We start from the raw sequence: 100,748 nt of genomic DNA, 5'->3' as shown, positions 1-100,748 counted from the left end.
GACACCGCCGCTACTCCCGCTACCAACTGCGCATCGCGGCCCGCGCGCGCGAACTCGTCGACCACGGCACCCCCATCGAGGCCGCCTGCCGCATCGTCATCCTCGAAGACCAACTCGAAGAAGCCCAACGCATCAACGCCGAATACCGCCGCGCCACCGCCACGGCGGGCAACCCGACGACCACCGCCTGAAGCGACCGAGACCCACGCCGTCGTCTCCGGTTTCGGGCCCGCACGTCCACCGCATGACTCGCGGATACCAAGCGTGCACCCCGGTTACGGCCGTTGGGTCAAGACGGGTCAAGACGGGTCACGGTCATGGGCCGAAGCGGCCAGGCCGGCCCGGTGCGGCAAGCGCGCGTAACCCGACCAGTTCAAGATCGTTGGCCGGGCATGAACAACACCAAGCGTGTACTTGCTGCCGTCGCCCTCGCCGGGGCAGCCCTGTCGTTCACGGGAACCGCAATGGCTGATCAGGTCGACAGTCTCGGCGATATCGGGAGCGTCGCACGGGACGAGTCCTTCAACTTCGACTCGCAGACCTTCGGTGACTCGGTGAACAACGGGATCGGCAATGTGATCAGCCCAGGGGCTGCCTTCGAAGGGGTGGACGGCCAGTCCTTCTAGAGATCGTTCTTCTCGGGCCCAGCCCATGCGCGCCCCGGTGCAGACTGCTGCCCCTGCGCCAGGGCCAGACTGCGCCCGCCCCAGGCCACCCAAGTCGGTCCCCCGGGTGGGTGACTTCGGGCCCGCTCGCTGCCCGGGCCCGCACGCCAACACCTGGCTGCCAAAAGGTGATCGCGGTCACGGCGGTCAGCAACAGCCGCATCGGGATCGTGCGGGATTTCCATCCGGTGATCACCGGGCCCGTCGACGCCCGGCTCGGAAAGCCGCCCACCCGTCGGCCGGGCGGGGATCAACAAATCGGCTGGTAGCTGGGGGAGTCAGGGCAATGTTCCACCACCTGGACCTCGTCCCACGCGCCGATGCGGGCGATCAGAGAGGCGGGCGGCGTGTCATCCCCCGGGGATAGGTGCCCACCTCTTCGGGATGCAGGACACACCGCTCGGGAGTTCGTGTCCCGGGCGGGGCTGCCGGCCCGGGGTTGACGGCGTCGATCGAGCCGCGTTCGGCAGATCTGGCTGCACAACCTTCACGGGGGCAACGACCGTCCCAAGGGGAACAGCAGTTACTACACGATTACATGACAATTAATCAGTAGGAGTTGAATCACCGCAAATCCCCTATGCCTTCGACATGCTGCGCCGTCATATTCGTTCCAGATTGCCCCGCTCATCTCGTTGCACCCATCAGGGGGAAGGCAGGAACATGGGCAAATTCAGTTTTGGCACCACGGCGTCGGCCATCATGCTGGTCGCCTTGGGATCGCTCGCGGCCGCAGGAGGTACGGCTCACGCGGAAGCGGGTCAGGACACCATCACCATGCTGAAGCAGGAGAAGACCCAGTGGTGCTGGGTCGCCTCCGGGCTGACCATCGCCAAGTTCCAGGGCTTCGGCTCCACACAGACGGACTTCTGCAACCGGGCCCAGCCTTATTACGGCTGCAACAACCAGCCCGCCACGCTCGACGACATGGCCAAGGGCTGGAGCAGTCTCGGCATGGCCCACACCGGCTCGGGCCTGAGCAGCGCGGCCACGTTCAACCAGGTGTTCACCGACGTCAAGGCGGCCCGACCGATCGGTGCCCGCATCGGCTGGACGTCCGGTGGCGGCCACATGAATGTGGTCTACGGCTTCGACACGTCGAACAACACGATCGCCGTGGCCGACCCGTGGCCGGACACCACCACCTACACGTGGTGGAACTACGACGACTACGTGAGCAACAGTTCGTCCAAGTGGACCCACTCCCGCATCGGCATCTCCCGCTAAAGGCAGGCGACATGCGCGACACCAAAACGTCCAGCAAGCGGGCGGACTCTCGCTTCTCCCGCCTGTCCATCGTCATCGCTCTGAGCGCGTCCGCACTGCTGTCCGTCGTCGGTCCGGCCCATGCGGCCCCGGCCAAGGACCCTCTCCCGGCCGACATTCCCGACTATCAGGCCGCCTTGGACGCGGTGAAGTCCACCGACGTGCGCAACGCCGTTTGCCGATTCCTGAACACTCCGGTGCCTACCGGCGGCGCCGGCGGGCCGGTGCAGACGATCCCCGAAACGGCCGAACCCTGCCAAGGCCTCCCGGCCTTCTCGATCAAGGACCCGGTGGCACGGAACGAAATCACCCCCGGGTTCGTCGCGGGCACCGCCAAGCCACTGCCCACCGAGGCGATCAAGCTGACGCAGCTGGTCTCGTCGCTCAGCATCACCGTCAACGGCCGCAACGCCACGGTCATGCTCGCCCCCACCCGGGGCGGTGGCTGGCATCTGGCGGCCATCCGCGACGGCGAGGGCGACGCCACATACGCCGGCAAGGCCACCCTGGGAACGCTGGTCTTCACCGAGCCGCAGATCCGAGGCTGGTACCAGCTCAAGCTCACCACTGTCGAGCCGCTCAACGACGAGGCCCGGCAAGGCATGGGCGGCCGCGCGTCGATGTCGCTCAGCGACTACCAGAAACTGGTCAAGGCCCGCTACGCGGACAAGCTGCCCGGCTCGGAGTACGACACCAACGGCTACTCCAGCGGCTACAGCCCCCGGCGCACGGCGGACGATGCCTCGACCTCCACCCTGCTACTCGCCGGCGGGTCCAGCGCGGCAATCGCTCTCGTGGGCGGGGTCGCCGTCCTCCGCCGACGCCGGCGCGCAAGCACCTGCTGAACCTGACCCCTACGCCCCCTCCCTCCGTCCCGGCCTGGGCAGTCGGCCGGGACGGAGGGAATCCCGGTGATCACCGGCGATGTGCTTCGCGGCTTCGGAGACGGGCAGTTTCATGGCGAAGGCCGGGTACATGGCGTCGGTGGTGACGGAGTCGCCGGCGACCCGGACGCGCCCGGTGATGTGGGTGTCCATCAGCTGAGTTCCCCTCGCGGGTCGGTGACATGGCCGGTGAGGGCGGAGGCGGCGACGGTGGTGGCGGGGGAGGCCATGTAGATCTCCGCGTCGGGACTGCCCATGTGGCCGCCGAAGTTGCGGGTGGAGGAGGTCAGGCAGACCTCGCCGGGGGTGAGCCGGCCCATGTGGCGTCGCGGGCGAAGGCGCGGGCTTGGGTGCCGCCGCTGCCGACGATCTCGCGCGGATCGAGGAGATCCTCACCGAACACGACGGCACGGCCGCCGTCCACTGCCGCGCCAACACCGCGCATCACCCTCGCCTCGCACGGTCGGCTGTGTACTTCCGGCGCGGTGAAGGAACGTCGGTGCGGCGGACGCGTTGCCGGATGGTCCCGACACGGGCCGGGGCGATGAGCGCCAGGCGATCCCCCTGATCGGACCGCTGCTGGGGGCGCTGTTCGCCGAGTGGGCCGCCGACGTCGACGGAGCGGGTTGGCCGCCGGGCGCCTGCTGCACTCCTGCACGCGGTCGGCCGGGCCCGGCCGCGCGACCGGTACGTGCTCCCCGACGACCAATCGGTACGTGCTCGCCGACGACCAGGGACGGCCGCGGTTGGTGGTGCCGGGCCGTGGCCGGGAGGACTACCTGCAACTGGCAGTCACCGAGATCCGTGAGTACGGCGCCGCCGCGCTCCAGGTGTGCCGGCGACTGCGCGCGCTGCCGGAAGACCTGCTCGAAAAATCCAGCCGGCCGAGCGGCTGCCGACGGTACGCGCGGAGCTCGCCCTTCTCGATGAGTCCGTCCGGCGGACGTTCACCGACCCCGCGCGCCGCGCCGGGGCCCGGACGGCCGACCGGCAGCGCTTCGGCGGTGGGCGGCCACCGGGGACCTCACCCTGACGCACGCGTCACGCCCGCAGCGGGAACCGGGTGATGCCGGCGGCGACTTCGCGAGCCCGGCGGTCGCCACCGTCGGCCGCGCGGCCCCGGGTGGTAGCGTGCCGGGCGTTGGGCCTCAGGGGCTGAGGTGTCCCGCTTCTCGGCAGCGCACTGTCATCCAGGGTGAGGCGCGATGATCGTGTCGGTGGTGTCGGTGCCGGAAGGCGTCGTCACGCGCACAGAGTTGTCGGAAGCCCGGGAGCGTCTCGCAGCCCGCGATCTCGTGATCGTGGACATCGAGCAAGGTGAGGACCCGCCGCCTGACGATCAGCCGCTTGCCCGCCGGCTCGGACTGACCGACAAGGGCTGGGAGTGGCTCGGCCGGCGGCACGAGCCCGTACGGGCCGATTACCACGAGGGCGCCGTCGGCTGCGTCGTGCCGGTGGTCGACGGCGCCGACATCACCCACATCCACGTCCTCGCCGGTGACCACCACCTCGTCACGGTCCACCACCGGCCCGTCGCACTGATCGAGGCGTTCTTCGAGCGCCTGCCCCAGGATCGGCCCTCCGACGGGGCGATGATGGCGTTCCTCTTCATGCACGGGGTGATGGAGGGCTTTCGCCGGGCCGCCGCCCAGACGCTGCTGGAGGTGGAGGACCTGGAAGAGGAGATGTTCGAGCAGCGGCAGCCGCAACACGTACACCGACTGGCCCATTTGCGACGGCGCGCTGCCCAGCTACACCGTGCGTTCCTTCCCTACGCCGCGGTGGCACAGGAATTCCTGACGCGCCGAAGGATGGCGAACCGTGAAATCTCGGAGGACTGGCGAGCGCTGAACCTCAAGCACGAGCGCACCGTCCAGTTGGTGCTGATGGAAATCGAGTCGCTGCGCGACGAAACCCGGCGGGCCGCCGACACCTACGCCTCGCTCGTCGCCGACCAGCAGAATCTGGTGATCAACAAACTCGCCATCGCCTCGGTGGTCTTCCTGCCGCTGTCGTTCCTGACCGGGTTCTTCGGCATAAACTTCACCTACCTGACCAACGCCCTGACGAGCGAGCGGTCCTTCTTGACGCTGGGCCTCTGCATGCAGGTGTGCGCCCTGGGCGTGGCGATCTACTTCGTCATGTACCGCACGCACTGGCGCCAGCTCCGCGGCGGACCCGCCCGCGGCACCGACGCCGATCTCGAGGACGGGCCTGAGCACTCGACGCGATGGTCGGGCCGTATTCCGAGAAGCCGGGGCCGCCGGCCCTCTCGCTGAGCCGCCGGTACAGCCCGCCGACCTGGTGTGACGGCCGGGGAGGGCGGGCGGCAGGGGCCGTCCGCACTCGGGGGCCGGCGGTAGGCAGGTGCGGGCACCTGCATGCGAGGCTGACTCGAATCTCGACGGTGGCCCAAGTGACCTCCACGGATGCGGTCGCTCAGTCTGGCTTCTGTCCAACTGCCTGCATGGCCTGCTTCGGTGCGGCATTCTGCCGGATCTCCTCTGTGGCGGCTCGGAACGCGGGCGCCGCACGGGCGAAGTTCCGAGGAGCACGCCGCGGTCCGAGCCCTCCTGGCCCGGCTCGTCGGCGCATGGGAGCGTCACGACGCGGAGGCGTACGGCGCGCTCTTCACCGAAGACGCCTCGTACACGACGTACATCGGCACGGTGTACCAGGGGCGACGCGACATCGTGGAGAGCCACCGCGCGCTCTTCACCGGTTTCCTCAAAGGCACCCGGCCGGCCGATGAGGTGGTCGGCGTCCGTTTCCACGGACCCGACCTGGCCGTCGTCACCGGTCGAGGCGACACGTACAAGAAAAGGGAGCCGAAGAACCTCGGCAAGGTCCAGACGTACACCCTCGTCCGCGTGTGCGACGGGCAGTGGCGCATCGCCGCCTTCCACAACACCAAGCGCAGGCCGTTGATGGAAGCCGTGTCGTACAAGTTCGCCCCGGACCCCGAGCGGTCGGGCGTGGGGGCCATGGGCTATACCACCGCAGGTGCGGTGAGGCGGTGGCTAGGGGCCGGCGGCAAGGCAACGGCACCGAGGACTACCCCGGCCTGAGTCTGCATGGCCGCTTGGGACACCGTGGCCGTTCTGCTTTGGCTACAGCTCGTCTTTGGCTACAGCTCGTCGTAGCCGCCCCAGTAGTCGCTCTCAGCCGGCACGTCCTGCTCGCGGCGGCGCAAGGCTGCCCCGTCCTTGCCGGGGGAGGGCCGGCCGGGTTCCGCGGGGTGGACCGGATCCTGCCCGGTCGGGACCTCTGACTCCGGTCGTACTTCGTCGGGGTCCTTGCCGGACCAGGGCCGCTTGTCCCGCGTACCGCCCATGAGGTGGCTCCTCACTCGGAGGGCTTTGCCTTCCAGGCTGACACGCGGCGGGGCATTCGGCAGCATGTGCGTGCTTCGGCCTGGCGCCGGGCCGGTGCTGGCGAGTAAACGAGAGCTCTCCCGCGCCCTCCGGCGTCATATGGGGCCCACGACATCGCCTGCTGTGGCACCAGGAACAGGTCCCAGGCCGCGGTCGAAGATGATCTCGGCGGCCGGTCGGCCGGCGCCCCGGCACGGGGCCTGGTCCCTCTTCGTGGTGGCGGACGAAGCGAGCCGCAGGGGCAGGCCCGTTTCGGCGGCACCGCGTTCATCCGAGGCCGTACTTCTTGGTGGTTCTGCCCATCAACAAGCTCCACGAGCGGCTCGCCTCCCACCAGGATGTCCAGGCACCCAAGCGCGACTGCCCCGTATGCCTCAGCCCTGTCCCCGCCCTGGCCCGGCGCTGTGCGTCATGTACCGTCCGGCTGCCCGAAGAGACGCAGCGTCTCGGTTGACACGGAAGGTGCTGGACGGGGTCCTCGCCCGCCGCCACAAACGATGCTGCCCGGAGCGAAGGCTCCGGGCAGCATCAGGTCATGTGCGGTCGGCCGGTCAGAAGGTGAGCTTGAAGTCCGTGATGGTGCCCACGTCCGCGGCGCCCTTGTCCTGGACCTTCAGCTTCCAGGTGCCGTTGGCGGCCACGGCCGAGGCGTTGACGGTGTACGTCTTGTCGAGGTTCGCCGTGGAGTCCGAGGAAGAGTTCTGCAGACGGTACGAGGTCCCGTTCGGGGCCACGAGGTCGATCTGGAGGTCACCGATGTAGGTGTGGGTGATCTTCACGCCGACCTGGAGGGTGCTCGGCGCGTTACCGGTGATGCCGGTCACGCTCACCGAAGAGGTGACCGCGGGGCCGGGGGAGTCCGGGATGGCCACCTTGGCGGTGCTCTCGAAGACCTTGCCCGGGGTGGGGGTGCCGCCGTTCGCGCGGGCGCCCACGTTGACGGCGGCCCAGGCGTTGGTGACGTTGGTGACCTCGGGGCTGCCGGCCCCGTACAGCTCGGTGGCCGCGGCGATCGTGCCGTCGCGGGCGCCCTTGTAGTCGGTGCTGGAGTTGAACTTGCTGGTGAGCGCCTTGTACCAGATGAGCTGGGCCTTGTCCCGGCCGATGCCGGTGACGGGCAGGCCGTCGGAGGTCGGTGAGTTGTAGCTGACGCCGTTGACCGTCTTGGCGCCGGAGCCCTCGGAGGCGAGGTAGAACCAGTGGTTCGCCGGTCCCGATGAGTAGTGGACGTCGAGGCTGCCGACGCCGGAGTACCAGCTGTCCGCGGAGCCGCCGTCCTTGCTCGGCTTGTCCATGTAGCGCAGCGGGGTGCCGTCGCCGTTGATGTTGATCTGCTCGCCGATGAGGTAGTTGCCCGGCGCGCTGGGGTTGTTGGCGTAGAACTCGACCGAGGTGCCCATGATGTCGGAGGTCGCCTCGTTCAGGCCGCCCGACTCGTCGCTGTAGTTGAGGCCGGCGGTGGCGGCGGTGACGCCGTGCGTCATCTCGTGACCGGCGACGTCCAGCGAGGTCAGCGGGTCGTTGTTGGCCGTTCCGTCGCCGTACGTCATGCAGAAGCAGCTGTCGTCCCAGAACGCGTTGACGTACGCGTTGCCGTAGTGGACCCGGGAGTAGGCGGCGACGCCGTCGCCACGGATGCCGGAGCGGCCGAGGACGTTCTTGTAGAAGTCCCAGGTGACCCCGGCGCCGTAGGCGGCGTCGGCGCCCGCGGTGGCGGCGCTGGAGTTGGCGCCGGTGCCCCAGGTGTCGGTGGCCTGGGTGAAGAGCGAGCCGGTGCCCGACGTGCCGTGGTTCAGGTTGTAGGTCTTGTGGCCGCCGCGGCCCGTGTCGTTCAGCGTGAAGCTCGAACCCGACTGCGAGGTGCCGAGGGTGACCTGGCCGCTGTAGTGGGTGTTGCCGACACCGGTCTCGATGCCCTGCCACTGGTGGAGCTTCGCACCCGTCTTGGCATCGGTGATGACGTGGAGCTGGTTGGGAGTGCCGTCGTCCTGGAGCCCGCCGACGACGGTCTCGTAGGCGAGGGTCGGCACGCCCTTCGCCATCCACACGACCTTGCGGGGCGCGACGTCGGCCTTCGCGGCCTTGGAACCCACGGCCTTCGCGGCGTCGAGGGCCTGCGTGGAGGCGGCCGCCGGAGCGTCGGCCGGGGCGGTGGTCGAGATGCCCTGCAGCGGGGCGGTGGACGCCTTGCTCACGCCCTGCGTCCGGTTGTCCGTCGAACGGCTGACGACCAAGTCGCCGCCGAGGACCGGGAGTCCTTCGTAGGTGCGCTCGTACCGGGTGTGGGTGGTACCGTCCTGGTCCTTGACCACATCGTGGACGAGCAGCTTCTCCTGGGGGCTGAGGCCGAGCTCCTTGGCCGTGGCGGCCGTGGTGCTCTGGGCCTTGGCTATGAGCTCGGCGCGCTGGGACGGGGTGAGTTGTGCGGGCAGCGCGCCCGGGTTGCGTACCGGCCGGCCCTTGGGGGCGGCGGCGTTCGCGGATCCTTCGGGCTGCGCGCTGGCACTGCCTGCCTGGACACCTACCGTGAGCAGGGCGGCTGCGGCGAGCAGGGCGCTGGTGGCGGTGGCGTGACGACGAGTCGTGGATTTCACGCGGACTCCTTCTGCGTGTGGGGGGTTACCGGGCGGCTGGATGAGGCCGGCCGGGCAGAGCGTGCGGAGCTGTTCCGTGCTGGGGATGGGGAGAGAGTGCCAGCGATCGCGATCTTTGTCAGGAGCGCGTCATTAATCGGCCGAATCCAGTCCGGATTTCGATGCTCGGCGTTCGCTCAGCGGATACATCGCGGTGGTACTGGTCAGCCCGTGCCTGCCCAACAGGGCTTATGGCGGGCGGTACTCGCTTTTCGGACACCGGGCCGTCCCGGACGGATCGGCCGGTGCGCCGCCGGTGGTGGCGCACTTCGCATTCAGGCAAAGGGTTCGGCATCAAGCGTCAAACCCCGTTGACCTACACGTGATCGGGCGGGTGAGATGAGGCCGTCGACTACCCGAACCCGGAGCCGAAACCGAAGGGCTACCGCGCCATCGGACACGTGCGCGGCCAACCCTCGGGCGGTGCGGCACGCGTGGGCGGACCTGATCGCCGCGCGGCCGTCCCGCCGTATCAGGGTTGGCCGGCGGTCCGACGTACCCCGTCCCGACGAAGTCGCCCCAGGACGACCCCCACGACGAGCAGCAGTAGACAGGTGCCCGCCGCGGCGTGTACGAGGAGCGCGTCGAGGCGGTCCGCCGCCAGGTAGGCACCGACGGCCAGCGCCACCACCGCGCACACCCCGCGGTCGATGATGGACTCCACCGACAGCAGGGTCGCCCGGTAGGGGGTCGCCGGGATCGCCGCGTTGATCAGGTTGCGTTGCACCGGGTACGCGAGGCCCGCCGCGGCGGCGAACGCGCACAGGAACAAGATCGTGCCCAGGCCCCCTGACAGCGTGGTGGCCGCGAGCGTGAGTGCCATCACCACGCTGATGACGGTCACCACGGTGGAGTCGGACAGCCTGCCGCGCAACCAGCCGGTCCTGGCCGACCCAATGGCCTCGGCGACCGTCATAGCCGACAGCACCGCACCGTGATCGGCGACGGGAAGACCCTTTTCGAGGAGCAGCGGTTGGAAGAGGTTGACCTGGCAGATGCGGGCGAGCGTGAACACGGCAACGCCCTGCACCATCAAGGGCCCGAGGGACCGTGACGTGCCGAGAACCCTCGCGGCCCGGCGGGCCGAATCGAGGAGCCCGACCCGCTCCGCGGGCGGGTGACCGCCCCCGCGGGGCGCCGCGATCGCCGGGAGGGCCGATGAGCAGGCCAGCGAACCGAGCGCGGAGAGAGCGGTCAGCACGTAAGGGGCCTCGTGCCGGACGTGCATCAGGACGCCGACCAGCGGCCAACAGACGATCTTCGCCCAGAGGCCGAGCGCCCGGGCGGTGCCCTCGGCCTGTATGTAGTGCCCCTCCGCGCCGTGCTCGTGCAGGTACTCGTACAGATAGGCGCTGGAGGCCCCCGACACCAGCGAGCGGGCGGCGGCGATGGCCAGGAAGTGCGCCATGAAGCCCGCGAAGGACGGCGAGGCGACCGGGAGGAGGTTCGCCGCGGTCATCGCGGCCGCCCCCAGTTGCATGCAGCGGCGCTGTCCCATGCGGTCGGCGATGAAGCCGGTGGGTATCTCCAGCAGGCAGAACGCCACGTAGTAGACGCTCTGGATGCCGAAGATCTGGCTGTCGGACAGGCCTGCCTGCCGCTGGTACTGGTAGAAGACCGGCATCCACCACAGCAGGTTGAACAACAGCTGGAACCCGTTGTTCAGTCGGATCACGCGCAGCACCGGGGCGGGCGGGCGGACGCGTCGTGTCACGCGCGTACGCGGGGAGATGGGCATGGGTCGACCTTCGGTGGGGCGGTACGCGAGGAAGTGCGGACGGGTCAGACGCTGTACGGGCGCAGCTGGAGTATGTGGAGCGCGCCTCCCGGTCCGAGCAGCCATTCGATGTCGAGCGGCCCGGCGAAGGTGTAGTCCGTGGCGAAATGGGACTGGAGCAAGCGGCCCGCAAGCGCCAGCCGGCCCAGGTGGGCCCGCGTGTCCTGCGCCAGGTCCTCGGTGGCCGCGCCCAGCGAGACGGTTCGGCCGCCGCCCTCGACCGTGTTGTACAGGTACTGCAGGGGCATCGTCCGGCCGTCGACGACATCGGCCGTGGACCCGTGCGCGCAGTTGAGGTACACGTTGCGGAAGTCGGCCCGGTTGGTCGGATTGCAGGTGACCATGACGCCTCCGAGGGGGGACGGCTCGTAGCGCTGGACGATCACCCCCATGTAGGTGTCGTCCAGGGAGATGCCGGCCTGATGACGCAGCCGTACGCTGCGCGGGGAGAGCAACGACGCCCACACCTGGCGGATGGCGTCGAGCAGCCCCGGCAGATCGGTGACCCTGGTGTGGGACTCGTAGATCCCGGCTGCGGAGAAGCCCGGCAGGTCCTCGGCGTTCGAGGAGGAACGCACGGCGAAGCGGCCCGTGCCCGCCAGGTGTTCGACCAGCTGCGTGTCCAGGGCGTGCACCAGGTCCTCGGGCACCGGGAGGGTGCGCACCAGATGCTGCAACTGGAGGCAGACCGTGTCCACGGCGTCCATGGAGTTCAGCTCCAGTGCCATCTTCAGTTTGCCGATGCTCTGTTGCACTGCCGGTGAGGAGTCCAGGAAACGCTGTTGGACGGAGAAGGGGACGGCGATGCCCGCCGGCGCACGGACGTGCCGGGTCAGGAACTCGCTCGCGTACTGTGCGAGATCGCCGTCCTCCGGCATCCCCAGCCGGGCGGCCAGGTGACCGAGCAGGTCGGCTCGGGGCGGGCGGGGCACGGAGTAGTAGCCGGTCAGGCGGCCCGATCCGTGACGCAGTACCTGGTGCAGTTCCCCGAGGTTGGCCGCTTTGGTGCCGTATCGGTTCCGGTCGCCGGAGCGTAACGCGGACAGCGGCACGAGCGGTACGTCCGTCACGTGTGGCGCGTCGAGGCGGACGCGCTGCGTGTGCCACGTCGGTTCGGCGAGGTCCGACGGCTCCTCGGCGCGCTCGATGACGAACCCGTCGGCGGTGACCTCGTAACGGATCCAGGCACCGTCCAGCTTCTCGTCGGCGATCGTGTCGAGGATTTGGCGGACGATGGCGTTCGGGATGCCCCACCCGGCCGCCAGCATGTTGGTGTGCGACAGGGGAGTGGTGGGCTGGGCGTTGATCAAACCGGCGAGCCGCGGAATGTCGTCGGGGACCACCGGCATGGCGACGATGTCGTACCAGGTCAGGTCCGCGCGGGCGAGCAGGTATTCCTCGCCCGAAGCGAAGGCGCGGAGCCGGCCGGTGGCCGAGGCGAGCGTCAACGGCACGAAGGGCGCGGTGGCCAGGAGCGCGTGACCCCGCGCACGGGGCACCACGGTCTCCGGCACCGCCGCGAGGGCGTTCTCCTGCCCGTGGTTGGCCGGTTTCACCAGCAGTTCCAGCGCGGGATCGAGGTGGGCCCGTACGAAGGCGTGGAACTCGATCAGCAGGTCCGCGCCCATGGTGTCGGCCTCGGTGGTCTCCAGGACCATGAACGGCTCATCGGGCTCGGGGCCGCCCCGGGGGTGCAGCGACAGGACGCCGAGCAGGAAGCGCCGGGCGGGGTCCTGGTAGACGTCATGGTTGAAACGGTCGAGTTCCGCGTCGAGCTGTTCGAGGGTCAGCCCCTGGATCTCGGTGGCTATGTAGTTGACGTGGAAGGAGTGCACGGCGCTGTCGAGGACGTGCCAGCGGTCCTGCTCGCGGTCCACGACGACCTTCACGTACGGGTGCCCGCCCAGCACCCCGGCCAGTTGCTCGAACAGGGGGAGCGTGAGCAGGGTGTCCACGGCGGCGCCCCGGGGGGACGGCGCGGCTGCGATGGTTCCGGCGTTCGTCATGCGGTGCTCCCGGGCGTCGGGCGGTCGGCGGACAGGGGGGACAGGGGAGACAGCGCGGAGGGCTCGGTGGGGGCGGCGGGGGCCCTCGTGAGGGCGACGGACGGGGTGGTGAGGGCCTTTGGCAAGGCCGCGAGGATGCTGGCGCAATCGGCCAGCAGCTCCGGCCCGGACTCGGCGGTGAGGAAGCACAGCGCGGCCATGGAATTGGCCCCTCCCGCCTCCTCGTACGGCGGAACCGGGGTGCCCGGCGCGAGACTGTGTTCGCGCACCGGCTCCACGCGGGATCCCGGCGCGACCAGGGCGGGCCAGTCGACCGCCTCGAAGTCCCAGGCCGGGAGTTCGCTCCAGGGCCGGCCCTCGGGGTCGACGGCGAGGATGACGAGGGATCCAGCGGCGCCCGTGCCCTCGGTCGGCATCCGCTGCGGGTAGGCGACCTCCCGGCCGAGCAACTCGCGCACCAGCATGCCGATCATGTCGAGCCCGAAGACGGTCTCCACCTGCCGGGTGGTCATCACCCCACCGAACCGGGCGGCGGTCTCGATCAGCCACATGGCACCGTCCGCACCGAGTTTGATCTCGGTGTGGGTGGCGCAGGTGTCGAGTCCGAGCGCGTCGACGGCGGCGCGCGACACCTCCTCGATCCGGTGCTGCAAGGCGTTCGGGAGGGCGGCCGGGGCCAGGCTCGCCCGCTCTGTGAAGGGCGCGATGGTCGGCATCCGCCCGGTGATGCACAGCGGGTGGTAGCGGCCGTCGGCGACGATCCCCTCCACGCTGACGTAGTCGCCCCACCCGTCCCCGTCGAACCAATCTGAGGCGTCTCCGGTCACGATCTCCTCCAGCAGGAAATCGCTGACGCCCTCGTCCGCCGCGTGCAGTTCCGCGTAACCCTGCGCGGAAGCGGCTTCCATGACGGAACGTCCGGTCTTCCAGGCCACCTCGGCCTGCTGCTGGTTCCACACGGTGAGATGGGCCGTGGAACCCGCACTCCAGGCGGCCTTCAGGAGCAGCGGCGGCCTGAGGACGTCGAAGGCGGCCTTGATGTCCTCCGTGGTGTGGACCTCCGCGAACCTCGGTACGGGCACCCCGGCGTCACGCCAGATCCGGCGCATCAGACGCTTGTCCCGCGCCCCCACGACCCGCTCACCGGCGCCGCGCAGACCGAGCCGCAGGCTCGCGTGGGCGACGGCCACCACCGCGTACTCCGACAGGGTCAGCACCGCCTCGGCGCCGACGCGGCGGGCGTGGGAACAGATCAGATCGACCGGTTCCACCCCCTCGCCCGGTGGGGCCGTGGTGATCGACGCGCATCCAGGCAGCCACACCGACTCGGTGATTCGGGGTAAGGGCGCGAGCGCCAGGACGTGTACCTCGGCGTGGGCGGCGATGTGCGGGACCGCGTACTCCAAAGGAGGGCCGCCCTTGGCGTAGACGAAGAGGATCGGGGTCATGGTGCTCCTGGGGTCGAGGGAGACGCCGGGTGGCGCAACGGCGTCGTCGGCGGACGATCCGTACGCGGCGTCGGTCGCCAGGTACGGACCAGGGGTGACGAGACCACGCGGGAAGACGGCGGACGCACAGGTGTACGCCTACTCGGTGAGGCGCTCGCCAAACAACCGCGCTCGCCAAGTCGGGCCGACGTGAGGGTGTTTCAGCCATCCGTGCGGGCCCGTGGGGATCACGCGTCCGCGGGGCGATCGGCAAGATCGACCGCCGTGCCGTAGCCGCCGTGCTCGCGGAGGAGCGCGCGGACACCGCGCCGGAAGCCGCCGAGCCCCGGGCGGACGGACTCCGGCCGGGACCGACACCGACGCGGCGTACGGGTCCGCGGAACTCATGCTGCTCCTCGAACAGTTCCGTCGGCTGGTGGAGAACGGCGTCTACGAAGGTCTCCAGCGCCGCATCCGTGACCGCGAACTGCGCCTGCAGGATTCGATCAACCCGAACCTCGCCGAATTCGGCGAATCGTTCGAGGTGCGTCAGTATTGCGGGATGTGGACGGACGCGTACGGGCACTGCCCCTTCGCCCCCCGGGGCGGACCATCCGGGCGGCCCGTGCCGGTTACACGAAGGCCCGACGCGTGAACAGCGCGCACGGCTCCGTCCTCAGCGTCAACATCGGACGGGCTCGCGCGGTGCCCTACACGGACGCCCCGGGCGGCGCGACGGGAATCGACAAGCGCCCGGTGGACGGGCCGGTCCGGGTGGCCCCGGCAGGGCCACCCGGCCTGGCGGGCAGCGGCGTGAGTGGTGACGCGGTGTGTGACCGGCGCTTCCACGGCGGTGACGACCGCGCCGTGTACGCCTTCGCCCGGGAGGACCTGGACGGCTGGCAGCGGGAGCTGAACCGCGTACTGGCCAACGGTTCGTTCGGCGAGAACCTGACCGTCGTCGGCATGGACCTGCGACGCGCGCTCATCGGCGAACAGTGGCGGATCGGCCCCGAGGCCGTCGTCGAGGTGACCGGCGGCCGGATCCCCTGCCGCACCTTCGCCGGCCGGCTCGGCGAGAAGGGATGGGTGCGCCGCTTCACCCGGGCCGCGTCCCCCGGCGCGATGCTCCGCGTCATCACGGCGGGTGACATCAGTGCGGGCGACGGGATCACCGTCGTGCGCCGCCCGGACCACGATGTGACCGTGTCCCGCCTGTTCCGCGCGGTGACCACCGAACGGGCGATGTTGCCCGACGTGCTCGTGGCCGCCCCGTGGATGGAGCGCGAACAACTGGAGATCGCCCAGCGGTACACCGTCAAGTACGCCGCGCGCACCGAGCGGTAGTGCGCTGCCCGGTCGCGGGGGCTGTTCCTGTCGCGACACGAGGGCAGTTGGCGCCGGCGTGGCGGTGGATGCCTGAGTTCTTGTGTCCGAGGGTCAGCACCACTTGTCGGCAAGGTGGGGGACGACTTTCCGGCAGTAGCGGCAGGTGGATCCGGTATCCAGGTCCTCGGTCGCGCCGGCGCAGGTGGGGCACTCTCCGCGTTCGAGGACCGGGCCCCGTTCGGCCGCGCAGGCGGGGCAGAGGTGCGCGAGGACGTCGGGCGCGCCCGGGTAGCCCGGCAGGACCACGACTGCCGGCCGCAGGACCCACCCGGCTTCCACGATCAGGTCCTCGAACCGGGTGTTCTCCGGCTCCTCCGGCTCCAGAGACAGGGCGAGGCAGCTCTCACGGTCGCAGGTCACGGCGTTGCGCATCATCTGGTCTCCCGTTGCTCGGCGTGGCTGATCTGGTCCAGGCGGGTGCCCGGGGTGCCGCTGTTCCATGCGTTCGGGACTCGGGAGGTTGGGCGCGCCGGTGGGTTCTTCACCGGGGGTCGGTGATGCCGGCCTCTACCGCGCCCGTCCGTTCCGTCGGCGAACGCGGTGAACGCGCGGCACTCGGAAGGCCACGTCGTGCGAGCCGGCTACTCGCGCTCAGCTTCGTCCGTTGGTGTTCCCAGAGCGGTCGTTGTCCTCGAACAGTTCCCGGGTGCGGCGCAGCAGAGCTTCCCGTACGGGGTCGGGTGACAGGACCCGCAGGGGTGTGGCGAGGCTGAGGAGGTACGTGGCTAGCCCGTCCGCGTCGGGGCCGCCGATCTCGACGATCGTGGCGTCGGGGCCTTCCGGGCGATGAGTACCGACCGTCGGCGGGATCAGCCGAAGCGCCTTCTCCAAGGGCAGAGGGAGGCGGATCGTCACGTAGAGCGGGTAGGCGCCGGTCGCGATGGAGCGGGAGACGAGCAGAGCCGGGTCGGGTGGGTCGCCAAGGTCCACCGGACGCCCGGTCGGCTGTATCCGGCCAACCCTGTCGGCCCGGAACGTACGCCATTCGTCCCGCGTCACGTCCCGGGCGACGAAGTACCAGCGGCGCCCCGTGTGTACCAGACGGTACGGGTCGACATCCCGGACCGTGGCCCTTCCTTCCCGATCGCGGTACGACAGGCGGCTGCGCTCGCCCCGGCGGCATGCTGAGGCCAATTCCAGCAGCATGCGGGGCGTGATCTGCGGTTCGTCGGGCCTCGTGGTGTGTACAAGGGCGGCGTCCATCTCGCCCAGCCGGTCCGCGATCCGGCTTGGTAGGACCTGACGTAGTTTCAACAGAGCGGACAGAGCGGCCTGATCGCCTCCGAGAACGCCGCTGAGTGCGGCCTCGCGCAGCCCGACCGCCACGGCGAGTGCCTCTTCGTCATCGAGGATCAACGGCGGTACCCGGGCGCCGGGCCGCAGGCGATAGCCGCCCCACGGCCCGGGGTCGGACTCGACTCCATAGCCGAGTTCTCGAAGCCTTGCGACGTCACGCCGCACCGTGCGCTCGGTGACCGCCATCTTGTCGGCCAGCTCGCCGCAGGTCCACGACGGTCGTGCGGACAGCAGTGAGACCAGTCGCAGCAGGCGGGCGGATGTGCTGATCACCTTCGGAGTGTCCCGCATGACCAGGACCGAATCTGTCCTGGTCCCGTCGTAGCGTCTCTCCCATGAGCACTGGAAACACGTCCGCACCCGCGATCCGCTATTCGGCCGTCACTTTCGACTGCCCGGACCCTGCCGAACTGGCCCGTTTCTACGGCGACGCCCTCGGCCTGCCCGTGGCCTACTCCACTGACGACTTCGTTCTGCTCGGCCAGGAAGGCTCGGCGGGGCTGGGGTTCAACCGGCTGGTCGACTACCGACGTCCCACCTGGCCAGACCCTTCCCAAGAGAAGCAGGCGCACATCGAACTGGGCGTCGATGACTTGGATGTCGCCCAGGCCCGGCTGCTCGCCCTCGGGGCGGTCGAGCCCGCCGTCCAGCCGGAACCCGACCGGTGGCGGGTCCTGCTGGACCCCGCAGGCCACCCGTTCTGCATCACCACCCTGGTCTGAGCGTGATGCGGACATCCGCGGGGGTGGGAGCGCCGGCGGTCGCCGGAGCGGCGAGGGCTGCCTGGGCACTGGCGTCGTCCCGCCAGATCTCGCACTACTGTCTTCCGCACCACATCGGACGGACCTCACCGTCCTGGGCGGAGTGGGTCTCCGCCCTGCGGAGGACCGGCTCTGACGCGCGCCCCGGGCCGCGGGAACAGCAACCCTGACGGCCGGCAGCCGTGGCCGCGAGACCGAGCGCTCGAAGGGAGCCGAACGGCTTCCGCGGCAGCACTCTCACCGTCGACCAGCAGCGCGAGCTCCTGCGGACCACCCTTTGACACCCCGGCCGAGTGTGGCCTCCGCACGGCCCCTCAGGTGGCGGTCCGGCGAAGGCGTCGGCGTTCGCGCTGCTGCCCACGGTGACGGGGTGCGCCCCGTACCGGTCCTGAGCAGTTGGGTGGTGAACGGCCGGCGGCGGTCGGCCGGTTGTCAGTGCTCCCTTCTATCTTGAAGCCATGGAGATCACCAAGCGGACACTTGCGGAGGCCTGGCAGCGGACGGTCTCACGACACGCCCCCCTGCTCGACATGGTCGGGCTACCACCTGTGGTGGTCTCGGACGGCGAATTGGCGGAGTGGGGCAAGGGCGCTGGGGCAGCGGAGGACGGGGGCCTGTGCCTCCTGTTGGGCGAGGACGGCACAGTGCGCGGCTGTCACGGTCCCTACCGGGAGGTCTTCGCCACGCGCGACCTCGAGCAGGCGCTTTACCTGATCGCGGAGGCCTCGCTGCGCCGGCCCGGCGGTAGCCCCGAGGAGGTGGCCGACGCGCTGGACCATATCGATCCGGCGTGGGGCAGACGCTTTCGCGGTGGCGGCCTGGACGACACGGGGACGGTCGAGGGGTGCGGACGCGACCCGCTGGAAGGGCTCGCCTGGATAGCCGGGGCCTGGCGTGAGCAGGACCCGTACACGACGCTTGCCTTCTTTCGCGCGGCGCCCGGACGAACCGTCGACGCCGAGCGGCTGGCCCTGCTGTACGGAGCCGATCCCGCGCAGGTCGCAGCCGGTACCCGCCTGAAGGACCTGGAGGCTGTGGACAGCGGCCGGGCTCACCGGGACCGCCAGTGGGAGAGTTGCTGTTTCGGGCAGGCGGGCGGGTGGACGTTTCTGCTGTACCACGACACGCCGCCGGGATCCTTCGCCGACAAGGAGGCGTACGAGGCGCTCGGGATCAAGGAGAGCGTGTGGCTGACCGCCACCTCCGCGAAAGCCATCTACACCTTCGACTACATGCGGGACGGCCGCCGCGTCGACGACGACTGGGGCGCGCTGGAGCTGATCTGGTACGAGCGCGGCCGCGCCCCCTATCTACGGGGCGGCGAGCTGGACTTCCTCAACCGGGCGGTGCGCCGTGCGGAGCTGGACCACCCCGAACTGACCAGCACGTTCGAGCTGTACTTCCACGCCCTGGAGGTGTCCCTCGGCGTGCGGTTGCCGCGCCGGGACTTCGCCGAGGGGGAGGTGCGGGCCGCGTACTGGGCGGGGGAGTAGCGGTGAGTAAGGCGAGAGCGCGCACGAGCGCGGCACGCCGGTGATCGCGAGGCCGCGAGTGCGGGCGGCGTCGAGGACGGGGCCGGCGGCCGCGCGGGGCATGGATACTCCCGCCGCCAAAGCGGGGGCTTCGGGCGGCGGACAGCCGGGGAAGGCTGAACCGGGGGGTGGTTCGTGTGGGCTTGACGGGTGGCGTGCCGGCGGGTCTGGCGTGGCTTCTGGTGCTGTTGGCGGGGGTGGTGCGGTTCGGTGGCGGCTGGGTCGGATCGTCGCGCAGGGCGTTGTCGCCGGTGGAGATGGGGCTGTTGCGTGGGGGAGTGCGGGGGGCGGCGCAGACCGGGCTGGTCGAGCTGTACCTGGCCGGAGCTGTGGAGGCCGGGTTCCGGCAAACGGTGCGGGCGGTTGAGCACCGGCGGCCGCCGCGCGGCTGCTCCGCGGTGGCCTGCGCCCAGTACGACGTGCTCTACCGGAAAACACATCCGCGCCGGTTGCAAAACGAAGACCGGGTACGGGCTGCCATCCGGGAGACGGCCCGGGGCTTGGAGCGTGCGGGGCTGCTGGTGTCCGCCAAGCGACGCTGGGCCGCACGGGCCCTGCTGCTCCCGGTGTTCGCCGCGGCACCGGCCTGGGGCGCCACGGGTGGCGGGGAGACGGTGTGGCTGTGGCTCATGCTCCTCGCCGACATCGCCGCCCTCGTGTTGTGGACGCGCCCCCGGCGCACCCCGCGCGGCGCCGAGCTGCTCCGGCTGCGCCAAGACCGTGCCGGGGCCCGCCTCGCCACGGATCGGGACGACCCCGGGGGGCTGCTGCTGAGCGTCGCCGTCTTCGGCGCCCCGGCGCTGCGCGCCCGGCTTCCCCGGTTCACGAAGGAGAGCGGGCTGTTGACCCGCCCCCCGTGGGAGCCCATGGAGCGCAGCGGACGCGGCGGTTGGCACGATTCACCGGGCGGGGGAGGGGGATGTGGAGGCTGCGGGGGTTGATCCGGGGACAAACGGGCCGGACGGCATCCCGCAGGCGCGGTCGTCCAGGGGCGCCTTCGGGCGTGAGGGGGTGTTCGAACTCGGCCCGGCCTCCCGTGGATCCGGAAGTCGTGCGGCCGGCGGCGGTCATCACCTGCTCGTGGCCCTCCGGTCCTTTCGTATCCTCGTGCCGCCGGAGAGGAAGCCGGGAGACCGGGAGGGTGGGGTTGATGGGATTCGTGAGGAACAGGCGGGACGAGTCTTTTGAGGCGGTGCACTGGGATGAGATCACCCAGTTCACGGTGGGCAGGATGATGCGGCGCACGTTCCGGAAATCGAAGCGGGGCGACGGCGCGCATGCGGTCCGGTTCATGAGGATGCGCGGGGGCGTCGAGTACATGGTCCCCGCCCTTTACGTCATGCCCGTGGAGCCGGCCGGACTGGTCTCGAAGGGCGGCTTCCGGCTCTTCGAGGACGAGGACAGCCGACAGTTGTTGTGCACGGTGCTCCCGGACGGCTCCGATCGATACCGGGTGAGGAACGCCGTCGGCCAAGAGCTCGGCTCGGTCCGCCGCACCCCGGTCACGAAGCGGCTCACCCAACACGGCCTGGGGATGGAACAGTCTGGGCCCCCGGCCATCGTGGCCCCGCGCAACTGGGCGAGGGGCGGCCCTGGGGCGCGGGGTGGGCCGTGTCCTCGACGGGGTCGTGGACTCCCTGCTGTCCTTCGGGTCCGACGAAGGCACAGACTCCGGCTCACCCCTCAAACCCGTGGTCTGGGCGGTGGGCGCGAGGACGGGCAGGAGGAAGGCGCGGACGGTCGGTACGGGGAAGCGGTACTGACCTTCCCCCGCACCACAGACGACAAGCGCTGGTACTTCGTCAAGCGCGATGGCCGGCTGGACAAGCGCCTCGCCTTCGCCCTGGCAGTGCTGCGCGAGAGCGAAGCCTTCGGCGCCGACCACCGCTGAGCGGCGCCCGCCCCGGGCCCGGGCTATCCTCGGCCGGTGCGAGAACGTCGCCTACCGGAGCGTGTGGTGCGGGGATGGGTCGATGTACGTCGGGCGGTGTCCTTCGGCGCAGCGCCGTGATCTACGGTCTCCTATTGCACCGACACCGATCAGTTCGACAACGGGGATGTACGCGCATGCGCAGGACAGCCACTCTCACCATCAGCCTGCTCGCGGCGGCCGCGCTGCTGACCGGGTGCGGTAGCGAGAAGAAGGACGCCGGCCCGGCCAAGGCGGGCGCCGCCTCGCCCAGTGCCCCGGCGAGCGGCGCGAAGGGCTCGTCCTCGGGTAAGAAGGGCGTTCCGCATCAGGTGGTCTTCGAGGTCGACGGCACGGGGGCGTCCAACGTCATGTGGATCGGGAACACCAACCACTTCGAGCAGGTGACGCTGCCCTGGACGAAGACGGAGTCCATACAGTTGGAGGGCGCCGAGCTGAAGGTCGGCGTCACGGTGTCGCTGGTGCCGGGTTCGGTCAAGGGCTCGGACGGGATGCTGAAGGCTGCCCCGTGCACGATCAAGGTCGACGGCAAGCAAGTCGCGGACAATCAGGGCGGCGAGTCGGCCAAGCCCTGCACGTACAAGCTCAAGGACTGACAGTCGGATCTTGTCTGACAAGTGATCTTGGGTGTGCTGCTCGTGGCCGCGTTTCGCGTCGCCGAAGCCGACGCGGTAGGCGGAGCTGCGGATAGCAACCGAAACCTCGCCACGAAGCGACGGGGCCGGCCACCACCTGGTGACCGGCCCCACCCGCTGCTCAGTCAGCGGCTTCGGTCAGCCCCTGATCGCGGCGATGCATCGCTTGGGAGGTGAAAACCGGGCCGCCCGGGTGGCCCGGCGGTTCGTGCGGAACCGATACTTCTCCCGTTCGTTGAACGGGTTGGGGCGCACGCCCCACCCCGGGTACCCCGAGCTCCCGGGGCGGGGTAGCCGGGCACCGCTACGCCGCGCGTCAGCGTCGGCGGGGCCGGTCCAGTGGGCGGACGCGCATGGCTGACCAGGTGGCATCGAGGGCGATCAGCGTGACGCCGACCAGGCCGTGGCCGGAGAGGCGGTTCTGCAGGATGTCGCGGTTGAGGTCGGTGCCGGCCTTCACACCGCCCTTGCGGTAGGCGACCCAGACCAGACCGTCGAACGGGACCGCGTCGAGCGCCCTCTTGACGGTGGCGTCGAGGGTCGCGGCGTCGGGGGCGAAAAGCAGCACCAGGTCCGGGTTCTTGGCCTCCGCGACCACCGTGGCGGCGGAGGGAAGAGGTCCGCACGACCAGTCGGCCGGCGCTCCGAACGTCAGGAGGGTCGCGCCCTCCTTGATGCCCAGCTTCTCCGCAGTCGTCTTCGCCATGCCGGAATCCTATCCAGCGCGCGGGGCCGGATAGCGGGCGACTGTCTCCTCCTGAAGGCCGGTGCCGCAGGGCCGTGGTCTGACGCCCCTGCCGGGGGGCCGCACCGAGGGGTCTACTGCTGGTTCAGCCGGCCGGTATGAGGCCATCGTTGGCGCCTTTTCGGGTGGCGAGGGTGGCGAGGGCGGCGGGTCGCTCCAGGACGGCCGAGGCGGCGTGAACCGATCATCCCCGGGACGGCCCTCCGACATGCGGGATCAGAAGGGCCGCCGCCGAGGTGGCGTGCTTCAGGGAGCCGGCGCGGTCGGCGCCGCGCTGTCCGAGCACCACCCGGGTGCTCAGTCCGTCCGGCAGCGCCTACGCGATTGCTACCTGCTGCCCCTGTCACGTCGGCTCCGGCGCCCTGGCAGCCAGTGCCGGACCGCAGGATTCCCATCGGCGGCCTGCTCGGCATCGGTTTCGCGGTCCATCCGGACACCGAACACGACCTCGTCAAGGTCGTGTCCCACGACGGACACGCACTCTTCGACGCAGTCACCGGCGAGAAGATCGCAGGAGGCCGGGATTCCGGCCCCGCCACCAGCAGCCCCGACGCGCAGCCGGACCTCCTGCCCTGAACTCCGAAGCCGGCGCCCCGCTCTTGGCGTACCGGCGGGGCAGCGCGGACGCAGTCCACCAGGCGGCTGGCCGTCCGCGCCCGGGGCCCTCACCGCCCCCGCGAACCCCGCCTGGGTCATCGTCACAGCGATGACGGGGCCACGGCTGCGGTGTCAGTCTGCTGAAGTATCCTTCCAGCCACCGCACACCGACTGGGAGGACCAGGAGAATTGACTGCCCTGTCTGCTTTCCCGCTGCCTTTTCATGCTTCTCGTTCCATAGCGTTCGCGACACCCCGAACGCTGCGGGAGCTTCAGATGATGCAGTGCAGCGCGCTCATTCGGGCGAAGTCGGGGTGGTTCGACAAGATGCACGACGCCGACATCGTCGCCAGGTGGGCACAAGAAGCGGTTGCCCAAGGCCTCACCGAAGCGCAGGTGCGTTACGTGCTTGCCGAACTCCGGCATTACGCCGCCCTGCGGGACGGACGAACCGGCGTCGAGGTGTCAGCCGTCGACGGGGTGTGGCAGTCGGACACACTGGTGGACGACAAGCTCAGATCCCGGCTGCGCGAGGCGGTTCAGGCTCTGGAAGAGGTCCCCGAAGCAGAACAGGACTGGCATCCCGGATCCGACGGCCAAGTACTGGATCTGGTTCATCCCTCACTGTTCTGCCTCGTGAGAGAGGTGAGCGGGGCACCCGATTGGGCTTGGGAGAACCCGACGGACCGGTACTCGAGGTACGAATTCTCGGAGAAATTCCAGTGGCTGCCCACGGACGTCGAGGTCAGTGACGACGGCGATGTCGCCTTCCGTTCGTACGTCAACAACGTCCACCCCGACACTCACCGCGAACTGGCCGCCGTCCTGCCCGATGTGTTCGCGCGCATGCGCCCGCTGCTGGAGAACGTGCTCACCGATCTGCGCCATCCGCGGCCCCCACGAATCAAGGCGAATCCTTTCGGGTGGTACGACTCGGAGCCGGAGTATCCGGACAAGTCCGCCTACAGTGATGATCGGGCCTACGCGGAAGCCTGCGATGCGTGGGAAGAGGCCCAGGCCGACTGGTGGGAAAACCGCCGGCCGGTCGTCCCGGACGCACCTGCCTTCACCCCGCCCGAGTTGCCCGATGAATCCGCCCGAGTCGACCTGCGCGGCCGCTCTCTCCAGGTCATCGTCAAGCTCGCCACCATTCATCTCACCCCAGACAAGCCCGAGTACCCCGGCGGTTCCTGGCATGTCGAGGGGATGATGAACGAGCGGATCGTCTCGACCGCCATCTACTACTGGGACAGCGAGAACATCACCGAAAGCCGACTGAGTTTCCGGGCGGCACTCGACGACCCGCACTACGAGCAGAACGACGACAACGGCCTCCGTGAGGTCTACGGCCTGGAGGACGAAGACGCACTGAACCAGATGCTGGGATCGACGTCGACCCCAGCGGGCCGCTGCCTGGCGTTCCCGAACATCCTGCAACACCGCGTCGGCTCATTCCGCCTCACGGACCCCACCCGCCCGGGGCATCGCAAAATTCTCGCGTTCTTCCTGGTCGACCCATCGGAAAAGATAGTCTCGACATCCGATGTGCCACCGCAACAACCATGGTCCGACACCTCGACCATGACGCTTGAACAGGCCAAGAACTACCGCGAACAACTCATGCAGGAACGCAAGTTCTTCGTCGACGAACACAACGAACAGCTCTACGAGCGAGAATTTTCGCTCTGCGAGCACTGAACCCGGTCGAACACGGAAGCGCGATGCGCCGGGCCTGAGTGGCAGGGGCTGCCGCGTGACGTCGGCGGACCGATGCCACGGGGCTTCCTCGGACCAGCCGTCCGGATGGCTGCCGGCTACCGGCTGAGCGACTTGAGCGCCGCCGCGTCGTACGGCTTCAGCTCGTCGAAGCGGTTGCCGAGGACCTTCGCCGCCCACTGCGGGTCCTGGAGCAGCGCCCGGCCGACGGCGACCATGTCGAACTCGTCGCGTTCCATGCGGTCCAGGAGGTTGTCGATGTCGCCGAGCGCCGCGCCCTCGCCGACGAAGGAGCGGATGAAGTCGCCGTCGAGGCCGACCGAACCGACGGTGATGGTAGGCCGGCCGGTGAGCTTCTTGGTCCAGCCCGCCAGGTTCAGGTCCGAGCCCTCGAACTCCGGGAGCCAGTAGCGCCGGGTGGAGGCGTGGAACGCGTCGACGCCCGCCGCCGTCAGCGGGGCCAGGATGGCCTCCAGCTCCTCCGGGGTCTGCGCGAGTCGGGCGTCGTAGCCTTCCTGCTTCCACTGCGAGTAGCGGAAGATCACCGGGAAGTCGGCCGCGACGCGCTCGCGGACCGCTGCCACGATCTCGGCGGCGAACTTCGTACGGGCCACCGCGTCGCCGCCGTACGCGTCGGTGCGGCGGTTGGTCCGCTCCCAAAGGAACTGGTCGAGCAAATAGCCGTGGGCACCGTGCAGTTCGACGCCGTCGAAGCCGATCCGCTCGGCCTCGACGGCGGCGTCGGCGAACGCGCCGATGACATCGTCGAGGTCGGCGCGGGTCATCGCCTTGCCGGTCCCCTCCGTGCCATCGACGCGGATACCGGAGGGGCCGACGGCGGGCGCTTCGGCGTACGGTGCCTCGCCCTGCTTGCGCACCATGCCTATGTGCCACAGCTGGGGCACGATCGTGCCACCCGCCTCGTGCACGGCCGCGGCGACCTTCGCCCACCCCGCCAACTGCTCCTCCCCGTGGAAGCGCGGCACCCGGTCGCTCTGCCCGGCGGACTGGTGACCGACGTAGGTGCCCTCGGTGACGATCAAGCCCACACCTGCGGCGGCCCGGCTGGCGTAGTACGCCTGCACGTCCTCGCCGGGCACGCCGCCGGGAGAGAACATCCGCGTCATCGGAGCCATCGCGATGCGGTTGGGGACGGTCAGGCCGTTCAGCGTGATCGGCCGGGACAGGATCTCGGCCGCGCGGGAGGCGGTGGACGTGGTGACGGTCATGCGGGTCCTCCGGTGTGAGGCTGTGGCTCGTCGGGTGACAACCAGGAGTGCATAGTACACATACTGTGTATCATGCATATTGCCGTGGCCGGTCTGCGGGCGAAGCCGTCCGCAGACCGGCCCTTGAGAGGTCCGCCGGTCCACGTGTCCGCGATAATGGAGCGCCGGAAGGAGTGGAGGCGCAGTGCTGGAGAAACTGGAGCGGGAGCTGATGCTGCTCTCGCGGCACCAGGTGCTGGCCCGGCGCGAGCGAGACCCCGAACGCCTGGAGCGGTCGGCGTACCTGCTGCTCAGCCGGCTCGACACCCAAGGCCCCATGTCCATCGGGCAGTTGGCGGATGCCTTCGGGCTCGACACCTCGACCGTGAACCGCCAGACGGCGGCACTGCTGCGCTGCGGACTGGCCGAGCGCGTCGCGGACCCGGACGGCGGCATGGCCCGCAAGCTGCGCATCACCGCCGAAGGCGGGCGCCGGCTCGCCGGAGACCGTGAGGTCAACCGGTCCTGCCTGGCCCGGGTGGTCGCCGACTGGTCCCCTGAGGAGGTACGGGAGCTGGAGGACGTCCTGGTCCGACTCAACCGCAGCGCCGAGGCCCTCGAAGGACGGCACTGGCCGCGCACGGAGGAGGACGACGCCGGCGCCGAATGCCACCCGCCGGTCCCGCAGGAATCCTCGGCGCCCGGGCAGTGAGAATCGGCGACTCCTGCCCCGCAGGCACCCGCGACCGTTGCCCCGCAGGAATCCGCGCCGCGAGCCAGGTAGGAGCCCGGCGACTCCCGCTCCGTGGGAACGCCCGCGCTTCGGGCGGCGCCCGGACCCGGCGAGCGGCCGGGCCGTTCCTGTCGCCCATTCCGAGCGCCTGTTCTTGGCTGAAGGACCCTCGGGCCACCCGGTACACGTCCTGACCCTGCCCGACGGGGACAGCTCGGGCACCGACCCGAGTGTCACCCGTACACAAATGTGTCCCGTGGCAGTCCCCGAGTAGGAAGACCGCGTCATGACCCAGCAGATCCTCGAGCGTGTCGCCGGACACGAGCACCGGTTCAACGCGCTCTTCGAGGAGTACTTCGACAGGGTGAGCGCTCAACTCGATGCGCCGTCCTTCAGCCGCTTCACCCCGGACTGTGTGCGGTTGCTGCGGGAGTTGTCCCTGCGCGGCGGAAAACGGATGCGGGTCGTGTTGCTGCATGAGGCGGCACGTCTGGTGACCGAGGAGCCGGTTGAAGGACTGGGCGCCGCCGCGCTGAGCATCGAGCTGCTGCAGACCCACGGCCTGGTGCACGACGACCTCATCGACGACAGCCCCACCCGTCGCGGCGCCCCCTCCACCTACTACGCCTACCGCGAGCGGTTTCCCGACCACCCGCAGGCGGCCCTTGGTCTGACCGTGCTCGCGGGCGACCTCGCCCTTGCCCTGTCGCTGCGGGTGCTGCTGGAGGAGTCGAAGGTACCCGTGGCGGTGCGGCAGGCCATGATCGAGGTGCAGACCCGGGCGGCGACCGACACGTTCGTGGGTCAGATCGTCGACCTGGAACGCGACTTCGCCGCCGCGCCGGACGAGGACGTCCTGCACTGCGTGGCCGACTACAAGTCCGCCCGTTACTCGATTCTCGCGCCCATGCGGCTCGGACTCCTGGCCGCGGGCCAGGAGCCGGCCCTCTTCGACGAGGAACTGCGGGAGTATGCGCGGCTGGTGGGGGTCTGCGGGCAGATGCGCGACGACTACCTGGACCTGTTCGGGGACGCGGCAGCCATGGGCAAGCCGATCGGAACCGACCTCCGCGACGGCAGGCGCAGCTACACCGTCAACGCGCTGCTGTCGGCCGTCGACGGCCCTGAGCGTCACCTGCTGGAAGCCGCGCTCGGCAACCCGGCATGTGAGCCGGAAACCATCGCCGCTGTCCGGGAAATCGGCGAACGCCGCGGTGTGCCGGGCAAAATGCAGGCAGACATGCGCCGCTATGCCCGGCAAGCGTCCGCTGTGACCGCCGGATGGCGCCCGCGGTGGCGGGCGGAGGCGGTCACCTTCTTCGAACTGCTGCCGCGGTGGAGCGTCGAGCGAACCAGGTGACCGACAACCGAAACCCGGACCTCACCCCGCAGCCACGGCGCGGCCCCTCGACCTTGGGGAACGCTTCCGCGCGTCGGATGTCGGCGGGAGGGCGCCTCGCCGGTGGGGCCGGCGTTGACGTGTGAGCCGGGCCCCGAGCGGGGACCATCGCGCCGTGTCGTACGAGGGGTCGCGGATCGATGGCGCTCGGCACGGCTGTTCGTATGTCGATACCGCATTCCGTGGTCGACTGTGCTCTGGCAGAGTGCGGTGATCATCACGATCGAGGGGGAACCTCATGGCATACGAGATCGTCGCGCACGCTGTGGATATCGAGGTAGGTGGTTCGGCGTCGATGAGCGCCTATCTGGCTCGTCCGGCCGGGGGCGGCAGCCATCCGGCCGTGCTGATCTGCGCCGAGTTGTGGGGGGTGACCGAGGAGGTTCGGGCCGTGGTGCGGCACGTCGCGGAACTCGGCTATGTCGCGATCGCCCCGAACCTGTATCACCGCTCCGGCCCGGAGACCGCCAGCGGCCTGGAGGAGAGCGACGCCAACAGGACGCGTGCCTTCGAGCTTCTCGGCCTGCTGACCCGGGACGAGGTCGAAACGGATCTGCGTGCCTGTACCGACTACGTCCGTGACCACGCGGGCGCCACCGGCAAGTGCGGCGTCCTCGGGTTCAGCCTCGGCGGCCACATCGCCTACTTCGCCGCGAGCCGCCTCGACCTCGCGGCAGCGGCGATCTTCTACCCGGGGTGGCTGCCGGTCGCGGGGACCGCGCTGAGCCGCCCGGAGCCGCTGCTGGAGGCGACCGGCGCCATCGCCGACCGCGATGTGCAGATGCTGCTGTTCTTCGCGGAACTCGACCACGTCATCGACGCGGACCAGCGCGGCCGGATCGGTGATGCCCTGGCAGCGGCGGGGGTACGCCACGAGACGGTCGTCTACCCCGAAGCACAGCACGCGTTCTTCTTCCCCGGACGCGGTATGTACGACAAGGCCGCCGCCGAAGACTCCTGGGCCCGGGTACGCGCACTGTTCGCCACCCAACTCGCCCCGTAGAAGACGAGGCGAACCTGTGTCCGCGGTCGGGCGCCGCAGCGCAGGGGCCGCCTGATAACCGGCCACCCGGTCGGACGCGGCGGGGTAGGCAGGCATTGCTCCGCAGCACCGGTTCTGGCAGCCGTCACCGGTGCGCGATGTCTATGCAGGCTGGGCGCAGGTTCGTATCAGGGCGAAGCCGTTACCGGCCGTCTGGCTCTATCGCGAAGTGTCACCGCCGCCGGCGGCGGCGGTGACCTCCGTAGCTGTGGGGGCGGGCGTTCGCAGGTCACCGGGCAGTCGCCTCGCGCCTCCATGGGTGTGCAAGGGCGATTCGGGTCCGAAGCCGCGGTCCTCTCGGCCTGCAAGTGCGCGAGCAGCAGGAAGGATTGAGCATGTACTCCACGACCGCACCCCGGCGACGGCCTGAGCGGCAACACTGCAACCACGGCCGGCGTGCGTCCCCTGACGGTTGTGCTTGGTCCGTCGCCCCGCCGCGCCTCGACGGGAGGGGTCGACCGCGACGTGGTACAGGTAGAGCGAGACTCCCAGACGTTCGCCCGGGGGGCGCTGCAAATCGGCCGAAGTGAAACCGCTGTGACCGCCTGCAGTAGCGCCGCAGCCGGCCGTCGACCCGCCGTAGCGCGTCGGGCACTGCGTCCGGGCGGCGGTGCCGCGTCAGCCGAGTGCGCGGTACGGAGGCGGGCCGGGCGGTTGGTCAAGTCGCACCCGGTGGACGGCGGACCGGTGCGGTCCGCTGGTGTGCCCGCCGGTAGGGTCGGCGGGCACTTTCGGGAGGGACACGTGTGCTCTGGAGTCGACCAAGCGCTGCCGCACGCGCGTCCATGTTTCGTAGCACCTAGTCTGACCAGCGAGGATCTGCCAGACAATCGAGAGGAAATCAATGAACCACACGCTCAACGGAGACAACGTCGAGATCACCGACGCACTCCGAGGTTTCGTCGGCGAGAAGCTGGCCAAGCTCGATGTGCAGGGCACCGACACCAGCAGCGCCCGTGTGACCCTGAAGATCGACGGCTCGAAGCAGAGCGCCTCGGGCACCCTCCAGGTGGACGGCCAGGACCTCACCGACATCACCGCGACAGCCTCCGACATGAACACGGCCATCGACCAACTGGTCAACAAGCTCTCCGCCCAGCTCAAGAGGCACAAGCAGAGGCAGTACGGACGCCCCCAGTAGTCACGGCCACGAGCACGCACAGGCGATCCGATCGGAAACGTCGAGGGCCGCCATGACCGGATCGACGCAAGCCGGCTCCCCGCCCTCGCCTAGGTAGGGGACCCGCCCCGCCTGCTGTCGTGGAAGGCGCCGGCTCTGGCCGGCCCGCTTTCCCGGCCGCCTCGGATGCCGGCACCACCGTCCCTGCAACGGGATGCGGTATCTGCGGTCCGGGACCGTGCCGGTCCCCGACGCAGACCAGGCGGGGGCATGCCGCACGACGGTGTCGGGCGGCCGGAGTGCAGTGGCGGGCGGCCGCCATTGTCGTCGTCGCCCCGGCGGCATTGGTAGAACACCGTAGCTGGGGGCTCAGCTGGGCACCGAGCTGGGCTTGGCGCACTCCTCAGCCGCAAATTCGCAGGTTGTAGAGCGCCCCGACGCCCGACCTGCCGGACGAGTCCCTGGCGCCTGGCCTGGGCACAGGCCGTGCCTGGATCCACCCACGTGTGAGAGGCGGGGGTGAACCGGCGTTTCGCCTGTCCGGTTCTGGTTCTGGTCCCGTCCGGCGCCCAGACCGCACTGTCCCTGGCGTCCGATGCCTCCTGGCTGACCGGACGCACCATCGACGTCGCCGGCGGCCGACCCAGTAACAACGTTCCTGCTGACCCCATGCTCACAAGGGTGCGGTGTCCTTGGGGACCGGCAGCCGGGCCGCCGCCGCGTGGAGCGAGCGTAGGGCCAGCAGCAGGACGCCGATGTCGTCCAGATAAACCGGATCCGGGATCAGGTCCACCGGCGAGACCGTGTAGAGCACGGCGACCCAGAACAGGGCTTTGTCGCGCAGTGGGATCCCGGCGTCGAGCAGCAGGCGCCGTGCCTTGAAGACCCGTACGAGCAATACGGCCGCATAGAGCGCGAGTCCGCCCGCTACGATCGCGGCCAGCGTGAGCCAGACCTTTCCATCCATTTCCCCCGTATACCCGGATCGAGCGCCCGCAGCCACTTCGGCGCCGCCCTCGGCTTGTCCGCCGTCACAGCCGTCAACGTCGCGGCCACCGCTGACGACGGATCCCCCAAAACCCTGCTCGACGGCTACCACGCCGCCTTGCTCGTCCCGCTCATCGCAGCCGCCCCCGCCGCACTCATCAGCGCGTTCAGCCTCCGCGGTCGCCTCCGTATGCGACGGATGGCGACGCGCCGCGGGCGGCGCCGGGCGCCGCCGAAAACTTCGAGACGGCAGAGGCGGCGCGATGAGCCCGGGGGGCGGAGATGCCGCCATGTGTGCTGAAAGGGCGCTCCTCGGACGCGGAGAGCGAGATCTTCCGGTGCATCAGCGACATCGCATACGTGACGATGATGCCCGTCGACAAGAAGGGCCGCCCCCGGGCGCGCGTACTCCGCCCCATCTGGGAGTCATCGACGGCCGCCCCGTCGGCCGGCTCGCCGCCTACACGACACCGGTGAAGTCGGCGCATCTGGCGGACAATCCGGCGACGTTGCCGGCATTGCGTGCGGTTAAGGGTGCAGGACCCTCTCCTTGGCCTGGCGGAACTCCTCCTCGGAGATGTCGCCGCGGGCCCGGATCTCCGAGAGCTTGGCGAGTTGGTCCACCTCGCTGTCCGGACCGGTGGTGCCGACGGTCTCGCGGATGTAGCGGTCCGTTGCTTCCAACTGGGCCCTGGCGTGTTCCTGCTCACGCCTGCCCATGTCCTTGCCCCGGGCGATGACGTAGACGAAGACGCCCAGGAAGGGCAGGACGATCGTGAAGACCAGCCACCCCGTCTTGGCCCATCCGTTCATGGAGTCGTCGCGGAAGATGTCGACGATGATGCGGAAGAGCAGGAAGATCCACATGACCCAAAGGAAGATCCACATGACCGTCCAGAAGGCTCCGAGGACCGGGTAGTCGTAGGCCAGGTACACGTAGCTGTCCATCGCTTCTCCTGTTTGTTTGCGTCCGTGTTGACGTTCCGGCACATGCGGGGGAACGGCCGGCGGATCCCTGCTGCGCCCGGGCGGGGCCTGCCGCCCCGTCCGGGCCGGTCGTCACCGCTCCTCATCGCCGGGGAGTTCCAGCTCGAAGGCTTCGCCGATGGCGCGGGCGGCGGAAACCACCCGGGCGCTGCCCACCACGGGGGCGATCGCCACAAGCGTTCCCTGGATCTTCTCCAGCGGTACGCCGGCTTCTGCGGCGGTGCCGAGGTTGAGCAGGTACGAGGGAGCCGAGGCGTCCATGGCCACCAGAGCCGCGATGCGTGCCAGCAGATACGTCTGCTGATCCAGGCCGGACCGCTCGAACGTGTCGAGAGTCATCTGCACGAGCGTCTCGAACACGGGCGCGTTCGCTTCGGCGAGGGCGGCGACGCTGGCCGCCCCGGTCTCTTGTGCAGCCATCTCAGGCTCCTCATCTGGTGGTTGGGTGGCGTACGTCCTGAGCGATCTCCGGGCGCGCTCCGCACCGTGGGCGGATGAGCGGCCGGCCGCCTTGGGCGGGTGTCCGGCTGCGCCGGTGCGACGACGTGCGGAACAACAGCGACGCGGGGTGAAGCCCATCGCGGTCGGCCGGCTAGCGCAGGAGAGGCGCATCGCCTTTCGGGGCATGGACGTGAACTCGCGGCATGCGCGCTGCCGGTAGGCGGTCCAAGGGCGTCACTCGGCAGCAGCACCCGATGGAGAGACGGTGTCGCGAAGGGGGATCTTGCGCAGTCAACACGCCAACGCCGACGAGACAAAGGGCCGTTGCAAAGGGAACAGGGGTGGCGCTCGACGCAGCCCGCGCCGCCGGAGCGGTCAGGAGTCGAGGATCTTGCGCTTCTGGTCCTCGAACTCCCGTTCTGTGAGGACGCCCTGGGTCTTGAGCTCGCCCAATTGCTTCAGCTGGTCGATCTTGCTGGTCATGTCGGGTGCCTGTGGAGCCGCGGGCGACTCAGCAGGGTATGCCGCTTGGGGCGCGGGCTCCTGGTATCCCTGTTGGGCGGCCCATCGCCCCTGCTGGCGTCGGGATACGCGGTTCGATACGGCGGTCGCCGTACCGGCGACGACGGCCGTGCGGGCGACTCCTCGGAGCAGACCCGGCATAGTGCTCTCCCTTCTTGCTCCCCTTGTCTTTCAGGAACTCGCTTCGGTCGTCTCGAGCGCGGCCATGACGACCGATGCGGGGATTCTCCCGGAGGCGACCAGTTCGGCACCGCCACGACGCAGGGCTGCGGCGAACGGCGCAGCCCACACGTTCTCGTAGATCAGGACGCCCGCGGAGTTCCCGGGCTCCAAGGCGGAGGCGGCCTCCTCGATGTCGTCCTGGCCCATCAGCCCGGAGGACGCCCCCTCGAAAACGGCCAGGTCGAGCGCACCGTCGCCGGTGAGATCGCTGATTTCCATAACGGCCACGGATCCGTCGGCGTCCTTCCGGATGAAGGCCAGGTCAAGGATGCGGATGAGGCCACGGTCCACCAGGTCGACCAGGAGGGGGAGACCCTCGCCGGTCATTCGGTTGCCGGGAAACTCGACGACCAGATAGTCGATGGGGCCCATCTCGCCGGATGTGTCGACCTCATTGAATGCGTCGCTCACGGCGTCACCTCTGGGATTTTGGCTCTCTGCCCCCATGCAATTGCATCACCGGACCGCGGCGACCGCACCTCGTGGCGGCTCCCCCGTCGGGCCCACCGGGGGCCGCGCGTGCTTCACCGTACGGATCTTCTTGTGTCCATGAGGCGAGGAAGGCGACGAGCAGCTCTCGGCCCCGGAGCGCAGCGACCCGATGGACGGCGGCACCGGTGGGCGCCTTGGAGGGATCGTGTGGGAGACGGACCGCTACGTCGCCACCGTGGGGCCGCCGGCCTCCCATCCGGTTGTGCATTCAAGCGGTCAGCAACCGGGTCACCAACACGGTGCCGGCACAGATCGACGTGGACGCGCTGGTCAAGCAGGACGGCAGGTCGTGTCTGTGGTGATCGCTCCAGTTGACGAGGAGGCATGATGGGTTGACTCGGAAGGAGCAGCCTCGTCAAGTATCGTGGCGGCCGCTTAAACCGATATTTCGAGAGGTCGACGCCATGCTCGCCGCCAGGTTCTTCTTCGACGCAGGATCAGGCGGAGTCCTTTGGACGGTCACGCCCGAGGGCAAGGAGGTGTGGGGGTACCCGGTCGAGCTGGACCGACTACCGATCAGTCACGACCTCCGCGACGGCTTGCGCAGGCTGATAGATCGCTACGATACGTCGTTGAACTGGGACTACCCTCCGGACCCGGGGCCGTGGCGTGAAGCGGAGTGTCAGAACTTCAACGAGGCGGTACGCCAAGCGCTCGGCCGCCTTCGCACAGAGCTCGGCCCGGCGTGGCAGATTTACGACGAGTTCGACGCACTCCACGAAGACCCGGACCTCGACCGCTACCTGTCCGACCCAGCGGGATTCGTTCGCACATAACCTCACACAACGTACGTGCGACGTCCCGCGAGTTCCGCGGGACGTACCCCGGTTCGGGGCGGATCCAGAAACAACCGCAGGTTGAACTACAGCAGACCGGCTTGGCCACGCGCAGTGTGAGGCTCCTGTCGTCAGGACGGCACGGGGTCGTAGGCGCCCGCTGGAGCTCCCAGACGTGATCCGAGACGGAATCGCATCTCGATCGCATCTCGCCCGAGGCTCGACGACCCACCTCCGAGAGGGTCCCGCCTGCAAGGGCACCCAGGGGCTCATGACCGCTCTGCCCTGGCACGGCATCGAGGAGCGCGCCGAGGAAGTGTTCGTCCATGCCGGACCAACGTTCGACGTACTTCACCGTCACAGACGGTGCGTGGCCGGGTGAGTGCCTCGGGCCGCGTGGCCTGGAGAGCCTGGGGGACTCTCAGGCCGCATGGTGGTCAGCGTGCCAGAGGTCCGTGGTCGGTGGTGGAGTGTCGCACGGGCCGTCCGCTATCGGCCGGCGTAGGGGAGAAGGGCCATCTCGCGGGCGTTCTTGATGGCCAGGGCGAGTCGGCGCTGCTGCTGGGCGGTGACGCGGGTGACGCGGCGGCTGCGGATCTTGCCGCGGTCGGAGATGAACTTACGGAGCAAGTCGGTGTCCTTGTAGTCGATGTACGTGATTCCGACCGTGTCCAGCGGGTTGGGGCGGGACTTCATCGGCTTGCCGGGGGCGGGGCGACGGGGCATGGGGGTTCCTCACATGTTCGGGTGTCGGGTCAGTGGATCGGTCGGGCTCAGGAGACGGAGTCGAGCAACGGACCGAAGGCGGCGGGAAGCTGTTTCCACGCCTCGCGCCCGGCCGTGTACTCGGCTTCGGTCAGGAGGCAGGAGTCCAGGAGCTGTTCGATCCCGTCGCGGTCGAGGCCCGGCGAGGTGAAGACCAGGTGTTGGCAGCAGTCGCCGTGCTCCGGGTCCCAGTCGAGGGCGGCCGCGGCCTGACGCATGGCCGGGACCAGGTCCCAGGCGGCGTCGGGGAGCGAGGCCAGCCAGGGGCCGGCGTTCTCGACGCACAGCGCGCCACCGGCCGCGTCCCAGGCGAGGAGGGTGTCGGGGCGGTCGGCGAGCCAGAACCGGCCGCGGCTGCGGGCGGCAGCGCAGGTCAGGTCTTCCAGGGCTTGGTAGAGCCGCTCGGGGTGGAACGGCCGGCGCCGCTGCCAGACGAACGTGGCGACTCCGGCCTCGTCGGCTTCCTGGGGGAGGAGCGCGCAGGCAGGGTGCTGGGCGGCAGCGGCCGACTCCACGTCGAAGCCGGCGAAGGCGAGGCGGGTGAGTTCGCTGGAGCCGGTGGGTACCTGGCGGGCGGTCGGGTGGAGTTGGGTGAGCAGGGCGCGGTCCTCGTCGTCGGTCTCCTCGCTGTCTGCGATCGCGAGGACCGGCGAGTATTCGAACTGTCGGGCCCAGGTGTCGCCGACGGTGCGCTGGTCGCCGGCCGCCGCCGCGAGTCCGGCCTCGGCGAGGTCGTCCCCGTTGGCAAGACAGGGCAGGACGAGCGCGGGATCTACAGCGGTGATCACGTTGGTGAGTTCGAGTACGTCCCCGCCGTGCGCGACGATCACCTCTGCCATCGCCCTCGGCTCGACGGACTCCCAAAGTTCCACCACGGCCAGGCGGGTCAGCCCGCCGGCGGCCAGTCGCTTCAGCTCGGGGACGAGGTCCGCGCGCAGCGCGCAGCAGGCGCAGTCGTTGACCAGAGCAGTCTCGTCGGCGGAGATCGCGCCCCCGGAATCACGGAGCGTTCGAAGTACGGTGCCGCCGGAGGCCGAGGACAGATCGTGGTGCAGGGCGATGCTTCCCGGGACGCTGCGCAGCAAGTGCTCGACGGTCTCCTTGCGCGCGTCGGTGTGCATGCCGGCGACGATCACGACGGGGAGGGTCACTTGCGCCCTCCGTAGCGGCGCTCGAAGCGTTCGACGCGGCCTGCGGTGTCCAGGACACGGGCGGTGCCGGTGTAGAAGGGGTGACTCTGGGAGGAGATCTCGACGTCGATGACGGGGTAGGTGTTGCCGTCCTCCCACTCGACCGTCTTGTCGCTGGTGGCGGTCGAGCGGGTGAGGAAGGCGAAGTCGGCGGCCTTGTCGCGGAAGACGACAGGCGAGTAGGAGGGGTGGATTCCGGGCTTCATGGGGGTTGCTCTTTCCGAAGTCGAGGGGTCAGCGTTCTTCGCGGAAGTCGATGTGCCGGCGGGCGACCGGGTCGTACTTGCGCAGGACCAGGCGGTCGGGGTCGTTACGCCGGTTCTTGCGGGTGACGTAGGTGTAGCCGGTGCCGGCGGTGGAGCGGAGCTTGATGATCGGGCGTACTTCGTTGCGTGCCATGACAGCAGTATACGACAATGGTAATCATTTTCAATAGGGCTCGAGCCGGACGGTGCCGTGGCTGGGGCCACCGTCCGGCCCGGAGTGTCAGGCCGCCTGAGGGGCGGGGGATTCGTGCTCGCAGGCGTCGTCGATTCCGTACGTTTCCCAGTCCGGAAAGTCGTCCACGGGCGGCACGGCTTCGCCCCGGCTGAGCAGGCACGCTTCGAGGGCTGCCCGAAGTGCGTCGGTGCGAAGGCATGTGCCGATGAAGACGAGTTCCTGACCTTGCGTGGTCTCCGGTCCGCGGGCGCCCGAGGGCTCGAAGCGGGCCACCGCGCCGGCCTGGGACCAGAGGCCGGTCACGCCGGGGCGGCTGGCGAGCCAGAAGAAGCCCTTGGAGCGGAGGATCTGCCCGAAGGTGCCGCTGCCAAGGCCCTTGGTGACGAAGGTCCAAAGACGGCCGGGGTGAAACGGCAGGTCCGATCGGAACACGAGAGAGGAGATCCCGTACTCCTCGGTCTCCGGGACGTGGTCGCCGTTCAGCTCCTTGACCCAGCCCGGAGCCTCTGGGCCCGCTCGACATCGAACGGACCCGTGCCCAGCACCTGCTCAAGAGTCACCTGTCCGCGGACGGCGGGAACGATCCGCGCCTCCGGGTTCAGCCGCGAGAGGGTCGCGCGCAGCCGGGCAACCTCCGTCGGCCCGACCAGATCGAGCTTGTTGAGGACGATGACGTCCGCGAACTCGATCTGATCAATGAGGAGATCGCTGACGGTGCGCTCGTCGTCCTCGTACTGGTCGAGCCCGCGAGCGGTGAGATCGTCGCCGCCGGCGAGCTCCGGCAGGAAGTTCGCGGCGTCCACGACGGTGACCATCGTGTCCAGGCGAGCGAGGTCGGCGAGCGTGGCGCCGTCGTCCCGGGGGAACGAGAAGGTCGCCGCCACCGGCATCGGCTCGGAAATCCCGCTGGACTCGATCAGGAGATAGTCGAAACGCCCCTCGCGGGCCAGCCGGTCGACCTCCTCCAGCAGATCGTCGCGCAAGGTGCAACAGATGCACCCATTGGTCATCTCGACCAGCCACTCCTCGGTGCGCGACAGCGCGGCCTCACCGCCGCGCACGAGCGCGGCGTCGATGTTGACCTCGCTCATGTCGTTGACGATGACCGCGACCCGCATTCCTTCGCGGTTGGCGAGCACATGGTTGAGCAAGGTGGTCTTGCCGGCTCCGAGGAATCCGGACAGGACGGTTACCGGGAGCGGGGTGTTCGCGGGGCGGCTCATCGACTCAGCCCTCGGGGCGCAGCAGGCCGCGTTCGTATGCCTTCACCAGTCGCTGCGGTACCTGGTGCACGGAGCCGTCGACCGTGATCGGCACGAGCTGCGCCGTCGTGGCCTTCCATCCGGCCCGGCGGTGGCGGGTATTGCTGCGGGACATCTTCCGCTTGGGGACGGCCATCGGGATCTCCTGAGGTGTCGTGGGCGTTCGACGCGAAGCTACATGAAAATGACCACCATTTTCAATCGCGACGGTCATCACGCGCGACACCCCTCGAACCCCCCGCTGGCACCGCAGTGGCGTCGCGCCCGGTCGCGCTCACAGCCGGATCGGTGGCCCCTGGCCCAAGCTGCTGGAGCACGCCACCGGATTCCGATGGGGTGCTCCAGCAGCGGAGTGTCATACGGGAGGGACTACCAGGAAGACTTCGTCACGCCGGGGAGGAAGCCGGCGTGCGCCTGCTGCCGGGCGCGTACGCGGGAGAGTCCGAACTTGCGCAAGTAGCCGCGGGGGCGGCCGTCGACGCTGTCGCGATTGCGTACGCGGGTGGCGCTGGCGTTACGCGGCTGTCGGCGCAGTTCCGCCAGCGCGCTCTGGCGCTCGTCCTCGGTGGACGAAGTGCGCCGGATGATCTCCTTCAATTCGGCCCGCCGTGCGGCGTACCGCTCAACGACCGCCTTGCGCTTCTCGTTCTGTGCGATCTTGCTCTTCTTCGCCATCAGACCTTCACTCCTCGGGCCCGGATCCGGGCCACGGCGGCCTCGATGCCGATGGCGTCCACCGTCTTGATCGCCTTGGCGCTCAGGGTCAGCCGGACGTTGCGGCCCTCGCTCGGCAGCCAGTAGCGCTTGCTCTGGATGTTCGGGTCGAAGCGGCGTGACGTGCGCCGGTGGGAGTGGGAGATGTTGTTGCCGAAACCGGGCTTGGCGCCGGTCAGTTGGCAGTGGGCGGACATGGGCGACTCCTGCTTCTCTCAGGCCTTATTGGTAATGGAAACCATATCCATATACTACCCGTGGTTCCTGGAGAACTTCCGCCCGACCGCCGCGCCCGGTCCACCTCGCGTGCCCATCTCACAGGTGTGGCCGAAGATGCCTCGAACCGCCGACGGGGTCGTAGCGGCGAAGAGCTCGAAGAGCCCTCGGCGAACCGCCCATGCTCTGCCCACGTTCGCTGGGGCCGCCAATCCGCCATGGGTCTGGGGCTGAAGGAGTACGGAGCGGACGATCGCCGAGGAGCCGCCGTTGCCTAAGGCGTGAACGGCGCCGCCCTCGGCCGCGTCCGAAACCCGATCGAACGCCATGGGCAGAGCGCGCCGAGCCGGTCGTCGCCCAACTCGCCGACAGCGGCGCGACTTGCCCACCACCTGCGGTGACTTGCGGCCTGAACCGGCCCTCCAGGATGGGGGGCGCCTGACGGGCGACGACCAAGGCCAGACGCTCAGCTCAACCGTCGGCTACTGAGTAGCTGACTCCTCGACCACCCACTTCAGGTACCCGTCGGAGCCGCCGGTCACCGGCAGAGTGATCCACGCCGGCACCTCGCACCTGTGCGTTCCCGCTACCCGCGCGGCAAGGGCCGGGCAGTGGGCCGGCAGCGCTGCGGTGGTGGTCGAGGCGAGGTGGTCGTGGCGAGGTGGTCGTGGCGAGGTGAGCGTGGCGGTCGATGAGGACGGTGTCGGTGGGAGCCGGCCGGGCCCGACGGCCGGAAGCACCTCCCCGCCTCCCTCGGCCGGTAGGGCGCGAGCTCCGCCGGCATCGCCCTCGCTCCGGGGCCGGACGATCAGGCGGCGACGGCCGGGCCGGCCGCGTATCGGTCGGGACGGACGCATGCGGCTCATGGCTCGTGGCTCGTGGCCGGACGACGGCACGCAGACGAGCGGGCAGTCGGTCCTCCTGGCCTGACGCCAGCTATATTTCGATCCGAACGTCCGACATGTGGAGAAGGCGTGCACGAGATGGCTGAAGTTGCCGGGGCCGCTGCCCCATCCCACGGCGCCTCCATCCGCGAACCGGTCCCCGGCTGGGTGTATCTGTGGGCCATGGCGATGGCCGCGTGCGGTGTCGTGATTCTGGTCGGCGCCGGATGGCTGGACGCGGCGGCGGTGCAGGCCTGGCGGACCGTCTGTCTCGCCGTCACCGTACAGGCGCTGCCGTTCCTGCTGCTCGGCACGGCGCTGTCCGGTGCCATCAACGCCTTCGTACCCGAGCGCGTGTTCACCCGGATGCTGCCCAAGCGGCCGGTGCTCGCCGTGCCGGTCGCCGGCCTGGCCGGAGTGGTCCTGCCCGGCTGCGAATGTGCGTCGGTCCCGGTCGCCAACAGCCTGATCGGCCGAGGAGTCACCCCGGCCGCGGCCTTCGCCTTCCTGCTGTCCGCCCCCGCCATCAACCCCGTCGTACTGACCGCCACGGCCATCGCCTTCCCCGGCAGTCCCGCCATGGTCCTGGCCCGGCTCCTCGCCTCGCTCGCCACCGCCGCGGTGATGGGCTGGCTCTGGCTCTGGCTGGGCCGCGAGGAGTGGCTGCGTCCCGTAGCGCGGTACACCGGTCATCAGACGGGGCACAGCCGCTTGAGCGAGTTCCGGCGCGGTTTCCAGCACGACTTCCTGCACGCCGGGGGATTCCTGGTCCTCGGAGCGATGGCGGCGGCCACCTTCAACGTGGCGGTCCCGCGCTCGGTCCTCGACGTGGTCTCCGGCTCGCCCTGGCTGTCCGTGCTCTTCCTGGCGGCCCTCGCCATCGTCCTCGCGGTGTGCTCCGAAGCCGACGCCTTCGTGGCGGCCTCACTCACCGGCTTCTCGCCCCTGGCACGGCTGGCGTTCATGGTGGTCGGCCCGATGGTCGACCTGAAACTCATCGCCCTGCAGGCGGGCACGTTCGGCCGGGCCTTCGCGGTCCGCTTCTCCACCGCCACGACAGTCGTGGCGGTTCTGTCCAGCGTCCTGATCGGAGGAGTGCTGCTGTGAAGCGGTCGGCACAGGTGTTCCTGCTCTTCCTCATCGGCTCCGGCCTGCTGCACGTCTCGCTGTTCACCGACCTGTGCCTGAGGTACGTCAAGCCGGGCATGCGGCCCGTGCTGATCGTCTCCGGCGTCGTGCTGCTGGTGCTGGCGGCGGCGGACGTCTGGTCCCACCGCAGACCGAACGCGCGGCGCAGAGTCACAAGGACGCACGAGCACGCGACCCGCAGCGGCGACGAGCCCGACGACACGGTCCAGCCGGCGCACGCACACGGTCACGACCATTCCAGCGCCCCCCGGGTGGCCTGGCTGCTGTTCCTGCCCGCCCTGAGCCTGCTCGTGTACGCCCCGCCTGCCCTCGGCTCGTATACCGCCTCCCGAGACTCCGCCAAGGTCGTCACGGCGCAGCAGAGCTTCGAGGCGCTGCCCGCCACCTCACCGCTGCCGATGACCCTCACCCAGTTCACGCGACGCGTGCAGCAGGACAGCTCCCAGGCCATCAAGGGACGGACGGTCCAGATGAGCGGCCTGGTCACGCTCGATCAGCGACATGACGGCTGGTACCTCACCCGGATCATCATCTCGTGCTGCGCCGCCGACGCACAGTCCGTAAAGGTCCGCGTCCATGGCGCACCCTCCCTACCCGCCGACACCTGGGTCTCGGTTACCGGCACCTGGCACCCCGGCGGCACGCTCGGCACACAGTCCGCCCCGGTCGAACTGGACGCCCGTACGGTCGAGGAGGTCGACCGGCCGGTGAACGGGTACAGCGACAGTCTGCCGCTCGTCCCTTCGCGCCCCTAGGCGTAGGTCACCGCTTCGGCTCAGCGATCCCGGTGTCGGCGAGGCCCTCCAGACCTGTGACCCGACCGCCCAGGAAGACCGCGATGCCGCCGTTTGCGCGCTGCTGGACGCGAGCTACGCCCTGCTGCCGGAGGTGGACCCGGCCCTGTACGCGTCGCGCTTCAAGGCAAACCTGACGCTGCCGCTCATCACCGCCGAACGCGGCGAGGTGATGTGGAACGCGGATGCCCTGCTCGTCCAACCGGTGGGGAACCGCGACGCGCGGCGCTGCTCGTCGAAACCCGCAAAGTCGTGACCGCCGAACGCCTCGACCCTGATCGTGACGCCACGATCCTTCTGACCCTCGCCGGCCACCCCGACGACCGGATCGTCCGGACCGTCACCACCGAAGCCACCCGAGCCTTCGACCTCCTGGAGCGCGCCCCCGTGCACGAAAGGTCCGGAAACGCCGTTGAAGCGCCACCCGGGAGCACCGGACAATTACCACCGCCGCCCGCCACGCGAGCGGTCGGTCGTGAGTGACGTCGGATCAGCCCGCGTCGCCGTACGAGCCCGGGATCAGTGGGGCCATTGGTGTTGCGTATTCATTTCAGCGCGGACGATCTCGCCCGGACACGAGTGGCCACCACGATCGGAGCGGCGGCGGAGACCTATTACAGCCTGGAGATGCTGAGCCGACGCTCCCTCGCGGTGCCCTTCCGGCACTGGCGCGCGAAGGTGACCGGCCGATTACCGCAGGACGCCAAGCCGCTCACCGTACTCATGCCGGATCACGGTCCCGGGCTCGACCTGCTGACCTTGGCCGGAGACTCGCCCGACATCGACCAGGCCGTCGACACCCTGCTGCGGGCTCCGCGCGCACGCGTACGCCGAGAGTTGGCGGCGGTCGCCTTCGACTCCGTCCACTCCTCCTGGGCACGGACCGTCGCCGAGGGGGACGGCGAAGCCCGCCGGCAACTGGCGACAGCCCTCGCGGCTTGCCACCGCGTGACCGTCGGGCCGTACTGGTCGGCCGCCCGGTCGCACCTCGAAGCGGTACGCGCACAGTACGCCCGTACTTTCCTGGAGACCGGCGTGGAGGGTCTGCTTGCCACGTTGTGCCCGCCGCTGGTGCGTTGGAGCCCGCCCGTGCTGGAGGTGCGCTACCCCCGGCCGGTCGATGTCCACCTGGGCGGCAGGGGGATCGTCCTCGCGCCGACGGTCTTCTCCTGGCGCGAGCTCAGCCTCCTGTACGACCCGTACGACGAGGAGTCGGTGCCCCGGCTGACCGTGCCGGCGGTGACCGATACGGCAAACGGCTCCGCCCTGTGGCACGACGGCAACGGCACCGACACCGACGAGGAGTTGGGCGCCCTGCTCGGCCGTACCCGGGCAGCAGCGCTGCGACTTCTCGTGGACGGCTGCGGTACCACCGAACTCGCCGGACGACTCGGCATCACCCCGGCGGCGGCGAGTCAGCACACCAAGGCCCTGCGCGGCGCGGGCCTCATCACCACGAGTCGCAGGGGCGGTTCCGTGCTCCACGTAACGACGGCCCTCGGACGTGAGTTGCTCGGTGGGAGGCCGGAGCACGCGAGAGACGGCGCCCGCTCTTAAGCGGTGGCTTAAGAGCGTGGCCGGCGGAACCCGATCGTCGGCAGGATTCGTGACGGCGCCGGCCTGCAGAGTCCCCACGGCACCACATCCGCACATCACCACATCCGCAACAGAGGTGGGAGCACGCGCATGACAGCTGCAACGAGTTCACGGAGTACGAAGTCCCGCCCGCGCCGTGCAGCGGAGCGAGCCGCAGTCCTCATGGGCGCCGCGGCGATCGCGTTCGCGACGGCTCAGGCACCCGCGTCGGCGAGTACCGCCCAGTGTGCCGACAACCGCCTGTGTGCCTGGTCCGATGCGGACTACGGCGGTATCTTCACCGCCTACACGGCCTCCGCGCCCGCTCTCGGCGGTGACAACGACCGGTTCGACTCCCTGTGGAACCGCAACAGCGTGTCTTGGTACGTCTACGTCGACGCGTACAACCGGGGCGCCAAGTACTGTGTCCGGCCCGGCTACTCGGTGTCGAAGCTGGGTGACTGGTTCGGCCTGCACGACCGGATCTCGGCCGTGCAGAAGCTGGGCGGAGCGTCCTGCGGGACCGCGACTCCGATCGGTTCCTACAAGGGTTCATAGGCGAAGCCGCCCCGCGCTTGGTGTGGCACGCCGTCGCCACCGACGAGGGCGCCCACTCCCTCTGCCTGGCGTTCGGACTGACCACGCGGAGCGGTGCCGACTTCATGGGGCCGGGGTGGTCGACCAGTTCGAGGCGACGTCCGCTACCGCACGGACGTCCCACGCTTCGACACCCGGCCACCTCGGGTGCGTGCGGACTTGCCCAGCTCACCGGCCTGCCCGTCGCTCACGTCAAGGCGGTGCTCCACCGCCCCTCCGGCGCAAGCGAACACCTCGGCACCCCGGCGGGCGCCTTGGTGCCAGGCCCGCGGCAGATGAGGGCAGCGGCTGCGCACCAAGACCGACATCGGGGGTGGTGCGCGCCGTTGATCGTGTAGTCGGTTTCGGCTGCCCGCTGTCGTGGAAGAGGGCGAGTGTCACGGGCTGTGGTCGCGTCCGTCGCGTGGGGCGAATGCGTCGAGGGCGTCGGCGTCGGCGTCGGCGTCGGCGTCGGTCGCGCGAGCGTGCCGAAAGTAGTCGGCCCATTCGGTGATGTCGGGGTAGGACGAGTCCTGGCTGAGCCGGGTGGCTGCGGCCTGGAGGTGCATCGCCACCGAAGCCGAGCTCCGAGTGGTATCACTTCGACGTGGAGGGAATCCCCTTGGGGATCGTTACGTCCGTCCGCGTACCCTCGGGCGCGTGCCCCGCTCTTCGAAGAAGTCCCGCCGGCTCGTCGCGGACGGGCGTACCTACCTGTGGACGGTGCGCCACGGTCACTGCGTGCTGGAGGACGGCGGCTGCCGCACGACTCTCACCCTGATCTCTCACCCGTCGGGCAGCGGCGGTCTGCTGCGCTTGGTCTTCGATGAGGGCCCCGGTCGCTACGTCGCGGGTTTTTCCACGGGGTCGGGAGAGGTGGGGGCCGTCGGCGTCGGCGCCCTGAACCTGCACGAGCCGGGCACCGTACGGTTCCTGCTCGATACGGCGCTGGCACGCGGATGGGAATCGGGGGAGAGGCAGCAAGCGAAGATCGATGGCTGGACCTTCCTGGAGGCGGCGGTCGCCGCTCGGGGCTGACGCCCCGGTCGCGCCGCCAATTTCACCGTTCGGCGAAGGCGGCAGTGCCGGCTGGGGTGGGGAGTAGCCGCTCTTACGGCTTCTCGGTTGCCGAGAGGTGGTTGCGCCATGGGTGTCCGCATGTGTCCTTGCGGTACGTCTCCCTGCCGCCGGCGATGGCGCCGACCAGGCTCGCGTCCGCTTTCCCGCCGGACCGCTTGCGGAACCAAGGCGGGATCCGATGTCGATGTGATCAAAGCGCGGGCCGAGGCTGTGCACGGTTCTCCGGTGGCGCGGTGTTCTGCCTTCCTCCCCACGGCAGGGCGCGGATGTTTGCTCCGTTCGTACCAGGTCCGATGGCAGGTCACCGGCCGGTGAAGGACGGTGGTCACGGCGCCGGCCGTTCGCCGGGGCTTTTTCCGCCTGAAAGGGAGCCGTCATGTCCGATCGTCACACGTTGCTGCGCAGCCTTCATGATGTGGGGCTGGCCGCCTGGTTCGGCGGCTCGCTGATGGGCGCGGTCGGCCTGAACGGCGCCGCCCTCGACGAGGGCGGGACCTGGGCCACCTCGGCGAGGATCGCAAGCGCCGGCTGGGCGAAGTGGACGCCCGTCAACGCCGCGGCGATCGCCGCGCACCTGTTCGGTTCCGGAGGGCTGCTCGCAGCGAACGCGCCGCGCGTCGCCGTCCAGCAGGGCGTCGCCGCCTCCACTCTCGCCAAGACCGCCCTGACCGGCGCCGCCCTCGCGGCCACCGCCTACAGCCGCGTCCTGGGCAAGAAGATCGAACTCGCCGCCTCATCCGATCCGCAGGACGCCGAGAAAGCGGCGAAGCACCCCATCGACACCGACAAGGCACAACGCCACCTTGCATGCCTGCAATGGGCCGTCCCCGCGCTGACCGGCAGCCTCGTCATCCTCAACGCCCTCCACGGCGAACAACAACGCCCCACCGAACAACTCCACGGCATCTGGCAGCGCGCCCGTTCCTTCTCCCCGCACATGCCCACCGTTCCGGACTGGCACCTCACTCACTGAATGCACCCGCGACAGGCTGGTGTGCTCTGACGCGATGAACCGGCCGCTGATGGTCGCCCCGACGCAGCAGGCCTGTCGGCCGGCGGTCGGATCACGGATGCCGGCCTTGGCGCGATGATTTTGGCCGTCGCCGTCCGGTTCTGGACATCTCCGTCGCGGCCGGCGACACGCCTGCGGTCGTGCACCGGGTCGGCGCCCGGGCCCCCAGCGATCCGAGGCGTCCAGCGATCCGAGGCGTCCAGCCGCATCCAGTCGGCGTCCGCGATACGGCGCGGGGCCTGCTGCCGGCCCGTGGTGTCGCCCGCACCGCCGAGCAGCTCCCCGTTCGTGGGGGTCGAGCCGAAATCGTTTGGCGGACCACCGAGCCCACTGCTAAGTTGCCGGAGGCCGTGCAGAGAACGAGGAGGTGGTACCCGTGAACGCAGTATCGACATGGGTGCTCCCCTCCGGGGTCACGGTCGGGCGATAGGTCGTCCGGGAGCGCCGTTTCTGAGCACTCCCGAAAGGCACGACCGTGCACTTCACTTCTGAACGACGTCTCGACGACGGTGTCCTCGAGCGCGAATTCATCCTCGGCGACGTCCCCGGCATCCTTTGGACGCCCGCGTCCGCCTCCGTATCCGCACCGGCGCCGTTGATCCTTCTCGGCCATCCCCCGCTCGGACTGCGCAAGATGTATCCCCGGCTGGCGGGACGGGCCAGGCATTCCGCGGCGGATGGCTTCGCCGCGGCCACCATCGAGCTCCCCGGGAGCGGTGACCGGCCCCGTTGGGCCGCCGCCGAGCAGGCCCGCGCCGACCTGCGCCGGGCCATGGAGGCCGGCGAGCCGGTCGATGACGAGATCATCGATGCCCTCGTCCTCCCGCTCGTCGAAAAGTCGGTTCCGGAATGGCAGGCCGCCTTGGACGCCCTCCTGTCGCTGCCCGAGATCGACGGCCCGGTCGGGTACTCGGGGGGAGTGATCTCCATCGGCATCCGGCTCGCGGTGGTCGAGCCGCGCATCTCGGCCGCCGTTCTGTTCGCCGGGAGTCTCGTGCCCGCCGCCATGTTCGAGGAGGCCCGCCAGGTCACCATTCCGCTGCACGTCTTGCTGCAGTGGGACGATGAGGGAAACGACCGGCAGGCGGCCCTGGACCTGTTCGACGCCCTCGGCTCCAAGGAGAAGACGCTGCACGCCAACATGGGCGGGCACACCGGCGTCCCGCAGTTCGCGGGGGACGCCGCGGCCCGGTTCTTCGCCCGGCACCTGAAGTAAGGCCGGGGCGTCAGGCCACCAGCAGACGTTAAGCCGACTTGGCCAGGATGCTGCTCGTCAAGGGAGGTCCGACGCTCCTCTGCTGTGCATGCCGCGGGCCCCTGCCAACCGGGCAGGGGCCCGCGCTGCCCGAAGCCATGCACCGTTCGATTTCTGCCGCGCTTCGGGTGCTGCCCGATCTCGAAGTGGCTGGTCAGGGGTGGTGTGACCTCGTTTCGGGGTGCTCGTGCTGGTGATGGGCGGCAGTCTGTGTTGCAGATCGTCCGGCCGGGTGGTTTTGCCGATGAGTTCACCGGCGCGGAGGAGATCTTCCGGGTACCGGCGGAAGGCTCGGCCTTCTACCTCGACCTGCGCATCGGCGACACCGACCTCGGGCTGGTGGCCGAGGCCGACCCGGGGACTGGGGAGGTGTCGCGCATCCTGCTCAGCATCGGTGTCGACGACGTCGACGAGACGCTCGGCCGGGTGACGGCGCTGGGCGGCTCGTCCGTAGCGGCCCCAACGACATGCCGTGGGGACAGCGCGTCGCCCACATCCAGGACCCCGACGGAAACCCGGTGAACCTCACCCAGCCGAGCCCGGCCGGGTGACGCTGTTCCGGGACGTGTGCTGATCGTGGGCCAGCTGCGGGCCTGGAGGAGAACCCGACCCGCTCCGCGGCCTGAAGCCCCCGAGTACCGAACATCACCCACACCTCGCCGGGTGTCTGCCCGGTCATGTTCGACGCGGCCGGCCCAGCCGCCAGACCCGGCGCCGCGAAGCAGGTGGTTCGTGCGGGCTTGACACGCGGGGATGCCGCCGGGGTGTGAAGCGGCGTCTGGTGAGCCGGCGGGCGGCCCCGGACAGGCACTGCCCGCCATGTGCGCTCAGCCGTTGATGCGCGTGTAGGTGAGGAAGATCGCGCCGCTTTTGAGGACGGTGTGGTCGGCGAGTGTCCAGGTGCGCGGGTCGAAGAGGGCCTTACGGGAGAACAGTGGGATCCCGTCGCCGATGGTCAACGGGGCGATCTTGAGGATCAGCGTGTCGATCTCCGCGTAGAGGGAGCCCGCCAGTTCGGCGCCGCCGAGCAGCCAGATGTCCTTGCCGTCCTGCTGCTTGAGCTTCCGCACGGTCGCCACCGGGTCCTCGGCGACCAGCTCGACGGCCGGGTCCGGGCTCTCGGTCAGCGTCCGGGAAAACACCAGGTGGCGCATATGGGGGTAGGCGTCGGGGATTCCGGCCGCGAGACCGATCTCGTAGGTGCGCCTCCCCTCGAGCACCGTGTCGAAGTGCGGGCCCACCGCTGTGACCGACAGTGCCTGGCGGGCCTGGACGGGCAGTGTCTCCGGGTATGTGGTCACGAGGTGTTGGATGTAGTCCTGCGGTATGGGCCAAAAGCCGTTGGGACCTGTGGGGCCCGCGCCGTCCGGGCCCGCGATGAAGCCCTTCCACGCAACGCTACGACGGGAGGGCCAACGGCACTCCTTGGGAGCGGAAGGTGCGGCGGTAAGTGTCCGGAGGGACCCCGACGCTGCGGTGGAAGTGGCGGCGCAGGGTGGTGGCAGTGCCCATACCGGTGGCCACGGCGATGGCGTCCACGGTGGCGTTGGTGGTCTCCAGCAGTTCCTGGGCATGGCGGATGCGCTGGGTGTGGAGCCACTGCAGCGGCGTGGTGCCGGTGAGGTGTTTGAAGTGCCGGCCGAGGTGACGTGAGCTCATGCGGGCCTGGCGGGCCAGGTCCTCCACGGTGAGCGGTTGGTCCAGCCGCTCCAACGCCCAGGGGAAGAGTTCACTCAGGGGGTGGTTGCCCGGGGTGGGGAGGGGGGTGGCTATGAACTGGGCTTGGCCGCCGTCGCGGTGGGGTGGGATGACCAGACGTCGGGCGATCTTGTTGGCGTTGGCCGAGCCGTGGTCGAGGCGGACCAGGTGCAGGCACAGGTCCATGGCGGCGGCCTTGCCCGCGGAGGTGAGGACGTCACCGTTGTCGACGTAGAGGACGTCCGGATCGACGGTGGCCGCCGGGTTGCGACGCGCCAATTCCCGCGTGTGAGACCAGTGTGTGGTGGCGCGCCTGCCGTCGAGCAGTCCTGCCGCGCCCAAGACGAAGGCGCCCGTGCACAGCGAGGCCACGCGGGCACCGGCCGCGTGGGCGGCGCGCACCGCCTCGACCAGTTCGGAGGGTGGTTCGCGATCCGTGTCGGCCCAGCCGGGGACGATCACCGTGTCCGCGTGGGCGAGGTGGTCGAGTCCGTGGTCGGGTTCGAGGCGGAAGCGGTCGACGCGCACCGGGCCGTTTCCGCAGAGGGAGAAGTCGTACCAGGGGTCCACGATGTGGGTCAGGTCGGACCCGAAGATCTCAAGCGCCACGGACAGTTCGTAGTGGAGCATGCCGTCGGTGACGGCCAGCGCGACAGTGGGCATGTCCGAAACTGTACGGGGCAGGTCGTTTCCGACGCTCGTGCGGGTGCTGCCTCGAAGACAGGATGTGGTGTCAGGCCGCAGCGGATCGACATCGCAGCGGGCGTCCGAGTACACGGGGGAGGTCTCATGGGGTCAGGTCAGTTGGCGGCGGTGTTCGGCGCGTACGGTCACACGGGACGGTTCGTGGTCGCAGAGCCGGCCAGGCGTGGGCGTCCCGGTGCCGTCCGGGCGCAACGCGCAGGGTTTGGAGGAACTGGCCGACGAGCACGGGCTGGAGACCCGGGTAGCGTCGGTCGAGGACCCGGTTGCGAGAGCGGTGATCGTCCCGGACATGGCCTTCTTCGGCGGTCTCGGCGACCTGCCGGCCACCGCGGCGATGGGCGACCGGACCGAAGCCGACGAAGCCCACATCGCCTACGCCCTCAGCAGCCGGCACCCCACCGCCGGTACCCGGCTCTCGGGCGCGGTCTCCCGCGAGCGGCGCGGCGACCACCGCCTGCGCTACAGCGGCGGACAGTGGGAGCATCGCAGCGACCAGCCGCCCATTCTGGTGTGGACCTCCCGGATCCGATGGGACCCCGGCAAGTGATCGGTGGAGTGCACGATGGCGGACGTCATCACCGTTCCCCGGCACCTGTCCATCCCCGATGTGACCACCTACATGACCGCCGAGGCGGTCAGTGACGTCGCCGCCCCCACACGCCCGGCCCCGACCGCCGCCGACAGGAGCGGGCGCTCGGACCAGACTTTCCTCGTCGACGCCATCGTGCGCTCCGGCGGAGCCGAACGCCGGGCCGCGGCCGACGGCCAGGACATCTACGCTGTCACCGCGCCCCTTGTCGCCGAGGCCCTCGAACGCGTCCTGACCGGCCGCATCAAGACCGTCGGCGTTGCCTCCGCCGGCGAGATGTTCGACGCCAAGGACTTCCTGCACGCCGTCGCCCCGCACATCGAAGTCGACCTGGACCCGCAGGAGCAGATCGCCTGACCGCATCCATCCGCTCGGCTGTGGCGCGCGCCCTCAGTGAGCCATGACGACATAGGCGTCGGTGTCCGCGGTCGACGCCGTGCCCGCATCCCGGACACGACCGCCAATCCTCTCACCGAGGGAGTATCACCGCGATGACCGCCCAGCCCACGCGTGCCACCATGACCTTCGACGGTCGCGCCCTGTCCTACCTGGACTACGGCGGCAACGGCCGCGCCCTCGTAGCACTGCACGGTCACCTCTCCGAAGGCGCGTCCTTCGCTGCCCTGGCCTCCGCCCTCGGCCCGGAGTGGCGGGTGATCGCCCCCGACCAGCGCGGCCACGGCGACTCCGAACGGGCCCCCGATTACACGCGCACCGGCTACCTCGCCGACCTCCTTGCTCTCCTGGACCACCTCGGCATCGACCGGGCGGTCTTCCTCGGTCACTCCCTCGGAGCGATCAACGCCTACCACCTGGCCGCCGAACGTCCGGAACTGGTCGAGGCCCTGATCAATGTCGACACCGCCGTCGACCTGCCCGACCGCGGAACCAGCCCCCTCGCCTTCGTGCTCGACTTCCCCTACACCGCTGCCACCCGCGAGGAACTGGCCGCCGCCTGCGGACCCCTCGCCGCCGTTCTCGGCCCCTTGCTGCGCCCGCTGCCCGGCGGCGCCGGTTGGCGGCTGCCTTTCCACCCGCAGGACACCGTCGACTCGGAGAACCTTGTCCACGGTGACCACTGGAAGCAGTGGCTTGCCACTGACTGTCCCGCGCTCCTGATCCATGGCCTACGCAGCCAGGTCCTGGCCGCCGACCAGGCCCATGACATGTGCTCCAGGCGCCCCGGTACGGTCTACCGCCCTCTGGACACCGACCACTTCGTCCAACAGGCGGACCCCGAGGGCTTCGCCACAGCGGTCCAGGAGTTCCTCGCGGGTATCTGACCCACCCTTGTGACCGGTCCGCCGGCGCCGGCCGCCGACGGTGCCGGACGAACCGGATGAACCCACCCGGTGCCTGCGTGATCGCCCCCTGCACATCCCGGCCAACCCGCCCCCGCCGGCGCTGATGCTTGCCCTCGGGGCGAGAACCCCTTCGCCCGGGCGAAGAGCGCCGACGAGATCCTCGAACGCCTGGCCTCGTATCCCGATCGAATCACCGGCGCAGGACGCCCGGGAGCCGCCCCGGCCATGACCTCGGAAGTAATGGCCCGGGGGCTGGCACCGGGCGAGGATGGTGCCACCCCCAAGCCGCCTCACGAAAGGACCCCCGTCCGTCATGCCGTACTTCGAGTCCACGACCGATCACACCCGCCTCCACTTCGTCGACTACGGTCCGGTGAGCGGTCCCGTCCTCGTCTTCGTCAACAGCTCCTACTTCAGCACCGAGATGTGGGAGTACCAGATGGTGCCGCTGGCGGCCGAGGGGTTCCGGTGCGTGGGGTTCGACCGGAGGGGACACGGCAGGTCCGAGGACGTCTGGGGCGGCTTCGACCTCGATACTTTGGCCGGGGATCTGGGTGCGTTGCTCGACCACCTGGACCTGCTCGACGTCACGCTGGTCGGGCACTCCCTCGGCACCGCCGAGGTCGTCCGCCACCTGACCGTCGGCGGTGGTGAGCGGGTGGCCCGGGTCGTCCTCGTCAGCGGAGTGGCGCCGGGGCCGGCCCGGTCTTCGGATCACGCCGAGGGACTGGATCCAGAGCTCGTCCGCGCGTTCAACGAGACCTTTCGGCGGGACCGGGCGAAATTCTTCGCCGACGGGGCGGACGTCTTCTTCGCCCGCCACCTTCCGGGCCCCACGGTGTCGGACGCGTACGTGGCGCACATGGTGAACCTCTGCCACGGAGCGACGGCACGGGCCGCGACGGCCCTCAACGACCTTCTGCCCTCACTGAACCTCGTTCCGGAGCTGGCCAAGATCGACTGCCCGGTCCTCGTCGTGCACGGGTCCGCCGACGCTTCCGCCCGGCTCCACCTCACGGGTCGCCGCGCAGCCGCCCTGATCCCGGGCGCGACACTGCACGTATACGAGAACGCGGGCCACGGGCTGTTCGCGACCCACGCGGACCGCCTCAACGAAGACCTGCGCACCTTCGCCCGTACCTGAGTACCCCGTAGTGCTTTGTGCGCGGGGCTGCTGCTGGATGGGCGGCGTACGTCGATACACCCGGTGGCCGAACGGCCGGCCCGAGGCCTGACTGGTGGGCGACCGGCGCGAAGCGATGTCCAGCAGCCCACGTATCGGCTCCGGGAGGCCGGACTCCCGCCGGAGCGGCGTCCCGTACGCCGGCCCTCGACCGCACTCAGCCGGTCAGGGGATTCGGCTCGTGGCCTTCACCGCTGTTCTCGGACTCGGTGCTTCGTGTGCGCTTCTCTTCACCGGCGGGGCGGCCGCTCTCGGATTTCGTGCGGCGCTCCTCCTCCGGGTGCACGTCCTTCTCGCCCGTGACGCGTTCGAGAGGCGATTGCCCTTCTGGGTGCTGTTCCATCGGGTTGTTCATGGGACCGCTCCTCCCTGCCATGACACCCGCTCGTTCTCCGGCGACCGGCGTCTTCCCGCCATGGGTGAGGGAAAACCTCTGGCGGGCCCTGCCGAGCGTGCCGGGTCCGGCGCCCATGGAGGGGGTGCGTGCTCATGTGGGTGGTGGGCCGGTGCGCAGCAGGAGCATGGCGATGTCGTCGGTGTAGTGGGCGGTGGGCCGGGCATGGCGGAGGAGGACATCGATGAGGTCGTCGAGACTGTGCCCGCTGTGCTGCGCGAGGCAGCGGGCAAGGCGGTCGGCGGTCTCGTCGGCATCGGTGCCGGGGACTTCTGTGAGACCGTCGGTATAGAGGGCGAGAGTGGTTCCGGGAGGTAGTGGCTGGACGGTGAGGGGATAGGAGAGGCCGGGATCGATGCCGAGCAGGGGGCCCGGGTCGAGTCGCATGACGCCCGGCGGCATGGCGGGATGGTGCAGGAGCGGTGGCGGGTGGCCTGCACTGGCCAGGACCGCTTCTTGGCGGGCGAGATCGATGTGCGCGTACAGGCAGGACACAAGCAGGTCGGTTTCCAGGTCGGCAAGGACCCTGTTGGTGCGGGCCAGGACCTGGTCGGGCGGCGCGCCGGCAGCGGCGTGGATCGCCGTACGCACCTGGCCCATGAGGGCGGCGGCCGACACGTTGTGGCCCTGGACGTCGCCGATGACGGCCGCGGCGGTCGTGGCGTCGATGCGGATGACGTCGTAGAAGTCGCCTCCGATGTCCATGCCGCGGCTGGCGGGCAGGTACCGCGCGGCGCTTTGCAGGCCCGGCAAGGACGGCAGGCTGCGAGGCAGGAGAGCCTGCTGAAGGCCGCGGGCGAGGTCGCGGGTGGCGTCGTAGAGCCTGGCCCGGTCCAGGGCTTGGGCGATCAATCCGGCCAGTGACGTCAGAACGGCGCGCTCGTCCGCGCCGAAATCGTGAGGCCGGTCGTAGGACAGGATGCAGCAGCCTACGGGCCGGCCGGAGACGACCAGCGGCAAGAACGCCCATGCCTGCTTGCCGCTGATCTGCGAGGCCCTGGGGTAACGGCGAGCCAGCTCATGGGGACTGGCGAAGAACGACGGGACGCCCTCGGCGATTACTCGTCCCGCGGGGGTGAGGTCGGTGTCCAACGGCAGGCCGTCGAGTCGGTCGATGGTCTCCTGGTCGTAACCGTGGTGCCCGGTGATCTTCAGGCGCCCGGCGTCGGCTGCCGACACTACGAGGCCGTCCGCGCCGAAGGCGGGCAGTACCTGGTCGGCGATGAGCTCGACGACATCGCGAACGGCGACCGTTTCGGTCAATGCGGCTGCCAGGTGCACCAACTGATACAGGCGCCCGACCTGGGGCGGACTCGTAGCGGCGGCTCCGGTTGACTGCTGCGAGGCCCGGTCGGGCACGGGCCGGTCGTACTCAGGTGGCGTCGCGCGGGTGATGCGGACGCTGATACCGCCGGCGTCCGGGTACAGCCGGAACTGCAGCCAGGTGTCGGGGGGACGCAGAGCGGTGAAGGCGACCGGGTCACGACTGATGAGGGCGGTGCGGTAGTGGTCCTCGACGAGGGTGTCGTCCAACCAGGGCAGCGACTGCCACGGACGGGTGCCCAGCAGTCGTGCGGCATCGACTCCCAGCAGCGATTCCACCGAAGCGGCCAGGAAGGTGATCCGGCCCTCCAGGTCCAGGCCCAGTGCTCCTTCGGGCAGGCGCTCGACGTAGTCCAAAGCGGCTTGCGGCGACTGCCGCCCGTGCGGGCGGGCGACCGCGCTGACGGGGATGAGTCGAGGATGCTCCGACACGGCAGGCGGTACGGTGGCCTCGTCCAGGACGCGAGCGATGCGCCGGGCCGCGGCGCCGATGTGGCTCCGCTCGCGCGCGGTGGCGTCGGCAGGGTGGCTGGCGGGCCACAGCAGCATCAGCGCGCCCCAGCACCGGCCCCTGCCCTGCAGCGGGGCCGCGGCGGTCGCCAACCGGTAGGGGAGGCTCGCGGCGGCGCGGGGATAGGTGCGGGCCATGTCGTCCTGGGATCCCACCCAGATCAGACGGTCCGCGCGGACCGCGTCGGCGACCGGCACGGGCGCGCCCAGCGCCACTCGCCGCCAGGGCCAGGCCACCTCTACCGGTACGCCGCACACCACCACCAGACCCAGCACCTGCCTGGCCTCGTGCAGCAGGTAGACGCCGCCGGCGGATGCTCCGGTGCGGCGCACGATATCCGCCAGCGCGTCGTCGAGGATCCCGGCCTGGGGCCTGTCACTGCTGCCGGACACCACACATCCCCATCCGAAGGGACGGGCGGCACGGGAGGGGAGTGACCTGGCATGCACGGCACCCGTCCGTCATGTCTCGACAATACGCCGGTACGATGCGTGACCAGAGAGGCGCGGCCGAGCATGAACACGACCGACCCGTCCCCGGGGAACGGGCCTGGAAGCGGCGCCTCACCCACGGTACGAAGCCGGGCGGGGAACGCACCTGGTCCACGGCGGGCCGTGGGTTCGCCGCCCTGGATGAGGACGACGACCCCGTCGAGTTCGCGGGCTTCCAGTCCTGGGACGACCGCGCCTACTGGTGAGCCCGCCGGCCAGCCCAACACGCAAACGATCTCTTGAAGACGGATCCTGGACGCCCCGCCTGCCCCTCGGAGGGATGACGGCGTCGGGCGGGTACAAGCCGGCCACGCTGATCGGGCGGTTCAGAACATCGATGATCTCGGTCGGCTTCATGGTTCGGTTCCGCGTTCTCAGCTCAGTTGCTCGGCCAGTCCGATGATGACGCCCTCCGGGCCGCGGATGTAGCAGAGCAGATAGCTGTCCTCGAATCGGGCGATCTCGCCGACGAGTTCGGCGCCGTGAGGGCGCAGGCGGGCAACGGTGTCCTCGATGTCGTCGACGGCGAACATGACGCGGTGCGTGCCCGGAATGTTGTGCGGCCGGTTGCGCTGTCCGGCGCTGACCACCGCGGGGCTGCGGTACTTCGCCAGCTCGAGCCGGCTGTGACCGTCTGGGGTACGGAGCATCGCGATGTCACAGCGGACGCCGTCGAGTCCGGTGCACTGGTCGGCGAAGAGGCCCTCGACCTCCGCCCTGCCCTCCAGCTCCATACCGAGTTCCACGAAGAACGCGATGGCGGCATCCATGTCCTCGACGACGATGCCGACGTTGTCCATCCGCTGAATCGCCATACTGGTTTCTCCTTCTTCCTCCTGCGGCCGACGGTGGCCGCACTGCCACCCGAAGGCGGCAAGGGTGGCCGGCAGCATGGCTGCTCGCGTGGCGATGACAGCTGTGGGGCGGGGCCGAGTGCGCAGAACTACCTCCCAAGACGAGCCGGTGAGGACGCAGGCGCCGACCTTGCTCAAGGATGGTGCCGCTGTGCGGGTGGAAAGTGGACGGAACGATGAAGTTCACCCGGTTCGCGTATGAGGGGACTGCGGTGCGGCCGGCGCCGTGTGGAGTGACGCGAAGCCGCTCAATGATCTGTACCTGCTTCTCGACCTTGTCTGCCCGGCGGTGAAAGCCCGGGTGGTCCATGATGTGGCCGACCACCCGGAAGGGGCTGCCTCGGTCACCACGAGGGGGACAGCCGGAGTCCCTATGCACGGCCACAGTCTGGAGACCGCAGCCAGGCCAACGCGCGCGGCTGTCCATCCCCGTTGGTCGTGCGGGTCGGATAGCTGAGCCCAGTGAGGACTTTCAACGAGATGATCCCGTGAGGTGACTCGGCCCAGGCGATCCAGCGACTCGCGATGAGTCCCGAGGCGTCCTGCGGTCGTACTGTCGAACCCGTCATCAAGGAGGACTTTTGATGCGCAGCGTGACCTATTCGATGAGTGTCTCACTTGACGGCTACATCGTCGGGCCGGACGGCGGCTTCGAATGGACGCCGCCCGACGAGGAGGTCTTTCGCTTCGCCACGGACGAGGTGCGGGAGGTCGGCGTCCATCTGTTGGGACGACGGCTGTACGAGACGATGCTGTACTGGGAGACCGCCGATCAGAATCCATCGCTCGACTTCTCAACGCTCGAATTCGCCGCGATCTGGAAGCGGCTCCCCAAGGTGGTGTTCTCCACCACGCTGTCGGCGGTCCAGGGCAATGCCCGCCTGGCCTCCGGCGGCCTGGCGGAGGAGATCGAGCGGTGGCGAGCCGAGCCGGGAGAGGGTGACATCGCGATCGGCGGCGCGACTCTCGCCGCCGAGGCGGCCGCGTTGGGCTTGATCGACGAGTACCGGGCCAGGGTCCACCCGGTGCTGGTTGGCGGTGGCATTCCGTTCTTCCCCCAGCACGAGCGCCGGGTGGATCTCGCACTCGTCGAGACCCGCACCTTCGGCTCGAGAGTCGTCTACCTCCGCTACCGCGTGGCGCGCCGGCAGGCTCATCCGCCGAGCGCCTCGCAGTGTCGGTGATCTGTCGACGATGTGTCGGTGGCTGTTGGAACCATGGGTGTCGGGTTGTCCAACAGGGCGGCCGTACCAGCCTCGCCAGCAGGGGAGCCCCCTCGCCATGTGGTCCACGCCTTCCACTCCGCCCTGGGATGTCCAACGGCTGCCGCGTGCCGATGGCAGCGTCTTCCTGGTCACCGGCGGCAACGTCGGCATCGGGTACTTCGTCGCCGAGCAGTTGTCGGCAACCGGGGCTGTCGTGGTACTGGGCAGCCGGAATCCCACGAGGGCCGAGGCTGCGATGGCTTCGATCCGTGCGCGCGTCCCCGGTGCCCGAGTGCGGGCCGTGCAACTGGACCTCGCCGACCTGTCGTCGCTCGAAACGGCGGTGGAAGCACTTGAAGTGGGCCGCCTCGACGCGGTGGTCCACAACGCCGGCGTCGCGCTCGACGACCTGCCGCGAAGGGCGACCGCGGACGGTCACGAGCTCATGTTCGGTACGAACCATCTGGGGCACTTCGCGTTGACCCAGCGGCTCATGCCGCTGCTGTCGGCTGCGCCGACAGCCCGCATTGTGACCATGGGCAGCTTCGCGGCCAAGTCCGAGCGGCTCGATCTGGACGACCTGCAGTCCCGGAAGGGCTACCGGCCGAAGCGCACCTATGGACGCTCCAAGCTGGCACAGATGTACTTCGGCGTGGAACTCGACCGTCGGCTGCGCGTCGCGGGCAGCACGGTGGCCAGCGTAGTGGTCCATCCGGGCGGCGCGCTGGACTCTCTCACCCCGTCACGTCCGCCACTCCATGCGCGAACTCTCGGCGCACGGCTGAGCGCGGCACCCGCGGCCCTCGTCGTCCAAGGCAAGGACGCCGGCGCATGGCCCGCAGTGCGGGCCGTGGTCGACCCGGCCGTGCGGGGAGGCCAACTGTGGGGACCGCGCCTCTTCGGTCTGCGCGGCGAGCCCCGACGCGAAGCGGTGTGGAACCACCTCGCCGACACCTCGATCGCGGCGCGGTTGTGGGCGGCAAGTTGTGATCTGACCGGCCTCGACCTCGATGCCGTTCTTGCATAGCGCCCGCCACAAGCCCGGTTGGCCAACGGCTGTGCTCAACGCGGAAGATCGCAGCGCCAGCGACAGCTCCGACTCGCGCTACCCAGCGCCGGATCGCTCGTCCGTGAGTGCGCGGTGAGGCTCTCCCGTGGCCCCGGCCGGCCCTCTGGTGTCCTGGGGTGCGGATCGGTGGCTACCCCGGTCGTTGGCCGGTGGCTCGCGGCGCCGCATCCGCTCGGCGGGTGCGGCGCCGGAAGGTCCGGCCGTTCGAGGTCAGGAATGCTGGGGGGCCGAAGCGGTGATCACCGAGAACGGTCCGCCCTGCGGGTCGGCGAGGACGGCCATCCGCCCGGCCGCCATGTCGAAGGCCGGGGCGACGACGCTGCCGCCGGCGCGGACGGCCGCGGCCTGGACCTCGTCGACGTCGTCCGCGTGGAAGTACGGCTGCCAGTGCGGGGGGACGCCGGGCGGGAGCTGGGACAGGTCCATGATCCCGCCGACCGCGCGGTCGTCGACCTTGAACTCGATGTACCCCTCGGCGCCGGGCATCTCGGAGCGGGCCGTGGTGACGGGCAGCACGGAGGAGTAGAACGCGGCGGCGGCCGGGAGGTCGGCGGTGGTCAGCTCGTTCCAGATCAGCGCGCCGTGCTCGTTGACGATGCCCGCGCCGTCGAAGGTGCCGGCCTGCCAGAGGCCGACGACGGCGCCCGTCGGGTCGGCGATGACGGCCATGCGGCCGAGGTCCATCACGTCCATCGGGCCCGTCATGACAGTGCCGCCGGCGTCGGTGACGGACTTGAGGGTGCCGTCGATGTCGTCGGTGGACAGGTAGGTGGTCCACATCGTCGGCGGCAGTGGGTCGGGGACGCTGCCATCAGGGTTCATCGCCTTCATGATTCCGGCGACTGGTTTGCCCTTGAGCGTGCAGACGGCGTACCCGCCCTGCTCTGCGGGTCCGACCTCTCCCTGCCAGCCGAAGAGGTCACTGTAGAAGTCGATGGCCGCCTGTTGGTCGGGGACCATCAGGTCGATCCAGCAGGGGGTACCGGGCTTGTAGGGGCCGGTCATGTCGGGCACAGATGCCTCCGGGATGTTGCTCGGGGGGAAGAAGCGGCCGGTTCCTTCCCGGGTTCCGGGCGCTGGAAACGGCCCGCACAGGTGAACGCGCACCCCGCACTGCCGGACGCAACGCCAAGGTCGACAACCGCACAGGCCTGTTCCCGCTGTGGCAGCACCTCGAGTACGTCATGAGTTTTGGACCGGAGCACCGTCTGGTTCGACCTGATCGGCGCCGACCCGACCGTTCCCCGGGCTCCTCCTACTGGTGTCGGACATGTCTTCAGCCGCCGCTCTACGCCGCCAGTTCGGCCGCGACACCGGCCGAATACGCGCGTTGGGCTTCAGGCGACAAGGTGTGATCGAGTGTTGCTTGTTGCTGCGGAGCGGGGACGTCGGTGTGGTGTCCCGTGCGTGTTGGAAGAGCTTGACTTTGCCGTTGCGTCAACTTCTACGGTCGTGTGTGGCCGGACAGTCCGGTCGAGATGGGAGACGGTGATGGCCTGGTCGATCGCGGAGGTGGCCCGGATGTCGGGTGTGACGTCGCGGACGCTGCGCCATTACGACGAGGTGGGCCTGTTGCCTCCGGCATCGGTGGGGAGCAACGGCTACCGCTATTACGAGGAGGGGGAGTTGCTGCGGCTGCAGCAGATCCTCGTGATGCGGGAGCTGGGCCTTGGACTGGTGGAGATCCGTGCGGTGCTGGCCGAGCAGGTCGACCAGGTGGAGGCCCTACGGGCGCACCACCTGCGGCTTGTTGCCGAACGGGACCGCCTGGCCACGCTGGTCCGCACCGTCGCCCGCACCATCGCCGAACTCGAGGAAGCAAGGGTCAAGGACGATATGACGAAGATCAACAGGCCGGAGAACCTGTTCGAGGGGTTCGACGGCACAGGCCAGTCGGATGAGGCGCGCGAGCGGTGGCCACAGGCGTGGGAACAGTCCCGGCAGGTCATCGAGACGCTCACCGCCGAGGACATGGAGCAGTGGCAGCGCGAGGTGACGGCACAGATGATCCGCATCGCGGAGTTCAAGGCGGCCGGCACCCCGGTGGCCGATCCCGCGGTCCAGGCGGAGATCGACGCCCACTACCGGGGTGTCTGCCGGTTCTGGACTCCGAACGCGACCGCTTACAAGGGACTGGGTCAGACGTACGTCGACGATCCGCAATTCCGCCAGAACTTCGACAAGATCGCCGAGGGCCTCGCCACCTACCAGCGCGACGCGATGGCCGTATACGCCGACGCCCGCCTGAGCTGACCCGCAGGCTTCTCCCGGCATGAACTGGCGGAGTTTCTCGGCTGGCGTTCTGCGCGGGTTCTTGGTGTTCTCACGGGTATGGCATGTCTTCGGTGACGACCACGCCCACGTTGCGTTGGCAGCGGGAGGTTGCGGCGGTGCAGGGGACCGCCGCAACCTCTTGCCGTCAGCGACGGATCTTGACCGTGATCCGCGTGCCGCCGCTGCCGGCGATGGCCGCGCCCCCGCTGCTTACACTGCCTGCCTTGGCCACCGCAGCCGTACAGGGGGAAATACATGACCGATCTAGTCGTGGCGCTTATGGCGCCCGGGGGCTTCGTGCTGGGCTGGTGCATCTTCACCCATCGAATCCCTCATCGGCAGCGCCCTGACGACGAGTTCGTCAACGAGGTCTTGCCGAAGCCGTTCAGCTCTTGCGGGCCAACGGTCGCCGGGCGAAGCTCACCCCTGCCAGGCCATGGGCTACGAGGTTGCGAATGTTGCCGTGATCAGTGTCGTTCGGCGTCGCCAGCACGCTGCGATAGTGCTCACCGAATGCCAGCAGCGCCTCTTGGTCGCTCAGCCCTTCCAGCAGGGCCAGTCCCAGCGTCTTGCAGGAACCCTCGTTCTCACCTGCGGCATTCTCCAGTTCCCCGTTGCGGAACGCCTGCGGCTGGTACTCGTAATGCGCGGCGATGAAGGCCAAGGTGTCGGCGAACTCGTGCTCACCTGACGCAAGACTTGCCCGCAGCGAGTTCAGATCAGTCATGTCGGTTCCCCTGGGTTGAACAGACGATCCGATTGCCGTCCGTGACCGGACGACAATACCCCCGTAAGGCCGGCCGGTATGAATTGCGCCACCCGTCGGAACGAGCGGCATCTCTGCCGGTCACCGGTGGCGCCCCAGTCGTGCGGATGACCCGATGCCTCTGCCTGCGATGCGGACGCCGATTCTCGTGCCGTGGAGCGATTTCCGCGGTTCAGGTATGTCGTAGGCCTTGCGGCGTGCACGCTGGGACTTGAAGTGGCGTTCGCGCTGGGGTTCGTGTCTCGTTTGGTGTCCCCCGATCACGGGCTTCGGTGCTTGGCTGTCGTGAGGGTTGGCGGCCGAGAGGTCGACGAGGGAGAGGAAGCCCGTTCGCGTCCGACAGAACAGAACGTGCATCTTGGAGCCCGGCTATCCCCGGTCCACGGGGCGCGGACCTATGTGTTCGCCCCCTTCAGCCGGAACGTGGGGCGAGTCGAGGGCTGCGCGGGAGGGGACGAGCAGGCCGGCGTCTTCGAGGCGGCGCAGCATCGCCTCGTGGAGCCGACCCCGGACTTCGGCTCGCATCCGTACCAGACCTGCCGACGGCCGCACTCAGTGGCCCCCGACGCCGACGGCGGTAGTAGGCCACTGTGACTACCGCGAGAAGCGGCCCCCAGGCCAACAGTGGCACATAGCAAGCGGTCATCAGCCAGTAGTGGCTGCCGCCAGGGGATCCCGCGGCGCCCATGTTGTCCGCATCGTTCCAGCTCGCGACGGACGGGGACGAGGCTGCGAGAGCGGGGCCGGCGGCGACCAGTCCGGCGAGGGCGAAAAAATCTTCGTGCCCCGGCCCGGAGAGACGTCCAAGACCTGCTTGACCAGGCACTCCCGTTCGCCGGCTACCGCACTCGTCATCCCGTGGTGATCGGTCGCCCGGTGGAGCCGTCCGGCACGGTGCGGAGCGGGCCGGGCAACGCGTTCCATCACGGCTTTGGGCGGAGCCTGGATCTCTATGGGCTCGGAGACGACCAGGCGCGAGTCGTGCCCGGCTGCCAAGGCCCACGGCCGCAGCGACGGCAGACGGAACGGCTGGGCGGTCTGTGGCAACTATGAGAGTTGTTATATGTTGGAGGTATGGAAACCAGGACCTACACGACGATCGATCTCCGGAAGGGCATGGGGGAGATCCTCGACCGTACGCGGATCGCCGGCGAGGCCGCGGCCATCACCCGCAAGGGCAAGACCGTCGCCTACCTGGTCCCGGCGGAATGGTTCGAGCAGATGACCGCGCACAGTGATGCCGAGGCCGATACCCGGACGGACGCCGCCTGAGCGGCCCCGGACTTCCAGAGAGCAGCGCGCGATGACCGCAGAGCCCGTCCACTTCCACGACGGGGAACCCGCTCGGATCCCCCAAATGCCCGAGCGCACCCCGCAGGCCCTGCGCCTGGCCATCCAGGAACACGCCCCTCACCTCCTGCCGGACTTCGAGGCGCACTGGCGGCGCGTGATCGCCGACGCGTTCAGCGTCACCCCTGTTCCGGCGTTCATGCGGCTGTGGTGGACGCAGTACGCGATCGCCCGCGACCCCGCTCTCGAGGAACACCTCCGAGATCTTGAGGCCCGCGCCGCGAAGTCCGAGGACCCCCAGGAGTCGGCACGCCTGCTGGAGGAGTACAGCCGTCTGCGGCACGAAGCCGGCGCTGTGGAGCCCGGTCAGTGATTGACGATCCCGCTGGGCCCGCCCTGGCAGATGGACTGGACGAAACAGGCGTGGGAGGACTTCGAGCGCATGCCGTCCGAGGGTCGGCAACTGGTGATGGCGGCCCGCGCGGAACTGATCATCGTCGATGACCCCTACTTCCGCGGTATCGACGCGGACGTGTTCCTCCCGCACTGGATCACGGTCCGACCCCTTGCCTCGACCAGCCCGTGCGGACCGGACATCGCCGACCTCGCCGGCGGCCGCGGCTGGCTCATCTTCACCTTCATCCGCCGCCAAGCCGACCCACAGATCACCGTCACCGAAGCCTTCTGGGCCTGAACGTACGCGTACAGCATTGCGCGGCACTGAACGCCCCATCGGGGCCGCGAGGAGCCGCGGAGAGCCCAGAAGCCCACGGTGAGCCAGCCAGCTGGGACATCAGCCACTACCAGGTCTCCCGCCTCGACTGAGCTGCCAAAGTCACGGCCGAGGCCGAGGCCGGCGAAAAGATCTGACGGATCGACAGGTGGTGCGTACTGTCGGCGCCATCGAGGCCCTTACGGGCCCACGGGATGGCTGGGAGGGGTGGCGGCATGGTTCGTGTGCCGGGGCATCGCCGAACCCTTCGACGCCGAGTTCGGCGTAAGAAGGCGGTCCGCGAGCACGCTCCGGGTGGCCTGCCCGCGGCCCTCAAGTCCGAGGCGGAAGCCCCACCCCTCCTTGCGAAGCGGTTCTTCTTGCGCGGGCCGGCCTGCGCGCTGGGGCCGGCCGGTGCCGGACGGCGGGGTCCGCTCGGGCGACCGCCTCCCGGCGTGCAGGGGACGGCCGTGAAACAGTCTCCGGTGAAGGCGACAACCGGCCGCACACCCCACAGCGCCTGAGGTCGAGGCTCGCGCTTGGGCCTGAGCAGCGCTTTCGAAGAGCCGGCACGGCCCCGTGTTCCGCGAGCGCTTACCTCAGCCAGGGAGTGTTCCATTCGTCGACCGGCTCACCCGTCTTGCGATCATCGTGGGCGGCACGGGCGTCGTGGGGGACCGGGGCGTCGTGGGGGACCGGGCGGCCGGCGGCGAGAACGGTGAGGATGTTCTGCCATGTTCCGTCGATGTTCCACAGGCGCAGTCGTTCGGCGCAGCGGTGCCATGGCCCGTAGCGGGAGGGCAGGTCGTGCCAGCGCCCGCCGGTACTCTGCTGCCACAGCAAGCCGTTGATCATCATCCGGTAGTTCGGTCCTGCGGGTCCGCATCGCGGGAGCAGACGGCGGACAGCGGCCCATTCCCGGTCGTTCAGGTCGGTGTCGTCCATACCGATACCGCGCCCCTTCCTTCATCTCACGGGCTTGGTTCGGCGTCCGAAGCCGTCGCAGAGCCGGCTGTGCTCGGCGGTCGAGCCATGGCACACCTTGGGCGCCCCCCGGTTCGCGGGCACGTGGGTGGGCAAAGCGTGGTCCCCGTCCTGGCCGGCGGGGGCCGACGCTGAGGACCCTGCCTCGGGGCGGGAGTACTGACGCTAACGGTGCGTCGGGATCGTCACTTGGTCGCGGTGCCCCGCCGGGCGGTCGGCGGCCTTCACTCGCACGAGTGGGTCGGCCGAACTGCGTACGAGATCAGACGGCGCGGTCGCTCGTCATTGGACGGGTCACGTTCAGGACTACGGAGAGATGACGGAATAGTCACGTGCCGCCACCTATGTGAGCGGTCTTCGTTGCCTAGGGCATGAAGAGAACCGTTTCGCCTCCGGAGTCGGTCTTCGGCTCGCTCGCCATGGAGTGGGGGCAGGTGTCCGATGTACCGATCTACGACGCGGTGGAGCGGCAGTGGCTCGCCGACGGCCGTGAGGTGCCCCGTCGTCCCGGCTCGTCGCGGAGCGGTGTCCGGCCGGCGGCGGAGGGCGGTGACCTGTTCCTCCGTGCGTGAACGCGATCCTTTTCACAGGGGCTGGTTCAACCGCTCGCGCAGGTGGAGCAACGCGGTGGTGTCCGCAACGGCGGCCAGGTCGGACAACCGAGTGTGGACGCCGGCACGAACTCCTACAGTGACGTCACGGGTGACACGGCGACGCTGGGCTTCGTCGGTACCGACAGTCACGCTGCGCGCCGTGACCGCGCCGAGCCACGCCATGGTGAACATCTCCGTTGACGGTGGCGCCGAGGCGGCGGTCGACGAGTACGGTCGACGAGTACTCGGCGGTTCGCACCGCTGACGTCCCCGTATGGGCCGGCCCCCGACTCGCCTCGGGCGCCCACGCGATCCGCATCCGCGTCACCGGAGCCGCGGGCAGCCGTCCCGCCCGCCGTCAGGGGCGCCGGCGATGCGGTCATTGCGCAGTTCCACTCGTCTTCGGAATGTGGCCAAGTGTGGGTGCTGTGTCCTGGCCTCTGGTCGTGGTCACGGGCCAGAGGGGGCCGGTGGGCGGTGTTCACCGTCCGTCCGGGCCGCCGAGCGGCGCGGTGAACCGCAGCCGCCAGCCTTCCTCCGTCAGCACCACCAGCTGGACCGCAGCCGCACGGGTGCGCAGAGGCAGCAGGCTGCCGACCGCAGCGCGCACTTGGGCGGAGGCTGTCGGATTGTCTGTACCCATGGCGACCGTGAGATGGGCGGCGGGCCGCGCTCCGAAGCGGCCTCCGTACGGGCGCACCCCGGGCCACTGGGTGCGGAACGCATCAACGATCGGTTGGAGTTCCGGAACGGTGACGGCGACGAAGCCGGACGCCGTCACGAGCTCCTCCAAGAGGAGATCAGCTGCCGGAAAACTCGCCGCCAGCGAACGCACGCCCTTCTCGTCTTGACCTGTCAGCGCTGATTCCGGCACGAACGGGTAGAGGAGCGAGACGTGCGCCGGCACACCATGACGCACCAGAGCCGGGTCGATACGCCACGCCGCATCGAGGAGCGGGGTGGCATCGGGCAATACGATGACGACGGCAGTGGTCCCGGGATCTGGCATGCCGTCATCATCGCAGCCCAGGTACGGGACCCGCTTTCACCACAGAGTCCGGGGCATAGCCGAGCGCCTCGGTGTGGCATCAGGGGGATCGGGTGGAGTGTGAGAGCGGTGTTCAGGGCCGAAGCTGTCAGCCTACGAGGGTGAGTGAATCAGGTGAGGAGTCCTCCGCGCTGTCGGACGAACAGGTCGTCGAACGGCTCGTGCCGGTATGGCTGCGGGAGGCGGGGGCGCATGGTTCCCCCACGGCCGACGAAGCCGGGAAGGACTGGGAGCACCGGCGCCTGTCGGCCGAGGCCGCTCGCGAGTTGGCCCATTGGGTGACGGCTCGTGTCACCGATACGGCGTTCAACGAGGAGGAGGGTCCGACTCAGACGGGACCCACCCGCATCAGCGTCTCCGACAAGTCGGCCGTCCACCGCTGGCTCGCCGCCCAAGGGCATCGCCTCTGAATGAGGGTCGCCGCCCGCGAGGCCGTACACCAGGCTCCGTCATGTTCGTTCCCTCTGGCGCGCCCATACGGGCCGGATCGCTCCGGGGATGCCGCGACGCCCGCATGAGGCCGCGATGTGCGGGCAGACGCACCCCACCTTCTGGAAGGAGCAATGATGCTTGGTATCGCAGCCGCGGTCTTGTTCTTCATCAGCTTCCTGATCAACGCGGCGGAGATCTCGACGAACCACGTGTTCTCGTCCGGCAATTTCATGATCCTCGGCTTGATGCTGCTCGCTCTCCACGTGGCCGGCGTAGGCAGCGCTTGGACCACCCGTGGCCGACGCCGCTGAACCTCGGAACGACCATCGAAGTTGGTGACTTGGCTACCCAACCGTGGCGAAGAGCAGGAGACAAGCGGGATCGGTTGTGCCCTCGGCTGCGGCAGCACGGCCGATCAGCGGTGGTTGTGGACGCTGAGGTCGCCGTAGGTCGACACATCGAGGGCACCGGCGGCAGGTACAGGGGGGCGTCCGTGAAAGTGAGGTGCGTGGCGCCGGGATGGTGAGCCGGCAGCTCGTCGCGGTGCTGAGCTTGCGGACCTCGGTGAGGCGGAGTAAGTAACGCGAGTCGGTTTGCGGGCCGATGGCCTGGGTGAGCGCGAGAGCGCCGGCTGGTGAAACGCGGGCTGTGCGCCTCCACGTGGTCCCCTGTGGGCGGATGGGGAAGCGACCGGACGGGCGCCGGCTACGAGGCTTCGTCCAAGGCCAAGGCGGTTCGTGCCAGCCCGCGCAGCCAGGCGTGGGCGTGGTCGGTGTCGTAGCGCTGATGCCACGACAGGTATATCCGGGCCGGCGGGAGTTCGAGCGGGAGGGGGAGTACGACCAGGCCGAGGTCGGCGACCGTGGAGCGAGTGGTGGCTTCGGGGACGCTGACCAGGAGATCGGAACCGCGTGCGAACTCCAGCGCGGCCGCTTCGGTGGGCGCGGTCACCACCACGCGGCGGGTGAGGCCGAGCGGTGCGAGGGCGTCGTCGAGGACATTGCCGAGGTTTCCGCGTCGCGAGACGGTGACGTGCTCGGCGGCGGCGTACCGCTTCGCGGTGACGGTCCTGACGCGGGTGAGAGGGTGCCCCTGCCTCACGACGACGACGAGGCGGGTCTCGCCCACGTTCTCGGTACGGATGTCCGGTGCGTTCGGGGGGTTGGCGTTCGCCTCCAGGTCGACCTCGCCGCGCCGCAACTCGGGGGTGTCGATGTTCGATTCAGCGACGAAGCGCAATCGCACCCCCGGTGCCTGTGCGCGTGCTGCCAGGCTATGGTGGCTTACGTGCCACTCATGGCGTCACCACGGTCTATGACCGGATCGGCGACACCTTTGCCTGGCTCTGCCTGACCGGCGTCGCAACGCTGATCGTCGTGGCCCTTGCCTTCCCAAGGCGCAGGAGGACACGACCGGTTTCCGACGAGTGAGTACGTTCGACGGCGCCCGGAACCCCCCCTGCCCGCGTTGCCCTCCAACCGTCGGGCGCTTGCTGAAGAAGCCCCCGCCCGCTTCCGGGCCGCGCGCTGCCGCGGCCGTCAGCCGGTGGGACGGTTTCAGCCGTGGTGCCGCGCCGCCGCCAGGGCGTCCTTGACCTCTTGCGCCACGCGGGCGGCGTCGTCGGGGTTGTGCACGACGTCCGTGTGGTTCATGTCGATGACGAGGACTTCGCTGGCCGAGTAGTGCTTGTGGACCCAGTCGTCGTAGCCCGACCACAGGGTGCGGTAGTACTCGACGAGGCTCTCGTCCTGCTCGAAGCCGCGGCCCCGCAGCCCGATGCGGTGCAGCACCGTCTCGAAGTCCGCCTTGAGGTAGACCATGAGGTCGGGTGCCTTGCGGTAGGGCAGGCCGTCGATCTCGCGCATCATCTCGTCGAGCAGTCCCTCGTACACCCGCATTTCAAGGGAGCTGATCCGGCCCAGGTCGTGATTGACCTTGGCGAAGTACCAGTCCTCGTAGATGGACCGGTCGAGGACGTTGTCGCCCCGCTTGTACGCCTCCTTGATCGAGGCGAACCGCGTCCGCAAGAAGTAGAGCTGGAGGAGGAAGGGGTAGCGCTTGGCCTGTATCTCCTCGGGGCTCGCCGTGTAGAAGAGCGGAAGGATCGGGTTGTCGTCCACGCTTTCGTAGAAGACCTCGCTGCCCAGCTCCTTGGCCAGCAGCTCGGCGACACTCGTCTTGCCGATTCCGATCATGCCTCCGACGCAGATCACCGGCATACCTCACTTCTCCCTCGGGGTGTTCTTCCTCGCGGGCGGGTGGCCCGGGCGCCCCACACCACTGAGCCGCATGCGGGCGGTCACTCGATTCCCCAGGATGCTGATGATCGGGATCATCCGGTCCCCGTCCCGGCCGGGACCGATGCAGGTCGCTGTCTCCGACCGGCCGGACTGACCGCTCAGCAGGTGTCGCGTAAGCGACGAGTCACCGCCCAGCGGTCGCCTTGAAGCATAGATGACGGCTCGCTCCAGGTCGGCCGGCCGTCCTTCGGGCGCCCGCCACACCTGCCCGCGGGCCGTGTCAGGACGGTCTCGGCCGTCGTGAGACAGGGCTCGGTGGACGCGTTCCAGGTTCACTGCTTCCTTGGCCACCATCGCCGGCCTGGGATCCGGCGATCGTCGTACCCAAGCAGAGCGTTTCGGCGAAAGGCTCGTCGGTGGGGCACCATCCGGGAGACGAGTCGGCGCGTCCGGCCTCACCGAGGATCATCAGGCGTGGCCGGGAGGCCTGGCAGGGCCGCAGTGGTGCGGTCAGGTCGTGGCGGTGCCGAACCACACGGGGAGGTGGACGAGGAGGTCCTGCTGGTCGTCGCCCACCCAGGCGACGTGGCCGTCCGGTCGCAGCAGTACCGCGGGCGCGTCGAGTTCTTCGCTGACCTCGACGACGTGGTCGACGCGGTCCGCCCAGCCCGCCACCGAGAGGCGGCCGGTCTGGTCGAGGAGCAGGCCACGGCCCGCGTGCGTCAGGTCGTACAGGCGCCCCCGCTTCAACTGGACGTCCCGCAGTCGGCGGCCGAGGAGGTCGTGGCCCGTGCCGAAGTCGTAGCGGATCGCGATCGCGGTGATCTTCTCGATGAGGTACCGGTTCACCTCCTGGAACTCCACCAGTTCCGCCATCAGCCGGCGCACCGCCTGCGCACCCGGCTCGGACGACATCAGCTGGATCTGCGCGCGGGTGTTGTCCAGCACGTCGGCCGCCACCGGGTGCCGTTCGGCGTGGTAGCTGTCGAGCAGGCCTTCCGGTGCCCAGCCGGAGATCTCCGCGGCCAGCTTCCAGCCCAGGTTGAACGCGTCCTGGATACCGAGGTTGAGGCCTTGGCCGCCGGTCGGCGGGTGGATGTGCGCCGCGTCGCCGGCCAGCAGCACCCGGCGGACCCGGTACTGCTCGGCCTGCCGGGTCGCGTCGCCGAAGCGGGAGAGCCAACGCGGCGAGTGTGCGCCGAAATCGGTGCCGCCGTACGCCCGCAGCTGCTGCTTGAACTCCTCCAGGGTCGGCGCGGCGGCACGGTCCTCCGCCACCCCGTCGGCGGGCACGACGACCCGGTACTCCCCGTCCTCCAGGGGCATGGCACCGAACCGCAGCTGGGTCTTGCGCACTTCGGCCGTCACGGCGGCCAGCGTCTGCGGCTCCACGTCCAGCTTCATCACGCCCAGCAGCGTCTCGACCCGGGACGGCTCGCCGGGGAAGGCGACACCGAGCAGCTTGCGCACGGTACTGCGGCCACCGTCGCAGCCGACGACGTAGCGCGAGCGCAGCCACGTACCGTCGGCCAGTTCGACGCTCACCCCTCGGTCGTCCTGGTCCAGCCCGGTCACCTCGCAGCCGCGCCGGATCTCGGCGCCGGTCTCGACGGCGTGCTCGGTCAGCAGCCGCTCGGTGGTGGTCTGCGGGATGTGCAGGACGTACGAATGCGCCGTATCCATCCGCTCCGGCCAGGACTCGGCGAGTCCGGCGAAGAAACCGCCGACCATGTACTGCTTGCCGAGCGCGAGGAACCGGTCCAGCAGACCGCGCTGTGCCATGACCTCGATGCTGCGCGCGTGCAGGCCCTGGGCGCGGGACTGACGGGTCGGCTCCGTCTCCTTCTCCAGTACGAGCACCCGCACGCCGTGCAGGCGCAGCTCGCAGGCCATCATCAGGCCGGTCGGGCCTCCACCGGCCACGATCACGTCTGCGTCCAGGTCTGAGTTCACGGCCATGTCTGTGTTCGTCATGAGAAACCCCCATTGAGCGTGTTGCAACGCCCGGCTGCTGTGTGCCCGTCGACCGCCCGTACGCCGCCGAATGCGCACGCACTTCGTTAATCCCTGATTTCCGGCGGTTCCCGGATCGTTCGCAGATTCTGCGGCATGACCGGGGCCTTGCCGCAAGGCCCCCTTTGCGCTATATCTTGATAGTGGCAAGGAGTGGGCAAGAACCTCCTTGCCTTTGTCATGTGTGCTGCCGTGTGTGGCAGTGGACCCCGCCGCGAGGGTCGCGCCCAGGCGGGTGATTGCGAGCCCGGTCACCGGTGGGGCCGGTTGGATGGCGTTCCCCGGATTCGCGGCGCAGGTCGACCGGGTCTGGCGCAGATCCCTGTGGCAGCACGAGGATGGGCAGGCTTCTGCATGTCATGGACCGGACGTTCGTGCGTCCTCGCGGTGCACAAGGAGAAGGGCGACGACACGATGAACATATCCGTCTCCATGGGTTTGGGTCGGGCGAGCCTCGCGCTCGGTGCGGCCCTGGCGTCGACCGTGCTCTGCACCACCCTGAGCGCGGCGGCGCCCGGGCCCGGGGGCGTGAGCGGGGCCGCGGGTACGGATTCCGTCGCGCGTGCGGTGGACGAAAGCGCCTGCCCTGTCGTGTACTTCGACCTGGGCGAGACCCTCGTGCACACCGCCGACGACGGCAGCATCGCCTATCAGTACGGAGCGGCCTCTTATCTGCGCGCCCTGCGCGAGCGCCACATCAGAGTCGGCCTGATCACCAACGTTCCGCCCTCCTGGGGGATGACCGATGCCGAGCGTGCAGCCAGGCTGAAGAAGGAAGTCGACTCTGCGTGGAAGGACTCCGCGCCCTTCGCCTGGAAGGACTTCGCCGGCCGGATCCTCACTCCCCGCACCGAGGCGGAGCGCAAACCGGCTCCCGCTCTCTGGCAGCGCGCGAGGGCCGAGTCAGGGCACTGCCGGCTCGTCTTCCAGGCGGAGACGGCCGAAGAGGTCGAGGTCGCCGCCTCGCTGGGCTATGTGCCGTACCAGGTCGGACAGCCACACCGGCCCGCGTTCCTCCCGGTCGGTGTGGTCCAAATCCTTGGCCACCGCTCCTACTGACCGCAGTGACACGACGACGCGGAAAGCGCGGAAAGGGCGGAAAGGGTGGAGAACGTCGTGACGGACACGGTTCTGATTCACATCAGTGAGCGTTTTCAGTGTTGCCTCTCCAGAGTGAGGGCCGCTTTGCGATGACGGTCATGCGGTCGGGGCTGATGCGGGATCTGCGGAAGATCTGCCAGGACTTCAACCGTGCCATGGCGCGCTCGACCGGAGCCCTGACCCGGGCGAGGGCCCGGTTGACCGCGCGCTGGTCGGGGTGAGCTCTCCGCCTGGCGTGTCGGGGTCGCTTGGGAGGTGACCCACCCGGGCGGGGCAGGGATGCTCGGCTCACTCCTGGCTCGCCCGTTGTCCGGTCGGCTCGGCCCGGGGCGCGTCCTGGCCATTCCTCGGCTGGCCTTCGCTCCGACCGGGGGGCCGATCGCCCTGGTCGACCGGGGCCCGGCCCTCTGGGTGGCCGCCGACGGCTGGCTGCTCACCACCTTCGAGGTGGGCGTCGACCATGTCCCCAAGGTCAGTCTGCGCCAGAGCGTCAGCCACGACCAGCTGCTCGGCCGGATGAACGCCACCCTGCGCATGGTCCTTACGGGCTCCCTCAGGCTCCCACGGGCTCCCTGGCAGCCAGAGCGGGCGTGCTCGGCGAACTCGTAGCGACCCGGGCCGCGCTCTGGGCCGGGGCCGCTACCGGCTGCCAGGTGCAGCCGGGATGAGCGACCGCTCCGACTGCCCCGCTGCCCGCCCGAACGCCGGGCGACGGGGACGACGCACATGGCTTGGTATGAGCCTGCCTTGCATCATTCACTACCTCGACACGGCGGAACGACCGGGCTGACGGTGAGGGACGTGCTACCAAGCAGGAAGTGGGCGTTGTGGTCGGATCACGCCGTGACCGCCTGGTGGATGGGAACTTCTGACCGGTGCGAGAGCACCGATGAGCTTTCTCCGCCCGGCCAGTCTTACCACCGTTGTCGACAGCACAGGAGGAGCAAGTGTCAGCTACTGCGGGTTCAGAACTTCAACATCTCAAGTGACGGGATCGGTGCCGGTGAGGAGCAGACGCTCGAGAAGCCGTTCGGGCATGTCGATCCCGCGAGGCTGTTCGCCTGGGCCGGTGCCACGGCGAGCTGGCCCATGCGCACCGCCCCTGGAGGGAGCCGGGGCCTGGACGATTACCTCACGCGCGACTATGCCCACAACATCGGCGCCGAGATCATGGGCCGTAACAAGTTCGGCCCCCAGCGCGGGCCGTGGCACGACCTTGAATGGCAGGGCTGGTGGGGTGACGAGCCCCCGTTCCACACTCCGGTGTTCGTACTGACCCACCACGAGCGTCCTTCGTTCACGCTGTCCGACACCACGTTCCACTTCGTCGACGGCGACCCCGCCACTGTCTTGGAGCAGGCCCGGGCGGCGGCGCAGGGCAAGGACGTACGGCTCGGCGGCGGCGTGACCACCATCAGGGAGTTTCTCGACGCCGACCTCGTCGACACCATGCATGTGGCTGTCTCACCGATGAAGCTCGGCTCCGGACTGCGACTGTGGGAGTCACCCGACGAGCTGCTCGACCGGTTCCACCTGGAGGTCGTGCCCAGCCCGAGCGGGGTGAAGCACCACCTGTTCTGGAGAAAGTAACCGGCCCTCAGCGCCGGCCCCGAGGCTGTTTCGCTTCCCGAGGCCGGCCCTGGGGCGGGCCGTCGAGCCACAGGCCGTCATCCGGCCCTGAAGGCCAACGTGGTCCAGTTGATCAAGGCCGAAGCCGAAGCCGGGAGTGCCCCATGCCCGGGGTCAGCATGTGGTCTCGTCCCCCGTGGCGCGGGGGTCGCCCTCCAGGGCGCGCAGCACGCTCGCTGCGCCGATGAGGGGATGACCCGCGAAGTCGAGCTCTCCGGCGAGGTCGAAGACCCGTGCCCGGTGGGTGCGCGGCCGTGAGGGGTCCGGCGTCAGGAACACCGATTCGAAGTACCGCAGTTCCCGGGTGATGGCCAACATCTGGGCGGCCGTGAGGCCTTCGGCTTCGGGGAAGACGGCAAGACTGTTCCCGTTGTGGGGGCGGGCTGTGAAGACGTCGACGTGGGTGTAGCGCACGAAGGCTCCTTGAGCGGACAGGGGCGGTGGGCCGGGGGAGCGGGGGTTCAGGGTTGTACTGCTGCAGGGGCGTGGCGCCGTCCCTCCGGGTCCGGCGATTCACCTGCCGTGCGCAGCGGCGAGAGGAGGAGGGGAATCACGGCGAGGAGTTCGCCCAGCGCCCCGGCCCACAGGGCGGTCCGGGCCCCGAACTGCTCTCCCAGCAGCCCTCCGAGGAGCGCGCACCGGCATTGACCCCCACACCACGAAGCGGAAGGTGGCGGTCATCCGGCACAGGAGCGGCTCGGGGCACAGCCGCTGGCGGTAGGCGACCGAGGAGACCTTGAAAGTTATGAAGGCGGTCCAACCGAGCCCCTGGCAGACGACGGCGACCGCGAACCGCCAGTCCGCCCGGTAGAAGGGCAGCGCGAGCAACCACAGCAGGGCGCTGACCACCATCAACGCGCACGTGGCGCGCCCTTGGCCGAACGCCGCGACGATCCGCCGGGTGAGCAGGCTGCCGATCAGCCCGCCGACGGCTTCCGAGGTGAACACCGCACCGCACAGCAGCTGTCACTCAGATACTTCCCCGGCCGGGAGCTCAGGGAGTACATCCGTGATCGGTTCCCGCAGCTCAAGAGCGGGCGGGCACGGCTGCTCGGGCGTCGCCCGGCCGTGCGGTGCAGTGCGATTACGTTCCCGGCCGGTGCCCGCAAGGTCCGTCGTGACCCGGCAGCACACGCAAACCGGCGCACCTTTGCTTCGGCGGGAGCCGTAGACATCCCATCGCCTCCTTGGTGGGGATCCGTGTACGGCCGTGCCGGTACCGTGGGGCGGTTCAGGTCGGTGCCCCCGTACGGCGCTGGTGGGGGGGCGACCCTCATTCCGGTCGTCCGGTTCTGGCCGTCGCCGGTCTGAGCGCCGGATCGTGGCCGCCGGCGGGGAGCATGCGAGCGACTCGCGCCCCGAGCCTGCGATCCGAAGGCCGGGCTGTCCCGCGGCATCCTGCCAGGGCGTAGGTGGTGCCACCGCCGCAGACGGTCTCGACCCAGACTGGGAGGGAGTTCCTACATCGTGTGGCAGGTGCCTCCACGGACCATGTCAAGGTGCATGACAATGACCGGGCGGGCTTTCTTGGCGGCGTTGACGAGGGCCGTGTCACTGCCCGAGCGGATCTGCGAGTCGATCAGGGCCAGGGTCTGCTTGTGGGCGGTTTCCTGGTTCTTCAACCACGCCGGGTCGTATCCGGCCGTTCCGGCCTTTTCCGTGACCCCCCTGAGCGCCTGTTGCTGCTCGGTCGTGGGAGCGGCGGGAAGCGTCATCTTCCCTTTGACGGCCAGGGCTTTCAGGTCCTTGTCGAGCTTCTGGTGATCGCTGATCAGCTTCGCGCCCACCTCTTTGACACAGGCGGTCATCGCGCTCTTCTGAGCGTCTTGGCCCGCAGCGATCTCGGCCAGGTTCCCCTGGTGCGCCGACCTCACGAAATTGGCGTCCTGGTCATTCGCGGGAGTGGCGGCCATTGCCGCCGGTGCCCACATCCCGGTCGCCACTGTCGCCGCTGCGGCCACCCCCAGCAGTCGTTTGCGCATGGTGCTCATCTCCTATCGCGAGCCTCGGCTCGGAGAGCCGAGGGTTCCGGCCGCGTCCTCTCCGGCCCCTACCCGCTCGGCATGAGCCAAACATGTGATGTCCGTGCTGGCCATGGCGTCCCACCACTGGGCCCTCTACGCGTCCCGCCGGAACGGAGACGTACCGATCTGGCGTACCAAGGCGGACCTGCCTGGTGCCAGCGCCACGACCGCGGCGGCCGCCTGGTTCCGGCGGATCGGTGCGAGGAGCACGAGACCTGCACACCGACTGGCCGGACGCATGCCTGCGATGAGCCGCCCGTACGCGAAGCGGCGCCGGGTGCGGGGTCCTGCCCGACCGTCCGCACCCGGCTGTGGCGGGCCCTGCGGGCCGGCTGCTCAGGCGGTGGCGGGGCTTGCGTTGTTGGGGGACTTCGGGGATTCAGGGGTCTCGTCGCAGACCGCAGCCGCAGCCGCAGCCGCAGCCGCAGCCGCGGCCTCGGCCTCAGGGCGGGGAATGCGGTGCAGCCCCTTGCGGTCGTAGAGGCGGGTGATGGAGAAGCCGAAGAGCAGTGCGGCGACAAGGGCGACACCCATCGCGCCCCACGCCCGGGTCAGACCCGCGTCGGCCTGGGCTCCGTAGTAGAGCAGGGAGCGCAGACCCTCGGTGATCTGGCGCAGCGGCTCGAACGTGGCGAGGACGCGGAAGAAGCCGGGAAGCGCCTGGACGGGCACGGTGGCTCCGGAGGAGGGGACGGCCATCGCGACGAACACGATGGTGGCCAGCAGCATACCGGGGGTGCCGAAGGCGGCGAACAGGGTCAGGCTGCCGACGCCGACCACCGCGATGGTGGCGACCGAGTAGAGCCACAGCAGGCCGAGGTGGGAGGCATCCATGTCGAGGATGCCGACTGTGGCGACCTCGACCAGGGAGCCCATGACCACGGACAGGCCGAGCATGAGCGCCATGCCGATGGCCAGGGTGCGGACGCGGCTGGTGTGCCGGACGGGTTCGCGCTTGCGGAAAGGGCCGAAATCGGTGTGCAGGTAGCCCAGTGCGGTGTCGACCTGGGAGTTGACCACGTTGGCGCCGAGCATGCCGCAGACGACCAGGACCAGTGCGTAGTAGAAGGCGCTCAGGCCCATGGCGCTTCGGGAGCCGACAGGGTGGCCGTCGGCGACGTTCACGGTCACCGGATCGGCCAGCTTGAGCAGGGCCGCCGTCGGGAGCGGGGTCTTCTGGGCCCCGGCCTGCTTGAGCAGTTCCTGGCCGAGCTGGGCGGATGCTGCGTGGGCGGCCTTCTGGGCGGCCTGGGAGGACATGGAGGAGCCGATGCTGCCGGCGGGCTGGTTGGTCAGCACCGTCAGGGTCGGCGGGGCGGGCCGGCCCTGGGGCGCCGGCTGGGGAGCGGTCAGCCCGGTCACCGTGGCGGAGAAGTCCTTGGGTATGACGAGGGCGCCGAAGACCTTGCCCCGGCCCAACCGCCTCTCGGCCTCCTCACGGCTGACGACCTGCCAGTCGATACTCTTGTCGCCCTCGGCGGCCTTCCGTATCCCCGAGACGACCTGCTCTCCCAGATTGAGGTGGCGGCCGCCCGCGTCGGCGCCGCTGTCGGTGTTCACCAGGGCCACGGGCAGGTCGCGCAGGTTGCCTCTGGGGTTGACGTTGCCACCGACATAGAGCAGGGCGAACAGTATCGAGACCACGGCGGCGATGAGTCCCGTTCCGATCCACAACCGGGGTCGGCGGAGCACGGAGGGGGGCGTGGGATGAGGCATCGATTCTCCGGTGCGGCTGCGTAGCGGTTCCTAAGCTGGATACCTAAGGTATCCAGCTATTGGATAGTGGCAGTATCTTGTTGTGGTGTCCAATCACCGATGACGCACCGGCCGCATGACCAGCAGGGAAGTCGCATGAAGATCTCGGAGCTCAGCCGGCGGACCGGCGTGCCGGTCGCCAGCATCAAGTACTTCCTGCGCCAGGGCCTGTTGCCCGCGGGGCGGGCCACCGCCGCGACCATCGCCGAGTACGGGGATGAGCACGCGCAGCGGCTGCGGCTGATCAAGGCGCTGACCACGCTCGGCGGCCTGTCCATCGCCGCCACCCGTGACGTGCTCGGGGCCGTCGACCAGGCGCACACCACCGAGGGCGCTCTCGGAGCAGTGAGCTACGCCCTGCCGGTGCCGGTGGCGACCCAGCGTGCCGTAGACCACGAGGAGGATGCCGAGGCCGACGCGACCGCCGGGGCCGAGGTTGCGGAGCTGCTCGCGGCGCTGGACTGGCAGGCGCCCCCGACCTCACCGCACGTGAAGGGGCTGACGGCGGCCCTGCGGGAACTGCGGCGGCTGGATGCGCAGTACGTTCCGGGCGAGCTCACCGCCTACGCGAGACTGGCCGAGTCGGTGGCCCGGTTGGACCTGGAACGCGCGGCGGGCCTCGACGACCCGGTGGCTCTGGCCGAGCGGGCGGTCATCGTCTTCGCGATCTGCGCCCCGGTGTTCGAACTGCTGCGTCGTCTGGCCCAGGAGGACCAGGTCCGCCGCCGAGCCGCCGGCGACGCCGCCGGGTCCGTAGCGCCCCGTTAGCGCTCGCACGGAGGGCACGCCGCCCGGCCGTCGTCAGCCGCCTTCCCGGTGGAGGCGGACGGCGATGGCGATACTGAGAAGTTCGTCAGCGGAGCCAGGGCATAACTTCCGCCGGTATTCGGGCTGAGCCGGCAGGCGGGCTACCGACGTTTCGCGCAGTGGAGCCAGGCCCGGCTATGGGGGAGGTTGTAACGTGTCATCCTCGACGAACTCGACGCCCGCTGAGAGGTGGACTGCTCGCGCTGCGCCGCCGTCTGACGGCATGTCATGTCTTGGTGCTTGCTCTCCCATGAGGGCGGCCGAGTCGGCGCCGGACGAACTTCCCCGCGGGGGTCGGCGGCGGGCGTACCCGCTCCAGTCCGCGTTCCGTTGACGCCCCACCGGCTGTAGGAGGACTCTTTCATGACTGACCGGCCCTTGACGCTCATGGCAGTGCACGCCCACCCCGACGACGAGGCCACCGGAACCGGAGGGGTTCTCGCGCGGTACGCGGCGGAGGGCATCCGCACGGTTCTTGTGACGTGTACTGACGGCGGTTGCGGTGACGGACCGGGGGGTGTCAAGCCGGGCGATCCCGGGCACGATCCGGCGACGGTCGCCTTGATGCGCCGTCAAGAACTCGAGGCGAGCTGTGACGTCCTGAAGGTCAGCGATTTGGAGACGCTGGACTATGCCGACTCCGGGATGATGGGCTGGCCGAGCAACAACGCCCCCGGATCCTTCTGGCAGACTCCCGTAGAGGAGGGCGCCGCCCGACTTGCCGAACTCATGCGGCACTACCGGCCCGACGTGGTCGTCACTTACGACGAGAACGGCTTCTACGGCCACCCCGACCATATTCAGGCCCACCGCATCACGATGGCGGCGCTGGAGATGACCGCCCTGACACCGAAGGTGTACTGGACGACGGTGCCCCGCTCGGGAATGCAGCGGTTCGGGGAGATCATGCGCGAGTTCCATCACGACATGCCGGAGTCGGATCCCGCCGAGGCCGCCGCGATGGCCGAGATCGGCCTCCCCGACGATGAGATCAGCACGTGGGTGGACACCACCGCGTTCAGCGGTCAGAAGTTCGATGCGCTGGCCGCACACGCCAGTCAGGGCGAGAACATCTTCTTCCTCAAGATGGGCAAGGAGAGGTTCGGCAAGTTGATGGGCATGGAGACCTTCGTCCGTGTCAAGGACGCCACCGGCGCGGCCGTACCCGAGAACGATCTCTTCGCCGGACTGCGCTGATCCGCCCGTCCGAACCGACGGCTCGCGGCCGCAGGGCGCGCCGAGGAGCGGGCCGACCGCCGACGTCGAGAGCAGTCGGGCCGCTCGCCGATCCGGCCACCACGCTGACCGACCACCGCCGCGCGATGTTTGTCCGGACGCCTGCATGCCCGGCTCGGGCGCCGACGCCGAGGAACCGAGGCCACGGCCGCCTGGCCGGCACGCGGGTGCGCCGGATGCCGGTCGGCGTCAGTCGGGGTGCGGAGGCCGGCGCGGATCGGACGCGCAGCGGACACAGGTGGTCGCCGCCGGACGGACCTCCAGGCGTTCGGGCGGAATCGTCCCACCGCAGCCTTCACACCGTCCGTACCGTCCCTGTTCGAGCCGTTCCAGCGCCCGGTCCAGTTCTTCCAGGTGTTCGCGTGCCCGCGCCAGCAAGGTGGCCACGTGGGCCCGCTCGAAGGCGGTGCTGCCTCCCTCGGGGTCGTGCTCGTCGTCGACCGCGACCAGGGCGTTCGCCGCGACGATCCCGTCGAAGTCGCGGCTCAGCGCGGCCGCCCGCGCGAGGGTGTCGGCGCGGTCGGCTGAGAGGCGTTCGCGGGCGGTCGCGAAGGTGGACGGGTCGTGCTCGTCATCATCTGCCTGAGTCATGTTCGGGACAGTGCCTTCACGAGGTCGTCGCGGGTCATGTGCGAGCGGCCGGGGACGTTGGCGGCCGCGGCCTTCTTGTAGAGGTCTGCCTTGGGCAAGCCACTCAGATCCTCCTTCGGGGCGGATCGGATCCGCTTCTTCGCCGCCGGCTTCTTGCCGGCCGCGGTCCTTTCGGAGACCGTGGCCTTCCCGCCTGCGGTCTTCGGACTTCCGGCACGCTCCACACTGGCCCGCAGGGCCTCCATGAGGTCGACCACCCCGGTCGGCTCCGCGGCGGGTTCGGCCTTCTCCACGGTCCCGCCGGCCTTCTTGGCCTCGATGAGGGCCGTGACCTTCTCCCGGAACGTGTCGTGGAACTCTTCGGGTTCCCAGTCCATGCTCACGGCCCGGATGAGTTGCTCGGCCATCTTCAGTTCCTTGTCGGAAGCCTTCGCCTTGTCGAAGAAGATCGGATCGACCTCCGTCAGGTCGACGAACCCGGCGATGTCCAGCGACTGGGAGAGGCCCGGTGCGATGTCGTCGAGTTCTTTCGACTCGACCAGGACGTACTCATCACCGGTGTCGTAGCCCTTGACGATGTCCGTCAGCTCGACTTCGTCACCGGTGCGCTCGTTCACCCGCCGGTTGCGGATCCGGTCGGACGTGCCGCGCTGGAGCTGATGGAAGCGGATGGTGTGGCTGTCGGTGGCCGTGTAGAGGCCCACCGGCAGGCTGACCAGCCCGAACGACAGATTCCCGGCCCACACCGGACGCGCCATAACCGCCACCTCCTCCAGTCATCCCTCTTCCGGCTCACGGCGCCTACCCGGCCTGGCCTGTGCCACCCGACCTCGCTTCCATGCCGGTCGTCCGAACAGGTCACTGAACGAGCGCCGACTTCCTTCTAGAATCGAACTGACGGCCCCGCTTGCCCACCATGTCACCAATGTCGTCGTCCGCGAGGGTGGACCGGAGCCCGTGCATGGGCGAAGGGCATCGCCTTGAACCAGGACGGGTCTCCGGGAACACGGGATCACGAAGGTGCGGATCCTCGCCGACGGACGCTACGCGCTCTCCGCCGCCTCCAGGACGGCGGATACGGGTGGCTGCGGAGGGACGGAGTCCGGGCGGAACTCGACGGGATGGCGTCGGCCGCCGCCGAGGCGGACATCGTTCCCGGCTCCGGCGGACACCCCTTCCGGGAGCGGCTGCTCCGGCGCTGGTCGGAGCGAGCTGGCGAAGAGAGGAAGCGGGCTCAAGGAGCAGGGCGGTGCTGCGCGGAAGTGAATGGGTGACCATACGTTTCCTCTCGATCATCTGATCGTTGCGCAACCGTGGTAATCCATCCTGGCCGGCCATCGCTGGAGACAGCGCCCTCGCGGCTCATCAGCAGACGGATCGCTCTCGGCTCCGTGCTGGGGCTCGCGCCGACCGTATGGGCACCGGCGGCACGGGCCTCCGAACGGGTCCGCTCGGTAGCGGGGATCATCGACTGCGAGGGGTGGGGGGCGCGGCCGCCTGCCGAGGACGTGGTCGTACTGGCTTCGCCGCCGCGCCGGATCGTGGTCCACCACACGGCGACCAGGAATCTGGAGGACTTCTCCCTCGGCCGGGCCCTCGCTCTCGCCCGGGCGGTCCAGAACCTCCACATGGACACCCGCGGATGGATCGACACTGGGCAGCACTTCACCGTCAGCCGGGGAGCGTACGTCACCGAGGGGCGTCACCGCAGTCTCGCCGAGCTGAACGAGGGCCTGCGGCAGGTGCGTTCAGCTCATTGTGTCGGGCAGAACGACGTGGCGGTGGGTATCGAGACCGAGGGCACCTACACGGGCGTCGAGCCGCCTCCGCAGCAGTTCGAAGCCCTGGCGGAGCTATGTGCGTACGTCTGCGGGCGGTACGGGCTGGATCCCGCCGAGATCCGGGGGCATCGGGACTTCAACGACACCGCCTGCCCCGGCGACCGGCTGTACGCGCTGCTTCCCCGTCTGCGTGACGAGGTCGCGGCCCGGCTGCGCTGACGGCTTTCGCGAGACCGCAAGACCGAGAGGGCGGGGCTTTCGCGCTGAGGCGCGGTAGACGGCCGTGGCCGCGTGGCGGCCCGCCTCTGTGCCGGCGAGCAGGGCGGAGTGGCCCCGTGTCGCGGGGGCGCTTACCTAGGCGCGCGCTTCGCTTGCGTCGCCCTCGCTCGGGGCCGGAGCATCAGGCGGCGAAGGCAGACCCGGCCGCGTGTCGATCGGGACCGACGCAGGCGGCTCGTAGCGTCTGGCCGGACGATGGATCGCGGGAAGCGGGCAGCAGTCCTCCTGGCCTGAGGGCGGCTCTATTCGATCGAACGTCCGACATGCTGTACCTGGCGGACGACCCCGTCCAACCGGCTGGAACGGTAGGACCCGGGGCTCTCGGCTGGATAGACGTCCTGGGCGCCCTGGCGGCGGCCGCGCGTTGACGAGCCGAGGTCTGGCGGCTCGGTCACCATGCCCCTCGCCTGAAACACTGGAGGTATGACAGAAGGGCCCGGATCGTTGAAGATCGGGCCCTTCCGGGTGGTAGCGGGGACAGGATTTGAACCTGCGACCTCTGGGTTATGAGCCCAGCGAGCTACCGAGCTGCTCCACCCCGCGTCGGTGAACCCCACTCTTTGGCTGCGTCCCTCTCCCTGCTGACGTTCCAGCTGACCGGGTGCGGCGCCTCCAGCGCGGTCGAGCGCTGCATCCCGCCCGAAGCCACAGCTGCGGGCGGCAGCGAACTCGCCGGCGTCTACCGAGGAAAACACGACGCGGAGGGTGTCAGCCTCACACTCTCGCTCACCCCCGGCCAGAACGGCGGCACTCTGACGGCGGAGAATTGGCCGACCGGCAACTATTACCGTGCGGAACTGGGTGCCACCTTCAAGGGCTCGGGCACCTGGGAAATCGACACCCCCTCGAACCCCAATGACCATCCCCTGGTCCACCTCTACTTCACCCAGCCGCACGACTGGATGTCCGGTGACACGATCGACCGCCTGTCCGTCGCCATGGACTCCACCATGACGGTCCTCTACGAGAATTCCGACCTGGACACGTGCCCAGACTTCCGCCTCGACCTCACCAAGACGAACTGACACCTGAAAAGGACGTCCACCGGTGATCACCGAGTGACCTGTCACGTCGTCTGGCTGTTTCGACGCTGACTCGGAAAGGGTCTCATGGGCATTTCGCCCATGGGGCTGGGCTTTCGACCTAGTACTCCAGCCGTACATCGTGATCTTCGTGAGTGCCTCGCCCTGCTGACCCGGGACTGACGCCTCTGAGGGCCGTCGGCCTGGCAGGGGCTAAGCTGCCCCGATGACCGTGGCCTTCTCCGACGCCTTCCTGCACGCCGCCGAGTACCACGCGGCCTGGGGCGTACAACAGCTGGAAATGATCGACCAGGCCTTCCCGGCTGGGCCGTGGACGGCAGATCTGGACCAATGCCGCTATGAGTCCGGCGGCCGAAGCCTTCGGGTGGGACTCCTGGGCAGCTACGACCTGGCCGAGCAGACCTGGCTGTGGGGCTGGGCTAACCCGGGGCTGCGCGGCAGTGAAGTGGCCGCCGCCGCCGCGCGCATCCCCGAGTTCGGCCGCCGTCACGGCATCGTGGAGCTGCAGCAGGAGGGCGTGGCGCTAGCCCGTTTCGCCGATCCGCGCCGCGCCGCTGAGGCGCTCGCCTTCCTCGGCATGGCAGTGCTCGGCGCACCCGGCTACATCGGCCAGGAGGCCGGTCCGGAGACCCGGGTCTACTTCGTGCCGCAAGACCCGCAACTCCACTCCGCGCGGCTGGACCCGGTCGCCATGCCGCGCCATCTGCTCACTGGCGCACAGCTTTTCGCACGCTCGCCGCGGCTGGTGGTCAACGGGTGGTTCGCCCTGCACGGCGTCCCGGTGCAGGAGGCCGCCGACCAGATCACCGCGCCTCTGCCCAGCGGGGGCGCCACGGTGGTCTCCTTCGACTCCGCCGGCCGCATCTCGGGCATCAACGCCGGACCGGTTTCTGCCTAGTACTCCACCGTAGATCAGATCTTGATCTTCACGGCTGGGCGGCGGCTTGCCTGCGGTAATGGCACTGGCGTGCGCGGGTTTGGTGCTGGCGTCGCCAGTGTGACCAGTGCAGGCGGTGTGCGAGGTCGTGGCTTGGGCTTATCAGTGCTGCGAACAGGGGCTGGATCTCGTTGCCGGTCAAGGGGATCAAGCCGTCTGGGGTGGATCGGTCGCGGCGTTCGGTGGCTGCGGTGACGGCGAGGAAGGCGTGGGCGAGCATTGCGAGGGTGACCCAGCGGTGCCAGCAGGTCCAGCGGCGGACTTGGTGCTAGCCACGCCGGTCAGGCCTTTGCTGGCCTGGAACGTCTCCTCAACCGTCCATCGCCGTCCGGCGACCCGCACCAGTTCCGACATCGGCACCGGGCGGGGTGAGAAGCAGCGATAGAAGGCGAGTTCGCCGGTGCGTCGGTTGTGGCGGACCAGCAGGCACCACTGTCCGAGGCGACCCGCCGGGCCGTGAACCTCGACCTGTGCCCAGTCGTAGTACCGCCGGCCCTTCGCGCCCGACCCGGCCGACAGCCGTTGCCAGGCCCGCTTCGGGATCCGCGCGGCCAGGGTCTTCGCCTGGAACTTCCCGGCGTGGGTGAATGGGACAGCGCGAAAGCGGGCGGGGCCGCCCAACGGCAAGCCTGGATGCGACTCAACCAACTGCCGGGCGGCCCAGGGGGCGGCGGACGGGACGACCTCGTCGTGCACCAGGACGACCTGGGCGATGTCGGCCATGAGGCGTTCATGCTGCACAGTCAGTTACAGAAGGAGGCTGACATCGCTGGCGTCGGGGCCAACAAGGAAGGGGTCGGCTCCACGATGCAGGCAGCAGCGGCCTTGAAGGGCAGCAGCCTTGCCCTGGGCGGTGAGCTGGAGACGACGGTGTCCGTTTGGACCTCTCAGGTCAAGAGCGTCCTTCAGGCATGTGCACACATATCGAACCACCTGGACTACTCGAAGAAGGCACATGCAGAGGACGACGCCGCGATCGCGGCGTCCCTCCGCAACGGGACGGGTCGGCAGTGCCCGTTTCCCGCCTCACCGAGTACTTCAAGTAGGGGAGGAACGCATCGTGGACTACACCGAGCTCATGGAAGGGGACCTCGGCAAACTGGGCACGGCGGTCACAGACTGGAAGCGCGTGGCCCCGCGGCCTCGTCGGCGACCGCCCGTTCGCGGTGCGTCAGCAAGGGCAAGTTCGGCTCAGGGAAGAGCACCCACCGATTCCGCCGGATGCCCGGCCTGCTGCAGTTGCGCTCCCGCTGCGCGGACGGGACGGACCAGCCCGAACGCTGCATGCGCGGAGCGCGACCGTTGCGGATCCAACTACGCACCTTCACCGATATCTTGGCCGACGCGACGTCGAACTGGCCCGCGAGCGATCTCCCACTTCGACCAGCTTCGCTGAGCGTCGACGGCACGGCCGGCGACCCGCTCGTCACGGACGGCCTGACCGCTACTGCCGAGTCGACCTCGGCCGCTTGATCGTTGACATGGAGTGCACTCCAAGTCCTAGCGTCGTGGGCAGACGGTTTCCAGCTCGGGAGGCACAATGATCGACGTACGCATCCGACACTTGGGCAAACTCGCGGTCTCGGCACAAGGCTTGGGCTGCATGGGGATGAGCCACGGCTACGGCGACTCGGACGATACGCAGTCGATCGCGACCCTCAACCGCGCCCTCGACCTCGGGGTGATGCTCCTGGACACCGCCGACTTCTACGGCGCCGGGCACAACGAGGAACTGGTCGGGCGGGCCATCGCCGGGCGGCGCGACGAGGCGGTGGTCGCCACGAAGTTCGGCTTCGCCAACCGCCTGGGCGAGCCCACCGTGATCCGCGGTGACGCCGCCTACGTGCGCCAGGCGTGCGAGGCCTCGCTGCGCCGGCTCGGGGTCGACCACATCGACCTCTACTACCAGCACCGGGTCGATCCGCAGGTGCCGATCGAGGAGACCGTGGGAGCTATGGCCGAGCTGGTAGAGGCCGGCAAGGTCCGCCACCTCGGGCTGTCGGAGGCCGGCGCGAAAACGATCCGCCGGGCGCACGCCGTGTACCCGATCACGGCACTGCAGAGCGAGTGGTCCCTGTGGACCCGCGACCTGGAGGCGGAGGTCGCCCCGATCTGTCGTGAGCTCGGCATCGGCCTGGTCCCGTTCTCCCCGCTCGGGCGGGGCTTCCTGACCGGCCGTTACAACTCTGTCGAGGAGCTGGGGGAGACCGACGTTCGGCGCACGCAGCCACGGTTCGCCGACGGCAACCTCGACCGGAACCTGGCGATTGTCGCGCGGCTCGAGGAACTGGCCGCTGCCAAGGGCATCACCGCCGGCCAGCTCGTCCTGGCCTGGGTGCAGCACCGGGGCGAGGACGTCGTGCCGATCCCGGGCACCCGGCGCCGGCAGTACCTGGAGGAAAACCTCGCGGCCCTGTCCGTCGAGCTGACGCCGGAGGACCTCGCCGCGATCGAGGCCGCGGCTCCACGCGAACAGATCGCGGGCGCCCGCTACGACGCGACGAGCCTGAGCTTCGTCAACCACTGACGGAGTGCTTGGTACGTGCGTCCGGATGTGAACTGATCCGGACGTGTCCCGCCGACTACTGACGTCACGGGCGGTGGTGGAGGGCGTCGACCCGGAGCAGGCGCGTGCGGCGCTGCCGGGCCCTGCCGGTGCGGGGTGGGCGGCGGACCGTCGACATCGATGTCCGCTTCGGCGGCCGCTCCTTCGGCAAGGCGATCCGCACCTGATCAACCGGCACGCGCACCCTAAGGCCAAGCCCGAGACCCTAGTCGCGGCCCCGCCGGCGCAGACCGGGATCGACTACCTGCGTCTGATCGACACCGAGCGCACCAAAGAGCTCGGGCAGCGGATCAACTACGAGGTCTTCCTGCCGACCCGGGCCCAACCGGTCGAGGCCGTCTACCTGAGCGAGGAAAAGCCGTGACCAACGGCAACCCGGTCCAGGACCGGCTGGATGAACTCGACGACACGCCAGTCACGCGGACTCTTGGGCGCCTGGCTCTGGGGCCCTCTGGAAATCGACGAAGAAGGTCCCGGTGTTGCCGGGCACGACACGGCAACTGAAGTGGCACCCCAGCAACGAACCGACCTCGGTCTTGAGGTTCTGCGCGAGAACGGCGGCCGAGCTCACGTATTTCTTCGTCGGGTCGTCGACGACATGGGCGTCGACGAGCGCTCCACGGATCCCGGTCACGATGTATTCGACTCGTCGACCGCCGCTGAGGTCGGGCTCTTCGCGCCGTAGGCGGCGGGGGTATGGACCAGGCGGGTGTAAGCCTCGGCCAGGGACTGGGTGACGGCGCCCACCTCGTACGGTTTGCCGTCGACGGCGCGGACCGGCTGCACTTCGTAGGCGGTCCCTGTGAGGAAGACCTCGTCCGCGTGGGCGAGTTCCGCCGGGTCGATGTGCCGCTCGTGCACCGCGATGCCGAGCTCAGCCGCCAGGGCGATGACGGTCTGCCTCGTGATGCCGCTGAGGAAGACGTCCGCCAGGGGGGTGTGCAGTGCCCCGTCGATGACCAGGAAGAGATTGGCTCCGGTGGCTTCGGCCAGATGACCGCGGAAGTCCAGGAGCAGGGCGTCGTCGTATCCGTCCGCCGCTGCGGCATCCCGGGCGAGGGTGCAGATGTTGTACAAAGAGGACGCCTTGGCGTGCACGGGCGCCGTGTCGGGGGAGGGCCGGCGCCAGCGGGACGTCGCGAGGGTGATTCCTTGGTTGCGGGCCGCGGCGGAGAAGACGTGTGGCCATTCCCAGGCGGCGATGGCGACATGTACGGAGGTGCCCGCGCCGGACACGCCGAGCTGTTCGCTGCCGCGCCAGGCGACCGGTCGAACGTAGCCGTCACGGATCCGCAGCCTGCTGACGAGTTCCCGGGTGGCACCGTCCAGTTCCGCGACGTCGAAGGGGATGCGGAAGCCAAGCTCGCGGGCCGAGGAGTGCAGGCGCCGGGAGTGCGCGGTGAGCTCGAAGACGCGGCCGTCGTAGACGCGTTCGCCCTCGAAGACGCCGCCGCCGTAGTGCAGGCCGTGCGAGAGGACGTGGAGGCGGGCCTCCCGCCAGGGCACGAACACGCCGTCGAGCCAGATGTCGCCGTCTCGGTCGTCGAAGGGTAGAGAGGTCATCGCGTGCCCTCCTCGGGCGCGTACTCGATACGGACGGAGCTCGCCAGGTGGCGGTGGAACTCTTCAGCCTCGGCGGTGGAGGCGTGGTGGGAGAGGACGAACGCCGGGTAGCCGGTGAAATCCGGGTAGGGCCGTACCACGTCACCGGGGTGGAGCATCTGTACCACGTGGTCGACCCGGGAATCTTCGCGCAGCGCGTCCAGGCCATGGATGGCGGTGATGCGCCCGTGCCCGCCGCAGGGGACGATGTAGTTGGCCGCGGCCCCGGTGCCCACCACGTCTTCGTCCGAGGCGAAGGAGTGCGGAGGCAGGCCCACGGCGATGCGCAGCGCGTCGGCGGCGAGGTCTATGCCCGTCACGTGCCAGGCAATGTGGTGCGAGACGCCTGAGCCACCGACCCTGGCGCCCAGTTCAAGCAGGCAGGGGGCGCCGGCCCGCAGCCGCAGTTCGGTGTGCGTGGGGCCGTCCGTGATGCCCAGGGCCGCATGTGCGGCGGTCACCTCTCGGCGGATCGCCTCCTCCAGGGGTACGGGGAGTGACGCCGGCGCGCGGTAGACCGTCTCCTCGAAGTACGGACCCTGCGGTTGCCCCTTGTAGCCGATGGTGAGGACTTTCACCTCGCCGCGGTGGGCGAGGGACTCGACGGCGAACTCCGGCCCGTCGAGGTACTCCTCCACGACCAGGCCCGGGCTCCGCCGGAGCAGGTCACCGCAGACTTGCTGGACTTCGGCGACGACGGATTCCAGTTCCTCGGGCGTGTCAGCCTTCGTGACGCCGAGGCTGGAGAAGCCGTGGGCGGGTTTGACCACGACGGGGAACGTCAGATGTGAGACGTCCGCGTCGATGCCGGGGCCGTCGAGCCGGACGAAGCGGGGAACGTTCAGCCCCGCGTCCCTCAGGCGCTCTCGCATGACCCGCTTGTCCTGCGCGGCAAGTGCCGCTCGCAGGGGGATGCCGGGCAGGCCGAGCAGTTCGGCGGCTTCCGCCACGAATGGCACGGCCGGATCGTAGAGCGTGGTAATGCCGTCGAAGGGCGTGCGACGGTGGCGTCGGCGTAGTGCGGCCAGGGCTCCCGGCCGGTCGCTCTCCACGTCCAAGGGGAGGACCTCGACCACGGCGGGCGGCAACTGGCCTCCAGGAATTCGCTCCCCGCCCCGGGGGACCAGGATGATGCGGATGCCGGCCCGCCGGGCGCTCTCGAAAATCCAGGGCAGGGTCACCCGCTGCTGGATCAGGACGACGGTCGGTTCAGTGGTGCTCACGGGTTCCCCGTTCGTGTCGGACGGTGTCGCGTTCATCCGGGCCGTCGGCGACGGGTGCCCCGCTACCCGGCGATTTTTCGTGGGCGGCGGGCCGGCCGCCGCCCACGGTGAGCCACACCCCGGCGGCGCACAGGCAGATCAGGGCGACGGCGAGCGGCCCAGGGGGCGGGGCCCAGCCGAGCGTCCATTCGCCCAGCCGGACCAGGAAGGGGACGACCAAGGCGAGGGCGGAAGTGAACAGCGGCCCCTTGCGCAGGATGAGTTCGTGGGAGATCAGGAAGACCGGCGCGGTCAGCACCGCGCCCAGCAGGGCGACCCCGCCCCAGTCGGCGAGGGAGAGGCCGCCCAGCGGGACGAAGAGGGCGGCCGCCAGACCGAGCAGGACCGTGCCCGCGCCGGTGACGGCCGGCAGCACTGCCAGGGGGGAGACGTCGGCCATGTGCTGCCGGTAGACGTATCCGTAGAGGGCGTACGCGACCGTCCCGGCGATGGCGAACAGGGCACCGGTCAGCAGCGCGCCCCCGTTGGCCAGGTGGGCCGCCGCCGTACCGTCGGCCCCCGCATAGCCGAGGGCCGCCGCCACGGCGAGGACGGTGCCCAGGGCCTTGCGGCGGGTGGACCGCTCCCTGTAGGCGGCGATGCCGATCAGGAAGGTGACACAGGGAAGCAGCGAAACGATCAGTCCGACCCGGGAGGCGCCGATGCGGCTGATGCCGAGCAGCGTTCCCGTGTAGTAGACGAAGAAGCCCAGGAACGCCAGGACGATCACCGCACGGGGGCGGCGCGTACCGGTGCGCACGTCCGGCCAGGTGCGCGGCCGAAGCACCGCGAGGACGGTCAGGGTCACGAACCCGGCCGCCGTGCGGCCGGCGGCCACCGCCAGCGGGGGCACGTCGCCGACCAGACGCCCGGACAGCAACCAGCCGGCGGCGAGCAGCAGCACCATCAGAGTCGACAGGAGCGGGACCACAGCCCGGCCGCCCGGCCGCCCCGGACCGATGCCCGCGTTCACCATTCCGCCTGTGCGAACCGCAGGGCCGGCAACCGGTCCAAGCCGCGCTTGGCACGGAGCAGGGTGCGCTGGTCCTCGGTGAAGCGGTAGCGTTGCCCGTCCTCGCCGGGGGGCAGGTACGTGCGGACCAGGGCCCGGGCTGCGGTGCGGTACTCGTCGTCGGTGGTGACCTCCGCCTCCAACTTCTCCAAGGTGGCGACGTACTCCCGCAGCGCGCCGAGGGCCCTGCCCGGGTCGAAGCGCAGTAGGCCGCCGTCGGCCGGGGAGCCGGTCAGCGCGCCGTGTTCGCGCAGCCAGCTGTAGAGGAGGACACCGGTACCCGAATCGAAGTTCCGGGTCGCGTCATCCGCCTGCGGGTAGCGGAACACCCGTTCCAGCAGGATCATGTCGATCTGCTGCGGGGCGAAGGGGATGTCGCCCTCGGCACAGGCGAGCACGGTTTTGGCGTCGACCTTGGTCTCTTCCAGCAGTCCGACGAACCAGTTCATCTTGAGGGTGATGTGCTGGTCGAACGGCCACAGCCCCTGGTAGTGCAGTGAGTCGTGGAGATAGCCCCAGATGGCGCGGGCCTGGTAGCAGACGTCCGGGGCCAGGGCGGCGGAGGCGCGCGGCAGGGTGTCCGGGGTCAGTACGGAGGCGGCGCCGGCCAGTGCGTACGTTTCGTGGATCTTGCGCATCTTGTTGTAGAAGAACATGGCGTACGGCTGCTCGCTGATCTTGTCGTGAGCGGCCACGTTCTCAGGGAAGAAGACCAGGCAGTTCCCCTGGGCGAAGCCGTCGCTGCCGGTTACGAGGATCAGGGACTGGCAGTTGTTCTTGGGGTGCGGGTGACTGAGCGCGAGTTCGGGCAGCGCGTCGGGCTCCTTGCGCAGGGCGAAGAAGCATTCCAACCGTCTGCCGACCGGTGGGGAGCTGTTGGTGCTTCGCAGCGGGGCGAGGAAGAAGACCGTGGAGCCGTCCGAGGGCGGTCGCAGGGCGTCTCGTGAGCGGGCGAAGTGCGGAGGCGAGTCGAGACCGGCCGCCAGCCAGTCGTCGACGTCTTGGGTGAGTGCGTCGGCTTGGTAGGCCAGTCCGTGTTGCCGGTACCAGGCGCACGCCACGTGGCGGACGGCCCTGAGCAGTGTGTCGTCGGCCGGCGTCGGCGCCGGTACCGTGCCGTTGTCCGCTTGGCGTGCGCGGAAGCGGTTGACCAAAGGGACGAGGGTGCGTTCCAGCTCCGCGGCGTCGGCCAAGACCGCGGGGGCGATGGGGGCCCGGGCGGTCACAACGCCGCCTCGAGAAGCCGCGCGTCGACGGACTGCGCCGGGTCGATTGCCTCGGCGGCGCATACCTGGTGGACGGTGAAGACCATGGGAACAGGGCCGAAGTCTTGCACGACGCGCAGTTGCCGGGCCCGGGCGGCGACGATGGTGGTGATGCAGCCGTCCACCAGCCCGGAGGCGCAGTCGATGGCCGCCTGGGAATTGCTCAGGACCTCCACCACGTCGGCTCCCTGCGGTATGAGCCTGGTGGGCGCGGGGTGTGAGGCGACGGTGCGGGGACGTGGCGTCCCGGTGGTGGCGAGGACCATGTTGTGCGTCGGCATGACGAAGCTGTCGATCATGCGCAGCCGGTGCAGGTTGCCGAAGACCAAGGTGTGCAGGGCGGGGTAGACGGCGCAGGCGGTCAGGGCGTGCTGCCCGTCGGACGGCACGGCGTCGAGCGCGGATTCGAGCGAGGAGTGGAGATCGACCGTACCGTCGATGCCCCTGCGGCGCAGCCACTCATGGGACGCCGCTTCGAGATTCGTGCCGTGAGGCCCGAGTGTGTGCAGGTGGCGGACGTGATCAGGCCCGATGGTGTGCCTCATGGGTTCCCCCTTGTTGACGCGTTGCGGTACGACGGCCTGTGGCCACCGTCGCTCGTGGTCGGTCGGATACTGCGTGCGGAACTTCGACGGATCGGAAGAGGTGGCCGGCCCGGACGGCGACGTCAGAGGGTCGCCCGGATGCGGGCGAACGCCTCGCGCAGCACCTCCGGGTGGGCGGCTGCGTTGATCCGGAAACAGTGGGCGTAGTCCGCTCCGCCGAAAGCCGGGCCGGGGAGCAGGTGCACGTCGCTCGTGGCCAACGCCCCCGCCAGTCGCCGTGCGTCGTCGCCGTGAGGAAACTCCGCCCACACCAGGTAGGTGCTGTCGGGAACGACGCTCTCCACGGCCAACGGCAGTGTGGCGAGCTCGTCACGTACCTGCTGCACACGCTCGGCCAGCACGTCGCGCAAGACGCGCAGCCATTGCGTGCCCTGGTCGTAGCAGGCGACGGTGGCGATGGCGCCGAGGCTTCCCGGGCGGCCGATCAGGCTCTGTGGCATCGCGGTCAGCGAGTGCGCCGAGCGGTCGGAGGCGTAGATCGTCGCGCTCTTCAGACCGGCGATGTTGAACGCCTTGGAGGCGGACGTGAACCCATAGCACCAAGCCATGTGTACGGCGGGATCGGCAAACGCCGACCGGGGCTGCCCAGTCAGGCCCAGAGGAAGGTGCACCTCGTTCGCAAGGAGCAACAGGTCGTGCTCCAGGGTGAGGGCCACCGCCCGGGCCTGCTCCTCGGCGGTCCAGGCGCGCCCCACCGGGTTGTGGGGCTGGCACAGGATCCAACCCCGGGCGCCCGCCCGCGCCGCCTCGGCGAGGGCGGCCCAGTCGTGCCGGTAGCCACGTGTGTCGCGCAGCAGCGGTACGGGCAGCGGGGTGTGTCCCGCTTCCTCGATCACGGTGAACAGGTCGCCGTAGACGGGGGTCTCGACGATCACCGGGCTGCCCGGCGGCAGGTCCAGGCGCAGGACGGCGCGCAGGCCGGTCAGGACGTCCGTCGTGCAGCGCGAGGCGGCGACGGTGGCGCCGTGGTGTGCGGCGAGGTACCTCCCGCACGCCTCCTGCTGCTCTTGGCCGAGCCCGTAGCTGAGTTCGCCGAGGTGTACGGCCCGCTCCAGGGCGTCGCGCAGGAAGGCGGGCGCGTACAGGTCCATCTCGGCGACGCCCAGGCATATCCTGTCCGGTCCTCCGTCGCCGGCCTGCCACTTGAAGGTGCGGCGGCGGCGCAGGAGGTCCAGGTCGTCGATGAAGGCCGGTTTGTCCGGCGCGGTGGCGTCAGATGTGCGTGTCACGGTCGAGTTCGACGTAGAGGCGGGTGCCGTTCCGGCCCTTGGTGCGGCGACGGACCGTGACCGTTCCCCGGATCTCCTTGGGGTGGTTCACGTGGGTGCCGCCGCAGGGGATCTCCAGAGCTCCCGAGCGCCAGACGAAGACGTCGTGGGTGCCGGGCAGGGCGGTGACGGTCGCCTCCGGGGACGAGGCGAGTAGTTCGGTGACGTGGGCCTGGATGACGGCCACGGCTTCACTCGGGATGGCGGAGCCGAAGTCGAAGCGAGCCGAGCTGTCGCTGATGTGGCAGCCGCGGGTGGAGCGGGTCTGGCCGTTGGCCTGGAGGTATTCGCCGGTGGCGTGGAAGAGAAAGTGTGCCAAGGTGTGCATCTGCATGTTGCGGAAGCGGCGGTCCCAGTCGATCTCCATGGTGACCTGCTGGCCCGGGGTGAGGGTGCAGGGTTCGGCGAAGCGGTGGCAGAAGACCGATTCGACGGTGGCGACCTCGCCGTTGGGGAGCTGGAAGGGCCGGCCGCCGGCCTTCTGCACGTCGACGACGCGCGCGCCATCGATCGTTCCCTGGTCGGCCACCTGCCCGCCGGATTCCGCGTAGAAGATCGACCGGTCGAAGACGGCGTAGTGGTCACGGACCGAGATCACGGTGGCGGTCGCCGTCGTTCCGTAAGGGTCATCGTGGTAGAGCTGTTCGGTGGGAGGGCAGGAGCTCCACAGGGCGGCTTCCATCATGGCTTTTCTCCCCGGTTCAGAAGTGTGGTGCCGTAAAGTTCGCCGCGGTCTGCGAAGAACGTGAGGATTTCCGCGTCGGTGTCGGGGCCCAGGTCGGCGGCCAGTTGGCGGGCGCCCATGTAGCACACGCCGGAGGATCCGCCGACGCTGATGCCGCGGGAGACCAGCTCTCTGACCGCGGTGCATGCCTGGATGTCCGACACCTGGTAGACGCCCGTCACCCGAGAGCGGGCGGCTTCGATGACGGCGGGCACACGGTTCTGGTTGCCCGTGCCTCGCAGGATGCTCGGTGCAGGCTCACCGCCGAAGGTGACCGATCCCAGCCGGTCGGCCACGTAGGACGGGATGCCCTTGGCCTCCAGCATGGCCGACAGCGCGGCGAAGTGACCGCCGCTGCCCACACAGAAGATACCGGCGACGATGCGGGAGAAATCCAGGGTGCTCATCAGGTGCGGCACCAGCCAGCGGGCGTACACCTCGGGATTGAGCGGGCTGTCGTTCTGGTTGGTCCAGTAGTAGTCCGGATGCTCCTGCAGGAGGGCGCGCAGGAGGTCCTCCCGGGCCTGTTGGGCGCCGAGAACCGGGTGCGGCCTTTCGGCGATGTGGAGGGTGGCCCCCGCCAGCTCTATCTTGATCCGAGTGACCTCCGGTATGCCGGGATCGGACACCAGGTGAACGGGGTGCCCCATCATCCGGCCGGCGACGGCCAGGCCGAGTCCGAGAGAGCCGGAGGTGGACTCGATCACCGGCTGTCCCGCACGGAGGAGTCCCTTCTCACGGGCGAGGAGCAGCAGCCCCAGCCCGAGGATGGACTTGAAGCTGGTCTCGGTGGCGGGACTGCCGTGAATGGCGCGCAGCCGCAGCCGGCCCCCGACCAGGGTGCCGCAGTCGAGGGTCGTCAGCCGGCTGAACTCCTCGATGACCTCGTAAGGGTCCTGTAGCTCGAGACGGTTCACTTGCGCCCTTCCAAGAGGTACTTGGCCCAGAAGATGGAAACGAGGAGGATGGCGATCCCCGCCATCTGCACCACACTCAGGCGTTGGTCGAAAAGGACGAATCCGTAGACGGCGGCGGCCACGGGCTGCAGGAGGACGAACAATGCTGCGAGTTGGAGCGGCAGGAACTTCACCGCGTGCGCCATGAGCGTCTGGCCGAGCACCTGCGAGGTGACCGCCAGACCGATGAGAAGAAGCCAGCCACGGGCGCTGGTGGGCCAGATCGTCTCGCCCATCACGGCGGCCACCGTGAAGCAGACGAGGGCGCAGACCAGACTCAGGCTGGCCATGATGCGGGTGGCCTCGTGGCGCTCGCGCAGCCCCTTGGCGACCACCAGGAACAGGGCGTAGAACACCGCGGTGATCAGGGCCAGGATGTCGCCGCGCAGGTGTTCCGCGTCCAGGCCGGTGCCGAGAATGACCAAGACGTAGAGGCCACCGAGCGCCAGGAGCGCGGGAAAGGCCAGCTTGGGGGTCACCTTGTCCCCGAAGAGGAAGAAGCACAGGGGGGCGATGATGAAGGGAACGAGGTTGGCCAGGAGGTTGGCCTCGGCGAGCGAGGTGTAGAGGAAGGAGACGTTCCACAGGCACAGGTCGCCGGCGAGGAACAGACCTCCCAGGGCGATGAGCCACCGGTCGCGCCTGCTGATACGGACGGCTTTGCGTTCGGCCGGGGCGGCCTCACGCGCGGCGGAGCGGCGCGTGGTCGCCAGCGAGAGACCGAGCAGCATGGGAGCGGCGAACAGCGAGCGGTAGGCGCCTGACGCCACCGGGCCGACCTCGCTGACGCGGACGAAGACGCCGCCGAGGGCCAGGCAGCACACGGCGGCCAAGACCATGATTTGGTATCGACCCCGTCCGTGGGCGGCGGACGCGGTGGTGGGGCCGTCCGTCTCCTGCGGTGCGGCCGCGGAGGCGCTGTCCGGGTTCGGTGACGCTGTCACACGGCTCATGGGTGCTTCGCTTCCTTCAAGGTGAACGTGCTGCTGGTGTAGCCAAGTGCGTCCAGGGCCATGCGGCACTCCTTCACCCGGGCAGCGTGGTCGGACTGGTGCCGGGAAAAGATGAGGCCGGCCAGTGTGCCGCTGTGCGCGACGCAGATGCCCAGGGCGCCGAAGTCGTCGCGCAGCGTGCGGAGGTCCTCCAGGGACTTCTTGGGCAGGCGGTCATCGTGCAACTCGGCGCTCTGGGTGGCGATGCGGGCCGCGGCTTCCCCGTCGCCGGCGAGCAGCGCGGCGTCGAGTTCACGGAACAACTGCTCATAGACCGTCGCCTTGCCCGGGTCCTCGGCACGCTCCCGGTGAAACTCCTCGGTACGCACGTAACCGCCCTCGTCCACGCCGACGATGGTCCACCGCAGGTCGGTGCGGTACGTGGAGAGGAGGGTCTGGGAACGCTGAGCACAGGCCGCGATGCCCGGGTACAGCAGGTAATCACCGTACTCAAGGCGGCGGGCCACGGAGAGCGCCAGAGCGTGCGCCATGGGTTCGGGGGCCTCGGGGAACGCCTCCGATACGCACAAAAGAGCGGTTGCCAATATGTCGGCAGTGGAGCTCGCGTGTCCTTTCGCCACGGGGATGTTCGACTGGATCTCGATGAGCGCACCGCGGGTGGAGCGCTGTAGATCGGCGCTCAGCATGTCGTAGGCATGCAGGGCTTTGACGCGATCGGTGGGAGTGACGGCGAGCGCGGCCGTCGAGGGAATTCCTTCGCGCTTCAATCGTGCCTGGCAGTGGAGTTCTTCCACCGGCGCAGTAAACAGAAAATGGTCGAAACCGCTCGGCCCGAGGGTATACCCTTGGAGAATTTCACCAAAGGCGCCGTGGATTGAGCGAGCGTTGGGGTTGGACATGAGGGTAGTTGTACCTGCCCGAAGATCATCATGACAACCCAAGCATTCCTTTCCTATTGCATAAACAAAACTTTGAGGGCAGGAAATGTCCGAAGTTGCGGCGTTGTTTTGTCCTGTAATGATGCCCTACGTGCAGTCTGTGCTGCCCATCCGGCGGTAACCAGTCCGGACAGGAAATGCGGCGATCGCTGTGAAAGGTTGTCGGCGGAGTCTTGACTCCGTAGGTTGAGCGCATGATCGAGGCTCGTCATCTCCGCGTTCTTCGCACCGTCGTGCAGACCGGCTCCTTCACCGCCGCAGCACACGCGTTGGGCTGTACGCAGCCCGCCGTCAGCCAGCAGATAAAGGCGCTTGAGAATTACGTGCAGACCCCTCTGCTCGTCCGTACGGGAGGAAGGGCGGTGCGGCCCACAGAGGCCGGAGAAATACTCGTCCGGCATGCGACGAAAATATTCACCGGACTGGCTGCGGCGGAGGAAGAGATGGCGAATCTGGCCGGGCGCTACGCCTGGCGCGTGCGGCTGGTGTCGTTCCTGAGCGGCACGTCACAACTCCTGCCGGCGGCGCTGTCCGCTCTACGCGCCAAACGCCCGAACATAAATGTGTCCTTCACCGAGGCCGCCCCGACCCGAGCCGTCGAAATGCTGCGTGACGGCGATTGTGAAATCGCCTTGGCGTTTCATTACCCCGGAACGCCCGACTTCGGGAAGCAGGCCGTCCCCGCGTGGGAGGGCCTGGTCGTCCACCCTCTCCTGACCGACCGCTTGGTGCTTGTCACCCCCTCGGACCACCATCTCGCCAATCGGGAACGCATCGGTCTGTCCGAGCTGTCTGGGGAGCCCTGGGTCGCGGGCTGCCCGAGCTGCCGCCGCCATCTGGTGGACCTGTGCGAAGCTGAGGGATTCTCCCCGCGGATCGATCTCGTCACGGACGACTACCCCGCGGTCATCGCGCTGGTGGCGGCGGGGCTGGGTATAGCGGCCCTTCCGGAGATGGCGCTCGATGGTCGTGTCGACGCCGTCCGCTTCCTGCGCCTTGAACCCGTGGTGCGCCGGGAGATCGTGGCGCTGACACTGCCCGAATTCGAGTTCATCCCGGCGGTCGCGGCCTTGACGGATGAGCTCAAGGTCACCGCCCGGTCGTTGGGCGGGGCATTGGGCGGCGCATCCACAGAGCAGGCGGTTAGGGCGGCGCACTGCGCGATAGGGCCACGGGCGATGGGCTCGTAATCCGTGCTGTCCCGACAACCCGTGAAGGTGCCCGATGAGGACGTGTAGCTCACTGTAACGGTGTGCGCTGTGTGCGCTGTGTGCGCGGTGTTCGCCGCTGAGGGCGCCCATGTCGTGGCGATCGGCGGGCGGGAGGACGTCCTGTCCCGCACAGCGAACGAAGTTGGCGGACAACACGCGGACCGGGGGCGGCCAAGTGCGCGCGCTTGCCGCCGACCCGGCGCTGCCCGAGCGCGTACACGAGGAACTGCACGCCATGTACGGGACTGTGGACGTCGTGGTCAACTCCGCAGCCGCCACACACTGGGCCGGGCGCCAGGTCACCGTTCGAGCCAGCCGTGACGGCGATGCGGTGACCATCAGGGCGCGCTGCGAGGAGGGATCCTGCCGGATGGTCCGATCGGCACCCCTCGCTTCGAACGCGGCGGCATCGTCACGGCCGTTTTGCTGTACCCCGCAGCGAGAGGGGCTGCAGGTGTGATTCACACGGTTCGTTTCGGGGCCGTCGGAGACCTCGCTCCGCTCGCTCCACCGTGATCCGCATGCCTGACGCCAGGTCAACGACACTGCAACGGGGCGAGCAGGTGCAGGACGCTTCCTGGCGGGCGCCGAACTCGAGAGGTTGCTGAACAGGTCGCGGATCAGAAGGCTTTTCGCCCGCGAGAACTCCGTGACCTGCAACTCCGAGTTGGCGCCGAGCAACAGAAACCCGAATGGCAGGCCCGCTATGCGGTCCGCTCCGGAGTGGAAGGCACCATCAATGAGCTCGCTCACGGACACGGCAGGCGCCGCTGCCGCTACTGGGAACAGCAGAAAGCCCACCTACAGCACGTGTTAACAGCGACCGCCGCAAACATCGAGCCCCTCAGCCGACGGCCGCCGACCGGAAAAGCACCTTCGTGGCCGCCGACCGCCTTCCAGAACTTCCTGGACCCGCACGGGATCCCCCGGCCGAGGTCTTGGCGGTCCGCCAGAGACCGAGCAGACGACACCAAGATCCCCGACAGAGTCTCGTCCGGGACGCGGATACCACACCAACGAGCTTCAGGAGGGGAAGCAACACCTTGATCTCTCTCGTTCACGCCTTTCCTGCCTGACGACCGCCACGATCCAACCGGCGGCCATCAGGGCGCCTGCTGCACCAGCCAACACCACCAGGCCTTCCGTGGGAATCATCTTGTCGCCGCCCGGATACCTCTGGCCGCACAGCCGCACCGTCTCGGGGTGCTCCGCCGAGGCTTCAAGGCACAACGTGGAGCCGACCGCGGGATCGGTCAACCCGGACCCCTGTCCTACCGGCAGGCCTTCGGTGGCGAACCGCTGACCGCCAACCTGATAGGACACGCGGATATGGGCCCCGCCCTTAACCTGCACCACACGTTCGACGACACCGTGGACCCGCAGGGGTGAGGCATCGATCCGTCGGGCGTCCGAGATCTCGCCGACCAGCGAACAACCTCCCACCAATGCCACCCCCAGGGACACCGCCGCAACCGCAAGCGGCGCCCTCCTCCCACGCCCGAAAGCACCCCACCGCATGCCGACAGTGTGACACGTCGAAGCAGACGCCTGACGGGCTTGCATTTGCGGGGACAGCCCGGGCCTTGACCCCGGATATCGAACACGTCTATGCGGCTTACTGATCGTTTCAGAATGAGTTGAGCTGCGGGTCTTGTGCTCGACGATCTCGGTCGGCAGAGTGTCCGGGTGCGTGCTGATCTTGTTCCGGACGACCTGTGGGAGCGGGTGGCCCCGTTGCTGCCACCGGCCCCCGAACGACGCCACCGGCATCCCGGGCGGTTGCGTGTTCCTGACCGAACAGCGCTCGCCGGCGTCCTGTTCGTGCTGCGGACCGGTGTCGCCTGGCGGGACGTCCCGGCGGAGACCGTGGGCTGCTCCGGAGTGACGGCCTGGCGCCGGCTGCGGGACTGGACCGAGGCCGGCGTCTGGCCACGCCTGCACGCCGCCCTGCTGACCGAACTGCGCCGCGCCGACGTGTTGGACCTGGACGACTGCGCTGTGGACGGCTCGCACATCCGGGCCCTCAAAGGGGGGATCACGTCGGCCCCTC

108 protein-coding genes, 1 tRNA gene and 9 pseudogenes are annotated in these 100,748 nt (G+C 69.2%); 58 read left to right on the top strand and 60 right to left on the bottom strand.

All coding sequences use genetic code 11. The annotated features are described in order from the left end of the window. The 4 genes and pseudogenes from ABZ934_RS27375 to ABZ934_RS27360 all read left to right on the top strand — a co-directional run. Nucleotides 1-191 (top strand): annotated as a pseudogene (locus ABZ934_RS27375) (MerR family transcriptional regulator); the annotation flags it as partial. Nucleotides 192-392: 201 nt separating this feature from the next. Beyond that, on the top strand, nucleotides 393-626 hold the full coding sequence (locus ABZ934_RS27370; protein WP_361318144.1) for a hypothetical protein: 234 nt from the start codon (nucleotides 393-395) through the stop codon (nucleotides 624-626). 702 nt (nucleotides 627-1,328) lie between these two features. After that, on the top strand, nucleotides 1,329-1,892 hold the full coding sequence (locus ABZ934_RS27365; RefSeq protein ID WP_361318142.1) for a papain-like cysteine protease family protein: 564 nt from the start codon (nucleotides 1,329-1,331) through the stop codon (nucleotides 1,890-1,892). 11 nt (nucleotides 1,893-1,903) lie between these two features. Then, nucleotides 1,904-2,776, top strand: coding sequence for a hypothetical protein (locus ABZ934_RS27360; protein ID WP_361318140.1), 873 nt, complete (start codon nucleotides 1,904-1,906; stop codon nucleotides 2,774-2,776). Nucleotides 2,777-2,785: 9 nt separating this feature from the next. Here the strand turns inward: ABZ934_RS27360 and ABZ934_RS27355 are convergent, their stop codons facing one another. Together ABZ934_RS27355 and ABZ934_RS27350 are read right to left on the bottom strand one after the other, a co-directional pair. Beyond that, complete coding sequence (locus ABZ934_RS27355; protein WP_361318138.1) at nucleotides 2,786-2,968, bottom strand: hypothetical protein; 183 nt, start codon at nucleotides 2,966-2,968, stop codon at nucleotides 2,786-2,788. Then, a complete protein-coding gene (locus ABZ934_RS27350) occupies nucleotides 2,968-3,135 on the bottom strand; it encodes an aconitase family protein (RefSeq protein ID WP_361318136.1) in 168 nt (55 codons plus the stop codon). The genes ABZ934_RS27355 and ABZ934_RS27350 overlap by 1 nt, the downstream gene beginning before the upstream one ends. 885 nt (nucleotides 3,136-4,020) lie before the next feature. Between ABZ934_RS27350 and ABZ934_RS27345 the strand changes: the two genes are divergently transcribed. Both ABZ934_RS27345 and ABZ934_RS27340 read left to right on the top strand, forming a co-directional pair. Beyond that, the gene (locus ABZ934_RS27345) at nucleotides 4,021-5,094 is read left to right on the top strand and encodes a CorA family divalent cation transporter (protein WP_361318134.1); all 1,074 of its coding nucleotides are present in this window, start codon (nucleotides 4,021-4,023) and stop codon (nucleotides 5,092-5,094) included. A gap of 201 nt (nucleotides 5,095-5,295) precedes the next feature. After that, on the top strand, nucleotides 5,296-5,883 hold the full coding sequence (locus tag ABZ934_RS27340; protein ID WP_361318132.1) for an SgcJ/EcaC family oxidoreductase: 588 nt from the start codon (nucleotides 5,296-5,298) through the stop codon (nucleotides 5,881-5,883). 59 nt (nucleotides 5,884-5,942) lie between these two features. Here the strand turns inward: ABZ934_RS27340 and ABZ934_RS27335 are convergent, their stop codons facing one another. From ABZ934_RS27335 to ABZ934_RS27315, 5 genes are all read right to left on the bottom strand, one after another. Beyond that, complete coding sequence (locus ABZ934_RS27335; protein ID WP_361318130.1) at nucleotides 5,943-6,149, bottom strand: hypothetical protein; 207 nt, start codon at nucleotides 6,147-6,149, stop codon at nucleotides 5,943-5,945. Between the two features lie 591 nt (nucleotides 6,150-6,740). Next, complete coding sequence (locus ABZ934_RS27330; RefSeq protein WP_361318128.1) at nucleotides 6,741-8,783, bottom strand: M4 family metallopeptidase; 2,043 nt, start codon at nucleotides 8,781-8,783, stop codon at nucleotides 6,741-6,743. Nucleotides 8,784-9,294: 511 nt separating this feature from the next. Beyond that, nucleotides 9,295-10,560 (bottom strand): MFS transporter, encoded by a 1,266-nt coding sequence (locus ABZ934_RS27325; RefSeq protein ID WP_361318126.1) that lies wholly within the window; start codon nucleotides 10,558-10,560, stop codon nucleotides 9,295-9,297. A gap of 44 nt (nucleotides 10,561-10,604) precedes the next feature. Next, nucleotides 10,605-12,605, bottom strand: coding sequence for a PEP/pyruvate-binding domain-containing protein (locus ABZ934_RS27320; protein WP_361318124.1), 2,001 nt, complete (start codon nucleotides 12,603-12,605; stop codon nucleotides 10,605-10,607). Next, entirely contained in the window at nucleotides 12,602-14,053 is a 1,452-nt protein-coding gene (locus ABZ934_RS27315) for an ATP-grasp domain-containing protein (protein ID WP_361318122.1), read from the bottom strand. The genes ABZ934_RS27320 and ABZ934_RS27315 overlap by 4 nt, the downstream gene beginning before the upstream one ends. A 385-nt stretch (nucleotides 14,054-14,438) precedes the next feature. Between ABZ934_RS27315 and ABZ934_RS27310 the strand changes: the two genes are divergently transcribed. Together ABZ934_RS27310 and ABZ934_RS27305 are read left to right on the top strand one after the other, a co-directional pair. Continuing rightward, complete coding sequence (locus ABZ934_RS27310) at nucleotides 14,439-14,687, top strand: YqcI/YcgG family protein (protein WP_361318120.1); 249 nt, start codon at nucleotides 14,439-14,441, stop codon at nucleotides 14,685-14,687. Beyond that, on the top strand, nucleotides 14,684-15,379 hold the full coding sequence (locus ABZ934_RS27305) for an MOSC domain-containing protein (RefSeq protein ID WP_361318118.1): 696 nt from the start codon (nucleotides 14,684-14,686) through the stop codon (nucleotides 15,377-15,379). The genes ABZ934_RS27310 and ABZ934_RS27305 overlap by 4 nt, the downstream gene beginning before the upstream one ends. Nucleotides 15,380-15,472: 93 nt before the next feature. Here ABZ934_RS27305 and ABZ934_RS27300 read toward each other — a convergent pair whose 3' ends face one another. Both ABZ934_RS27300 and ABZ934_RS27295 read right to left on the bottom strand, forming a co-directional pair. Further along, nucleotides 15,473-15,796, bottom strand: a complete 324-nt coding sequence (locus ABZ934_RS27300; RefSeq protein WP_361318116.1) for a hypothetical protein — start codon at nucleotides 15,794-15,796, stop codon at nucleotides 15,473-15,475. A 216-nt stretch (nucleotides 15,797-16,012) separates the two neighbouring features. Continuing rightward, nucleotides 16,013-16,990 carry a YafY family protein gene (locus tag ABZ934_RS27295; RefSeq protein ID WP_361318114.1) on the bottom strand — a complete coding sequence of 326 codons (978 nt, stop codon included), beginning with the start codon at nucleotides 16,988-16,990 and terminating at the stop codon, nucleotides 16,013-16,015. Between the two features lie 62 nt (nucleotides 16,991-17,052). On the opposite strand from ABZ934_RS27295, the gene ABZ934_RS27290 reads away from it, so the two are divergent. From ABZ934_RS27290 to ABZ934_RS27270, 5 genes are all read left to right on the top strand, one after another. Beyond that, the gene (locus tag ABZ934_RS27290; protein ID WP_361318112.1) at nucleotides 17,053-17,439 is read left to right on the top strand and encodes a VOC family protein; all 387 of its coding nucleotides are present in this window, start codon (nucleotides 17,053-17,055) and stop codon (nucleotides 17,437-17,439) included. A 497-nt stretch (nucleotides 17,440-17,936) separates the two neighbouring features. After that, nucleotides 17,937-18,971, top strand: coding sequence for a hypothetical protein (locus ABZ934_RS27285; protein WP_361318110.1), 1,035 nt, complete (start codon nucleotides 17,937-17,939; stop codon nucleotides 18,969-18,971). A 176-nt stretch (nucleotides 18,972-19,147) separates the two neighbouring features. Continuing rightward, entirely contained in the window at nucleotides 19,148-19,951 is an 804-nt protein-coding gene (locus ABZ934_RS27280; protein WP_361318108.1) for a TIGR04222 domain-containing membrane protein, read from the top strand. A gap of 350 nt (nucleotides 19,952-20,301) precedes the next feature. Further along, a complete protein-coding gene (locus ABZ934_RS27275; protein WP_361318106.1) occupies nucleotides 20,302-20,901 on the top strand; it encodes a hypothetical protein in 600 nt (199 codons plus the stop codon). Between the two features lie 176 nt (nucleotides 20,902-21,077). Next, on the top strand, nucleotides 21,078-21,536 hold the full coding sequence (locus tag ABZ934_RS27270; RefSeq protein WP_361318104.1) for a hypothetical protein: 459 nt from the start codon (nucleotides 21,078-21,080) through the stop codon (nucleotides 21,534-21,536). A 355-nt stretch (nucleotides 21,537-21,891) separates the two neighbouring features. On the opposite strand, the gene ABZ934_RS27265 is transcribed toward ABZ934_RS27270, so the two are convergent. Further along, the gene (locus ABZ934_RS27265; RefSeq protein WP_361318102.1) at nucleotides 21,892-22,281 is read right to left on the bottom strand and encodes a hypothetical protein; all 390 of its coding nucleotides are present in this window, start codon (nucleotides 22,279-22,281) and stop codon (nucleotides 21,892-21,894) included. Between the two features lie 411 nt (nucleotides 22,282-22,692). On the opposite strand from ABZ934_RS27265, the gene ABZ934_RS27260 reads away from it, so the two are divergent. Further along, nucleotides 22,693-22,896 carry a hypothetical protein gene (locus ABZ934_RS27260; RefSeq protein ID WP_361318100.1) on the top strand — a complete coding sequence of 68 codons (204 nt, stop codon included), beginning with the start codon at nucleotides 22,693-22,695 and terminating at the stop codon, nucleotides 22,894-22,896. Between the two features lie 210 nt (nucleotides 22,897-23,106). Further along, nucleotides 23,107-24,615 carry a DUF4246 domain-containing protein gene (locus tag ABZ934_RS27255; protein ID WP_361318098.1) on the top strand — a complete coding sequence of 503 codons (1,509 nt, stop codon included), beginning with the start codon at nucleotides 23,107-23,109 and terminating at the stop codon, nucleotides 24,613-24,615. Between the two features lie 116 nt (nucleotides 24,616-24,731). Here the strand turns inward: ABZ934_RS27255 and ABZ934_RS27250 are convergent, their stop codons facing one another. Further along, complete coding sequence (locus ABZ934_RS27250; RefSeq protein ID WP_361318096.1) at nucleotides 24,732-25,862, bottom strand: NADH:flavin oxidoreductase; 1,131 nt, start codon at nucleotides 25,860-25,862, stop codon at nucleotides 24,732-24,734. 211 nt (nucleotides 25,863-26,073) lie between these two features. Between ABZ934_RS27250 and ABZ934_RS27245 the strand changes: the two genes are divergently transcribed. The 4 genes from ABZ934_RS27245 (at nucleotide 26,074) to raiA (ending at nucleotide 30,156) form a co-directional block, all read left to right on the top strand. After that, entirely contained in the window at nucleotides 26,074-26,553 is a 480-nt protein-coding gene (locus ABZ934_RS27245) for a MarR family transcriptional regulator (protein ID WP_361318162.1), read from the top strand. 307 nt (nucleotides 26,554-26,860) lie between these two features. Beyond that, the gene (locus tag ABZ934_RS27240) at nucleotides 26,861-27,934 is read left to right on the top strand and encodes a polyprenyl synthetase family protein (RefSeq protein WP_361318094.1); all 1,074 of its coding nucleotides are present in this window, start codon (nucleotides 26,861-26,863) and stop codon (nucleotides 27,932-27,934) included. 277 nt (nucleotides 27,935-28,211) lie between these two features. Further along, nucleotides 28,212-28,976 carry a dienelactone hydrolase family protein gene (locus ABZ934_RS27235; RefSeq protein ID WP_361318092.1) on the top strand — a complete coding sequence of 255 codons (765 nt, stop codon included), beginning with the start codon at nucleotides 28,212-28,214 and terminating at the stop codon, nucleotides 28,974-28,976. A gap of 883 nt (nucleotides 28,977-29,859) precedes the next feature. Continuing rightward, nucleotides 29,860-30,156: a ribosome-associated translation inhibitor RaiA gene (gene raiA / locus ABZ934_RS27230; protein WP_361318090.1), complete on the top strand. Its 297-nt coding sequence runs from the start codon at nucleotides 29,860-29,862 to the stop codon at nucleotides 30,154-30,156. Between the two features lie 652 nt (nucleotides 30,157-30,808). On the opposite strand, the gene ABZ934_RS27225 is transcribed toward raiA, so the two are convergent. The 5 genes from ABZ934_RS27225 to ABZ934_RS27205 all read right to left on the bottom strand — a co-directional run bounded on the left by ABZ934_RS27225 (nucleotide 30,809) and on the right by ABZ934_RS27205 (nucleotide 33,666). Then, complete coding sequence (locus ABZ934_RS27225; RefSeq protein ID WP_361318088.1) at nucleotides 30,809-31,102, bottom strand: YkvA family protein; 294 nt, start codon at nucleotides 31,100-31,102, stop codon at nucleotides 30,809-30,811. Nucleotides 31,103-31,650: 548 nt separating this feature from the next. Beyond that, nucleotides 31,651-32,070 (bottom strand): SHOCT domain-containing protein, encoded by a 420-nt coding sequence (locus ABZ934_RS27220; protein ID WP_361318086.1) that lies wholly within the window; start codon nucleotides 32,068-32,070, stop codon nucleotides 31,651-31,653. Between the two features lie 111 nt (nucleotides 32,071-32,181). After that, complete coding sequence (locus tag ABZ934_RS27215) at nucleotides 32,182-32,529, bottom strand: carboxymuconolactone decarboxylase family protein (protein WP_361318084.1); 348 nt, start codon at nucleotides 32,527-32,529, stop codon at nucleotides 32,182-32,184. Nucleotides 32,530-32,925: 396 nt separating this feature from the next. After that, on the bottom strand, nucleotides 32,926-33,213 hold the full coding sequence (locus ABZ934_RS27210; protein WP_361318082.1) for an SHOCT domain-containing protein: 288 nt from the start codon (nucleotides 33,211-33,213) through the stop codon (nucleotides 32,926-32,928). Between the two features lie 30 nt (nucleotides 33,214-33,243). Then, entirely contained in the window at nucleotides 33,244-33,666 is a 423-nt protein-coding gene (locus ABZ934_RS27205; protein ID WP_361318160.1) for a DUF6325 family protein, read from the bottom strand. A 524-nt stretch (nucleotides 33,667-34,190) separates the two neighbouring features. On the opposite strand from ABZ934_RS27205, the gene ABZ934_RS27200 reads away from it, so the two are divergent. Continuing rightward, nucleotides 34,191-34,562 (top strand): hypothetical protein, encoded by a 372-nt coding sequence (locus ABZ934_RS27200; RefSeq protein ID WP_361318080.1) that lies wholly within the window; start codon nucleotides 34,191-34,193, stop codon nucleotides 34,560-34,562. 489 nt (nucleotides 34,563-35,051) lie between these two features. Here the strand turns inward: ABZ934_RS27200 and rpsR are convergent, their stop codons facing one another. From rpsR to cutA, 9 genes and pseudogenes are all read right to left on the bottom strand, one after another. Then, entirely contained in the window at nucleotides 35,052-35,288 is a 237-nt protein-coding gene (gene rpsR / locus ABZ934_RS27195) for a 30S ribosomal protein S18 (RefSeq protein WP_361318078.1), read from the bottom strand. A 47-nt stretch (nucleotides 35,289-35,335) separates the two neighbouring features. Continuing rightward, a complete protein-coding gene (locus tag ABZ934_RS27190) occupies nucleotides 35,336-36,448 on the bottom strand; it encodes a GTP-binding protein (protein ID WP_361318158.1) in 1,113 nt (370 codons plus the stop codon). A 26-nt stretch (nucleotides 36,449-36,474) separates the two neighbouring features. After that, entirely contained in the window at nucleotides 36,475-36,723 is a 249-nt protein-coding gene (locus ABZ934_RS27185; protein ID WP_361318076.1) for a type B 50S ribosomal protein L31, read from the bottom strand. A 28-nt stretch (nucleotides 36,724-36,751) separates the two neighbouring features. Then, the gene (gene rpmG, locus ABZ934_RS27180) at nucleotides 36,752-36,916 is read right to left on the bottom strand and encodes a 50S ribosomal protein L33 (RefSeq protein WP_361318074.1); all 165 of its coding nucleotides are present in this window, start codon (nucleotides 36,914-36,916) and stop codon (nucleotides 36,752-36,754) included. Between the two features lie 87 nt (nucleotides 36,917-37,003). Beyond that, nucleotides 37,004-38,181 (bottom strand): annotated as a pseudogene (locus ABZ934_RS27175) (GTP-binding protein). A 4-nt stretch (nucleotides 38,182-38,185) separates the two neighbouring features. Then, nucleotides 38,186-38,356, bottom strand: a complete 171-nt coding sequence (gene rpmF, locus ABZ934_RS27170) for a 50S ribosomal protein L32 (RefSeq protein ID WP_361318072.1) — start codon at nucleotides 38,354-38,356, stop codon at nucleotides 38,186-38,188. Between the two features lie 233 nt (nucleotides 38,357-38,589). Further along, nucleotides 38,590-38,895 (bottom strand): 30S ribosomal protein S14, encoded by a 306-nt coding sequence (gene rpsN / locus ABZ934_RS27165; protein ID WP_361318070.1) that lies wholly within the window; start codon nucleotides 38,893-38,895, stop codon nucleotides 38,590-38,592. Beyond that, nucleotides 38,895-39,131: a 50S ribosomal protein L28 gene (gene rpmB, locus ABZ934_RS27160; RefSeq protein ID WP_327364356.1), complete on the bottom strand. Its 237-nt coding sequence runs from the start codon at nucleotides 39,129-39,131 to the stop codon at nucleotides 38,895-38,897. The genes rpsN and rpmB overlap by 1 nt, the downstream gene beginning before the upstream one ends. Before the next feature lie 501 nt (nucleotides 39,132-39,632). After that, nucleotides 39,633-40,007, bottom strand: coding sequence for a divalent cation tolerance protein CutA (gene cutA / locus ABZ934_RS27155; RefSeq protein ID WP_361318156.1), 375 nt, complete (start codon nucleotides 40,005-40,007; stop codon nucleotides 39,633-39,635). Nucleotides 40,008-40,223: 216 nt separating this feature from the next. Here cutA and ABZ934_RS27150 point away from each other — a divergent pair, with 216 nt between their 5' ends. The 5 genes from ABZ934_RS27150 to ABZ934_RS27130 all read left to right on the top strand — a co-directional run bounded on the left by ABZ934_RS27150 (nucleotide 40,224) and on the right by ABZ934_RS27130 (nucleotide 44,110). Then, nucleotides 40,224-41,141: a permease gene (locus ABZ934_RS27150; protein ID WP_361318154.1), complete on the top strand. Its 918-nt coding sequence runs from the start codon at nucleotides 40,224-40,226 to the stop codon at nucleotides 41,139-41,141. Further along, nucleotides 41,138-41,938, top strand: coding sequence for a TIGR03943 family protein (locus tag ABZ934_RS27145; RefSeq protein ID WP_361318067.1), 801 nt, complete (start codon nucleotides 41,138-41,140; stop codon nucleotides 41,936-41,938). Before ABZ934_RS27150 ends, ABZ934_RS27145 begins: the two co-directional genes overlap by 4 nt. A 133-nt stretch (nucleotides 41,939-42,071) precedes the next feature. Further along, entirely contained in the window at nucleotides 42,072-42,233 is a 162-nt protein-coding gene (locus ABZ934_RS27140) for a hypothetical protein (RefSeq protein WP_361318065.1), read from the top strand. Between the two features lie 278 nt (nucleotides 42,234-42,511). Continuing rightward, entirely contained in the window at nucleotides 42,512-43,534 is a 1,023-nt protein-coding gene (locus tag ABZ934_RS27135) for a winged helix-turn-helix domain-containing protein (RefSeq protein WP_361318063.1), read from the top strand. Between the two features lie 129 nt (nucleotides 43,535-43,663). Next, nucleotides 43,664-44,110: a peptidase inhibitor family I36 protein gene (locus ABZ934_RS27130; RefSeq protein WP_361318061.1), complete on the top strand. Its 447-nt coding sequence runs from the start codon at nucleotides 43,664-43,666 to the stop codon at nucleotides 44,108-44,110. 416 nt (nucleotides 44,111-44,526) lie between these two features. On the opposite strand, the gene ABZ934_RS27125 is transcribed toward ABZ934_RS27130, so the two are convergent. Next, complete coding sequence (locus tag ABZ934_RS27125) at nucleotides 44,527-44,703, bottom strand: hypothetical protein (protein ID WP_361318059.1); 177 nt, start codon at nucleotides 44,701-44,703, stop codon at nucleotides 44,527-44,529. A gap of 85 nt (nucleotides 44,704-44,788) precedes the next feature. Between ABZ934_RS27125 and ABZ934_RS27120 the strand changes: the two genes are divergently transcribed. From ABZ934_RS27120 to ABZ934_RS27105, 4 genes and pseudogenes are all read left to right on the top strand, one after another. Further along, complete coding sequence (locus ABZ934_RS27120; RefSeq protein WP_361318057.1) at nucleotides 44,789-45,166, top strand: hypothetical protein; 378 nt, start codon at nucleotides 44,789-44,791, stop codon at nucleotides 45,164-45,166. Between the two features lie 418 nt (nucleotides 45,167-45,584). Further along, the gene (locus ABZ934_RS27115; protein WP_361318055.1) at nucleotides 45,585-46,181 is read left to right on the top strand and encodes a hypothetical protein; all 597 of its coding nucleotides are present in this window, start codon (nucleotides 45,585-45,587) and stop codon (nucleotides 46,179-46,181) included. Nucleotides 46,182-46,695: 514 nt separating this feature from the next. Then, nucleotides 46,696-47,436: an alpha/beta hydrolase gene (locus ABZ934_RS27110; protein ID WP_361318053.1), complete on the top strand. Its 741-nt coding sequence runs from the start codon at nucleotides 46,696-46,698 to the stop codon at nucleotides 47,434-47,436. A 249-nt stretch (nucleotides 47,437-47,685) separates the two neighbouring features. After that, a pseudogene (locus tag ABZ934_RS27105) lies at nucleotides 47,686-48,026 on the top strand (VOC family protein). 276 nt (nucleotides 48,027-48,302) lie between these two features. Here ABZ934_RS27105 and ABZ934_RS27100 read toward each other — a convergent pair. Together ABZ934_RS27100 and ABZ934_RS27095 are read right to left on the bottom strand one after the other, a co-directional pair. After that, a complete protein-coding gene (locus ABZ934_RS27100) occupies nucleotides 48,303-48,854 on the bottom strand; it encodes a dihydrofolate reductase family protein (RefSeq protein WP_361318152.1) in 552 nt (183 codons plus the stop codon). 19 nt (nucleotides 48,855-48,873) lie between these two features. Beyond that, nucleotides 48,874-49,836 carry a helix-turn-helix domain-containing protein gene (locus ABZ934_RS27095; RefSeq protein WP_361318051.1) on the bottom strand — a complete coding sequence of 321 codons (963 nt, stop codon included), beginning with the start codon at nucleotides 49,834-49,836 and terminating at the stop codon, nucleotides 48,874-48,876. 126 nt (nucleotides 49,837-49,962) lie between these two features. Between ABZ934_RS27095 and ABZ934_RS27090 the strand changes: the two are divergent. The 3 genes and pseudogenes from ABZ934_RS27090 (at nucleotide 49,963) to ABZ934_RS27080 (ending at nucleotide 52,915) form a co-directional block, all read left to right on the top strand. Then, nucleotides 49,963-50,824: pseudogene (locus ABZ934_RS27090) on the top strand (saccharopine dehydrogenase). 134 nt (nucleotides 50,825-50,958) lie between these two features. Beyond that, entirely contained in the window at nucleotides 50,959-51,750 is a 792-nt protein-coding gene (locus ABZ934_RS27085) for an alpha/beta hydrolase (protein ID WP_361318049.1), read from the top strand. 334 nt (nucleotides 51,751-52,084) lie between these two features. After that, nucleotides 52,085-52,915, top strand: a complete 831-nt coding sequence (locus ABZ934_RS27080; RefSeq protein WP_361318047.1) for an alpha/beta hydrolase — start codon at nucleotides 52,085-52,087, stop codon at nucleotides 52,913-52,915. Between the two features lie 196 nt (nucleotides 52,916-53,111). Here ABZ934_RS27080 and ABZ934_RS27075 read toward each other — a convergent pair whose 3' ends face one another. Together ABZ934_RS27075 and ABZ934_RS27070 are read right to left on the bottom strand one after the other, a co-directional pair. After that, a complete protein-coding gene (locus tag ABZ934_RS27075; RefSeq protein ID WP_361318045.1) occupies nucleotides 53,112-53,309 on the bottom strand; it encodes a hypothetical protein in 198 nt (65 codons plus the stop codon). Between the two features lie 132 nt (nucleotides 53,310-53,441). Continuing rightward, nucleotides 53,442-55,574: a SpoIIE family protein phosphatase gene (locus tag ABZ934_RS27070; RefSeq protein ID WP_361318043.1), complete on the bottom strand. Its 2,133-nt coding sequence runs from the start codon at nucleotides 55,572-55,574 to the stop codon at nucleotides 53,442-53,444. 95 nt (nucleotides 55,575-55,669) lie between these two features. Here ABZ934_RS27070 and ABZ934_RS27065 point away from each other — a divergent pair, with 95 nt between their 5' ends. Further along, nucleotides 55,670-55,879 carry a hypothetical protein gene (locus tag ABZ934_RS27065; RefSeq protein ID WP_361318041.1) on the top strand — a complete coding sequence of 70 codons (210 nt, stop codon included), beginning with the start codon at nucleotides 55,670-55,672 and terminating at the stop codon, nucleotides 55,877-55,879. Nucleotides 55,880-56,047: 168 nt separating this feature from the next. On the opposite strand, the gene ABZ934_RS27060 is transcribed toward ABZ934_RS27065, so the two are convergent. Continuing rightward, complete coding sequence (locus ABZ934_RS27060; RefSeq protein ID WP_361318039.1) at nucleotides 56,048-56,488, bottom strand: VOC family protein; 441 nt, start codon at nucleotides 56,486-56,488, stop codon at nucleotides 56,048-56,050. Between the two features lie 623 nt (nucleotides 56,489-57,111). Here ABZ934_RS27060 and ABZ934_RS27055 point away from each other — a divergent pair. Both ABZ934_RS27055 and ABZ934_RS27050 read left to right on the top strand, forming a co-directional pair. Continuing rightward, the gene (locus tag ABZ934_RS27055; RefSeq protein WP_361318037.1) at nucleotides 57,112-57,711 is read left to right on the top strand and encodes a dihydrofolate reductase family protein; all 600 of its coding nucleotides are present in this window, start codon (nucleotides 57,112-57,114) and stop codon (nucleotides 57,709-57,711) included. 97 nt (nucleotides 57,712-57,808) lie between these two features. Beyond that, nucleotides 57,809-58,759 carry an SDR family NAD(P)-dependent oxidoreductase gene (locus ABZ934_RS27050; RefSeq protein ID WP_361318035.1) on the top strand — a complete coding sequence of 317 codons (951 nt, stop codon included), beginning with the start codon at nucleotides 57,809-57,811 and terminating at the stop codon, nucleotides 58,757-58,759. Nucleotides 58,760-59,011: 252 nt separating this feature from the next. Here the strand turns inward: ABZ934_RS27050 and ABZ934_RS27045 are convergent, their stop codons facing one another. Then, nucleotides 59,012-59,806 carry a VOC family protein gene (locus ABZ934_RS27045; RefSeq protein ID WP_361318150.1) on the bottom strand — a complete coding sequence of 265 codons (795 nt, stop codon included), beginning with the start codon at nucleotides 59,804-59,806 and terminating at the stop codon, nucleotides 59,012-59,014. Between the two features lie 486 nt (nucleotides 59,807-60,292). Here ABZ934_RS27045 and ABZ934_RS27040 point away from each other — a divergent pair, with 486 nt between their 5' ends. Next, nucleotides 60,293-61,054 carry a MerR family transcriptional regulator gene (locus tag ABZ934_RS27040; RefSeq protein ID WP_361318033.1) on the top strand — a complete coding sequence of 254 codons (762 nt, stop codon included), beginning with the start codon at nucleotides 60,293-60,295 and terminating at the stop codon, nucleotides 61,052-61,054. 406 nt (nucleotides 61,055-61,460) lie between these two features. Here ABZ934_RS27040 and ABZ934_RS27035 read toward each other — a convergent pair whose 3' ends face one another. Further along, complete coding sequence (locus tag ABZ934_RS27035) at nucleotides 61,461-61,802, bottom strand: HopJ type III effector protein (protein ID WP_361318031.1); 342 nt, start codon at nucleotides 61,800-61,802, stop codon at nucleotides 61,461-61,463. A gap of 1,113 nt (nucleotides 61,803-62,915) precedes the next feature. Here ABZ934_RS27035 and ABZ934_RS27030 point away from each other — a divergent pair. From ABZ934_RS27030 to ABZ934_RS27020, 3 genes are read left to right on the top strand one after another with little or no spacing between them, the layout of a single operon-like run. Beyond that, nucleotides 62,916-63,113: a type II toxin-antitoxin system Phd/YefM family antitoxin gene (locus ABZ934_RS27030; protein WP_361318029.1), complete on the top strand. Its 198-nt coding sequence runs from the start codon at nucleotides 62,916-62,918 to the stop codon at nucleotides 63,111-63,113. 31 nt (nucleotides 63,114-63,144) lie between these two features. Continuing rightward, on the top strand, nucleotides 63,145-63,504 hold the full coding sequence (locus ABZ934_RS27025; RefSeq protein ID WP_361318027.1) for a hypothetical protein: 360 nt from the start codon (nucleotides 63,145-63,147) through the stop codon (nucleotides 63,502-63,504). Next, complete coding sequence (locus ABZ934_RS27020) at nucleotides 63,505-63,825, top strand: hypothetical protein (RefSeq protein ID WP_361318025.1); 321 nt, start codon at nucleotides 63,505-63,507, stop codon at nucleotides 63,823-63,825. It begins immediately after the preceding gene. A 612-nt stretch (nucleotides 63,826-64,437) separates the two neighbouring features. Here ABZ934_RS27020 and ABZ934_RS27015 read toward each other — a convergent pair. Beyond that, complete coding sequence (locus ABZ934_RS27015) at nucleotides 64,438-64,788, bottom strand: transposase (RefSeq protein WP_361318023.1); 351 nt, start codon at nucleotides 64,786-64,788, stop codon at nucleotides 64,438-64,440. 410 nt (nucleotides 64,789-65,198) lie between these two features. Between ABZ934_RS27015 and ABZ934_RS27010 the strand changes: the two genes are divergently transcribed. Then, nucleotides 65,199-65,399, top strand: coding sequence for a hypothetical protein (locus ABZ934_RS27010; RefSeq protein WP_361318021.1), 201 nt, complete (start codon nucleotides 65,199-65,201; stop codon nucleotides 65,397-65,399). A gap of 502 nt (nucleotides 65,400-65,901) precedes the next feature. On the opposite strand, the gene ABZ934_RS27005 is transcribed toward ABZ934_RS27010, so the two are convergent. After that, nucleotides 65,902-66,429 carry a 2'-5' RNA ligase family protein gene (locus ABZ934_RS27005; protein WP_361318019.1) on the bottom strand — a complete coding sequence of 176 codons (528 nt, stop codon included), beginning with the start codon at nucleotides 66,427-66,429 and terminating at the stop codon, nucleotides 65,902-65,904. A 140-nt stretch (nucleotides 66,430-66,569) separates the two neighbouring features. On the opposite strand from ABZ934_RS27005, the gene ABZ934_RS27000 reads away from it, so the two are divergent. Beyond that, the gene (locus ABZ934_RS27000) at nucleotides 66,570-66,878 is read left to right on the top strand and encodes a hypothetical protein (RefSeq protein WP_361318017.1); all 309 of its coding nucleotides are present in this window, start codon (nucleotides 66,570-66,572) and stop codon (nucleotides 66,876-66,878) included. 153 nt (nucleotides 66,879-67,031) lie between these two features. Next, the gene (locus ABZ934_RS26995) at nucleotides 67,032-67,211 is read left to right on the top strand and encodes a hypothetical protein (protein WP_361318166.1); all 180 of its coding nucleotides are present in this window, start codon (nucleotides 67,032-67,034) and stop codon (nucleotides 67,209-67,211) included. Here the strand turns inward: ABZ934_RS26995 and ABZ934_RS26990 are convergent. The 4 genes and pseudogenes from ABZ934_RS26990 to rox all read right to left on the bottom strand — a co-directional run. After that, a pseudogene (locus ABZ934_RS26990) lies at nucleotides 67,129-67,546 on the bottom strand (hypothetical protein); the annotation flags it as partial. The gene ABZ934_RS26995 and the pseudogene ABZ934_RS26990 sit on opposite strands and share 83 nt — an antisense overlap. Before the next feature lie 59 nt (nucleotides 67,547-67,605). After that, a pseudogene (locus ABZ934_RS26985) lies at nucleotides 67,606-68,157 on the bottom strand (LysR substrate-binding domain-containing protein); the annotation flags it as partial. 299 nt (nucleotides 68,158-68,456) lie between these two features. After that, complete coding sequence (locus tag ABZ934_RS26980) at nucleotides 68,457-69,119, bottom strand: deoxynucleoside kinase (RefSeq protein ID WP_361318015.1); 663 nt, start codon at nucleotides 69,117-69,119, stop codon at nucleotides 68,457-68,459. Nucleotides 69,120-69,650: 531 nt separating this feature from the next. Then, on the bottom strand, nucleotides 69,651-71,114 hold the full coding sequence (gene rox / locus ABZ934_RS26975; RefSeq protein WP_361318013.1) for a rifampin monooxygenase: 1,464 nt from the start codon (nucleotides 71,112-71,114) through the stop codon (nucleotides 69,651-69,653). 393 nt (nucleotides 71,115-71,507) lie between these two features. On the opposite strand from rox, the gene ABZ934_RS26970 reads away from it, so the two are divergent. Beyond that, the gene (locus ABZ934_RS26970; protein WP_361318011.1) at nucleotides 71,508-72,212 is read left to right on the top strand and encodes a hypothetical protein; all 705 of its coding nucleotides are present in this window, start codon (nucleotides 71,508-71,510) and stop codon (nucleotides 72,210-72,212) included. A 95-nt stretch (nucleotides 72,213-72,307) separates the two neighbouring features. On the opposite strand, the pseudogene ABZ934_RS26965 reads toward ABZ934_RS26970, so the two are convergent. Further along, nucleotides 72,308-72,465: pseudogene (locus tag ABZ934_RS26965) on the bottom strand (transposase family protein); the annotation flags it as partial. A gap of 68 nt (nucleotides 72,466-72,533) precedes the next feature. On the opposite strand from ABZ934_RS26965, the gene ABZ934_RS26960 reads away from it, so the two are divergent. Together ABZ934_RS26960 and ABZ934_RS26955 are read left to right on the top strand one after the other, a co-directional pair. After that, on the top strand, nucleotides 72,534-72,863 hold the full coding sequence (locus ABZ934_RS26960) for a hypothetical protein (RefSeq protein ID WP_361318009.1): 330 nt from the start codon (nucleotides 72,534-72,536) through the stop codon (nucleotides 72,861-72,863). Nucleotides 72,864-73,211: 348 nt separating this feature from the next. Then, the gene (locus tag ABZ934_RS26955) at nucleotides 73,212-73,844 is read left to right on the top strand and encodes a dihydrofolate reductase family protein (RefSeq protein WP_361318148.1); all 633 of its coding nucleotides are present in this window, start codon (nucleotides 73,212-73,214) and stop codon (nucleotides 73,842-73,844) included. A 153-nt stretch (nucleotides 73,845-73,997) separates the two neighbouring features. Here ABZ934_RS26955 and ABZ934_RS26950 read toward each other — a convergent pair whose 3' ends face one another. The 4 genes from ABZ934_RS26950 to ABZ934_RS26935 all read right to left on the bottom strand — a co-directional run bounded on the left by ABZ934_RS26950 (nucleotide 73,998) and on the right by ABZ934_RS26935 (nucleotide 77,623). Beyond that, nucleotides 73,998-74,297 (bottom strand): PhzF family phenazine biosynthesis protein, encoded by a 300-nt coding sequence (locus tag ABZ934_RS26950; protein WP_361318007.1) that lies wholly within the window; start codon nucleotides 74,295-74,297, stop codon nucleotides 73,998-74,000. A gap of 99 nt (nucleotides 74,298-74,396) precedes the next feature. Further along, nucleotides 74,397-74,831 (bottom strand): hypothetical protein, encoded by a 435-nt coding sequence (locus ABZ934_RS26945; protein ID WP_361318005.1) that lies wholly within the window; start codon nucleotides 74,829-74,831, stop codon nucleotides 74,397-74,399. Between the two features lie 512 nt (nucleotides 74,832-75,343). Continuing rightward, the gene (locus ABZ934_RS26940) at nucleotides 75,344-75,865 is read right to left on the bottom strand and encodes a DUF4142 domain-containing protein (RefSeq protein ID WP_361318003.1); all 522 of its coding nucleotides are present in this window, start codon (nucleotides 75,863-75,865) and stop codon (nucleotides 75,344-75,346) included. A gap of 378 nt (nucleotides 75,866-76,243) precedes the next feature. Further along, a complete protein-coding gene (locus ABZ934_RS26935; protein ID WP_361318001.1) occupies nucleotides 76,244-77,623 on the bottom strand; it encodes a YhgE/Pip family protein in 1,380 nt (459 codons plus the stop codon). 135 nt (nucleotides 77,624-77,758) lie between these two features. Here ABZ934_RS26935 and ABZ934_RS26930 point away from each other — a divergent pair, with 135 nt between their 5' ends. The 3 genes and pseudogenes from ABZ934_RS26930 (at nucleotide 77,759) to ABZ934_RS26920 (ending at nucleotide 79,666) form a co-directional block, all read left to right on the top strand. Further along, entirely contained in the window at nucleotides 77,759-78,430 is a 672-nt protein-coding gene (locus tag ABZ934_RS26930; RefSeq protein WP_361317999.1) for a MerR family transcriptional regulator, read from the top strand. 84 nt (nucleotides 78,431-78,514) lie between these two features. Then, nucleotides 78,515-78,619, top strand: a pseudogene (locus ABZ934_RS26925) (IS5/IS1182 family transposase); the annotation flags it as partial. 213 nt (nucleotides 78,620-78,832) lie between these two features. Continuing rightward, on the top strand, nucleotides 78,833-79,666 hold the full coding sequence (locus ABZ934_RS26920; protein ID WP_361317997.1) for a PIG-L family deacetylase: 834 nt from the start codon (nucleotides 78,833-78,835) through the stop codon (nucleotides 79,664-79,666). A 228-nt stretch (nucleotides 79,667-79,894) separates the two neighbouring features. Here ABZ934_RS26920 and ABZ934_RS26915 read toward each other — a convergent pair whose 3' ends face one another. Together ABZ934_RS26915 and ABZ934_RS26910 are read right to left on the bottom strand one after the other, a co-directional pair. Beyond that, entirely contained in the window at nucleotides 79,895-80,296 is a 402-nt protein-coding gene (locus tag ABZ934_RS26915; protein ID WP_361317995.1) for a TraR/DksA C4-type zinc finger protein, read from the bottom strand. Further along, on the bottom strand, nucleotides 80,293-81,054 hold the full coding sequence (locus tag ABZ934_RS26910) for a Ku protein (RefSeq protein WP_361317993.1): 762 nt from the start codon (nucleotides 81,052-81,054) through the stop codon (nucleotides 80,293-80,295). Before ABZ934_RS26910 ends, ABZ934_RS26915 begins: the two co-directional genes overlap by 4 nt. A 555-nt stretch (nucleotides 81,055-81,609) precedes the next feature. Here ABZ934_RS26910 and ABZ934_RS26905 point away from each other — a divergent pair. Continuing rightward, nucleotides 81,610-82,296 carry a peptidoglycan recognition family protein gene (locus ABZ934_RS26905; RefSeq protein ID WP_361317991.1) on the top strand — a complete coding sequence of 229 codons (687 nt, stop codon included), beginning with the start codon at nucleotides 81,610-81,612 and terminating at the stop codon, nucleotides 82,294-82,296. 526 nt (nucleotides 82,297-82,822) lie between these two features. On the opposite strand, the gene ABZ934_RS26900 is transcribed toward ABZ934_RS26905, so the two are convergent. After that, nucleotides 82,823-82,899 (bottom strand) — tRNA-Met (locus ABZ934_RS26900). A gap of 17 nt (nucleotides 82,900-82,916) precedes the next feature. Here ABZ934_RS26900 and ABZ934_RS26895 point away from each other — a divergent pair. Together ABZ934_RS26895 and ABZ934_RS26890 are read left to right on the top strand one after the other, a co-directional pair. Continuing rightward, a complete protein-coding gene (locus tag ABZ934_RS26895; RefSeq protein ID WP_361317989.1) occupies nucleotides 82,917-83,381 on the top strand; it encodes a hypothetical protein in 465 nt (154 codons plus the stop codon). 223 nt (nucleotides 83,382-83,604) lie between these two features. Continuing rightward, nucleotides 83,605-84,297 (top strand): DUF6882 domain-containing protein, encoded by a 693-nt coding sequence (locus ABZ934_RS26890; protein ID WP_361317987.1) that lies wholly within the window; start codon nucleotides 83,605-83,607, stop codon nucleotides 84,295-84,297. A 186-nt stretch (nucleotides 84,298-84,483) separates the two neighbouring features. Here ABZ934_RS26890 and ABZ934_RS26885 read toward each other — a convergent pair whose 3' ends face one another. Continuing rightward, the gene (locus ABZ934_RS26885; RefSeq protein WP_361318164.1) at nucleotides 84,484-85,059 is read right to left on the bottom strand and encodes a hypothetical protein; all 576 of its coding nucleotides are present in this window, start codon (nucleotides 85,057-85,059) and stop codon (nucleotides 84,484-84,486) included. Between ABZ934_RS26885 and ABZ934_RS26880 the strand changes: the two are divergent. From ABZ934_RS26880 to ABZ934_RS26870, 3 genes and pseudogenes are all read left to right on the top strand, one after another. Beyond that, nucleotides 84,970-85,382 (top strand): annotated as a pseudogene (locus ABZ934_RS26880) (hypothetical protein). The gene ABZ934_RS26885 and the pseudogene ABZ934_RS26880 sit on opposite strands and share 90 nt — an antisense overlap. A gap of 494 nt (nucleotides 85,383-85,876) precedes the next feature. Continuing rightward, nucleotides 85,877-86,863, top strand: a complete 987-nt coding sequence (locus tag ABZ934_RS26875) for an aldo/keto reductase (protein ID WP_361317985.1) — start codon at nucleotides 85,877-85,879, stop codon at nucleotides 86,861-86,863. Nucleotides 86,864-86,936: 73 nt separating this feature from the next. Then, on the top strand, nucleotides 86,937-87,266 hold the full coding sequence (locus tag ABZ934_RS26870) for a hypothetical protein (RefSeq protein ID WP_361317983.1): 330 nt from the start codon (nucleotides 86,937-86,939) through the stop codon (nucleotides 87,264-87,266). Between the two features lie 51 nt (nucleotides 87,267-87,317). Here ABZ934_RS26870 and ABZ934_RS26865 read toward each other — a convergent pair whose 3' ends face one another. The 11 genes from ABZ934_RS26865 to ABZ934_RS26815 form a co-directional block, all read right to left on the bottom strand. Continuing rightward, complete coding sequence (locus ABZ934_RS26865) at nucleotides 87,318-87,536, bottom strand: hypothetical protein (protein WP_361317981.1); 219 nt, start codon at nucleotides 87,534-87,536, stop codon at nucleotides 87,318-87,320. Beyond that, nucleotides 87,533-88,465: a branched-chain amino acid aminotransferase gene (locus ABZ934_RS26860; protein ID WP_361317979.1), complete on the bottom strand. Its 933-nt coding sequence runs from the start codon at nucleotides 88,463-88,465 to the stop codon at nucleotides 87,533-87,535. The genes ABZ934_RS26865 and ABZ934_RS26860 overlap by 4 nt, the downstream gene beginning before the upstream one ends. After that, nucleotides 88,462-89,727, bottom strand: coding sequence for an ATP-grasp domain-containing protein (locus tag ABZ934_RS26855; protein ID WP_361317977.1), 1,266 nt, complete (start codon nucleotides 89,725-89,727; stop codon nucleotides 88,462-88,464). Before ABZ934_RS26855 ends, ABZ934_RS26860 begins: the two co-directional genes overlap by 4 nt. Then, nucleotides 89,714-90,742, bottom strand: a complete 1,029-nt coding sequence (locus tag ABZ934_RS26850) for a DMT family transporter (protein WP_361317975.1) — start codon at nucleotides 90,740-90,742, stop codon at nucleotides 89,714-89,716. The genes ABZ934_RS26855 and ABZ934_RS26850 overlap by 14 nt, the downstream gene beginning before the upstream one ends. After that, complete coding sequence (locus tag ABZ934_RS26845; RefSeq protein WP_361317973.1) at nucleotides 90,736-92,004, bottom strand: DUF6421 family protein; 1,269 nt, start codon at nucleotides 92,002-92,004, stop codon at nucleotides 90,736-90,738. Before ABZ934_RS26845 ends, ABZ934_RS26850 begins: the two co-directional genes overlap by 7 nt. Next, nucleotides 92,001-92,588 carry a bacilysin biosynthesis protein BacA gene (locus ABZ934_RS26840; protein ID WP_361317971.1) on the bottom strand — a complete coding sequence of 196 codons (588 nt, stop codon included), beginning with the start codon at nucleotides 92,586-92,588 and terminating at the stop codon, nucleotides 92,001-92,003. The genes ABZ934_RS26845 and ABZ934_RS26840 overlap by 4 nt, the downstream gene beginning before the upstream one ends. Nucleotides 92,589-92,710: 122 nt before the next feature. Then, nucleotides 92,711-93,877 carry an aminotransferase class I/II-fold pyridoxal phosphate-dependent enzyme gene (locus tag ABZ934_RS26835; RefSeq protein WP_361317969.1) on the bottom strand — a complete coding sequence of 389 codons (1,167 nt, stop codon included), beginning with the start codon at nucleotides 93,875-93,877 and terminating at the stop codon, nucleotides 92,711-92,713. After that, entirely contained in the window at nucleotides 93,861-94,601 is a 741-nt protein-coding gene (locus tag ABZ934_RS26830) for an alanyl-tRNA editing protein (protein ID WP_361317967.1), read from the bottom strand. Before ABZ934_RS26830 ends, ABZ934_RS26835 begins: the two co-directional genes overlap by 17 nt. Then, nucleotides 94,598-95,557: a pyridoxal-phosphate dependent enzyme gene (locus ABZ934_RS26825; RefSeq protein WP_361317965.1), complete on the bottom strand. Its 960-nt coding sequence runs from the start codon at nucleotides 95,555-95,557 to the stop codon at nucleotides 94,598-94,600. The genes ABZ934_RS26830 and ABZ934_RS26825 overlap by 4 nt, the downstream gene beginning before the upstream one ends. Continuing rightward, a complete protein-coding gene (locus ABZ934_RS26820; protein ID WP_361317963.1) occupies nucleotides 95,554-96,549 on the bottom strand; it encodes a DMT family transporter in 996 nt (331 codons plus the stop codon). Before ABZ934_RS26820 ends, ABZ934_RS26825 begins: the two co-directional genes overlap by 4 nt. Beyond that, complete coding sequence (locus ABZ934_RS26815; protein ID WP_361317961.1) at nucleotides 96,546-97,448, bottom strand: hypothetical protein; 903 nt, start codon at nucleotides 97,446-97,448, stop codon at nucleotides 96,546-96,548. The genes ABZ934_RS26820 and ABZ934_RS26815 overlap by 4 nt, the downstream gene beginning before the upstream one ends. 233 nt (nucleotides 97,449-97,681) lie before the next feature. On the opposite strand from ABZ934_RS26815, the gene ABZ934_RS26810 reads away from it, so the two are divergent. The 3 genes from ABZ934_RS26810 (at nucleotide 97,682) to ABZ934_RS26800 (ending at nucleotide 99,745) form a co-directional block, all read left to right on the top strand. After that, nucleotides 97,682-98,677: a LysR family transcriptional regulator gene (locus ABZ934_RS26810; RefSeq protein WP_361317959.1), complete on the top strand. Its 996-nt coding sequence runs from the start codon at nucleotides 97,682-97,684 to the stop codon at nucleotides 98,675-98,677. Nucleotides 98,678-98,786: 109 nt separating this feature from the next. Then, nucleotides 98,787-99,158 carry a DUF1349 domain-containing protein gene (locus ABZ934_RS26805; protein ID WP_361317957.1) on the top strand — a complete coding sequence of 124 codons (372 nt, stop codon included), beginning with the start codon at nucleotides 98,787-98,789 and terminating at the stop codon, nucleotides 99,156-99,158. A gap of 65 nt (nucleotides 99,159-99,223) precedes the next feature. Further along, entirely contained in the window at nucleotides 99,224-99,745 is a 522-nt protein-coding gene (locus ABZ934_RS26800; protein WP_361318146.1) for a transposase, read from the top strand. Here ABZ934_RS26800 and ABZ934_RS26795 read toward each other — a convergent pair. Then, complete coding sequence (locus ABZ934_RS26795; RefSeq protein WP_361317955.1) at nucleotides 99,722-100,162, bottom strand: hypothetical protein; 441 nt, start codon at nucleotides 100,160-100,162, stop codon at nucleotides 99,722-99,724. The two genes, ABZ934_RS26800 and ABZ934_RS26795, sit on opposite strands and share 24 nt — an antisense overlap. A 222-nt stretch (nucleotides 100,163-100,384) precedes the next feature. Between ABZ934_RS26795 and ABZ934_RS26790 the strand changes: the two genes are divergently transcribed. Further along, a partial coding sequence (locus tag ABZ934_RS26790; RefSeq protein ID WP_361317953.1) for a transposase occupies nucleotides 100,385-100,748 on the top strand: 364 nt, incomplete at its 3' end.

This window comes from Streptomyces sp. NPDC046557, from assembly GCF_040645975.1.
In the GTDB taxonomy this organism is placed as follows: domain Bacteria; phylum Actinomycetota; class Actinomycetes; order Streptomycetales; family Streptomycetaceae; genus Streptomyces.
This window is presented reverse-complemented; position numbering and strand designations above follow the sequence as displayed.

What these genes read in the sequence shown, in the direction of transcription:
- ABZ934_RS27360 (WP_361318140.1), top strand. Translation starts at nt 1,904, where the DNA reads ATGCGCGACACCAAAACGTCCAGCAAGCGGGCGGACTCTCGCTTCTCC.
- ABZ934_RS26840 (WP_361317971.1), bottom strand. Translation starts at nt 92,588, where the DNA reads ATGAGGCACACCATCGGGCCTGATCACGTCCGCCACCTGCACACACTC.
- ABZ934_RS27240 (WP_361318094.1), top strand. Translation starts at nt 26,861, where the DNA reads ATGACCCAGCAGATCCTCGAGCGTGTCGCCGGACACGAGCACCGGTTC.
- ABZ934_RS26910 (WP_361317993.1), bottom strand. Translation starts at nt 81,054, where the DNA reads ATGGCGCGTCCGGTGTGGGCCGGGAATCTGTCGTTCGGGCTGGTCAGC.
- ABZ934_RS27055 (WP_361318037.1), top strand. Translation starts at nt 57,112, where the DNA reads ATGCGCAGCGTGACCTATTCGATGAGTGTCTCACTTGACGGCTACATC.
- ABZ934_RS27085 (WP_361318049.1), top strand. Translation starts at nt 50,959, where the DNA reads ATGACCGCCCAGCCCACGCGTGCCACCATGACCTTCGACGGTCGCGCC.
- ABZ934_RS27005 (WP_361318019.1), bottom strand. Translation starts at nt 66,429, where the DNA reads ATGCCAGATCCCGGGACCACTGCCGTCGTCATCGTATTGCCCGATGCC.
- ABZ934_RS27015 (WP_361318023.1), bottom strand. Translation starts at nt 64,788, where the DNA reads ATGGACGACACCGACCTGAACGACCGGGAATGGGCCGCTGTCCGCCGT.
- ABZ934_RS27265 (WP_361318102.1), bottom strand. Translation starts at nt 22,281, where the DNA reads ATGGCGAAGACGACTGCGGAGAAGCTGGGCATCAAGGAGGGCGCGACC.
- ABZ934_RS26810 (WP_361317959.1), top strand. Translation starts at nt 97,682, where the DNA reads ATGATCGAGGCTCGTCATCTCCGCGTTCTTCGCACCGTCGTGCAGACC.
- ABZ934_RS27115 (WP_361318055.1), top strand. Translation starts at nt 45,585, where the DNA reads ATGTCCGATCGTCACACGTTGCTGCGCAGCCTTCATGATGTGGGGCTG.
- ABZ934_RS27290 (WP_361318112.1), top strand. Translation starts at nt 17,053, where the DNA reads ATGAGCACTGGAAACACGTCCGCACCCGCGATCCGCTATTCGGCCGTC.
- ABZ934_RS27270 (WP_361318104.1), top strand. Translation starts at nt 21,078, where the DNA reads ATGCGCAGGACAGCCACTCTCACCATCAGCCTGCTCGCGGCGGCCGCG.
- rpmF (WP_361318072.1), bottom strand. Translation starts at nt 38,356, where the DNA reads ATGGCCGTCCCCAAGCGGAAGATGTCCCGCAGCAATACCCGCCACCGC.
- ABZ934_RS26875 (WP_361317985.1), top strand. Translation starts at nt 85,877, where the DNA reads ATGATCGACGTACGCATCCGACACTTGGGCAAACTCGCGGTCTCGGCA.
- ABZ934_RS26805 (WP_361317957.1), top strand. Translation starts at nt 98,787, where the DNA reads ATGTCGTGGCGATCGGCGGGCGGGAGGACGTCCTGTCCCGCACAGCGA.
- ABZ934_RS27060 (WP_361318039.1), bottom strand. Translation starts at nt 56,488, where the DNA reads ATGGCGATTCAGCGGATGGACAACGTCGGCATCGTCGTCGAGGACATG.
- ABZ934_RS27130 (WP_361318061.1), top strand. Translation starts at nt 43,664, where the DNA reads ATGACAGCTGCAACGAGTTCACGGAGTACGAAGTCCCGCCCGCGCCGT.
- ABZ934_RS27370 (WP_361318144.1), top strand. Translation starts at nt 393, where the DNA reads ATGAACAACACCAAGCGTGTACTTGCTGCCGTCGCCCTCGCCGGGGCA.
- ABZ934_RS27300 (WP_361318116.1), bottom strand. Translation starts at nt 15,796, where the DNA reads ATGATGCGCAACGCCGTGACCTGCGACCGTGAGAGCTGCCTCGCCCTG.
- ABZ934_RS27245 (WP_361318162.1), top strand. Translation starts at nt 26,074, where the DNA reads ATGCTGCTCTCGCGGCACCAGGTGCTGGCCCGGCGCGAGCGAGACCCC.
- ABZ934_RS26960 (WP_361318009.1), top strand. Translation starts at nt 72,534, where the DNA reads ATGCTCGGCTCACTCCTGGCTCGCCCGTTGTCCGGTCGGCTCGGCCCG.
- ABZ934_RS26935 (WP_361318001.1), bottom strand. Translation starts at nt 77,623, where the DNA reads ATGCCTCATCCCACGCCCCCCTCCGTGCTCCGCCGACCCCGGTTGTGG.
- ABZ934_RS27185 (WP_361318076.1), bottom strand. Translation starts at nt 36,723, where the DNA reads ATGAAGCCCGGAATCCACCCCTCCTACTCGCCTGTCGTCTTCCGCGAC.
- rpmG (WP_361318074.1), bottom strand. Translation starts at nt 36,916, where the DNA reads ATGGCACGCAACGAAGTACGCCCGATCATCAAGCTCCGCTCCACCGCC.
- ABZ934_RS27345 (WP_361318134.1), top strand. Translation starts at nt 4,021, where the DNA reads ATGATCGTGTCGGTGGTGTCGGTGCCGGAAGGCGTCGTCACGCGCACA.
- ABZ934_RS27150 (WP_361318154.1), top strand. Translation starts at nt 40,224, where the DNA reads ATGGCCGCGTGCGGTGTCGTGATTCTGGTCGGCGCCGGATGGCTGGAC.
- ABZ934_RS27050 (WP_361318035.1), top strand. Translation starts at nt 57,809, where the DNA reads ATGTGGTCCACGCCTTCCACTCCGCCCTGGGATGTCCAACGGCTGCCG.
- ABZ934_RS27210 (WP_361318082.1), bottom strand. Translation starts at nt 33,213, where the DNA reads ATGCCGGGTCTGCTCCGAGGAGTCGCCCGCACGGCCGTCGTCGCCGGT.
- ABZ934_RS26920 (WP_361317997.1), top strand. Translation starts at nt 78,833, where the DNA reads ATGACTGACCGGCCCTTGACGCTCATGGCAGTGCACGCCCACCCCGAC.
- rox (WP_361318013.1), bottom strand. Translation starts at nt 71,114, where the DNA reads ATGACGAACACAGACATGGCCGTGAACTCAGACCTGGACGCAGACGTG.
- ABZ934_RS27205 (WP_361318160.1), bottom strand. Translation starts at nt 33,666, where the DNA reads ATGGGCCCCATCGACTATCTGGTCGTCGAGTTTCCCGGCAACCGAATG.
- ABZ934_RS26930 (WP_361317999.1), top strand. Translation starts at nt 77,759, where the DNA reads ATGAAGATCTCGGAGCTCAGCCGGCGGACCGGCGTGCCGGTCGCCAGC.
- ABZ934_RS27095 (WP_361318051.1), bottom strand. Translation starts at nt 49,836, where the DNA reads ATGCCCACTGTCGCGCTGGCCGTCACCGACGGCATGCTCCACTACGAA.
- ABZ934_RS27275 (WP_361318106.1), top strand. Translation starts at nt 20,302, where the DNA reads ATGAGGATGCGCGGGGGCGTCGAGTACATGGTCCCCGCCCTTTACGTC.
- ABZ934_RS27335 (WP_361318130.1), bottom strand. Translation starts at nt 6,149, where the DNA reads ATGGGCGGTACGCGGGACAAGCGGCCCTGGTCCGGCAAGGACCCCGAC.
- ABZ934_RS27045 (WP_361318150.1), bottom strand. Translation starts at nt 59,806, where the DNA reads ATGACCGGCCCCTACAAGCCCGGTACCCCCTGCTGGATCGACCTGATG.
- ABZ934_RS27030 (WP_361318029.1), top strand. Translation starts at nt 62,916, where the DNA reads ATGGAAACCAGGACCTACACGACGATCGATCTCCGGAAGGGCATGGGG.
- raiA (WP_361318090.1), top strand. Translation starts at nt 29,860, where the DNA reads ATGAACCACACGCTCAACGGAGACAACGTCGAGATCACCGACGCACTC.
- ABZ934_RS27310 (WP_361318120.1), top strand. Translation starts at nt 14,439, where the DNA reads ATGCTGCTCCTCGAACAGTTCCGTCGGCTGGTGGAGAACGGCGTCTAC.
- ABZ934_RS27235 (WP_361318092.1), top strand. Translation starts at nt 28,212, where the DNA reads ATGGCATACGAGATCGTCGCGCACGCTGTGGATATCGAGGTAGGTGGT.
- ABZ934_RS26915 (WP_361317995.1), bottom strand. Translation starts at nt 80,296, where the DNA reads ATGACTCAGGCAGATGATGACGAGCACGACCCGTCCACCTTCGCGACC.
- ABZ934_RS27200 (WP_361318080.1), top strand. Translation starts at nt 34,191, where the DNA reads ATGCTCGCCGCCAGGTTCTTCTTCGACGCAGGATCAGGCGGAGTCCTT.
- ABZ934_RS26815 (WP_361317961.1), bottom strand. Translation starts at nt 97,448, where the DNA reads ATGTCCAACCCCAACGCTCGCTCAATCCACGGCGCCTTTGGTGAAATT.
- ABZ934_RS27285 (WP_361318110.1), top strand. Translation starts at nt 17,937, where the DNA reads ATGGAGATCACCAAGCGGACACTTGCGGAGGCCTGGCAGCGGACGGTC.
- ABZ934_RS26885 (WP_361318164.1), bottom strand. Translation starts at nt 85,059, where the DNA reads ATGGCCGACATCGCCCAGGTCGTCCTGGTGCACGACGAGGTCGTCCCG.
- ABZ934_RS27215 (WP_361318084.1), bottom strand. Translation starts at nt 32,529, where the DNA reads ATGGCTGCACAAGAGACCGGGGCGGCCAGCGTCGCCGCCCTCGCCGAA.
- ABZ934_RS27065 (WP_361318041.1), top strand. Translation starts at nt 55,670, where the DNA reads ATGCGTGACCAGAGAGGCGCGGCCGAGCATGAACACGACCGACCCGTC.
- ABZ934_RS26830 (WP_361317967.1), bottom strand. Translation starts at nt 94,601, where the DNA reads ATGATGGAAGCCGCCCTGTGGAGCTCCTGCCCTCCCACCGAACAGCTC.
- ABZ934_RS27365 (WP_361318142.1), top strand. Translation starts at nt 1,329, where the DNA reads ATGGGCAAATTCAGTTTTGGCACCACGGCGTCGGCCATCATGCTGGTC.
- ABZ934_RS26850 (WP_361317975.1), bottom strand. Translation starts at nt 90,742, where the DNA reads ATGGTGAACGCGGGCATCGGTCCGGGGCGGCCGGGCGGCCGGGCTGTG.
- rpsN (WP_361318070.1), bottom strand. Translation starts at nt 38,895, where the DNA reads ATGGCGAAGAAGAGCAAGATCGCACAGAACGAGAAGCGCAAGGCGGTC.
- ABZ934_RS26940 (WP_361318003.1), bottom strand. Translation starts at nt 75,865, where the DNA reads ATGCGCAAACGACTGCTGGGGGTGGCCGCAGCGGCGACAGTGGCGACC.
- ABZ934_RS26995 (WP_361318166.1), top strand. Translation starts at nt 67,032, where the DNA reads ATGATGCTTGGTATCGCAGCCGCGGTCTTGTTCTTCATCAGCTTCCTG.
- ABZ934_RS27025 (WP_361318027.1), top strand. Translation starts at nt 63,145, where the DNA reads ATGACCGCAGAGCCCGTCCACTTCCACGACGGGGAACCCGCTCGGATC.
- rpmB (WP_327364356.1), bottom strand. Translation starts at nt 39,131, where the DNA reads ATGTCCGCCCACTGCCAACTGACCGGCGCCAAGCCCGGTTTCGGCAAC.
- ABZ934_RS26860 (WP_361317979.1), bottom strand. Translation starts at nt 88,465, where the DNA reads ATGACCTCTCTACCCTTCGACGACCGAGACGGCGACATCTGGCTCGAC.
- ABZ934_RS27190 (WP_361318158.1), bottom strand. Translation starts at nt 36,448, where the DNA reads ATGCACACCGACGCGCGCAAGGAGACCGTCGAGCACTTGCTGCGCAGC.
- ABZ934_RS27220 (WP_361318086.1), bottom strand. Translation starts at nt 32,070, where the DNA reads ATGGACAGCTACGTGTACCTGGCCTACGACTACCCGGTCCTCGGAGCC.
- rpsR (WP_361318078.1), bottom strand. Translation starts at nt 35,288, where the DNA reads ATGCCCCGTCGCCCCGCCCCCGGCAAGCCGATGAAGTCCCGCCCCAAC.
- ABZ934_RS26980 (WP_361318015.1), bottom strand. Translation starts at nt 69,119, where the DNA reads ATGCCGGTGATCTGCGTCGGAGGCATGATCGGAATCGGCAAGACGAGT.
- ABZ934_RS27320 (WP_361318124.1), bottom strand. Translation starts at nt 12,605, where the DNA reads ATGACGAACGCCGGAACCATCGCAGCCGCGCCGTCCCCCCGGGGCGCC.
- ABZ934_RS27315 (WP_361318122.1), bottom strand. Translation starts at nt 14,053, where the DNA reads ATGACCCCGATCCTCTTCGTCTACGCCAAGGGCGGCCCTCCTTTGGAG.
- ABZ934_RS26820 (WP_361317963.1), bottom strand. Translation starts at nt 96,549, where the DNA reads ATGAGCCGTGTGACAGCGTCACCGAACCCGGACAGCGCCTCCGCGGCC.
- ABZ934_RS27355 (WP_361318138.1), bottom strand. Translation starts at nt 2,968, where the DNA reads ATGGACACCCACATCACCGGGCGCGTCCGGGTCGCCGGCGACTCCGTC.
- ABZ934_RS27040 (WP_361318033.1), top strand. Translation starts at nt 60,293, where the DNA reads ATGGCCTGGTCGATCGCGGAGGTGGCCCGGATGTCGGGTGTGACGTCG.
- ABZ934_RS27010 (WP_361318021.1), top strand. Translation starts at nt 65,199, where the DNA reads ATGAAGAGAACCGTTTCGCCTCCGGAGTCGGTCTTCGGCTCGCTCGCC.
- ABZ934_RS27080 (WP_361318047.1), top strand. Translation starts at nt 52,085, where the DNA reads ATGCCGTACTTCGAGTCCACGACCGATCACACCCGCCTCCACTTCGTC.
- ABZ934_RS26890 (WP_361317987.1), top strand. Translation starts at nt 83,605, where the DNA reads ATGACCGTGGCCTTCTCCGACGCCTTCCTGCACGCCGCCGAGTACCAC.
- cutA (WP_361318156.1), bottom strand. Translation starts at nt 40,007, where the DNA reads ATGCGTCCGTCCCGACCGATACGCGGCCGGCCCGGCCGTCGCCGCCTG.
- ABZ934_RS27035 (WP_361318031.1), bottom strand. Translation starts at nt 61,802, where the DNA reads ATGACTGATCTGAACTCGCTGCGGGCAAGTCTTGCGTCAGGTGAGCAC.
- ABZ934_RS27325 (WP_361318126.1), bottom strand. Translation starts at nt 10,560, where the DNA reads ATGCCCATCTCCCCGCGTACGCGCGTGACACGACGCGTCCGCCCGCCC.
- ABZ934_RS27350 (WP_361318136.1), bottom strand. Translation starts at nt 3,135, where the DNA reads ATGGGCCGGCTCACCCCCGGCGAGGTCTGCCTGACCTCCTCCACCCGC.
- ABZ934_RS26970 (WP_361318011.1), top strand. Translation starts at nt 71,508, where the DNA reads ATGTCATGGACCGGACGTTCGTGCGTCCTCGCGGTGCACAAGGAGAAG.
- ABZ934_RS27225 (WP_361318088.1), bottom strand. Translation starts at nt 31,102, where the DNA reads ATGGATGGAAAGGTCTGGCTCACGCTGGCCGCGATCGTAGCGGGCGGA.
- ABZ934_RS27075 (WP_361318045.1), bottom strand. Translation starts at nt 53,309, where the DNA reads ATGAACAACCCGATGGAACAGCACCCAGAAGGGCAATCGCCTCTCGAA.
- ABZ934_RS27250 (WP_361318096.1), bottom strand. Translation starts at nt 25,862, where the DNA reads ATGACCGTCACCACGTCCACCGCCTCCCGCGCGGCCGAGATCCTGTCC.